The organism is Acetobacter sp. (assembly GCF_022483985.1).
In the GTDB taxonomy this organism is placed as follows: domain Bacteria; phylum Pseudomonadota; class Alphaproteobacteria; order Acetobacterales; family Acetobacteraceae; genus Acetobacter.
In genome coordinates this window covers 576,717-692,059 of the sequence record NZ_JAKVME010000001.1, presented here as the reverse complement: position 1 = coordinate 692,059, position 115,343 = coordinate 576,717, and the positions used below count along the sequence as shown (strand labels likewise).

The following is a 115,343-nucleotide window of genomic DNA, read 5'->3' as shown; positions in this document are numbered from 1 at the left end:
ATGCGAGGACACGAGGGTACGGATCTTCCGGCGCAAGCGGGTTTTCCGTATTGGAGAGACCGTTATGGCCTCCCGCACGCCAGGGATCCTCATACACCACGCCGCCAAGAAGTTCGGATGCCTTGCTGTAGGCCCGTTTCCATAAAGCGTTGAAAGCGCGCGCCGACGAAACAATCGGGTAGTAATGCACGCCAAATTTCATGGCGATTTCGGACAGGCGATAAGGCATGCCCGCACCACAGGTCAGGCCGTGAATCAGCCCTTTGGCTCCTTCCAGAACGCCTTCGATAACCCGCTCGGAACCGCCCATTTCCCAGAGAATATTGGCGTGGATACGTCCTTTGCCGTCTGAGCGCTCGTGGGCGATTTGCGCCTGAGCAATGCCACCCCTGATGGCATAGTCGATCAGTTCTTCCTGACGCTCCCGACGGGTCCGTCCCTTGTAGGTCTGGGGAACGACCTTACCGTTCTCGTCATAACTGTCTGCATTGGCGACAGAGATCGTGCCAGCACCGCCCGCAGCGGCCCAAGCCCCGGCGGATTCACCCGTCGAAACGGAAACGCCTTTTCCACCCTCAACCAGAGGCAGGACTTCAGCGCCCCCCAACCTAACTGCGTTAATCGACTTCATGCTGTCCCGTTATCATGCCTGTTCGTGCCGCAAACATGGGCGTCTTAACCCGATGCAGCTTCACGCGCCATAGAGAAACGGGCGTTACGACCCCAGAGTCGTAACGCCCGCCCCACTTCAACCCATCAGAAGACTTCAGTCCTCGCGGCGCGGTGCGCGTGCCGGCTTCTCCCCGACATCTGCTGTGATATCGGCGCCTGTGGCCTGATCCACAACCCTCATGGAGAGCTTCACCTTGCCGCGGTCGTCAAAACCGATGACCTTCACCTTTACGGCGTCACCCTGTTTGACGACATCCGTGGTACGGTTCACCCGTCCCTGAGCCAGTTCGGAGATGTGCACCAGACCGTCCTTGGCGCCGAGGAAGTTCACGAACGCGCCAAAATCAGCGGTCTTCACAACCTTGCCGTCATAGATGCGACCCACTTCCGGCTCGGCAACGATGCCGTTGATCCGGGAAATCGCCTTCTGGGCCTGCTCATCGGACGACGCCGCAATGGTGATCGTGCCGTCATCGCCGATATCGACCTTCGCGCCGGAATATTCGACGATCTCACGAATGACCTTGCCGCCCGTTCCGATCACGTCGCGGATTTTCTCCTTGGGCACGCTCATCGTGGTGATTTTCGGTGCCGTGGAGGAGACACCTTCGCGACCTTCCGTCAGAGCCTTCGACATCTCGCCAAGAATGTGGAGACGACCGCCACGGGCCTGCTCCAGAGCGATTTCCATGATCTCCGGCGTGATGGACGTGATCTTGATGTCCATCTGAAGCGCGGTGATACCCGCTTCGGTTCCGGCCACCTTGAAATCCATGTCGCCGAGGTGATCCTCGTCGCCAAGAATGTCGGACAGCACGGCGAAACCGCTATCTTCCTTGATGAGACCCATCGCGATACCGGCAACAGGACGCTTCAGGGGAACACCGGCATCCATCAGGGAGAGCGAGGTGCCGCAAACGGTCGCCATCGAGGACGAACCGTTGCTTTCCGTGATCTCTGACACGACGCGCATGGTGTAAGGGAACTCGGCCTTCGTCGGCAGCAGCGGGTGGATGGCTCGCCATGCCAGCTTTCCATGGCCGATTTCACGGCGACCCGGCGAACCCGTGCGACCACATTCACCAACCGAGAACGGAGGGAAGTTGTAGTGCAGCAGGAAGTTGGTACGGTATTCGCCTTCAAGCGCGTCGATAACCTGTTCGTCCTGACCCGTGCCGAGCGTCGCGATCACCAGTGCCTGCGTCTCACCACGGGTGAAGAGCGCTGAACCGTGAGCACGCGGCAGGATACCGACTTCGGAGACGATCGGACGAACCGTGACAAGGTCACGACCATCAATACGCAGGCCCGTGTCGAGGATCGAGTTCCGCACGATATCGGCCTCAAGATCCTTCAGCATCGGCTTGGCCGCTTCAGCATCCAGATCGGCTGCAACCAGCTTCTCGATGACCGTCTTCTTGGCGGCCGCGACCTTCTCGTAGCGGGCCTGCTTGGCCTTTTCCTTATAGGCTGCGGCAAGCAGCTTGCGGCCCAGCGTGTCGACCTTCTTGCGAAGAGCGATGGCTTCCTTGCTCGGACCTTCCATTTCCCACGGCGCTTTGGCAGCGTGTTCAGCCAGAGCGATGATCGCGTCGATGACCGGCTGGAACGCCTTGTGACCGAAGTTCACAGCGCCAAGCATGACGGACTCGGAAAGCTCGCTGGCCTCCGATTCCACCATCAGCACGCCCTCGGACGTACCAGCAACGACAAGATCGAGATCGCTCTCTTTCATGTCGTCGATGCTCGGGTTCAGCACGTATTCGCCATTGGCGTAGCCGACACGGCAACCGGCAACCGGACCGAAGAACGGAATGCCGGACAGGGTCAGCGCGGCTGACGCGCCGATCAGAGCCGGAATGGCCGGATCGTTTTCCATGTCGTGGCTGAGGACCGTCGTAATGACCTGAACCTCGTTGCGGAACCCTTCCGGGAACAGCGGACGGATCGGACGATCGATCAGACGGGAATTCAGCGTCTCGATTTCGGACGGACGTCCTTCACGCTTGAAGAAACCACCCGGAATCTTGCCTGCGGCGTAAGCTTTTTCCTGATAGTTGACGGTCAGCGGGAAGAAATCCTGTCCCGGCTTCACGGTCTTGGCGCCAACGGCCGTACAAAGGACAACCGTCTCGCCATAGGTGACGACAACAGCGCCATCTGCCTGACGGGCGATCTTGCCGGTCTCAAGGATCAGCGGGCGACCTGCCCATTCAATTTCTTTACGGAAATAATTGAACATTCTTACTTCAAACCTTTCGGCCATCCCCAGCGACAGCCCCGGTTCGGACCTGATGGCGGCCCTTGCTTCCCGGGATTTGAGAAACCGGATGCAGACAGCGTCTCGGACGGCATGGTGGCTGACGAAAACGTCAGAACGCCATGTGGCCTGAAACGCCGTGGTCAGCCCGGCTCCCGCGCATGCGAAACGGCGCAGTTCCACGTCCGGACCATCCGGACGCAAAAAACCCGAGGCTCCAAAAGCGGAACCCCGGGCGAACCTTTACAGGATTATCGGCGAAGGGAAAACAGCAGATTGACTGCCATTCCGCCTTTTGCCTGACCCTGTGATCAGCGACGCAGACCCAGACGACCGATCAGCGTCTCGTAACGCTGCTGGCTCTTGCGCTTCAGATAGTCGAGCAGGCCGCGACGGTTACCCACCATCACCAGCAGACCACGGCGGGAATGGAAATCCTTCGCGTGGGTCTTCAGGTGCTCGGTCAGGTTGTTGATGCGCTCCGTAAGGATCGCAACCTGCACTTCCGGTGAACCCGTGTCGGTCGGGGTTGTGCGGTATTCTTCAATCAGCGCCGTGCGGCGTTCTGCGGTAATCGACATCGTCGTCTCCCAATATCAAAGCAAACGAACAGGTTTGAGCCACCCTTCCTCAAGGCGTCCCAGACCCAAGACCACTTCCCCGTCCATCATGCGGACCACGTCATCCGGTCCCGTCTCGGGGATACGGTCGATGAAGTCCATCAGGCCAAGAGCCTGACCATGTCGGATAAGCGCTGCTTCATCAGGCATCAGGGCCACCGCCGGGATGTCGGCCAGCGCGGTCGATACCGGACGTAGCAGTTCCGGCGAAGCGGGGCCTTCTTCGGCGCTCCCGGTGATTTTGTCCAGTGAAATCGCATCGGCTTCCGTAAAAGGGCCTACACGCAGGCGACGCAGGACCGCGATATGGCCGACCGTTCCACAGGCCAGCGCCACATCGCGCGCCAGAGAGCGCATATAGACGCCCTTGCCCGATTCAACTTCGAACACCGCGTGGTCAGCATCCGGACGATCGATCAGCACGAAACGGTCAATCCGTGCCGGACGGGGCGGAAGTTCCGGCGGACGACCATCACGCGCCATGTCGTAGGCGCGCTCGCCTGCCACTTTCAGCGCGGAAAACACCGGAGGCACCTGCATGATGTCGCCAGTCAGGTCCGCCGCCGCCTGCCGTAATTGATCGTCAGTTGGCCGCACATCGGATGTCGCAGTTACATTGCCATCGGCGTCGTCACTGTCACGCGCCTCACCCAGTTTCAGAGTGAAGTGATACCGCTTGGTGCCGTCCATGATGTAGGGAACCGTCTTGGTCGCAGCGCCCATGGCGATTGGCAGGAGGCCGGTTGCCAGAGGGTCGAGCGTGCCTCCGTGACCGACTTTCTGGGCATTGAAGGCGCGCTTGAGAATAGTCACCACGGCGGTCGATGTCATGCCGGTCGGCTTGTCTATGACCAGCCAGCCATCCAGAGGTCGCCCCTTGCGAACACGGTTACGCGCCATTCCTGCAACTCCCGATTGCCCGTGACCGGACAAATCAGTCCCGGAAAGGCGCGGGTCTAGCCGAGCATAGACCAGATCGCAACGCCTGCCAGACCGGTATCAGCACCGGTATCAGCCGATGAGCGCTCAGGTCGACTGGGGAACCGCAAAGCAGGCCACGGCATGACTGTGCAGGATGCGGCAGGCTGTTGTTGCGTCCTGCGCGGCAAATCCGACCAGACGCGCCCGATAGAGGGATTTTGCCGCCGGAGAAACCTTGGTGACGACAGGGCTGGCGTCACCTTTTCTGCCTATGATGGCCTGCGCCTGCTCCAGCGCGACTCTCGCATCAGAGCCGGATGAGAAAGCGCCCACCTGCACGGCCCAGCCGCCGCCGGACGCCGGATGCGTGTAGGTAACAGGCGTCAGATGGTAGGCCGGAGCGGAACGCGCCGAGCCGGGCTCGACATAGCTGGCCAGTTCGACGGGCAGCGCCTGCTGGCGCGCTGCAACGGGCGGCGCCGAGGCCACTTCAATGACGGGCTGGGGCGCTGTGAGCGGTTCGACAGGGTCGGGATGCGGTACATCACGATCAACCAGACAGTTTGACGGATCGTAAGCGGCGTCGACATTACGTAGACAGCCGTCGGACGTTCGTGCGACCGGACCAGCAACAGCGACGTTCTGGGCGACAGTGTTCCGGGTAGCGGCGTAGGCTGGCGCAGCAGTTCTGGCGCTGGCCACCATGACGGGGGATGCAGCCGTCGTCACGGCAGGGACGGCGTCTCCAAGATTCGGGCTGATCGAGGCGACGTAATTCACCGTTTCGTCGGGTAGAGAGCCGCCGTTTTCAAGATACTGTTCCAGACGCCCGGGGCCGGCGTTATAGGCCGCAAGGAAGCCCGGTGAACCGAACCTGTTATAAAGCTGTCTGATATAGCCGGTGCCAGCCATGATGTTGTCATGCGGCTCGTAAGGATCGTCACCGAGCCCGAACTCCGCAGCCAGTTCCGACCATGTGGCGGGCATGAGCTGCATCAGACCCATCGCGCCTGAACCGGAGCGGGTCAGGTGACCGTTCTGATATTCATGGCCACCCGATTCCTGATGCATGACCGCCCGGACCCACTGCTCCGGAACAGTGAAGCGATTGGCCGCCTCACGGATATATGGCCCCCAGGGGTCGCTGGCGGGACCGGGCGGCGTATAATCCCCCCGCCCCCATTGCGATGGACTTCCACCCGGCCGGGAACTGCCGCTGCATGCCGCGAGGCCAAGCATGACCCCCAGCGTCATGGACCGAAAGATTACAGCCTGCCCCCGACTCATCACGAGCCCCCTTGAAAGAATGGACACACCCCGACATTACACGTGTGTATGCCAATGGAAAATTAAGGCTAAAATGAGACGGACTTGTCTTATGCCGCTATACGAAGGACGTTTCCTCGGTTGACGCACACTGCCTGAACTGGCATGTGCCCTGCCCTTAGATTGCGTGCGGGTCTTCTGGTCGCACCATATACCGTTGGGGATTCGCGTCCCCTGCCACGAATACAATTCGACAGGTTTCATATGGCCCAGCCCGAACTCGGTTTCAAACGCGTCTGCGTCTCGTGTGGTGCGCGTTTCTATGACCTCAATAAAGATCCGGCTGTTTGCCCGAAATGTGGGGCTGACCAGCCGGCTGAAGTGCCCCGTCTCAAGCGTACGGGCGAGATCGTTCCTTCCACTCCCGTAAAGGCTCCCAAGCCAACCGCCGGAGAAGATGACGTTGATGATGATCTCGACATCGTGACGGACGACGATGACGATGATGATGACGTCATTGAGGATACGTCCGATCTGGATGACGACGCCGATGACATCAGCTCGGACATCGATGTACCGTCCGAAAAGGACGAACACGACTCCTGAGTCGTGACTGAGCGGGGCCTGTCCAACGCGACAGGTCCCGTTTCTCCTGACTGAAATCCGTTCAGATTTTTGAAGGATGTAGTGCCTCTGCGGTCAGAGCGACACGTCAGGCACCGGGACGGGTCCGGTTAAACCCATCATTTCGATACAATTGAAGACATAGGGTGATGGCTGTTTCAGTCGCGCTCTATGGTGCACTGAAGCGGATGCTGGTTCTGTCTCGCCAGATCCATGACGAGGGAAACCTTGCTTTCCGCAACCTCGTAAGTGAAGACGCCGCAGACCCCCACGCCCTTCTTGTGCACATGCAGCATGATGTTGGTGGCTTCATCACGGCTTTTGTTAAAAAAACGTTCCAGCACATGCACGACGAATTCCATGGGCGTGTAGTCGTCATTCAGCATGAGAACCTTGTACATCGACGGCTTTCTGGTCTTGGGAACCGCCCTGACCAGAACACCGATATCCGATGTGTTGTCTTCTGAATTCTCCGTCATGAAACTCACTCGGCTGCTGCACGGTTCCGACGCTCTCCCGCTGGATAGGTTGGGCCACCGCGCCTGTCGTGCTTCTCTAAACCGCTCGACTTCGCAAGGAAACAAAAAATCAGGGACAGGGCCAGCGGAACCCTTTCGGATAGTCAGTCTGCGTTGTTCACAGAGTGACCCTGCCACCCTGCCGTCAATCTTCTTAAAAAATTGTTGCTCATAAAAACCCGGATCGCCTTGTATTTTCCGAAATATTAGTAATTTTTCCTCTAGACGATGGAGTCGGCACTGCTAAGCTCTTCTCCAAACACCCATCAGGATTGTTGTGCGCTCCGCCATGAAAAAGAACTTTGGATTCCCGGCCCGCTCCTCCGAAGTGAATGACGGTTCCGCACGTCCCAAATCCGATAAATTTTTCCATAAAATCAATATATTGTCGGTTCTCAAAGACGTGCACCGCAAGGGGCTGGCAGCCTCGCTCATTCTCTCGTCTGTCTTTGCCGTCGATTCTGCACAGGCGCAGTATGTCGGGCATATCAGCGCTTTCATCGAGGACGCACGCACCGGCACAGTACTGGCGCAGATCAATCCAGACCTTCAGCGTTACCCGGCCAGTCTCACAAAGCTGATGACACTGTACATGGCGTTTCAGGCGCTGCGTAACGGACAGATTTCTCTGGATCAGGCCGTGCCTGTTTCCGTAAGAGCCGCCACACGCGAGCCGTCCAAGCTGGGGTTGATGCCGGGCTCCTATATTACAGTAGAGCAGGCCATTCTCGGCCTCGTAACCAAATCAGCCAACGATGCCGCCTGTGCTCTTGGTGAACTGGTCGGCGGAGATGAAGTGCGGTTCGCCGCCATGATGACCGCGCAGGCGCACGCGCTTGGCATGGCATCCACAACCTTTCGCAATGCGTCCGGCCTGCCCGATCCGGATCAGGTCACGACCGCACGTGACCTCGCGACGCTCGGGCGTCGTCTGATTTCCGACTTTCCCGAGGACTACCATTACTTCTCCACGCCCGTTTTCTATTATCATGGTCGTGAAATTCCGAACCACAACCCGATGCTGCGTTTCTATCCGGGCGCTGACGGCATGAAGACGGGTTACACGGCACAGGCTGGCCTCAACCTCGTTGCCTCGGCCATCCGTGAAAATGTCCGGCTGGTCGGTGTCGTCATGGGCGCTTCCTCCAACGCTGAGCGCACCCGCACGATGGCTGACCTGATGGATCAGGGCTTTCAGGATGAAGGTGTCGCACCGGTCGAGAGGAGAGCAATCGCCCCGAGACCGCTTGTCATAGCCCGCAACAGCAGCGCCGCATCCCGACGGCATGAACTGCGTCTCTATGCAGCAAGTGGACTGGGAAAGAAGCAGCCGCTTCAGGTTGCTGAAGCACCGCGTGGTGGTCGCCTCAGAAAACTCGGCATCATCCACTATGTCGTCGCCCGCTCACCCATCACAAAGCACGCCAAAGGCAGCGACGCTGCCCATTCACTGCACAATGCAGCCCGGCCCCACCACCGTTCCAAGACCTGAACACTTGGTGTTGCTAGATGCGGCGGCACTCATCCTCTGAACGTCAGCCGACTCTGCGTCTATGAATGGACCTGAGGCGACAGGACGATGGCCCGAATAATCCCCGCCAGATCAGAACAGTGCTCCACAACAGACAGGCCCGCTTTTCGAGCGATACCTGCCACATCCTCTTCCTGACCGATCCCGAACTCCAGAATGGCCAATCCGTGCGGCTCCAGCAGATCCGACAGACGGGGAATGATCTGGCGGTAAGCATCCAGACCGTCCTCACCGCCATCAAGCGCCGCGCCGGGCTCATAAGCCACCACGTCTTTCATCAGGCCGGGAATGTCGGCCTTGGGAATATAGGGCGGGTTGGAAAGAACCACGTCAAAACGGGAGTTCAACGGATCGCTCCAGTCAGCCACCACAAAATCCGCCCGTGAGGCCAGATTATTCAGAGCCGAATTCTTCCGCGCCTGTCGGGCAGTTCTTTCCTTACGGTCCACCCCGATACCGAGCGCCTGCGGGTACTCGCTGAGCGCAGCCAAAAGCAGGCAGCCGCTCCCTGTTCCGAGATCCAGAACGGACGTTACAGACCGACGGTCTGGACGGTGTCGAAGGAGCGCTTCTATGAGCGTCTCCGTGTCACCACGCGGGATCAGGGTATCGGGCGTGACTTCCAGGTCGAGCGTCCAGAATCCCTTTTTACCACTGAGATACGCCATCGGCTCACCTGCCCCGCGACGTCGCACGAAATCGACGAACACATCTGGTTCGGGCATGCTTTCATCGGCATGAGTCAGTTGCCAACTGACTTCCCTGCCATAAGCCAGTTCAAACAACAGACGCGCTTCCCTGCGAGCCTGCTCGATACCGCGTTCAGCAAGATACGCCGTCGCCCAACCAATCAGCCCCCCTGCCCGGCTATCGTCTGGGTGTGTCATAATGTATTATAAAGCTGTTTCATGACATCGGTTTTCGCACACATCGCCGGTTGATGGCGAGCATCTCACTACCGGAGAGACACAGTTTCATGACTGCACGCACTCTTTCGGGCTTTTCTCGCCCTCACATCTCCAGCCATCTCAAAGCGGCCTGCCTGCTGGCGCTGCTGACCGCCCTGACGAGCGGCTCAGCCCGGGCCGCCCAGTTTGTCGTGGAGGATGGCAAGGCGACACAGGAGATTTCGGAAACTTCCCGCCTCTATATCGACGGTGATCTGGTCGCCACCATGGTACTGGACGAGAAAACGCCGCAACGCCGCGCCGTCATCACTGTGCCTGATAAACCGTCCTACACCTACGCGCTCTGCGGCGAGATCGTAATACGAAATGCCGAAGGAAAGACCGAGACCCACCTCGTCACCAGTCAGGGCACGTTGCACGACCCGAACGGTCATGTGTTTCAGGCGATGGGGGCCGAGAATTTTACGGACTTTTATCTGATCGATCCCTCGTCACCTGCAACGGCCGAGCACGAACCGGGACGTAAAGGCGCCTGCACGGTCGCGACAAGCTGACCTGTATCACGCCGTAACCATTGCAGGATGAGGGGCGCAGTCTGGAATTTCCTTCCGTATGATCGGCCAGAAGATGTGTTTTTCACCCTGCTGAGCCGAACCGGAATCAGGCTGGTCTAACTCTGCGAGCAAACGAACCTCTCGCTTTTCCAGACGCAAACCCCACCTTTTCCTCCATCTGCCATATCGAAAGAATATACAGAGCCTCTCTCACAGCACTGCCTTTCTTGCACACGGCGCTCTATGATGACGACCGACAAGAACATAACGATCTCAAGGTCTTTCTTAATGTCTTCTCCCCAGAACAGCCCCGAGCTTGTTTCCTCTCTGAAAACCATAACCGGCCATGAACATGTCATGACTGGCGACGCCGCTACCTATCAGTTTACGCATGGTTTTCGCTTTGGGGCTGGCAGGGTGCTTGCAGTCGTGCAGCCCGGCTCGCTTGTGGAACTCTGGCGCGTGGCGAAAGCCTGCACCGATGACGGCAAGATCATCATCATGCAGGCGGCCAATACCGGCCTGACCGGCGGCTCCACGCCAGATGGCAACAATTATGACCGTGATATCGTGCTGATCAGCACATTGCGTCTGGATCGCTCGCATCTGATCGGTGGCGGCAGGCAGGTCGTCTGTCTGCCCGGTGCGACACTGTACGAACTGGAAAGCAAGCTGGCCACGATCGGGCGTGAACCTCATTCGGTGATCGGTTCTTCCTGTATCGGCGCATCGGTTCTGGGTGGTGTCAGCAACAATTCCGGCGGTGCGCTTGTTCAGCGCGGACCGGCCTATACTGAAATGGCGATTTTCGGACAGGTGGGAGAGGATGGACAGCTTCACCTCGTCAACCATCTGGGCATCCAGCTTGGCAATGATCCGGAAGCCATGCTCCGCAAGCTGGAAGAAGGCAGCTTCTCGGAAACCGATATCGACTGGAACGCCGGCCGCGGCCATGACGGCAATTACATCAATCATGTCCGCGAAATCGACGCCGACACCCCTGCCCGCTTCAATGCCGACCCGGCGCGCTGGCACGAAGCTGCTGGCTGCGCGGGCAAGCTTGTTACGTTCGCTGTGCGTCTCGATACGTTTCCCGCCGAGAAAAACACCAGTGTTTTCTATATCGGCACCAACAGCACCGATGAACTGGAAGATCTGCGCCGTCATCTGCTGACCGGCTTTGATACGTTGCCGATCGCCGGTGAATACATCCACCGCGACGCCTTCAACATTGCTGAGAAATACGGCAAGGATACGTTTGCGGTCATTCGCTATTTCGGCACGAAAGTCCTGCCGAAAATGTTCGCCATGAAATCACGGTTCGATATCTACGCCAAAAAACTCGGCTTCCTGCCAGAGCATTTCAGCGATCGGGCGATGCAGGCCCTGAGCGCTCTTCTGCCTCAGCAGCTTCCGCAACGGATGCTGAACTATCGTGACCGGTTCGAACATCATCTGATGCTGAAAGTATCAGCCGATCTCACAGGTCCAGTGCAGGCTTATCTGACGGACTTCTTCGGCAAGGCTTCCGGAGCGTTTTTCGAATGCACCGCCGATGAGGGTAAACGCGCCTTCCTGCATCGCTTTGCCGCAGCGGGCGCCGCGATCCGTTACCGCGCCGTGCATCATCAGGAAGCAGAAGATATCGTAGCACTCGATGTCGCCCTGCGTCGCAATGACCGTGAATGGTTCGAGACACTGCCGCAGGAGATTGAAGACAAGCTGATCGTCAAACTCTATTACGGCCATTTCCTGTGTCATGTGATGCATCAGGATTATGTTGTGAAAAAGGGTTACGATGCCGTCGCAGTCGAGCACTCGATGCTGCCCGGTCTGGATACCCGAGGCGCGAAATATCCTGCCGAGCACAATGTCGGTCACCTCTACGAAGCTCCGCGGGAAATGCTGGATCATTACCGCTCGCTTGATCCGTGCAACTGCATGAATCCGGGGATCGGCAAGGCGACGAAACGGAAGAACTGGGTGGCGGAGAGCGTTTGAGTAGAATATTACCGAAGCAAAGTGGCTGCTATCGTATTTTTTGCAGCCGCTTTTCCTCCTGTCGGGACAGAAAGCTCAGGGCACTTGCTACTCCAAAACACCAATGTTCTGTGAAAAACTACTGCCGCCGTTTTCTGCCATCCAAACAAGGAGGGCAATACTGATCGTCGCTCAGCCCTGCGGCAGGATTTCGGTAGGCAAAGGCGTGCTTCGTTCACCTCTGCGTCCGCGGTGTCTATAATGGCTTTGATAGTCGCGTCGTTGCTTAGTGACCTCATAAAGAACGATGCCTGAACTCGTTCCCAGATTAAGGCTTTCGATCATACCAAACATTGGGATGCTGACACATAACTCGCTTTTTTCCACGGCCACGTCACTGATTCCCGTTGCTTCGCTCCCGAACCAGACGGCCAGCTTGTGATGAATCGTATAATCGCCTTCATGAAGAAACACGCTTGCTTTGCCCTTCACATGCGGTGACGTGACGATCGATTTAAAACCGTTTTTTTCCAGATGTGCCAAACATTCTTCTGTACTATCGAAGCGCTTTACGAATGTCCATTTTACGGCAGAAACAGATGTCTTTGAAATCGTTCTATTCTCGCGCAATTCCTGCCAGTCGTCAGGGAACGATTTTCTGGGATCGACGACATAAATTTTCTCCACACCCATCGCATTTACGTTTCTGATGACTGTGCCAATATTTTTTACATCAGTAGGATTCTCAAGGACTGCAATAAGGTTTTTGCATTGGAATGATTTGATTTCGTTGGCGCGGTTGCGAACACCCTGCCTCGTTCCAGTTTTTTCTTTCACGATACGCCTCGAATCAATATTGAAAAATATTATACCTCCGGACTATCATAACCGATATCAACTATTCGTCCAGACAAAGATAGATAATCCACAACAACATTAACCCGCACCAATTCATCATCAATACAAAATATCAAACATCAAAGCATTCAGATCAGAAAAAACTTTATTTATATTCTATAGATATATCATTATAAAAAGCTCACACCCATCATATGGCCTAATTTTTATTGATTAATTCTGCATATTACTACATTTTTAATAATTTTTTCTATAACACCAATATAATACAACCTAAAATAAATCATTCTCTCAATACCGATACTGCCACAACAGCCCCACACTACTTCCCGGATCGTTTTCCGGCGTGGTGAAGCCTGTCACGTTTCCGCCCGTGCCAACTGTCGTATTGAGCTTCAGGTGATTGGTCAGATCGACCTGCACCTGCGCCTGCGTGCCGCTGCCGGAAGTCGCCTGCTTGGCGCCGACATAGACGCCCTTCATCACATACTTGCCGGCCTCGACGCTCGCGCCACCATTGCCGACGCCTGAGCCGCCGCCTATGGCCAGACGATCCAGGCCTAGGGTTTTGCGGACGGTTCCGAGTGGGTCAAAGCCCGAGCCTCCCGCGATGGTCGCCAGAGCCGCGCCGAGTTCCGCCATCTGCGTGGTGGACAGTGAATGAGCATCCGTGCCGAACAGCAGCATCGCCAGAACCTGATCCTGCGGCAGGGAAGGAATGGACTCAAAGGTGATCTTCGGGTCGCTGGCGTAACCGCCGACCTTCAGCATGGCCGTCTGGCCGCTGACATTGCGTTCGGCGACAAATTCCAGTGTCGGATCGAGCTTGTGGGAGACACCGGTGCCATCAAACCCGACACGGCCTTTTGTAAAGTTCAGTGTGATACCACCAAGACTGAACAGGCCACGCTTCATGTTGAAGCCGCCTTCCACGACCGGTTGAGACGCCGTTCCCTTCACGCTCAGCAGGCCCGCCATCTCGGCGTCCAGACCGTGGCCTCTTACAAAGAACTCCCCCGGAGAGGTCAGTTTCAAATCCAGCCCGATCACACGCTCCGTGACTTTCTTCTCGGCCTCCGGTGGCTTGTCACCGGGGCGGATCACATTCAGCGTCGCGACCGAACTCGGCATCGAATTGGGAATATTGATTTCCACATGAGGCAGTTTGATGCCGCCCACCACGTCGATGCGCGTATCGGCCTGTCCTTTGACGGTGATGTCCGCATCCATGATCGCGGTCAGCAGATCGCTCGCCACGGGCTGCGCCTTGCTTGCCGTCAGATGTAGATCGACCGGCATACCGGGGGCGAAGACCCCGACCGTCCCCGTGAGGGCCATGCCGCCCTTTCCGGCCTGTGCAGTGAAGGAGTGGATGACCAGACGATCATTCTCAGCCAGCACGCTCGCCTCGATATCCGAAAGATGCAGGCCCTGCGAGAAGTCCTGAATATCGCCCTTGTGCAGTGTCAGTGAGCCGCGAGCAGCCGGACGCGAAGCTGTTCCGCCCACCGTCATGTCGAAATTGACCATGCCCAGCGCCTGTCGACCGCTTGCACCCAGCATGGCGTTGGCAAGCGACAGGTCCAGATTGCCGCGCGTGTGCAGATTGATCGGACCGGTTATGGAGGTCGGAACAGTGCCGTCCGCCAAAAGAGTGACCTTTGGACCGGCGCTGGCATGAGCGTTCAGGCGGGCTGTTGCGCCAGCCAAATCGGCCATTGCCGCGATTTCAGCGGGAGGCAGCGAAGCCGCGTCGCCCGACATCATCCGCAAACCATGCCCGTCGAGACGCACAGTGCCACGGGGAGCCGCGAGCGTTCCCGTCACTTTGGCGTCGGCGGACAGTGTGCCGGTTGCGTGCAGGGTGGGTGCGAAAGGTTTGGCCAGCGCGGGTGTGACGTTCCTGATCGTCGCTGTCAGGTTCAGGACGGGTTTGGCCGTGCCGGCAATATCGATGCTGGCCGGAGCCACGCCGGGCGGTGCGACCGTGGCGCGAAGCCGGTCAACACCCAGTGTCTTGCCGTAGGAAACCTTGACTGGCGCTTCAAGTTTCAGAGATTCGCCCTTGGCGTTGGCCGTCAGACGACTGACCCGCACGCTCTGGTCCGGAATGTCAGCCACAGCGGCGAGATCGAGGGCCGCCGGAGCGCCATACAGTTCGGAAAACCGCCCGTTAGCATCAACAGCAATCGCGTTCTGTGGTCCCTTGACCGTTGCCCGCAGGCCGCCCGCAATGGAAGGTGCGGCAACCTTGTCGAGTTGCAGGGACAGGTCGGCGCTGGGCGATCCTTCGGGATCATTGACGAAGCCGGTCAGTTTCAGCGCCCCGATGCGATAGGGGGTCATCGCCACATCGCCGGTGACGTTGATTGCGGCTTTCAGCGGGCTGTTGTCGGTGACCGCCGTGCTTTTCAGCGAAGCTGCGAGTGTGCCGCTGACAGGCTGGCCGATCAGGTTTTTCAGATCCGCCAGTCTGGCGATCTTCAGATCAAATGTTCCAAGCGGAATCTTGCGTTTGGACGGCAGTTCCAGCGCACCGTCTCCGTGCACACTGTTCCAGTCCAACTTGGTGATTTTCAGGGTCCGGTTTCCATCCTTATCCTGCGTCGCGGCGAGATCGACGTTCAGAGGCGCTTTATCGAGCGTGCCCCCTGCCGTCAGATGCGCTGTCAGCGCGGAAGGCAGATGTTCGGCGTCAAGGTCGAGTGTAATCGGGCCACGCGGCATTGTGGCCGTGCCGAAATCGCTGGCGAGATGCGCTTTGGCCGAAAGGTCATCCGTTGGACCGGAGGCGTCGAGATCAAGCTTCGCTGTGCCACGCAGCATCTTTGCCGCCGCAGACAGGTCCGTCAGCGACAGACTGGCCTGTGCAGCATCCAGCGTGGTCTTGCTGTCTTTCGTATTCGCGGTGGCGTTGGCCGTGAGATGCAGAGCGCGTCCGTCGAGTGTGAACGTGTCGAGATGAACAGTCTGCCCATCGTCCCGCTTGGTGAGAGTCGCGTGAGCCGCCAGCTTGCCACTCGGTCCGATCAGACCAACGGCCTGTTCCAGCCCTTTCAACGCGGCGATATTGCCGGTCAGAGCCACTGTCGTTGTGTCGCCGGAGGCTTCCGGCAAAGCGAAGCTGGCTGCAAGGTCGGCATGACCTTCCAGCTTCTGCCTGCCTGCCGCCGCGAGTGGAGCGAGATCAGGCAGGTTAAGGGTCGCGTTGCCTTTGAGGACGGGCTTCGTATCGGACTGTGCGTTGAGCTGAAGCAGCGGATGCGTCAGCGCCAGCACAACCGGCGCGACCGGATTGTTGGGCGCGTATGTGGCGTCCAATTGCAAGGGCGCACTGGCCAGCAGGGTCGGCGAACTGCCGGGGATACGCACTCCAGACGCGGCTGCATGAAGATGAAGCTGATCGAGAACCTCGCCCTGCCCGATCCCGTCAAAGCTGGCGTCAAGAGAGCCTACCTGCGCGCCACCTGCGACGAGCTGCTTTACGGTCAGCGTTCCGGTTCCGGCGGGCGCGGTATAGGGACCGCTCAGTTTTGCCGCCAAGGCTATGGACTGCCAGCCGACACTGTCGCTGAGCGACATGGCGGGCGCGTTGAGAGCGGCGGCAACATCAGCCGTATTGGCGACGAGATTGAGCTTGCCCTTCACCGTGCTCGTGATGCTTCCCGCCTGCGCGCCGAAATCGAGAGCGGCAGCCTCCGTGGGACCGGCCAGATGCAGGGTCAGGGAGACCGGCGTGATCTCAGGCATCCTGCTCAGCCCCGCGACGATGCCGTCCTTGCCGTCCTGAGCGGTCAGATCGAGCGTCAGTGCGCGTGATTCCGTCTTTGCAGCGACCTTCAACGCCCCGTCCGCATCAAGGCGTTTCAGGTCAACGAGAATATCGGCTTTCGGGAGGTTCCTGAGGGACAGTCCATTGATCAGCGCATCAAGTTCCGGTGCGGCTGCGTGGCCTTGCAGGGAGAATATGGCAGCCAGTCCCGCGACCGGTGCGCCAACTTCGATCCGTTTGGCGTCTACCGCCTTGATGTCGATACCAAGACCGGTCCGGGTCGGACCACTGGCGGATGTCGCGGGCTTGGAGCTATCACTTTCCGGCAGTCTCGGTATGGCCAGTCGGTCGAAACTGAGCAGATCGACATGAACGGTGCGGCCGACCATGCGAAGCGGCGACCAGTCGAGGCGCAGATTGTCGATGGTGAGCCAGACGCCTTTTGTGTCCCGCAGTTCGATATGCGCGATCTTCAGGGCATCTGGAAAACGTCCATGCAGGCCGGTGACAACAACCGTATTGCCGGTCAGCGAGGAGGCTTGCCGTTCGATGAAATGACGTCCCGGATCGAGATTAGCGCCGACGAGAACCACGCCCGCGACCAGCACGACGAGACCGGCGACCGAAGCTGCGGCGATCCCGCTTCCCCGGGCGATGCGGCGACCAAGTGACCGACGTGGTTTGGCGGAGATATCAGGTGCCGTTTCGGACATCAGAATGTTTCTCCCAGACCGATATAGAGTTCCCACTTGTCGCCGCGCGGCTGCCGGTTGAGCGGCACGGCGATATCGATACGCACAGGTCCGATCGGTGTGAAATATCTTGCGCCCGCACCCGCTCCGACGCGCACGGTGCCGGTAAAGGGCGCGCTCCCTGAGCCCACCTGTCCGGCGTCCATGAAGGCCGCCGCTCCCCAGCTCTTGAAAAACCGCTGACGGAACTCGACTGTTCCGGCGTCGAGCGATGTGCCGCCGATAGCGTATTTGGAATTGGGAAACTGTGGTCCGACACCCTGATACCGGAAGCCCCGGATGGTCGCCGTGCCGCCACCATAGAGTCGCTGGTCCGGTGGGATATCGTAGGTGGAAGCTCCCTGCACGCTGCCGACGATTCCTCGAAATGCAAAGACGCTCCGGCCCGGCTGCGTAAGCCCCAGTCGCGCCAGATCGAAATAGGTCGAGGCGTTGGCCTGAAGCAGGGCGAAGAAACGGGTGCCGTGATTGAAAGAAGCGGACGGCGTTACGCTCAACGAGAAGCGGGCGCCGTGGGTCGCCGGATCGAGAGGTGAAGGCAGGTCGGTGCTGTCATAGTTGGCGCTAATCGGCGCAAAGATCAGCGAATAGTCGCGTGTGACGCCGAACTGCTCGATTGTTTCCTGCTCTGCCGCCACACCGTAGGACACGTTCCAACGCTTGCTGATCTGCCGGACGATACCCGCTCTCAGGATGATGGCTGTCTGGCGATAGGAATAGAAAAGCTGCCGGATTCCCTCGACCCTGAAGCTGGCGTTCTGGCGACGTCCGGGGAAATCGGGTTTGAAGAGATCAGCATAGACGTCATAACCCAATCCCTGCTGGGCCGTGCCGCCGACACCTGTAACCAGCGCCGTGAGTTTCAGGCGCTCGGCATTGCCAAAGAGATTGTGATGCGTCCACGAGGCTCCGACGCGACCGCCAAGATCCGTCGAATATCCAACCTCGGCTCCGACCGTGTGCCGTTTGGCTTCCCCGAAGCTGAATGCCAACGGCATGCTGCCATCAGGGGCCAGTCTGGGTGCATCCTTCACACCCACTGTCGAGAAGATTCCAAGCGACGCCAGATCCTGCCGGGCATCCTCAATTCTGGAGGGCTGGTAGAGCTGTCCCGGTGCAATCATCAGGCGTTTGCGGACAAATTTTGGATTGGTGTATTCCAGCCCGTTCAGCGTGATCTCACCGATATCGGCTTTTGGTCCGATCGTAACGGGATACATCAGGTCGAGCGTTCTTGATGTCGGCTGCAGCCATGCGGTCGGAACATCGACCTTGGCCAGAGGATGACCTTCCTCCCTGAGAGTATCGTTCAACTGGTTGGCCGCCTGAAGCACAGTGGTTGCGACTGCGGGCACGCCTGTCTTCATCCCGAACGCCTTCTGCTGGCTTTCGGAGAGAATGACCGGCTTTTTGGTGGTCGGCTCGACCAGCTTCACGGAGCCGACATGATAGAGTGGCCCGGTCTTCGCCGTGATCCTGATGGCAAGCGTCTGTCCCGACGGCATGGAGGCCAGCCACAGCGGCAGGCCGATATCCTGTCCCTCCATCTTACTCTGCGGCGGCACCTGAGCGTTCTTCGGACGGTCCATCGTGATGGTGATTGTGCCGTCGTAAAAACCGAAACTCTCCAGCGCCGTGTTCAGGCGGCTATATTCATTCCTGATTCGTCCCGCGAGGGCGAAAGGGCCAACCGCGTGCAGTTTCTGGAGATTCAGCAGATCGGATGAGGATGTCAGGGCCGCATCGACATCCGCATTGCCGGTCGGTTCGATCCGGGTCGTGTAGGACACCGTCGGCCCGACAGGCTCCGGCACCTTTTCCTTCTGCTTTCCGCTGTCCCCGCTGGCTGCAAGGGAGGGTTGCACTGCGCTCAGAAGCACCACGAAAGCAGACGCCACTTTCCACCATGATCCGCCATCACGCGGCTGACGGCGGCAGGCGGTTCTGGGCTTCCCCTCTCCACACTTCTTTTCGTGCGTATGGGAAACTGGCGGGAAGGCGACGAAGACGGACATCAAACCCTTAATGACAAGAATTTTCTCTACCGACGAGGTGAGACGGCCTTTTTTATGGCGATCTGTGTCGTTTTTTTGGTCCGTTCTGTCATCCGTTGTAGAAAATCGTGATTTGAGAGTAAGGGAAGGGATGCACTCAGTACTCCTTCTTACCCTCCCGGACGGAGAGGCATATGCGCGCATCCGCTAAATCCTCCCCTTCCCCGTCCCATCTGAAGAGACGCGGCCCCCCATTCCGGATCGACGCCGAGGAACTTGACCGGATAGACGCGAAAGAGCGGAAGCAGGCCAGGCGCAGTCTTTTCCAGCGTGTCCGGGGAGTGAGCAAGCTCCTCGCCATCTTCATCTGGGTGCCGTTGTCCGTCGGGTTCGAGGCGTTCCTGCTCATCGTTCCCGGCAACGCCAAAATCCGCTGGACGCGGGTGATCTGGGGGGGGCTGTGCCGTCTTCTGGCCCTGAAGATCAATGTCATCGGACGCAAGGCGGGCGGTGTCACGGGACCGGAATCCCGCGCGCGCGGAGAGCGGCCGATCATCTATATCTCGAATCATTCGAGCTGGATCGACGTGCCGGTCCTCGGCACCATTCTGCCTTCCGTGTTCGTCGCCAAGGGTGACATTGAGCACTGGCCTGTCATGGGCCTGATCTCGAAGATCGGACGCACCATTTTCGTCAGCCGCCAGCGCAATACGACAGGCCGCGAGCGCGATCAGATGACATCCCGGCTCGCGGGCGGTGACAATCTGGTGCTGTTTCCGGAGGGCACGTCCTCCGATGGATCACGCGTTCTGCCGTTCATGTCGGCCTTTTTCGCCATAGCGAAGCCTCCACGATTGCGGGAGTCTGATTCTGCGGAAATGATGCCCGACTTCCCTCCCGGCATGTCGCCGCTGATTCAGCCCATCTCTCTGGTCTATGACAGACTCGATGGCTTCCGTGTGGGCAAGGCGCGTCGGACTGTCTTTTCCTGGTATGGCGACATGGATCTCGGCCCGCACGTCTGGCAACTGGTGAAGCGGAAATCCATGCGCGCCACCGTGCTGCTGCACACGCCTCTCGACCCCGATGATTTCCCGAGTCGCAAGGCGCTGGCGCAGGCGACGTGGCACGCCGTGATGGAAGGAGCCGCCCGTCTCCGCCAGAATGACGAGCCCGATGCCCCGGAATGGCAGGTCCGGCTCAAGGGCCCAGCCAACGCATCACGGAAGCGTGAAAATAAAAGGTTTTCTTGACAAGTTCCCTGTATCTTTCCCCAGATGGTGACTGAAGGCGTGATCAGACACGTCCGATTGTAGTTCCCGGCGCGAAGAGAGGTTCATGGCTTGATTGCCTTTCTCATTTCTTCTGCTTTCTCATTGGCGGAATCGGCGTCATGAGCTTCTGCCCTTGACCCGGACGCCCTCATTCAGGATTCCTCCCTCCGTCGTGCGGAATGGTCCGGCGGCGTGCCGGAACGAGCCTGAACTGTGACGACTGATCTCCCCACCAAACCCCATAGCGCCAGTGCGTCCAACGCCCGCCCCAACACCCGTGGTCTGCACATGATCACATGGGGCTGCCAGATGAACGTGTATGACAGCGCCCGCATGACCGATGTCCTGCGCCCGCTGGGCTATGCGCCGGTGGATGATCCCGCGCAGGCGGACATGATCATTCTCAATACCTGCCATATCCGTGACCGCGCCGCGGAGAAGGTGTTTTCCGAACTGGGTCGGCTGCGGCACATCAAGGAAGAACGCAGCACGGAAGGCCGCCAGACCGTCCTCGCCGTGGCGGGCTGTGTCGCTCAGGCTGAAGGCGAGCAGATTCTCAAGCGCGCGCCTTATGTGGACATCGTGCTCGGGCCGCAGACCTATCATCGCCTGCCGGAGATGGTGGCCCGCGCCGCCCGCGCCGGTGGCTCCGTGATCGATACGGATTTCCCCGCCGAGCAGAAGTTCGACTTTCTTCCCGAAAGTGAAGCGCCGCAGACCGCAGGCAATGTCACCGCGTTCCTCACGGTGCAGGAAGGCTGCGACAAGTTCTGCTCGTTCTGCGTGGTGCCTTACACCCGTGGCGCGGAAGCCAGCCGCTCCGTCGTCTCCGTTCTGGCGGAAGCCCGGCGCATGGTCGCCAGCGGCGTGCGCGAACTGACCCTGCTCGGGCAGAACGTCAACGCCTATCATGGCGAGGGTCCGGACGGCGGCGCATGGAGCCTCGCCCGACTGGCCTATGCTCTGGCTGAGATTCCGGGGCTGGAGCGTATCCGCTACATGACCTCGCATCCGCGCGACATGGGCGATGACCTGATCATGGCTCATCGTGATCTGCCCGCTCTGATGCCCTTCCTGCATCTGCCCGTACAGTCCGGCTCGGACAAGATTCTCAAGGCGATGAACCGGGGCCATACGGCGTACGAATATCGCCGCCTCGTGGATCGTCTGCGGGCCGTGCGTCCGGATCTGGCCCTGTCCTCCGATTTCATCGTGGGGCATCCGGGTGAAACCGACGAGGATTTCGAAGCGACCATGCAGCTTATCCGCGATGTCGGGTTCGCTCTGGCCTACTCGTTCAAATATTCGATCCGGCCGGGAACTCCGGCGGCTGGCGCGCCGTTGCAGGTAGCGGAGGCCATCAAGGACGAGCGTCTTCAGGCATTGCAGGCACTGCTGCGCGAACAACAGGATTCCTTCAACGAAGCTGTTGTCGATATCATCGCGCCCGTGCTGTTCACAGGTCGGGGCCGCAAGCCGGGCCAGATGGTCGGCCGGTCCCCATGGCTTCAACCGGTTCATGTCGATGGACCGGATGATCTGGTCGGCAGGGTTCTGCCCGTGCTGATCACGCAACGACTCAGCAATTCGCTGGTCGGAACGCTTGTCGAGGAGTGTATGCCCGCTTGACCCAGCCCATCGCACCCGGAACCTCCCAGCCTCGTCACAAGGGCTCCCCCTCCTCTCCGACACGGGACATGTCGCGCACGACAACCCTGCAATTCGGAGATAACGCCCTGCTGGCGCAACTTGTCGGAGACCATGACCGGCACCTGCGTCACATGGCGGAAGCTCTGGGAGTACGCATCGCCTGCAAGGGCAACCGGATTGCGATTGTTGGAGAACCGGGCCGCACGGCGCTGGCTCATTCCGCGCTGACAACGCTTTACCGCAAGCTGGAGCGTGGCACGCCGATCAACACGGATGAGATCGACGCCGCCATTCGCCTTTCCGACATTCACGCCGCCCTGCGTGATCAGGTTCCCGGTCAGGCGCCGGAAGCCGCCACCGAAGTCGAGACAAAGCCGCACAACGGCCCACGGTTGATGATCAATGATCTCCCGGCCATCCGGACCCGCCGGGGTGCGATCGAGCCGCGCTCCCCGGGACAGGCAGCCTATATGGAAATGCTGGCCCGCAACGAGATGGTGTTCGGCGTCGGTCCCGCAGGAACCGGCAAGACCTATCTCGCGGTCGCGCAGGCGGTCGCCATGTTGCAGTCGGGTCAGGTGGACCGGATCATCCTGTCGCGCCCCGCTGTGGAGGCTGGCGAGCGGCTGGGCTTTCTTCCCGGTGACCTGAAAGAAAAGATCGACCCCTATCTGCGCCCGCTCTACGACGCGCTGCATGACATGATGCCGGGCGATCAGGTGACACGGCGCATGGCGACCGGCGACATCGAGGTTGCGCCCCTCGCCTTCATGCGTGGCCGCACACTGGCCCATGCCTATGTGATTCTCGACGAAGCGCAGAACACCACACCCGCACAGATGAAGATGTTTCTGACCCGTATGGGCAACGGCACGCGGATGGTCGTCACGGGTGATCTCAGTCAGGTCGATCTGCCGTCGGGCACGACTTCCGGCCTGCAGGATGCGCTCGATACGCTGGAAGGCGTGCAGGGTATTGCCGTCAATCGCTTTGACGCGAGAGACGTTGTGCGGCACAGACTGGTCGCGCGCATTGTTGATGCGTATGATGACAAGAAGACGGTGGAACGGGAGCCCTCCCGCAACAACAGATTCCGCCGGGAGCACAATGGAACCGCCAAGTACTGACAGCCGCGCTCTCCGGAGCGTGGCAGACGATGAGCCCTCCCCTTTCGGGGCCGGGCTCTTCCCCTTCCCTCCCACCCAGTGGGAGGACGACACCGGAACAGACGGCACTGGTCCCGAGATCATTGTCGAGGACACGGGCTGGCGGGCGGTCGTCCCCCATGTCGAGCGTCTGGTGAGACGCGCCAGCGACGCCAGTCTCGTCTGGATGGAGCGGCGTTTTTCCGGAGTGGCGCTTGTGCTGCCGGAGACGATCGTCCTGTCCTCGGACAGGGTCGTGAAGGCGCTGAACGCACGTCATCGCGGACGGAACAAGCCGACCAATGTCCTCACATTCGAGCCGCCACCCGGCTATCCCGGCGGTGAGATCATTCTGGCGCTCGGCGTTGTCTGCCGGGAAGCTCATGCTGCCAGAAAGCCTGTGGCGCACCATCTGGCGCACCTGATTGCGCATGGCGTGCTTCATCTCAGCGGCCATGATCACCATGAAGCTGGCGATGCACGACGCATGGAGATGGAAGAGGCCCGTGTTCTGGCGATGATGGGTCTCCCCAATCCGTGGAAATCCCGGACATGAGTGACACGGACCATTCAAACGGCCTGAACGGATCACAGAAAACCCGTAAGGGGCTGTTTTCCCTGTTCAACCGGAAGAAAGAGCACGGTGTCCGTCACTCCATCGCGGCACTCGTGCAGGAAGCCGCTGATGCGGGTGAAGGTGGCGACGAAGCACCTGAACTGGACCGTCAGGAACGGGCGCTGATCGCCAATGTGCTGCGCCTGCGTGAAACCAGCGCGGATGACGTCATGGTGCCGCGTGCGGATATCGTGGCGATGCCAGCCGATATCAGCCTCGACGACGCACTGGCGATGATGCGGCGTGAGAATCACTCACGCATGCCGGTCTATCGCGGGCAGCTCGACGATATTGTCGGCATGATCCATGTGAAGGATCTCATCGCCTATGTTGGAACCAGCGAGGCGTTCAATCTGGAAACTCTGCTGCGTCAGCCGCTGATGATCGCTCCGCAGATGCCGGTGCTTGATCTGCTGCTGATGATGCGGCAGCGGCAGGTGCATCTGGCGCTTGTGATCGACGAATATGGCGGAATCGATGGCCTCGTCACCATTGAGGATCTCATTGAAACCATCGTTGGCGACATCTCGGATGAACATGACGAACCCACCGTCGCACTGATCACCGAGCGTCCGGACGGATCTTTCGACGTGGATGCCCGCTGTCCGATGGAGCAGTTTGAGGAACAGATCGGGCCGATCCTGACAGAGTCCGAGCGTGAATCTGAAATTGAAACCATTGGCGGGCTGGTATTCCGTCTTGCCGGGCATGTTCCCACGCGCGGCGAAGTCCTCAATCACGAAAATGGTTTTGTATTTCGTGTTCTGGACGCAGATGCCCGCCATATCCGCAAGGTGCGCGTGCGCCGACCGGTTGAAGAAAAAACGATCGCCGAAAAAACCACAGCGTCCTGACTTCCGGCAGGAGTTCTTCTCCTGCCGGAACTTTATTCAGTTTACATGGACGAGGTCAGACTGGTGAAGAGACCCGAAAACAACAATCAGGGCATATGATCAGGCAGTCAGAGTGTTGAAACGCGCCCTCTCGGACTGACTACCCAACAGGAACAGCATGTAATAATCGAGATAGTGCCGTCTGTTACGCGCTATTCTGGTATAAAACGGATAGACCGGAAACGGTCCGGACATATCCTTGGGGCAAGGTTCGCTTTCCAGCAGACAGTTTGCCCGAAACAATGGGACATACAGCGCGGAATCATCATTGTCCCGCCGCCTCACATGATAAAGATTTTTACGAAAATTTTTTAATTTATCAGGAAGAATGAAGATAATTCCTTTTTCTATAAAAGGACGAGGAAATTCCTCAGCCCGCATGTAGTACAGGCAGTCCGGCATGTCGCTGAACCACGGATAATCCTGAACGATCACTCATCACCTCCGGTTCAAGACCTTTTTCGATCGGTGTGATAACTGCATCAAGGAATACATTCCATAGGGAAGCGAAATTTCACGTTGAAATAGGCATTATCTCCTCTCACAGGCCTGAGTGCATAAAATAGACATCACGGTCAGAATGTGAATAGATGTTTTACAATAAAATAAAGTATTGAAGTCATATTTGGTTCACTCATTACAAATTTTGATTATAATATCAAAATAAATAAATATTAAATGAACAGAGTGAACACATCATACAGACACCTATAAAATACCTTGTGTAATGGAAAATTGCGTTATACCCGACCCTCTCTGAAAAATGTCAACTTCTATTGTGTCTACGGCTGGGTGTTGCGCTTCATCCACCATCTGGTTTTCCGACTTATCGGAAACGTCACTCTCTCAAGCCTACAGTAATTTGCACAATTTCTTCCTGTTTTTTTATGAAAAATATCCAAAACCGCACACTCATCACTCAAATCATAGGGAAATGGTCCGTGACATGACATTCATCTATTATCGGTCTGTATCACAGAGCGAGGCCAATCTGGGGTTGATGCGCTGATCGTCGAACAGTTTCTGGAAACGCCGTATTATGGCTCCAAGGAGATGAGATGGCACATTTACGCCGTCTCGGTCGTAACGTTGCCCGCAAGCAGGTTCGTCGGTGACCCTGCCCCCTGAAATGCCCTCGATTTGAAGTAAGCTCTGTCCACTGGAGACAGACGATGAATACGCAGGACCAGATCATTGGGATTCTGAAGAAGCATCAGGCGGGAGTGACGGCTACGGATCTGTGCCGCAGGCGCTGGATCAGCGACACGACCTTCTACATCTGCCGAGGCACGCTGTCGGCTGCGCAATCTTGCGGGCGAACGACGCCGGTTCGGCTACTAGAGGATGTTATGTACTTTCTGGCGTGAGTGTTGCAGAACAGCTGGATGAATACTGCACGCAAACCATACTGTGGCGCCACATCGCATCAGGCAAGCCGCAACAGAACGGGTTCGTCGAAGGCTTCAACGGCCGGTTCCCTGACGAATGCCTCAACGACCACCTGTTCCGCAATATCTCCCACACTCGGACGGTCATCGACGTCTGGCGGGCCGACTACAAGGCTGTCAGGCCCCATACTAGCCTCAATAGCATGACGCCAGAGGCTTTCGTTCAACACACCAAAACGGCATACAATAACCCACAGCCCCAAACTTAAATCTGAGAGCATTTCAGGGGCAAGGTCATCGGCTCATGAGGAAGATGGACCCACGAGCAATCTATCACATAGCCGTGCACGAATACTGTCCGAGCCGATAAACGGGAGTACGAGGCCTCCGGCCTTGCTACGTGCGAGACAGATTGCCTCGAACAACCAGTCGTTGGCATAGCGCTGGGCGGCCGACTGGTGTGACCGGCTTCTCCACATGGCCTATTTATACCGGACGACACTGTTCTTTTTTTCTATCCGTACTTAGCCTTGGAACCAGATTTCAATCCGTTTGTTGTGCGGTAGATGGTCGGTGTGGAATTCAGGATTGTCGGGAAGTTTTTTTGAATACTCCATGACGGACCGGTCCTGTTCCGCAGAATCTGCCAGTCCATGCCACCGCTCCACTCCGGCTAACACCACACCGCAGCCAGAGACAGCAGCCATTGGTATTATCTGCTGGCATCACCTGTGAGATTGGCATCAGGCGGATGTATGGAACAGTTTGTATCGTGAGTTGCAAATTCGCCGTTATCAAGCCAGGCAGCCTGGACTGAAGCGGTGGCTGCATAGACAGCGCGTCTATTGCGACAAAAAGGGGCAAACGACAGGCCAATATTCCACAGATCGTGAGATATTGGGACGAAACGGCACATTATCGCTGACCGACAGGGTATTCGCTGACTGTTTTGCTATCCGATGCCAATGTCCAGGATAATTGGATGGTCGCAGGACCAAGCATAGGATCGCCAGAAAAGGCATCGAAAGCAGTAACCATATCGGAAAACATCGCTTGTCATCAAACGCACCTTCACATGGATATCGCGTTTTCGCCGCCTCACCGTCCGCTATGAAATTTAAAATACAACATTATTCCTTAAGAACACCAATAATTCCAAGGACCGCTGGACCCGCTATTATTATAAATATACAAGGCAATAAAAAAATTATCATTGGAAATGTGAGTATAACAGAAAGCTTAGCTGCTCTTTCTTCAAATCTTATCAATGAATCCTCTCTTATTTCAGAAACCAAAACTCTCAATACAGAAACTAAGGAAGATCCCGTTTCAAACGTTTGAATTAATGCACCACTCAGTCTTTTCATAACAATCAATCCAGTTCTTTTTCCCAAATCCTCAATAACTTTAACTCTATCACTATTAATTCTCATTTCATCAATAGTTATTTTAAATTCTTCTGCGACATCTTTATTTAACAGAATCATCTCGACCGCAACACATTCCATTGCAGATTCCATTGCCAGACCAGCTTCTGCACACACTAAAAACAAATCCAGCGCATCAGCCATTCCCATTTCAACTCGAGAAAGATGCAATTTTCTTTTTTGGTTAAAAACAAAATTAGGGAATTTGAATCCAACAAAACAGAAAAAAATACAAATAAATATATAGTAAAAAAAACTAAAACCAAACAATAATGAAAATAAAATAGACACAAAAATAAAAAATAATGAACTACATATTTTTATAGATAAAAAATAACTGTAATCCATCCCAAATATGTCTATATATTTTTTCTCTTCGCTATTTCCATAAACATTAAATATTTTTAATTTTGATAATAAAAAAGATAACTTATACAATGAAGAAGATACAATTGATTTATTTTTGATATTTTCTTTTTCTATATAATTTACATTCTTATATACCCCTTCCAACCTCAACAATTTTCTTTTTTTAAAAAAAATAATATTTCTAATATCAAAAAAACAAATAAAAACAACAATTATGTAAGAAATGGAAAAAAGCAACATGACTTCACCTAAGCGTCATTTTTGTTATAAAAAACATAGACCCTATACCGGAAAAAAACAAACATAACGCTACATATAATAATTTTAATCCAGAATGAGTTTTATATAACACAGAAACATATTGTGGATTCATTATTGCAAGCACAATAGCCATAAATATAGGAAGAGCTGACAATACATAACAACTCATACGCGCTTCAGATGCCAATGCTATAGCCTTTCTTTTAGCTGAAACTCTTTTTCTAATATTTTTTCCAAACCCATCAAGAATATCAGCCAACCCCCCACCTGTTCTGCTCTGCAATTTGGCAATAATTGAAAAAAATCTATACTCGCTTATTCCAGCTCTAATCGCTAACTCATCCAGAACTTCACCGAACTCTTTGCCCACAGATATTTTTTTCACAACATCATCAAACAAAGATTTTGTAGGTTCAGGCGATTGCCTAGCAATCAGCTCGAGGGTCCGAGATAATGAGACGCCTATTTTTAAACTCCTAGCCATCATAAAAACAGTGTCAGGTAATTGCTCAACTAAATTTATCCTAAATTTATTAATTTTTCCGCCAAAATGGAATCTAACAAATGCAATCCACAAAAAGAAAAAACCAAAAAGAACCATTATGTTAAAAGAAAAATAAGAAACAAACAAAACAAAACAAAACACAAAAACAGAAAGAGAGAAAAAACAAAATTTTTTCAACTCCTGCATAGAACACACCTCAGAATTTTTATCAAAGGCAAAAAGTATTTTTAATACATAGTCGACATAAGTTTTCTTAACAGCTTTAGTTGTTATCGTTTCAGGAATAATATCAATAAAAAAATCAGAATTTTTTTTGTTTTCAATAACACTATCAAACCTCTTATTTATATAATAATTTAATTTTTTTTGCTTAAAAAATGAAAATACACACAATATATTGCACAAAATCACTACCAAGAAATAAAAAAATATTTCATATATACCATTCATTAACTTATTCCTCAAAAATACTTGCCCAAACATGATCAAGTTGATAGTAGATCAGAGTTTTATAAAAACTTGGGCGAGACCTAGAAACAGAGTAATGTCCATTTATTTTTCCGTTAAAATCTTCACCATCTATATGAAAAGATATGATATCATTCAATGTAACAATATCACCTTCTATTCCAGACACATCCGTCACTTGCACGATTCTTCTTATACCATCACGCTGCCTCTCTATTTGCACTATAATGTCAACTGCTCCAACTATTTGTGTTTTTATTGAAGACGTAGGCAATCCAAAATTACCCATTTGAACCATATTTTCTATTCTAGTTATTGCATCTCTTGTTGTATTAGCATGAATTGTAGACATACTTCCATCATGTCCCGTATTCATAGCCTGCAACATATCAAATGCTTCAGGCCCACGGACTTCACCGATGATAATCCTATCAGGCCTCATACGTAATGCGTTTCGAACCAAATCCCGCTGAGTAATTTCACCAGTTCCCTCAATAGATGGCGGACGTGTTTCCAGACGAACAACATGAGGTTGTTGGAACTGCAATTCCGCAGCATCTTCGACTGTAATTACTCTCTCACTAGGATCTATTAAACGTGACATGGCATTCATCAATGTTGTTTTCCCCGACCCTGTTCCTCCGGAAACAATAACATTCAAACGTATACGAGAAGCAATTTCTAATATTTTTGCGAGTTGAATAGAACAACTTCCATTTTCAACCAATTTTTTAAAATCTATTTTTTTTCTGGAAAATTTGCGTATTGATAAATAAGGACCATCAAGCGCAAGTGGAGGAAATACTATGTTTACACGTGACCCATCCTCTAAACGAGCATCTACAGTTGGACTTGACTCATCGATCCGCCTTCCAACAGCAGAAGCAATTCTTTGACTTACAGCCATTAAATGGCGTCTGTCACGAAATTTCGTTCCACTTTCAACCAGCTTTCCTGATTTCTCAACAAATATCTTAAATGGTCCATTCACCATAATATCTGTAATACTATCATCATCCAAAAGCGGCTGAATAGGTCCAAGACCATTTATATCATTTACAAGTTCATTAGCTAAAATTTTTTGTTCACGAGCATTAAGCTGAATTCTTTTTTCTGTAGCTGTCTCATCGACTACACGCTCAATTTCAGGAATAAGTCTCTCAGGAGGGAGTTTAGAAACAGCTACCGGGTCCAATCTCTCCAGACATAATCCATGTAATTCTGCCCACTGAACAATGGTCTCTCTATGTTGAACACTGAAAATATCCTCATTCTCTTCAGAGAAAACCGAAGTTTGAGGCAATATTTTTCCAAATCTAGGAGTTAAGCTCATGAGTTAAACCTTAAAAACATACTCTCTATACCACTCCTTATTTTTCCAACTTTACTTTTTTTCTTTTCCATTGCTACTGAGGCAGCTTCCTGAACAAGAATAGAGATAGCAGAACTAAATGAATTTTTCGAACGAGCCGCTGGATATCCTGATATTTCACATTCATTAATAACTCTAGGAAGGAATGGTATAACCACATCTGGTGCACGACCAAGTCCATCAGTCACTTCCTTAAGAGAAAGGGTTCCTGGCTCACCTAATTTGTTTAATACAACTAAAGGCCTTGCACCATATCGGCCATTTTTTTGATACGCTATATATCGCAGCACATCTCTCAACGAAGTAAGCGATGGATCAATCACTATTATTTTTTGCTCACATAAATCCATCATACTTCTAGAAATTTCACCAAACCCTCTAGGTATATCTATTGATATATAATTATACTTTTTCTTAACCACATCGATAAGATGACTTGGTCCGGCTTTTGATATGGAAATAATTTCTGATATATCAGCTTGACTACTTAGAATATCGCACCTTTCTCCTATTTTTTGCGCGCTTCTTTCAATAAATAATTCATCGACACGTTGAGGTGTTTCAAATGCTGTTCGAAGACCACTATCTGTCTTTGTTCCCATAAGTATAGATAATGATCCTGTATACAAATCACCATCTATAACAAGACTATGACGTCGCGCGACCTCACCTAGATACCATGAAAAGTTTGCTGCAATAGTTGTCGTCCCCACCCCCCCTCTCGCTCCAACAAAACCTAATACTCTACCTCCGCGAGTGGCCTCAGGCGTATATTCATCTTCATTGAGAAATGGCCCAAAAAATCTTGAAACCATTGATCTATTAAGAGGTTTATATAAATATTCTGCAACACCCAAACCTCTTGTTAGCTGTCGATAAAAATTTGCATCCTGCCTATCGCCAATAACTAGAACTTTGACATTCGGTTCAAGTATGTTGGAAAGCTCAACCAACGCAGTAATGGGCTGCTCCTCTCCTGAAACATCAATAATTAATATATCTGGAGACAGTCCTCGACTAAGCTTTACCGCGGCAAGAGAACAAGACAGACATGATAGCGAAAATTTTCCTGGATGAAATTCATCCAAAACTTCTCTTATTACATTTTCACTAGCGACATCAGAAACAAAACCTTGAATCGTAAACTCTGACGAATTTTTCTTTGCAGCCGCTTCAAATGAGTGTCCATGATCAATCGACTTAAACTGGCTCATTATCCACCTGACTGACTATTAGCAACGTCATTAAGCTTGATTTTTTCAAGACTTTTTATTTTCCCATCCCGAAGTCTCTTGACTGCTTCCACAGCCAGAGATCCATCATAATCTGCAACACCTCTTCCAACAGAAAGATCGTTTGTGTTTTCAACCTGCAATAAAAGATTTTTTCTATTTGAATTTTGTGCGTTCCATGCTGACGCCTGATAGAGCGGATCTATCTGAGCACAACCATTTAGGATAAAAACTACAGTTGCAGAAAAAAAATAAATTCTGATAAATTTTTTCATTTATTCCACCATAAATCCTATATCAGAAGGAGCTTTTTCCTCTTTTTTGTATTTTCTATTATTTTTTCTATCTCCGTCCCCCTGACTCATCTGAAAAACCCTTTGATAATCGTCGGGAGCTGTCCAACGGTCATCTGGCTTTGATAATAGCTCCGGGTTAGATACAGGCTTTACGATATAAGGAGTAACAATAATAACCAATTCACTTTGATTATGCTGAAAACTGTTCGACTTAAATAACGCTCCCAGTATAGGAATATCCCCGAGACCAGGCAATCCAAGTCCCTGAGTTGTTGTATTATCCTGAAAAAGACCAGCGATAGCAAAACTTTGACCGCTACCCAACTCTACGGTTGTATCGGCTCTACTTACAGTTATTGCTGGAATACTTATACTTGAGTTTCCCTCACCAAAAGAAACCGCACCGTTGCTAGAAAGCTGACTAACTTCTGGTCTTACATGAAGATTTATTCGTCCACCGGATAGAACTGTCGGCACAAACGACAAGGAAATACCATACTGCTTGAATTGAACTGATATGGTATTATTGTATGATGAAATAGGAATTGGATATTCACCACCAACAAGAAAACTCGCTGGCTCACCACTGGTCGTCGTCAGATTAGGTTCCGCCAGCATGTGAATCAATTGATCCTGCGCAAGTGCGTCAATAACTGTTTCTAAAGTCGTTTGCCGTCCACCGATCTTGAATCGCGATAGAAAAGAAAAACTACTTTGGCTTGACGCCAGAGCGGCCAGTGGATTCTTTGTTGCAACGCCAATGACAGCACTCGTACCTAAGGCATTCACATTCTGCCACTCAACGCCAATTTCTCTTACAAGCTGCCTAGACATTTCAACTATCTGGACTTGCAGATTGACCTGAGTAGATTCCTTTAAGCGTACACGATCATAAACTTCAGACTTACCGGCCTGATCTTTAGCTATTTCCCAAGCACGTTGAGCATTTTCCGGATTTGGAGCATTCCCGGTAAAATCAATCCCATTCTGACCCGCATGGGCGTCGTAGTTTATTCCTGCTGATCGAGACGCATCTTCTCTCGCTTGATGTGCAGCATATTGAGATGGATTCACAATCACATCATACTGCGCCACTGGTTGACCTTCATTGCTAACAGCAGAGATTGTGGTTCGTCCTACGCCAGTCCCGAATACGAAGAGTGTCTTTGAACTGGCCGGCCTTACTTCAGCAACCTTGGGGTCTGCGGCAAATGCACCTGTAACACTTGCATCCAGCTCAATAAGCCTTCCTTTACCTACTTCAAGCGTAACAATCGAAGATATTTTCGCCTGAGCAACAGAACTCATGCCATCTATGAGATTGCAAGAAAAAAAATACAAAAATATAAAAACAAACTTAAAGAAATTAATGCGCATTATCTTTAACTTCCGTCAATCCATTAAAAACGTGTAGAGAATTTTGAGTTTCTTCAACCTTATTTTCTTTGGATTTTTTTTCTTTAACTCTGGATTCAAAAATATCATCGTCCCAGGTAGCCCCAGCAGAAGAGACATCTTCCGCTGATTTTGTCATAGATCTTAACGTCAATGTCAGGTGCCCAAGCTTCTGGGCTAGTGCTAATTTCTGAGCATCTTCAGCACTCACTTCCAACACGACCGTACGAGCGCTCTGAGTTTCTGCAGCTATAGGCCCCTTCCCTCGCACAAGATGCTGGTCCACAGCGACAACATGAACATTCTGCAAAAGCGTTTTAACAGACGACGTTTCTAAGCCTTCACTATCCTCACCATGCGTCTCCGTTGGCATGAGAAGCACATCCACATAATCACCCGGCCATATCAAACTGCCAACGGCGCTCGCGGGATCAACCGGCATGGCAACGCCTCTTTTACCTGGACTCAGAAGCGCCGCCAGGAAACCCCCATCTCCTGCATGCACAACATCTTCACCTCTGACAGGTGCATTTTTCGGGATTGACACACGCAGCAGGCTGCCGACCACATTCTGACGGGCAGCAGATGAATCCATCACAGTTCCCGGCAGCACAAAGGCCTTTGGAATACTGGCACCAGTGATATCGGTAGGATGAAGAACTTCGCCAGCATAAAGTTGCTTGCTGGCAACAAGCACAGCAACCATCGGTTCAGGCTTCGTAACCTGAACGATTTTTGGAGCCGGTTGCTGCTTTGTTGCCAACCTGAACATCAGGACGAAGCAGACAATCGTTAGAACAGCAACGGAAAAATACAATATATAACGGTAAAGTTTCATTGCATGCCTTGATCTCTGAATGTTTCAACAAGAACACCCATTGCTATAGCCACACCATAAGGAACTGAAACGGGTGACTTTACACGTAAGGCAGAAACTCCGGACAAGGATACTGAGTATTTCTGGTCCCATTTACCAAGACGTGACACAGCAAGACAGCACAAAGCCACAAATATGCCAGCAACTGAAATAGATAAAAACATGGAAACCAAACGGCAAAGAGGCACCAACGGAATAACAGCCAGAATAAATTTGACGTCCCCCCCTCCAAATATCCGCAAAATCCACAGCGTATAAAGGAAAGGAAAAATCAGTATAACTGCAACCATTTCTTCGGTAAGGTCACCCCGTCCATGAGCCACCAAAATCGCCAGAAAAAAAATACAGAAAGACGCTGAATTATATATTCTGCGCGAATAAATATCCGTGCCAGCCGAAAAAATAAGCAGAAAAGATGCTGCACCCAGCGCAATGTATTGCAGCATCTTTCAAACCTGCCGTCAGGTAATATTAGGTACCCGATGATGTCGGCGCGCTACCCAGCGTCGTGGAGATCGTGCTGAACAGAGTCTGCAGGGAAGTACCAACAAGCTTCATCGCACCAAATGATGCAACCGCAATCAGCCCGGCAATGAGAGCGTACTCGATAGCCGTCACACCCTCGCGGTCGCTAAAGAGCGCGCGAATACGTTCAACCGCTTTGCTCTCAGCAATTTTCTGAACAATAAAGTAGTCCATGCGTCCTGATCCTGTCGTCACAGTAAGTTATCTGTTGCGCCCTATGGAGCGGTCATGATCTTTCGCACTCGCGGGCTTGCTTGAGGTTTGACGCAAAACATTTAATCAATAGTTAACGACATCAGGTGGAAGCCCTTTTTTCCACCTAATCAGAATAAAATTTACCAAGGAATCGCTGCTGACGACAAACCATCAAAACCAGCTCCGAATACCAAATATAAAATTCGTTCCCGAGCCGACTGCGTCAGAATTGTCTCGAAAACCTACGTTGTCATGAAACATTTTCGAGTAGGTAATTCCAACGTAAGGCGCGATTTTTCGATGCCATTCATATCGCAATCTCAGCCCGGCATCGATATCCGACAGTCCCCGACCTACACCACGGGCGCCATCAGAATTTGAATAAAAATTAAGTTCTGTCTGTGGCTGAAGAATCAACCGGTTGGTAATAAAGATATCGTAGGAACCGGTAAGACGCCCAGCGACTCCTCTGTCACTGAAATAGAACGTCGCCTCGGCGTCAAAGAAGTAAAGAGCCAGCCCCTGAAGGCCTATTGCGCCCCATGCACGTGTGGGGCCATGGTCGATGTCCAACCTTACACCCGACTGAAGGTCGAAATAGCGTGAGATGGAGCGATCATAAAGGACTTCATGATCCCCATCCCCGAAGCTTCCGTTGGTCCCAACAGTTCCTTCTGATTTCAACCATAGCTTGTTGTAGTCCGAACCGAACCACGCTTGCCCGTCATAGCGGAACTGTCCGCCACTCCCACTGTACCGTGCCTCGAACTGATCCAGGAGCGCATGGACATAAATACGCTGGTCCATGACGGGCATGATCCCGTTAACATAAGGAACGGCCGTTGCTTTATTCATGGGCTCGGCTTTCGAGGATGGGCCGTGTACCGCCGCCATCAACAGAGCGGCCAAGATCAGACGGCGCCTCATGATACGACCACTGTCCGGAACATGCCGGTATCCATGTGATAGAGCAGATGGCAATGGTAGGCCCACAATCCGGGCGTATCCGCCGACACAAGATAGCTTAACCGTTCTCCCGGCTTGACGTTCACCGTATGCTTGTAGGGCTGAAACGCCCCCTGCCCGTTCTCCAGTTCACTCCACAAACCGTGTAGATGGATAGGATGCTCCATCATGGTGTCATTGATCAGAACAAACCTGACACGCTCACCAAGCATCAGCCGGATGGGTTCTGCTTCCGAAAATTTCTTGCCGTTAAAGCCCCATATGAAACGCTCCATGTTGCCCGTCAGATGCAGCACGATCTCCCGCGAAGGCTCACGTGGGTCTGTCCACGGCTTCAGGGCGCGTAAGTCCGTGTAACGCAGGCATCGGCGTCCATTGCCATCCAGCCCGTCTCCCGCTTCTCCAAGACGGTTTTGTGGCTGTGGGGCAAGACTTTGTACCTCCACACCTGTTTTCAACTTTGCTGGCTGGGTCTCCGGCATGGCCGCAGGACTGCCGGAGACAGCGCGCTGTTCTTTGATACTGGACGAACTTCCTTCATGCGGCATTGAATGATGCATGGACATCCCGGGCATATCCATGTTCCCCATGTCCATTCCAGCCATGTTGCTCATATCCATATCGTGCATTGCTGCGTGATGATGGACTGTCTTGTCTTGCTCGACTGACTGGCTGTCGGGCGTAGTCTTCTCATGAGACGGCATATCCATACCGGCCATCGGGTCGCTTTTAGGCTCCCCAGTCATGGACATGTTTTTCATGCTGCCCATACCCATATCCGCCATCGTCCTGAGTGGACGCGGGTCCATGGGCGGGATCGGTCCGAGAAGACCGTCATGTGTCGCAAGTGTTCCACGTGCATAGCCTGTACGATCTTCCGACTGCACGAAGATCGTGTAAGGCTCGTCGGTCGTCGGCTGCACGATCACATCGTATGTTTCTGCCGGCGCGATACGGAATTCATCGACGGGCACCGGTTCCACGTCGTTACCGTCCGACGCGACCACCTGCATCGTCAGTCCCGGAATACGCACATCGAACAGCGTCATGGAAGCCGCATTGATGAAGCGGAGACGGATGCGTTCGCCCGGACGGAACAGTCCTACCCACCCTTTCGCTGGCGACCGGCCATTCATGAGATAGGTGTAGATGATCCCGGACACGTCAGAAATATCCGTGGGAGCCATGTTCATGCCGCCCCACGCGAGCCGGTCCCGGACACTCGCCATCAGACCGTCTTTGCGGATATCATGCAGAAAGGTGCCGACCGTGCGCTGGCGGAAATTGTAATAGTCGCCATCGAATTTCAGGTTGGAGACAATGTCCATCGGGTCGGCGTTAGTCCAGTCGGACAGCAGTACGACATAATCCCGATCCGCCGTGTAAGCAGGCTTGTCGGCTGGATCAATCACCAGTGCGCCGTAAAGCCCCGCCTGTTCCTGTCCGCCGGAATGGCTGTGATACCAGTAGGTACCGTTCTGCCGGACCGGGAAACGGTAGGTAAACGTCTCTCCAGCAGGAATACCCGCGAAGCTCAGTCCCGGCACCCCATCCATATCGGCCGGAAGACGGATACCGTGCCAATGGATCGACGTGTCTTCATGAAGATGGTTTCTGACCTGAAGCTCGACAGTATCGCCTTCCCGCCAGCGTAAGGTAGGAGCCGGTAATGAGCCGTTGATGCCCACACCTTTGGCATGCTGTTTCCCCACGCGAACAGGAATTTTTTCGACATTGAGGAGAAAGGATGATGCCGCCTCAGGCAATTCAGCCGAAACCATGCTTTCAATCGTGGCCTTGCGAGCCAGAGCTGGGAATACCGCCGCGCCGCAGCTCAAAGCCGCAGCACCGGTAACGAAACGACGACGCACGATGGACGTCCGTTTCGGGAAAACAGACTCAACCATGTCTGAAAGACCCTGAAAAAGACCACAAAGGGAGGACGGCCGGAGGCGCAATCCTTCAGGCAGATCACCGCCTCAGGCGGTTTTCAGGACAGGATTCTGGGAGGTGGCAGTGCTGGTATGGCAGCTTCACCCGGTGGCAGGCCTAAGGCGAAGAGGTGATAATCAGTTTTAATGAAAAGCCGTTTTTCATGAATGGCAGACACCCAGAAGTCTGCCGACAGCGAGAATTGAATACATCCTCCGACCATGCAGCAGTCAGGTCCATGCGCGTGATGGGAGTTACTGCAATGCTGTGAATGTATCATCCCGGATGGAGCGTGGTAGTGGTCCGCACATTCAGACGAAACGGAAGTGTCGCTTTGCGCCGCTCTTCCCTTCGCCATACCGTTGGCATTCATATGCACAGACGATGCGCGATCATGTGCGTGCAACATGGTCGCCTGAGCAGGGGTCAGCGCAGCCAGAAACAGCGTAATCTGCAACAGCAGAATCACGCCCCATCTTCCGGCTTTCATCTTACTCACCCAACGCACCAGTGTCTGCCTTATGCGAAGACCTAGAATTGTCTGCCAGAGAAACCTATCGGGTGCGGTGAGGCAGATCAAGCCGAAGCGAAACAATCTCTCCCATGGACAGAAGAGATGAGATGGTCTGGACTTTGTCCATCTGCGCCAGATGGCATTTGGCCTACGCTGGGGATCCGACATCCATCGTTGCCGACAGCTTGTCATCCGCGTTGTGACGGCTCTGAATGTGGCACGCCTGATTCAACTGTTTCTGCTATGATAATGGAACAAGTCGTTGCAGGGTCAATTCCCGGAAACGCCGCATCGGCTTCATGTCGCCTTCAGCCCTGACTCGGACAACCGCTCCTTCGTAAGCATCAATGATGGCACCGGCCAGATCTGTGGTATTGACCTCAGCCTCCAGTTCTCCGACTGTCTTTGCTTCTTCAAGCAGTATAGTCAGTTGCTCCTGCCAGTTGGCGAACGCCACTTTCACACGGTTTCTCAAAACTTCATTATGAGGGGTACTGGTCTGAGACAAAACGCCGTAGAGGCACCCTGCCACCTCCTGTGCCTGTTTAATTTCGGTTTCAAGCTCTTCGAAGTAGCGCCAAAGCTGATTTAATGGCGAAATATCACAGGCAAAGATGCGCAGCCTCAGTTCCTCATATCGAAATGAATAGGCATCGATCACTTCTAGAGCGTAGGCCTCCTTACTGGGGAAAAAGTTGTAAAACGATCCTTTGGTAACCCCGGCGTTTCTGAGGATCGGCTGAATGCCTATGCCATCAAAGCCGTTCATCAGAAAAGCTTTCAGCCCTTCCTCGATAAGAATTTCCCGAGTGTTCTTTTTTTTCATTGGACAAAATTAGACTGATCGTTCTAATGCGTCAATTCTAAACAGACCGGTCGGTATGTTTAGGAATCCAAGACTATTGGAGGTGTGATGCAACGACAGAGGCAATACGGCCTGCTCCTTGTAACGGTCGCGATGTTGTTCTGGAGTCTAGCCGGTCTGTTTGTGCGTCTTATCAATGTGTCAGTCGGTGATTTGATTCTGTGGCGTTCCCTTTTTGCCGGGTGCGCCCTTCTGGTCATCGCTGTTCTATGGCCTGCGAAAAACACCGTTTTTGGGTGGGCAGGGCTTGGCGCTTCCCTTCTCGCAGCTGTGTCGATGGCCGCCTATGCCGTCTCCCTGACACTGACCAGTGTGGCGAACGTGATGATACTCTACGCGACGTTGCCTTTCTTTACGACCGCGATCGGCTGGGCCTTCATCGGCGAACGCAGCCCGCGCAGGGCGCTTATCGCCAGCGCGGTCTCGCTCATCGGCGTAGGAATTGTTGCTGCACAGGGTATGAAGATTTCAGATATGTCCGGAAATATTCTGGCCCTTTTCATGACCGTCACCTTTGCGGGATTGATGATATTAGCGCGCGCCATTCCGCAGCTTAATCTCGCCCTTATCAATGCTGTGGCCGCATTCCTCTGTTCACTGGCTGCCCTTCCCTTCTCCTCGGGGTCCATCCCTGGACTTCACGATCTCGCTTTCCTTTTCGCTCTCGGAATTTTGACGACCGCCCTTTCCTTCCTGCTGTTTCTGATGGGAAGCCGTTTCATCAGTTCAACTGAAGCAGCGCTGGTGGAATTGCTGGACGTCGTGCTCGGGCCGTTGTGGGTCTGGCTGGTGCTCTCCGAAGATCCGGGCATAGGAGCGCTCATCGGCGGCGGGATCGTGCTTGCCGCCGTATTATGGAATCTGGCTCCCTCTCTGCGTTACAAACCTGCGAGAATATCAGAGGCAACCGCTCAATCTTCATCTGACGAACTGACTGATTCTCTATGCCGCCAACCGCCGGTGCATGTGGCACCCCAAGGACTCAACTGAGGGGAGGCTCCACGAACGCATGAGAGCGTATTCTGCCAGACGTCCTGTCTCTGACGCCTGACAGACAGTTTTTTCTGAACCGGGCAATACGCCCGAACAGAGTCTTCACACATAGATAGTCTGGACGGACTATCTATGTGCACCAGCGCCCACAGCGAAGACGACGTCATGCAGCCGCTCGAACGCATCCTGAAGCGTATCATGCGCCCGGTGCCCCTTGCTGCCGACAACCGTCACGGTTGCCGTCATACCGGCGGAAACGGTCACATCGTCAGGAACACGATCAATCTGCACACGAACCGGGATACGCTGGGCGAGACGCACCCATGTATAGACCGGGTCAACCGTCGGCAGTCCCTGCACGCCAGTATCCGCGTTCGCAGTCGCGATACCACGGGTGACGCTCACCACATGTCCTTCCAGCGGATTATGGAATCCCATCAGATCGACACGAACAGGATCACCAATGTTGATCGAGCCGATCCTCGTCTCCTCGAAATAGCCATCGACCCAATAGGAACTCTGATCGATCACCGTGATGTTCGACTTGCCCGCAGTGGCGAAGTCACCAACCCTCATGATCAGGTTGTTGACGGGGCCAGTCACCGTGCTGCGGATATGGGTTCGTTCCAGATTGATCTTGGCTTGAGAAAGCTGAGCTAAAGCCTGAGCATAGACAGCCCGCGCCACTTCGGCGGTCGCTTCGTAAACCTGCTTCTCTTCTGGTGACGCCGCCGCATCTGTCAGCCTGTCACGCCGGTTATGCTGAGCTGTTTTCAGGATCAGGTCCGCTTTCCGTTGATCCGCCACGGCGGTTGCATTGGCGACCTCCACCTGAAAATCGAACGGATCGATATCGTACAACACGTCTCCCACATGCACGATCTGGTTGTCATGGACATGAAGGGCGATGATCGGTCCGGAGACACGCGGCGCGATATTGACGGTCTGTACACGGACTTGTCCGTTTCGTGTCCACGGGGCGGATGTATAATAATCCCACAGCACGAAGGCTGTGATCGCTGCGATAACAAGAATGACAGCAGTGGTAGTGTACTGGAGAACTCTTCTCGCTTTTTCAAACACGCCCCAACCCTCTGCTCAGTGTGTTCCAGATGGACAGCATCGTGCCTTGCAGTCGTTTCATTGCCCCTCAAGGCTCCTTTTTCCGCCCGACAATGTGCCGGATCAGCGTTCCGTTCAGAGCAGGATCGTGTAGATCCCGGTGAAGATGATCAGCATGCCGAATTCGGCCAGCGGCACATTCCACATGAACCGGTCGAGACGTGTTCTGGTCAGGATCGGCTTGAGAATCACCATGGTCAGAAGGCCGAGGCCGACATGCACGAGAAATGATGAAACCAGCAGTCCGCCGATATTGATGACGGACTGAAGCGGTGCGTTCATAGGGCTCTCCAGCGCATCGACGGGACAGGGCTGATGTCATAAAGCCTGAGGGCGGAACGGTTCTGTTCCAGAATACGGATCGCACCCGCCATGCCGGAAACGGCTCCCAGAACCGTCGCCATCTCGCCGTGCGGTAGGTTCTCAGACAGCAGCAGCAGCCGCTCCGCGTGAAGCGTCATACGGATGATGGCGGACTCCACATTGTAGACAATCGAGGACCGTAGCGCCGCCTCGGCCTCCGCCCGCACGACCGGAATGGTCGCCGCACGCTGGAGATGACGACGCGCACGGGCCAACGCCGCTCCAAGATCGTCAAGACTGGCGAAACGGGCGAAAACCCGGTCTCGCGCCTTGGAAGGCCGAAGATAGCTGTTCCACATCCTGAGCTTGGTCAGACGGTCGTAGTGGCGACTGATCAGGGCCGAGCCAGCCTGCTCGCCATGACCTTCAAACTGTCGGTGAAGATCATGCCCGATGGCCATCGCCACGCGAAAACGACGGGTTTTCGCCTTGGGCGGGAGCAGAAGCGTCAGGGTGATGAAGATCAGCACGCCCGCGAACAGATACTGCTCGTCACGGTTGATAAACTGGGCGAGATCATAGCTCTGCTCGTTGGCGACGCCGAGAATGACGAAAAAGAACACCCCCGCATTGAAGCCGATCGCGGACGTTTTCGGATTGAGCAGAAGGAGACAGCCACCAAAGATGACAGGCATCACCATCAGCGCAAAAAACGTCATGTCCGAACCATGCGGCAGGATGCCGAAATTCAGGATGGCCGCGGTGACGATGGCGAGAGGCATACCGATCAGGGCCCCCATGCCGAAGGCACGGACATCGTAGGTCGTGGCCGCCAGTGTCAGGACAATCGCCGTCTGGGAGAGCGCGGCATAACTCTGAGGCAGCCCGGTAAGGATACAAAGCCAGGCCGCGAGAGAAAAACCGATCAGCACGCGAAGACCGTTCAGAAGCGCCAGAATGACATCCTGATGCGTCACAATTTTCAGTTCAGGCGCCTGTGTGCGGGCATGTCCGCCTTTGTGAACGCACTCGACACCGTCTTCCGCCCATCGCCAGTAGGACAGAAGGGACATGACCCGCTCAACGAACCAGGCCTCGTCCAGAGTCAGCCGGGTTTCATTACCCGCCGCGTCAAGATGGGTTTCGCGTGCGAGCTGCTCCAGATCCTCCACGGCGATCCGGGGCGAGGAGACCGCATCGCCCGTGCCGAACGCGGATCGGACGCGCTTGAGAACATCGTCGGAGACCAGACCCCGCTCAAGCACCATGGCAATGGCGCGGCTACAGTTGAGCATTTCCAGCAGGGCCACCATCGCCGAGCGTGCGCCGATCATACGGACACGTCCATCGGCGATCTCCGTGCGGGCAAAGGAGACCTGAGAGGTCAGCGCCATGATCTGGCCCGCGATACCAGCCGTCGCTGCGGCATCCGGCACAGAACGTCCCGCGACGGAATCCCGCGCAATCCGCGCCACCATGGACGCCAGCGTATCAAGCGCGTGAGTCAGCTTGCCCCAGGCCGTCGGCGAACCGAAGACATCGTTGACGGCGGCTGTCGCGGCGATCCCGATGACGATGGCCGACACCCGGTTGACGGTGACATCGTAAGCGGTTTCCGGTGCGTCGATACAGCCGATGGCGATCAGGGCCACGGTGTAGCCTGCCAGCATGGCCGCATACGCACGGAAATCCCGCTCAAGCGTTCCCATGATGCAGCAGAGCGTGAGCCACAGCGCCACACCACCAAGAAGAAGGGAGCGATCCTGACTGAAGCAGGATGTGAGCGCCAGCGCGACAAATGCGCCGACAAAGGTGCCTGCGAGCCTGTACAGGGCCTTCGAGAGCATCTGACCGCGAAGGGGCTGGGCCAGAATCATGACGGTCACGGCTGACGATCCCGGCGAGGAGATCTGCAACCAGAAGGACACGGCCAGAGCGAGCCAGACCGCCAGCCACGTTCTTACGCAGAACATGAACCAGCCCGCGGGAAAGTAATCTTTGCCGGGTGTAGGCATCCACACCAGTCGTCGCAGCGACCACCAGTGCGTGGCAGATGTCTGACCGCGCACGTCCACCCTACTCTCCACCCTCACTACTCAGTTGACGGAAAACGACTATTTCTCATCAACTGCGCTGAACAGGATTACAAATAACAAAACGTGGCTGACCATGCGTCACGGTCCGACGTGATATTCACGGACAGCACACCATGATTATTTGAGCGTCTATGGGGCGGAATCCATTACGCTACGGGACTGTTACGGCATACGTTGCTCAGTCTGCCGCCATGACCTGCTCACCTGACGCTGCCGGACAGACCCGCACAGGCAGTCCTTCAAAGGGAGCGGCAGAAAACCCTGTGCTTTTTGGTGGGTTCCGGCACGATCCGCTCGATCAGACGGCGCATCGGCATGTTGGTTTCCAGCACCCATCCCAGCTCAATCGTGCGGTAGGGCAGGCTATGTCCCCGCTTCATGAGTTCGCTGATCAGCAGCGCCGGAAGAAGGGCTCCAAGAGCTGTTCCCGAAAGCGTTTTACTGACACCGAGCAGGATGACCCGCGCGGAGTGAAAGTCATGACGCAGCAGCCGCAGACCCAGCTTCATCCATCCGAGAGGAGACGGCGCTCCTCCCAGATCACCCGCCACATCGAAAACATTGGGCACCACCAGCGCGACGCCCGCTGGCTCACCGTTCTGCTCGACGAGCACGAAATGCTCGGATTTGAGGATGGGCTTGATCTCATGGATCATACCCGACATGTCATCTTCCGTATAAGGAACGAAGCCCCATGTTTCCCGCCATGTGTCGTTGTACATGGTCCGAAGGATTTCGCCGTCCCGCGCAATATTCCTTGCGTCCATCTGCCGAACGGACAGCGCGCCGAGCCGCCCTTCTCCAAGGGAGAGTCCTTTCGGGACGATATGGGCGTTCTCGGCCTGAGGCCCCATCTCCATCTGATAGGAGAGAACATCCATCTTTTTTGTCAGACCGGCGGCCTCGATGGCCTCGCTGAGAAACGGCGGATGCCAGGGCATCATGACCATGGGGGAGGCCTGCTGCCCCTCGATCATCGTGCCATATTCACCGTTGCTATTGAGCGTCCACGGCCCAAGCATCGACGTCATGCCCTCCGAGCGCAGCCATTCCGCTGCGGCTTCTAGAAGGGGCGCCACCACATCAGGCGTTTCCACGTCAAGCGCGCCAAAAAAACCTGTCTGCGGTGTCAGACCCGTTTCATGGGCCGCATCACGCACAAGGTCGTCTATCTGCGCGGAAATCCGGCCTACGGCGCGACCATCCCGCCACGCCAGAAAATACTGCGCCCTGCCATGACGGAAGAAAGGCGATTTCGACGGATTCAGAAGGGCGCGCTGCTCCATATCCAGAGGCGGCACATATCCCGGCTTGCCTGCATAGAGTCGACGGGGAAGCCGGATAAAGGTCGACAACTGACGGAAACCCCGAACCGGGGTAATGACAAGGCGCGCCGTCTGGGTCATGAACTCTCCCTGCAAACACGCGGTCTCGCGCGATACCATAACCAGCACCTTAGCTTCCCGGTGCATGAAGGGCATTGGACATACCGTTGAAAGAAACCGCTGCCAACGTGAAACGACGCAACAGATTGTTTCCGTTTTCCTGCCTCTCATCCATCAGAAAGCCCGGCGCGACAAGTCACAGCCCGACGAAACCGATTCGCATTCTCATCACAGGCGCTTCCGGCGGGATCGGGAGAGCGCTTGCCCGCGATTATGCCCGACCGGGCAATACGCTCGTGCTGTGGGGACGCAATGCCGACCGTCTTCAGGAGATCGCACGGTTCTGCCGGGAGCGCGGCGCTTCCGTCCTGACCCGGGAAATCGACCTGTCCGACGGTCACGCAGCGATCGCCGCCTTTCGCGCCGACGACGACACGTCACAGTTTGACAGCGTCATTCTCTGCGCCGGTCTCTCCGATATGAAAACCGCGTCGGAAAAAACGGAGCGCGCCGAAACCGTTCTGGAACTGGGGCTCGTCAACTACGCCGTGCCTTCCGCCCTCACCATGGCGGCAGCCGACAGGATGCAGGCGCGTGGAGGCGGAAAAATCGCCCTGATCGGCTCTGTAGCAGCCTATCACGACCTACCCTTTGCGGCCGGTTATGGTGGATCGAAAGCCGGTCTGGCGCGATTCGCAAGTTCCGCGCGCATCGCTCTCGCTCCTCTCGGCGTGGAGGTGGTCCTCATTGCGCCGGGTTTTGTCGATACGGACATGAGCCGCCGCATCATCGGCCCCCGCCCCTTTCTCGTCACACCTGAAGCAGCGTCCCGTCACATCATCGCCGCTCTTGCCCGCAACAGGGGAGAGACACTTTTCCCATGGCCATTCCGCCTGCTGCGGCTGATTGACCGCCTGACACCCGGAATGATCCGGCGTGCGATCATGTCGCGCATCGCGGCGGACCAGAAGCCCCGCCAGACTCACTCCGGTTAATCCGATTCAGGAAAATGGCCTGATCCGATTTTTTCCTGAACATCTCACCCAATCCGAGCACAGAGCGTTTCGTCTCTGATGGACAAAAAAGAAGGTCAGCCGATCATGGAAGAGATTGTCGCCGCCGATATCGGAGGAACCCACGCGCGTTTCAGCATCGCAAGGGTGAATAAAGGACGTGTCGGCTCACTTGACGCGCCGATGATCCTGAATGTGGCGGACCACGACACACTGGAAAGCGCCTGGAACCATTTTCGTGAGAATCTGGGCCGCCCACTCCCCAATCGGGCTGCTCTGGCGGTTGCCGCTCCCGTCCAGAGCGAGGTTCTGACGATGGCGAACAATCCGTGGGTCATCGTCAAGGCAGGTCTGGCCGAACGGCTGAATGTGGCCAATACCCTCCTGCTGAATGATTTTGAAGCCGTGGCTCATGCGGTGGCCCATCTTGATCACGAGCATCAGCCCCATCTGTGTGGGCCAGACCATCCTCTCCCCGACAATGGCACCATTCTGGCGATTGGTCCGGGCACAGGACTCGGCACCGCCAGTATCATCCGCAATGGGAGCGAAACTCTCGTGCGGGGCGCCGAAGGCGGTCACATCGGCTTCAGCCCCTGTGACGATTTTGAAGACCGCCTGCTCGACCGTATGCGCGCCATCTACGGACGTGTTTCGGCAGAGCGTGTGATTTCAGGACCGGCGATCATTCATATCTGCGGTCTTGTCGCCGACGATATGGGCGAAATGAATCGCAATCTGGATGACAAACAGCTCTGGACGCTGGCGCTCGAAGGCCATGATCAGGTCGCCATGCAGGGAATGGTCCGGTTCTGCCGGATGCTGGGATCCTTTGCCGGTGATATGGCCCTCGCGCATGGAGCTACAGGCGTCGTCATCGCCGGAGGGCTGGGAAAGCGCCTGATGAGCGTTCTGCCCCGCTCGGACTTTTTTCACCGTTTCATCGAAAAAGGTCGCTTTGAAACGCTAATGCGAAAAATCCCTGTCAGAATGATCCACTACCCTGAACCGGGCCTGTTCGGAGCGGCTTCGGCGCTCGCCACTCAGATAGCGAGGGAGTGACAGCAGGCGAAGAGTCCCTGAGAAAGCTGGGCCGCGCGGACAGCAGCCCGGCCCCGTCAGAGGTTGTCAGCCGCACCCGCGCAGCCGATCAAAAACACCTCATTCGACAGCCGCTGTATCTGCCCGAAACGGTAAAACCAACCCGATGAAAGTGTAAAACTCTCTGGTTTTTTGTTTGTTTTCCGCGATTTTCTGGATTTTTGGAGGTCCGGGCGGGAATCGAACCCACATTCGCGGATTTGCAGTCCGCTACATCACCATTCTGCCACCGGACCTCATCGGTGCCAGCGCTATATCTCTCACGTCTCGTGGCGGGTCAAGTCCTCTCTGTCATTCACCAGCCACTCCATCTGCTCAACCCATTATCAGCACAGTTCACGCTACAATCAGTTGACGAAGGCCCTCCTCTGGGTTTTGTCATTGATCATGTATGCTTCCGGAACCGCTGCGGTTCCGGGGGAGCCACACAGACTGAAACGGAAGACAGCCATCATGACCTATGCCGCAGACCGGGCCCTGACCTCCGTACTTCCTCCGAGTTCTCCGGAAGCCGGTCGTGTGTCTCTTGATACCGCCCGGCAGCGGATGGTTGATGATCAGGTGCGTCCGCTTGAAGTGAACGATCCCCGCATCATTGCGGTCATGCGAACCCTGCCCCGTGAATACGCTTTGCCGGACACCGAGCAGGAATTCGCCTATTCCGACCTCACGCTCCCACTCGGGAATGGCCGTTATCTGCTGCAACCGATGGTGACCGCCCGCCTTGTGCAGATGGCAGATATCGAGGCGGGACAGCGCGTACTCGTGGTCGGCGCTGCCACAGGATATACAGCGGCTCTTGTCAGCATGCTTGGCGCAGAGGTGACCGCGCTGGAAACGGATGCGGCTCTGCTGGCCATCGGCACGGCTTTTACGGCGCGCCTGTCTCTGAACGTGTCATGGCAGCAGGCGCCTCTTGCTGAAGGAGCCCCTGACAGCGCGCCTTTCGATCTGATCTTTTTTGATGGCGCCGTTGAGGAAATTCCGCATTTCTGCCTCACACAACTGACCGCAGACGGGCGTGTAGCCGGGATACTCCGTCCGGACGACGGAACGTCTTCGGCTTTTCTGGCTGAAGCGGAAAAAAGTGATGGCTGGTCCATCCGTCGCTTCTTCGATTCCGAGGCGCCGGTGCTGCCAGATTTTGAACGACCCGCAGCGTTTGCTTTCTGAACGGGATAAGGTGCTGCTGCTGAGATAAATTCCGATGTGGCAATCTGCTGTTAAGTAGAATAGTGGAAAATCCGACATCAGCGTGGCATAAGCTCTCAACTCCGGTCGAGTGTGCGGAGCAGGTATCAAAGAGAGAAGTTACATGAAGCATTCCTGCCGCTTAGGTCTGGGACTGGCAGCTCTGCTGTGCAGTTCGACAGCTATGGCCCAGAAATATGATGGCAGCGGCGAGCCCAGCTTCATCCCCCACACGCTGGAGGAAGCTCTTTCTGTCGCCTATCTGACCAACCCGACACTTCAGCAGGAGCGCGCGACGCTTCGGGCGACGGATGAAAACGTCCCCACCGCGCTCGCCGGATGGCGCCCGACCATCAAGGGGCAGTTCAACCCCAGCTATTACAAGGGCAGCAACAACTATACCGGCGACCCGGCGCAGGGCATTGCCAGCTATCAGCGCAAATACAGCACGTTCGGTTATGCGGCGACAGTCACCGCCTCCGAACCGATCTATACCGGCGGCAAAACGACAGCCCAGACCCATCAGGCCGTCAACAGGGTCATGGCTGAAAGAGCCAAGCTGATCTCCACGGAACAGCAGGTCTTCATGAGTGTCGTGAACGCTTATGTCGGCGTGATCGAGGATGAGCAGCTTCTCCAGTTGAACATCAACAACGAGCGCGTTCTCGAACAGCAGCTCAAGGCGACGAACGAGCGTTTCCGTGTCGGTGAAATCACACGCACCGACGTAGCGCAGGCCGAATCAGCCTATGCCAGCGCAAAAGCGACCCGGCAGCAGTCAGAGGGAACCCTCCAGACTGCTCAGGCCACCTACATGCAGGTGGTGGGAATGGCCCCTCCGCCGAACCTTGTCCCTCCCCAGCCGCTCGTGCTTCCGGTCAAGTCGGAAAACGAAGCTGTCGCCATGGCGGTCAAGAACAATCCGGACGTCATTGAAGCGCTTTTCACCGAATCGTCGCAGAAAGATGCCGTCGCCGTCGCCATGGCCACGTTAATGCCGACCATATCTGCCTCGGTCGCCTATATGCGTCAGGTCAACCAGCAGCTTGGCGGCCAGACCAATGACGACAAATACGCCACACTGGATGTGACTGTACCGATCTATCAGGGTGGGTCGGAATATGCAGGGGTCCGGCAGGCCAAACAGCAGGCGGAGGCTTCCAGCCGGGCTGTCGATGTACAGCGCCGCACCGCCGCACAGTCCGCTGCCTCGAACTGGCAGCGTCTGGTGTCCTACAAGGCCGCCATCGAGAGCAATCACGCGGCCATCAAGGCTGGCATGATCGCGCTTGATGGTGTGGAAAGACAGGCCATTGTGGGAACAAGCACCACTCTTGAGGTACTCCAGCAGCAGAGCACCCTTCTTCAGGCGCAGGTTGCGCTTGTCCAGAGCCTGAGTAACATGGTCACGTCCTCTTATAACGTCGCTTCTGCGATCGGACGCCTGACGGCGCTTGATCTGCATCTGAACGTGCCGCTCTATAATGAAAAAGCCTACTATGACGCGGTTAAGGATCGTCTGTGGGGGCTGAATGACTATGCATTGGATCAGCCCGGACGGTAAGCGCGGCGTGGAAAGGTTTTTTTAATGACAGAGAATAACGACACGCAGCCGGAAAACGGTTCCATCAATACCGTTCTGAGTTCGATCCGTCGCATCCTGCAGGAAGGAAAGGAGGCGCATGCCGCCTCCCAGCAGGCGGCTTCGGCGCTCCAACCAGAAACGCAGCCGGAAACAAAGCCTGAGGAAGCGGTCGCCCCATCCGCACCGCCTCCGCAGGACGATGATGACAGCGTGCTTGTGCTTGATTCCTCCATGTTCGCTCATGATGAAGAGCAGCCGGAATCACACGAGCCTGTGGAGCAGCAGCCCCATCTGCCGGTAGAAGCCGAACAGGAAGCAGAGCCAACACCCGAGCCCGCAGCTCCTGTCGCTGAAACACCGGCAGAACCGGAGCATGTTGCTCCGCCGATATCTCCTGCGCCTGAGCCGGAACCTGTTTCCGCTGAGCCCGCAGAGACACATGAATCGGTGACGGCAGAAACCGAAATTCATGTCCCCGCACCCACCCTGCCAACATCATTACCTGTCGTTTCCCCCTTGTCTCGACCCGTGCAACTGGTGGAGACTACCGAGTCACAACAGGCTAGGACCAGAATGAGCGAGAACAGAACTCCGGCGGAAGCTGCTGCCGGTTATTCCGACTCTGACGCCCCGCTGCCAGTACAGATCGCTCTGGACAAGCAGACTGTCGGTGCTACGGAACATTCTTTTGGCGCGCTGCAACAGATGCTGCGCCGTAAACAATCTTTTGAACATAAGGAGAGACGAGTGTCTATCACGCGCGGTGGAAACCTGACCATTGAAGATATCGTTCGCGATGAAGTCCGTGCATTCCTGAAGGAATGGCTGGATCAGCACCTGTCCGGCATCGTGCAGCAGGCTGTCCAGAAAGAGATCGAGCGTCTCAGCGACCGCTGATCCCTTTGAACCAGTCTGACTGACCGGTAACGGCACAGCACGACTGGTCAGAGACCCGCTCGAAGCGGTATGAGGAAACGCAGCGCGGCATAAGCGCTGCGTTTCTTTTTGTTCAAACACCTTCCATCTGGTTAGAGGCGATGCTCAGCAAAACGTTTCAGGCAACCGACACCGAAGCCCAGCTCTACGAAACCTGGGAAACTGAGGGACGGTTCGCTGCCGATCCGAACAGCAAGGCCACGCCTTTCACCATCATGATTCCGCCGCCTAACGTCACGGGCACGCTCCATATGGGACATGCGCTGACCATGACGTTGCAGGACACGCTGATCCGCTGGCAGCGTATGCAGGGTCGCGATACGCTCTGGCAGCCCGGCACGGACCATGCGGGCATTGCGACCCAACTTGTCGTCGAACGTCAGTTGGCAGGTGAAAACACCACGCGACAGGAACTTGGCCGCGAAGAATTCCTCAACCGTGTGTGGAAATGGAAAGGTGAATCCGGCAGCGGTATCACCCGCCAGCTTCGTCGCCTCGGCTCGTCCCTCGACTGGTCGCGCGAACGCTTCACCATGGATGACGGGCTATCCAAGGCCGTCAAGGAAGTCTTCGTCTCGTTGTATCGTGACAAGCTGATCTATCGTGACCGTCGCCTCGTCAACTGGGACCCACATTTCCGGACCGCCATTTCCGACCTTGAGGTCGAGAACAAGGAAGTGCGCGGCAATCTCTGGCACATCCGCTATCCTGTGGCGGACTCTGACGGTGAATCCATTGTGGTCGCCACGACCCGTCCGGAAACCATGCTGGGCGACACCGCTGTCGCCGTGCATCCCGAGGATGAGCGTTACAAGACACTGGTCGGACGGTTTGTTGTCCTGCCCCTGACCGGCCGCCGTATTCCCATCGTAGCCGACACCTATTCCGATCCGGAAAAAGGCACGGGCGCGGTCAAGATCACCCCGGCGCATGACTTCAACGACTTTGAAGTCGGCAAGCGGCATGACCTGCCGATGCTGACAGTGCTGGATGAAGGCGCTGCCGTTACGCTTGCGGAAATCAAGGACGATCTTCACACCGTGGACGGTCTGGCCGATCCTGCTTTCGTGCGCGGTCTGGAAGGCAAGTCCCGCGAGGACGCCCGCAAAGCCATTGTCGCCGAACTTGAGACGCTGGGTTACCTCGTCGAGATCGAGCCGCACACCAATCAGGTGCCGCACGCCGAGCGTGGTGGCGCCGTGGTCGAGCCGCGCCTGACGACACAGTGGTATTGCGATGCCGCTACCCTCGCCGGTCCAGCTATTGAAGCCGTTGAAAAAGGCGATGTCACCTTCGTCCCGCGTCAGTGGGAGAACACGTTCTTCGCCTGGATGCGCGACATTCAGCCATGGTGCATTTCCCGTCAGCTCTGGTGGGGGCATCGTATCCCGGCCTGGTATGGCCCGGATGGCGCTGTTTTCGTCGGATATGACGACGCCGACACGAAACAGCAGGCGAAAGCCCATTACGGGGAAGACGTCGAACTGACGCAGGATGAAGACGTGCTGGACACGTGGTTCTCCTCCGCTCTGTGGCCGTTCTCCACCCTCGGTTGGCCTGAAAAGACACCTGATCTGGCCCGCTATTATCCGACCGATGTGCTGGTCACCGGCTTTGACATCATCTTCTTCTGGGTCGCTCGGATGATGATGATGGGCCTGCACTTCATGAAGGATGTGCCGTTCCGCACCGTCTTCATTCATGGTCTGGTGCGTGATGAGCGCGGCCAGAAGATGTCTAAGAGCAAGGGCAACGGCATCGACCCGCTGGAACTGCTCGACCAGTATGGCGCGGATGCGGTCCGTTTCACCATCTGCGCGCTGACCGGTGTTGGGCGTGATCTGAAGTTTGGTCCGAAGCGCGTGGAAGATCACCGGGCGTTTGTGACCAAGCTGTGGAATGCCTCGCGCTTCTGCGAAATGAACGGCGTGAAGCCGGTTGAGGGCTTCGATCCTTCGACCGTGCAGAGCCCGCTCGGTCGCTGGATCATCTTCGAAGCGTCCAAGGCCATCAGCGAGGCGACCAGCGCGCTCGAAGCTTATCGTTTCGATGAATATGCTGGTGCGTGCTACCGCTTTGTCTGGAACCGTTTCTGCGACTGGTATCTGGAACTGACCAAGCCGCTGTTCTCGGGCGATACAACGCCGGAAGCCGACGAACTGCGCGCCGTCACGGCGTGGGTGCTGGAGACGATCCTACGTCTGCTCCAGCCGATCATGCCATTTGTCACCGACACGCTTTGGCACGAATTCGGCTACGGTCCGCGTGGCGAGCTTATGGGCGCGGCTTGGCCGGTGCCTGTGACCGTACCGGGTGCTGAGGCGGCTATTGAGGAAATCGACTGGCTGACACGCTTTATTTCCGAAATCCGCACTGTGCGTTCGGAAATGAATGTACCCCCTTCCCGTCTGTCGCCTGTGCTGCTGAAGGATGCGTCAGCCACCACGCAGGATCGGGCCACACGCTGGAAGGAAACGATTGGCCGTATGGCCCGTGTTTCAGAAATCGGCGTTCTGGACGGCGACGTGCCGAAAGGCTCGGCTCAGGCGGTGCTTGATGAAGCGACGCTGGTTCTGCCGCTTGCTGACATCATCGATCTGGACGCTGAACGCGCCCGTCTGACCAAGGAACTGACCAAGGCGGAAGATGAAATCGAAAAGACCGAGCGCAAGCTAGGGAATGCCGACTTCATCGCCCGAGGCAAACCGGAGATTGTTGAGGAAACCCGCGAGCGTCTGGTGACGCAGCAGGGTGACCGGGATCGCCTGAAGGCAGCGCTCGCCCGTCTGGGGTGAGTGCTGAGGTTTTTAAGCATATAAAAGTTTTTGGGTGCCGCCTTTTTTCAAAAAGGCTGTGTTCTTTGAAGCTTTTTGAAAAAAAGCTTCACCAAAAACTTCTTATGTTTAAGATCATGCTGTTGGGGGGGGGTGAGGGTTTCCCTTATGCGTGGGTGGCGGGGAAACCCTGTCACCCATATGTGGTTAAAGGTAAGAGAAACCTTCACAGAATGAACTGGCAGGACGCGCCATGATTGAAACTGCGATACTCGGCGGAGGATGTTTCTGGTGCGTGGAGGCTGTTCTGGTCTCCATCAACGGTGTCCTGAGCGTGCAGTCCGGCTATGCGGGCGGCAAGACCGAAAATCCGACCTACAAAGAGGTCTGTTCCGGCCTCACCGGTCATGCGGAAGTCGTGGAAGTCATCTTTGATCAGGCCGTGATCTCCTATACCCAGCTTTTGCGGATCTTCTTCACGCTGCATGATCCGACTACGTTAAACCGGCAGGGCAACGACAGGGGAACCCAGTATCGGTCGGTCGTTTTCTGGACCAATGAAGAGCAGCGCGAAACGGCGGAAGCCGTCAGGCAGGAAATCGAGAAGTCGGGTTTGTGGAATGCGCCGCTGGTCACGCAGATTGAGCCGCTGACCAAATTCTGGCCAGCGGAAGCGGAGCATGATGACTATTTCAGGCGCAATCCTGATAATGGGTATTGTCAGGTTGTTGTTGCGCCGAAGGTTGTGAAGATGCGGAAGGTTTTTGCGGATTTGCAGAAAGAATCTGACATCTAAAAATATACTTTATATTATATAAAATATATTATCTTCTTTCCATATTAATATATAAAAAATATACTACACCACCTCAAACAGATTTCTAGATAAATTTATATTTATAATAAACAATTAACCTAATTCCTCCCAAATTTTGCACCAAAAGTATATGCACCAATAAGAATAGTTATTAATACACCTAAAATAGTCCATATGTGTGTTATTTTTAAAATTTTAAAAAATTCAGCTATAGTCATCTTTTCTGGATCTATTATTGATTGAGTCTGTGAGATTCGCTCAGATATCAATTGAGGGTCTGATAGCCGGTCTCGCCAGTCGTTTAAAATACCATCAAATGCATTATTATTCAGTGAGGCCGTATCAATAGGTAATTGCTGCACATACCATTCACTTCCTTTTTCGAGAAGCCCATCACAGTAAAGACCTTCTTCAACAATTACTAATAATGGCATTTTCCGATCGTATGCCATTGCAGCCTCAATCTGATTCCAAGACGTGGGCAGTTTTATAGAGACTAATTTTTTTTCATTCTCAGAACCTTGGCGCTCAACCCCTTCAGAGAAGGAATATCGCTCAAGTGCAATCACGACCATGCCAGAACAACGGTTCATTAACTCTGATATTGCATATAATGGGGAAAAAGAACTGAATGTATTTCTACCAATTGTACGAGGCGTTAGATTAAGAGCCTTGAGTTTATTTTCCACCGCATCAACGAATGCTCTTTGCTGTGGGTTCAATCCAGTTCCAACGCTTACAAAAATTTCCATCATTAATACCAGAATTTGAGGATTGAATTTATTACGACCAACTAATTTATAACTGAAAAAATTATAATTATACAATACTACACGATACACGAAATCAGGCAATCACAACAAAAACTCTAAAAAACTCGCACTACTCATTTCAAAGCCAATAGATACATAAAGAAATTTCCTACACGGTAAATTATTTAGAGATAAAATTAATAATAAATATACTTTAATCTTTTTTAGTTCACAAAATTTCAAAAATCTATTATATACAGATGGAATATAATAGGTCTACTCTCATCCAGACACCACATCCTGACTAACATCCACCCACCCCGCATCAACCAACTCCGCCAACTGCTCGGGTGTCAGCCGCACGGAACTCGTGAGTGAGCCTGCCGCCGGGTAGACCTCATCAAATGCCTTCAGCGAAACATCACAATAGACTTTCAGCGGCTGAGGCAGACCGAACGGGCACACGCCGCCGACGGGGTGGCTGGTGAGTTCCAGCACCTCCTCGGCGGGGAGCATTCTGGGGCGAGCGCCGAAGGCGGCCTTGGTCTTGCGGTTATCGAGGCGTGCATCTCCGGCCATGACGACGAGAACCCGCTCGTCGCCCACCTTGATGGCCAGCGTCTTGGCTATCTGGCCTTCCTTCACGCCCAGCGCCTGCGCCGCCAGAGGGACGGTCGCCGTGCTTGCGCCCTGATCGATGATCTCCACGTCGGGCGCGTTGGCGGTGAAAAAGGCTTTAACGGATTCAAGACTCATACTTCATGCCTCTGGCAACGGGGCCCGAAACAGCGGGAACCCTTCTTCAATCATGATGATGCAGACATGGCTTCCAGCAGCCGTGCGATCGCCTCCGCGCCGGGGTCCGGCACGTCGTTCATCTGGCTTTCCGGCACGTAGGATGCACGTCCGGCGTGAGCCTTGCCCATCTTTCTGGTGGCGTCGGCTCCTTTACGGGCCGCTGCTGCCGCGTCCTTCAGTGAGCCGCCATCAGCCAGCGCTTTCAGAGCCGGATCAATTGCGTCGATCATGGTGCGGTCACCCGGTTTTGCGCCTCCCAGTGTCTGCATGGCCTCCAGTCCTTCCTGAAGTGCTGCGGCCCATGATGACGTGCTGCGGCCTGCTGTCGAGAACAGAACCGACAGAAGAGCCCCGCTGGAACCGCCAGTGTGACGGGTCAGCACGCGCCCAATGGTGCCACACAGCGCGTGCGGGTCAGCAAGTGGAAGACGGTCGATCACCTTGAGGATTTCCTTTGCGGCTTCGGCAAAGGTCGAACCTGCGTCGCCATCGCCGATTTTGGCGTCAAGCGCATTGAGGCTGTCCGTGTTTTCGATCAGGGCTTCGGCCCCCGTGCGCATCAGGGCTTCCAGTTGCGCGTTGGAGGATGCCTCACCTTCAAAGGTTTCGGGAAGTTTCGGCATCTTGCGGAGGGCCGGTTTACCGAATGGCGCGACCCCGGGCCATGCGGCGGGTTCAACCGGCGCTCCCAATGCCGCCGTGATGTCGTCCGTCAGTTCGATGACGGTCAGAGAGAAGCCGTTCATATCCAGCGCCGTCATGACTGGCGCTGGTCCAATGACACATTCAATCCGCTCTGCGAGGGATGTTCTGGCAAACGATTCAAGAAGCAGGTTCATTTCCACAGGCGGCACGCTGCCGAGCATGTTGAGCAGCAGTCCGTATTTTCCTTTTCCCTTGGGAAGCGTTTTCTCAAGGGCGGAAGCGGCCTGTTTCATGAGTTCGTCGGCTGATGCAACAGCAATCTGCTGGGCGCCCGGTTCACCGTGAATGCCCAACCCCAGTTCAGCCTGATCGTCCTTCAGACGGGTTTCATGTTCAGGATCGTAGGCGTTGCAATCCGTCAGAGAGAGACCGATCGATGCAATTTTCTTTGCGGCTTCCCGCGCCTTACGGGCCACGACGTCCAGAGGTTCGCCCTGTGAAGCTGCGTGACCGGCGATCTTGTGGACCAGCACGGTTCCGGCCAGCCCGCGTGGAAAGCGGCTGTCGGGAAGCGCGATATCGTCGCCCACAATGACTGTTTCGACAGGGATGCCCATATCGCGGGCCTGCTCGGCGGCCAGCGTGAAATTCAGGCGGTCGCCGGTGTAGCTTTTGATGACCAACAGGCATCCGGCTTTTCCGGAGACGGCCAGAATCGCGGCCAGCACGGCATCGACGCCCGGAGACGCGAACACGGAACCGCAGACTGCCGCATCCAGCATGCCTTCCCCGACAAAGCCAGCGTGGGCTGGTTCGTGGCCGGAGCCACCGCCGGAGATGATCGCCACATGCTCGGGATTCCGCTCCTTGCGCAGAACCACCTTGATCTCGGGGTAGCCGTCGAGACGACAGAGATGCTGCCCTCTGGAAGAACGCAACAGGCCATCGAGCGATTCCGTCACCAGAGTTTCACGGGAGTTAAAGAAGCGCTTCATCGGCTTGGTCTCTTTCTTTTTGATCTTAACTGTCATGCCCTCCTGCTCATCAGGAGACAAGAAACAGCCCCGCGAGGTGCCATTCCTACAACGCACGACGCCTCCTTTGGCTGCTTTCTTTCCGTTCGGTCTTCATCACTGTATGGTGCCCGCCCCTGCATATAAGCGGAGCTTGTTAAGTCCCATGGACCCGGCGTCCCCTCGCCCTACCGGCAAACCCCTGTCGTTTCAGGATCTGATCCTGACCCTCCATCGCTTCTGGTCGGCCCAAGGGTGCGCCATCCTTCAGCCCTACGACATCGAGGTCGGCGCGGGCACGCTCTCCCCGCACACCACGCTGCGGGCTCTGGGCGACACGCCGTGGAAGGCCGCCTATGTGCAGCCGTCCCGCCGCCCTTCCGACGGGCGCTATGGCGAGAACCCGAACCGGCTCCAGCACTATTACCAGTATCAGGTGCTGCTGAAGCCGACGCCGGAAGAGAGCCAGCAGCTTCTGCTGGAGAGCTATCGCGCCATCGGCATCGACCCTGATCTGCATGACATCCGCTTTGTCGAGGATGACTGGGAAAACCCGACCATCGGCGCATGGGGTCTCGGCTGGGAAGTCTGGTGTGACGGCATGGAGGTGACGCAGTTCACCTACTTCCAGCAGGTCGGCGGTATTCCCGTGTCGGTGCCGTCCACGGAACTGACCTACGGGCTTGAGCGCCTCGCCATGTATGTGCAGGGCGTCGAGAACGTCTATGACCTCGCCTTCAACGATGCCGGTCTGAAATATGGCGATGTGTTCCTGCGGGCCGAGCGCGATTACTCGCGGCATAACTTTGAACTGGCGAACACGGAGATGCTGCATCGCCACTTCATCGACGCTGAAAAAGAGTCCGTCGCGCTGGCGGAAGCCGGTGTAGCGCAGCCTGCTTACGATCAGTGCCTGAAGGCCAGCCATCTGTTCAATCTGCTTGATGCGCGTGGCGTTATCAGCGTGAGCGAGCGCGCTTCCTATATCGGTCGCGTCCGCACGCTGGCTAAGCTCTGCTGTGAAACCTGGCTGGCCGAAGAAGCTGCCACAAAGAAGGTGGAGGGCTGAGTCATGGCTGAACTTCTGCTCGAACTTCTCTCGGAAGAAATCCCTGCCCGCATGCAGGAAACGGCAGGCGAGGATCTCGTCCGTCTGTTCCAGAAAACCTTCGCTGCTCTCAATCCGCGCGAGGTGAAAACCTTTACCGGTCCGCGTCGGATTGCCCTGACCTGCCAGTTGAATACCGAAGTCCCCGCCGAGACCGTGGTCGAGCGTGGTCCGCGTGAAGGTGCACCGGAACAGGCGCTGGCCGGGTTCACCCGCAAGCATGGTGTGAGCAAGGACGATCTGGTTCTGGAAAACGGCTTCTGGGTGCTGAACCGCGCAACGCCTGCCGTGTCCGCCGAAGTCTCTCTGGCCGAACGCCTGCCTGAAATCCTGCGCCAGTTTCCGTGGCCGAAGTCGATGCGCTGGGGCACGGGCAGCAGCTTTACTTGGGTTCGTCCGCTGCGTCGTATCCTGTGCATTCTGGATGGAACAGTCGTGCCGTTCTCACTGGCGACGGACACGGACACCGGTCACGGCCTGACAAGCGGCAATCTCACGGAAGGTCACCGTTTCTTCCCGGTTGGCTCCACATCCGCCGAGCCTTTTGCCGTCAGAAATGTTGCGGACTGGCGTGAAGGGCTGAACAGCCGTCGCGTGATGGTGGAGGCGTCCGATCGGCGTCAGGCCATCGTCAAAGGCATCAACGAACTGGCCGCACAGGAAGGGCTGAACATCGTTCCTGACGCCGGACTGGTGGATGAGGTCGCCGGACTGGTCGAATGGCCGGTGCCGCTGCTGGGTCGTATCGACGAGACGTTCATGGAACTGCCTGCCGAGGTGATGCAGGTCTCCATGCGTGTGAACCAGCGTTACTTCGCGCTGCGTCACAGCGACGGCACGGCCGCTCCGCGCTTCGCTTTCGTGGCGAACATTGAGCCGACTGACGGCGGCGCACAGGTCATTGCCGGCAACGAGCGCGTGCTGCGGGCCCGCTTCTCCGATGCGCGTCACTTCTGGGATCTGGATCGGAAGCAGACGCTTGAGTCACGCGTTGCGGGCCTCGATCGCGTCACGTTCCATGCCGATCTCGGCAGTCAGGGCGAACGCGTGAAACGGCTTGTGCGGTTGGCGGAAATCATCGCGCCGATGGTGGGAGCCAACCCGGCCCATGCCGCGCGCGCTGCTCTGCTGAGCAAGAGTGATCTTTCCACCGGCATGGTCGGCGAGTTCCCCGAGTTGCAGGGCGTGATGGGCGGTTATTATGCCCGTCATGACCGTGAGCCTGAGGATGTCAGCACCGCAATTGCCGAGCAGTATATGCCGCGTGGTCCTGCTGACAGTGTGCCGACTGCTCCGGTTTCCATCGCTCTGGCGCTGGCTGACCGGTTTGACATGCTGGTCGGGTTTTTTGCAGTCGGCGCAAAGCCGAGTGGCTCTGGCGATCCGTATGGCGTGCGTCGCGCGGCTCTGGGAATCATCAATCTGATCCGCACCAACAGTCTGCGTCTTGATCTGGTCGCGCTGTTCGTGAAGGCGTCCGAAGCTCTGCCTCCTGCCATTCAGAACGCGCCTGATCTGGATCTGCTGCCGGGATTCATCGCTGAACGTCTGCGCGTGCAGCTTCGCAGCGAGGGTGCGCGTCATGATATCCTCGCCGCCATCTCGGTGGGAAATACGGATAGCGATATCGTTCGTCTGCTGGCCCGCACGGATGCGCTGGCTTCCATGCTGGCGACGGAAGACGGCAAGAACCTGCTTGCTGCGACCAAGCGGGCTGCGAACATCCTGCGGATTGAGGACAAGAAGGACGGTCCGCACGAGGGCACGCCGGATGCCTCGCTCTATACGCAGGCGGAGGAAATCGCTCTGGCCAATGCACTGGGCGCTGTCATCCCCAAGGTTGAAGCGGCCTTTGGCGAGGAACGCTATTCGGATGCGATGCGTGAGGCCGCCAGCCTGCGCTCCGTGCTGGACACGTTCTTCGACAAGGTGACGGTCAATGCGGACGATGCGCAGGTCCGTGGCAATCGTCTGAAACTGTTGTCGGAACTGGTGCGGATGACGCGCCTGATTGCGGATTTCAGCCAGATTGATGGGTGATCATTGCGTAATCTGAGAAGGCAGGACGGTTGACGCTGTCCTGCTTTTTTTTCGAATTTATCGGGAAAAGCGGCTTGATCCGCTCCATCCGACGTTCAGGCAGTTCTTCGCAAGCTTTCACTCAGGAGGCCTGTGAATCCGCTGAATGCGATCAATCAACAGCCCTTGAGAACCTGAATACGAAAAACCCCAGCACAGGCTCTCTGTGCTGGGGTTTTCTGTTCAAGCGCCGTCAAAGGAGCGTGGTGGTGTGGTCTCCCGCACAGCAGCCTCTCTGAACGACCGGCTGCGGCGAGAATGGCAACCCGTCAAAGAAGTCTCCTTGCAGGTTGCCACCCTTCACGTTTCAGACGCCACTTTTTCAGTAATGGACAGACGCGGAGTCAATCAGAGGAGCTTTGGGAGGAGCAAATGTTGTCAGGTCAATGCCCTCAACGGCCTCCATGTATTCCTCGTTGCTCGGCGTGTGGCCAAGGATTGCCGACAGCACCACGACCGGCGTCGAAGCCAGAAGTGATTCTCCTTTCTTGGTGCCGGAATCTTCCACGACGCGCCCCTGAAACAGACGGGTCGAAGTCGCCAGAACGGTGTCACCCTTTTCCGCTTTTTCCTGATTACCCATGCACAGGTTGCAGCCCGGACGCTCCAGATAAAGGATGTTTTCGTATTCGGTCCGCGGTGCGCTTTTCGGATGCGCGTCGTCAAACTCGAAGCCGGAATAACGCTCCAGAATCTCCCAGTCGCCTTCAGCCTTCAGTTCGTCAATGATGTTATAGGTCGGCGCGGCGACAACGAGCGGAGCGTTGAACTCCACCTTTCCTTTTGCCTTCTCGATATTCTTGAGCATCTGGGCCACGATTTTCATGTCGCCCTTATGCACCATGCACGAGCCCACAAACCCGAGATCCACCTTCTTGGTGCCGCCATAGTAGGAAATCGGGCGGATAGTGTCGTGTGTGTAGCGCTTGGATACGTCAGCGTTGTTGACATCAGGATCAGCGATCATCGGCTCGTTGATCACGTCGAGATCAACAACAACCTCGGCGAAATATTTCGCGTTGTCATCCGGAGCAAGCGGAGGATGTTCGCCCGAACGTATCTCGGCAATACGCTTGTCAGCCTTGGCGATGAGGCCTTTCAGCGTGCCGGCGGCATTCTCCATGCCTTTGTCGATCATGATCTGGATGCGCGACTTGGCGATTTCCAGCGACTCAATCAGCGTTTCATCCTGAGAGATGCAGATGGAGGCCTTGGCCTTCATCTCGGCTGTCCAGTCGGTAAAGGTGAAGGCCTGATCGGCAAGAAGCGTGCCGATATGCACTTCGATGATACGCCCCTGAAACACGTTGTCGCCGCACTGCTTGAGCATCTGCGCCTGTGTCGCATGCACCACGTCACGGAAATCCATGTGCGGCTGCATCGTGCCCTTGAACGTCACCTTGACCGACTGTGGGATCGGCATGGTCGCCTCACCGGTAGCCAGAGCCAGCGCCACGGTGCCTGAGTCGGCGCCAAACGCCACACCCTTGGACATACGGGTGTGGCTGTCACCACCGATAATGATGTCCCAGTCACTGACGGTCAGATCGTTCAGAACCTTGTGAATCACATCCGTCATCGGAGGGTAGACACCCTTCGGATCACGGGCGGTGATCAGACCGAAGTCGTTCATGAACTTCATGAGCTTCGGAATGTTCACCTGCGCCTTCTTGTCCCAGACGGATGCCGTGTGACAGCCGGACTGATACGCGCCATCCACCAGAGGCGAAATGACGGTCGCCGCCATCGCCTCAAGTTCCTGCGCAGTCATCAGACCGGTTGTATCTTGTGAACCGACGATATTCACCTTGACGCGAACATCCGACCCTGCGTGCAGGACCTTGCCCGGCGTCACGCCAACAGCGTTGCGGTTGAAGATTTTCTCGACTGCGGTCAGGCCCTGATTCTCGACCGTAATTTCCTTGTTCGGCGCGAAAACGGCCGGAGCCTCGATCCCCAGCGTCTGGGCGGCAAATGTCTGGAGCTTCTTGCCGAAAACGATAGCGTAAGAGCTGCCCGCCTTCATAAACTCCAGCTTCTGGGGTGTGAAGGCGGCGGCGATATCAACCAGTTCCTTGCCGTTCTCGTCGCGAAGCTGTTTGTTCTTCACGTCGATCTTCAGGATGGTACCGGTCGCGACCGAGTATTTCTCCTCAAGGATGGGATTGCCATCGTTATTCAGGATCGCCTTACCATCTTCACCGGTCTTCCTGAACCAGTTTTTCAGGTTGATGCCGATGCCACCGGTCACATCGACAGTCGTTGCGAAAATCGGCGAGATACCGTTGGTCCCTGCGACGATCGGCGCAAAATTGACGAAAGGAACGTAGGGACTGGCCTGTTTACCGGTCCACAGCGCGACGTTGTTCACGCCTGACATACGCGACGAGCCGACACCCATCGTGCCTTTTTCGGCGATCATCATCACCCGCGCGTCGGGGTGCTGCTTCTGCAGCGCAACGATCTCCTGCTGGGCCTCAGGCGAAATCATGCATTTGCCGTGCAATTCACGGTCCGAGCGTGAATGTGCCTGATTGCCCGGTGACAGAAGATCGGTCGAGATATCACCTTCAGCCGCGATGAAAGTGACGACCTTGATGTCGTCCTCAACAGGTGGGAGTTTTGTGAAAAATTCGGCCTTGGCGTAGCTTTCCAGCACGTCTTTGGCGACCACATTGCCTGCCTTGTAGGCGTCACGCAGCCGGAACATGTCGGCGTCGTAGAGGAAAACCTGCGTCTTCAGCACCTCTCCCGCCTGTTTGGCGATCGCGGCGTCATCACCAAGAGCGATATCGAGCAGAACCTTGACCGAGGGGCCGCCCTTCATGTGTGAGAGCAGCTCAAGAGCGTAGGTAGGCGTGATCTCCGGGACGATCGTTTCGCCCTCAACGATCTTCTTCAGAAAAGCCGCCTTGACACCCGCCGCGCTCGTAGTGCCCGGCAATGTGTTGTAAATGAAGAATTTGAGAGCATCTGCCCGCTGCTCGTTACCTGCATCTTCAATCAATGCAATGATGTCACGAACGAGAGCGCCGTCGTCAATCGGCTTGGGGGAAAGCCCCTGACTTTCTCGTTCCTTGATTTCGGTCAGGTAATCTGAGTAGGCGTTCATCGCAATCCCAACGTCTTTGAGGTGTATGGGCCTGAAACGCGGCCCTTCAAACCGGATGTGGCTCGGTCAGCTCAAGGTTCTGATGGACCTCGGTACGCCAACGTTTACCGACTGACAAGACACGGCATTTCGACAAAACGACCTTTTGAATTCAACGGTTGCCGTCTGAGTCCGGCGCTTTGCCTTTTCCTTCAATCGGAGCCCGTTAACCGTCGATTTTACCCCTGCCGTGCTCCCTTGATCTGACTGATGACGCTCTATTTGTCATTTCAATTTTCCGGCACTGGGAAATGTATCGTCGTTAGCCGCCGCCGTGCAGGACAGAGCTGCCGGTAAAGTACGCGCTATTAATGGCATCCATTGTTATTAAGCTCATTGAAGCACCCAAAACCGACCAATGGCGGAGTCGAGTGAACCACATATCTGCGTCAGAAAACGCAAGAAAATCTGATATTAAAAGTTACCCGTACCGTGTCGACGGTGCGAGAGACGTCCAATTAAAAGTGTATAATGGAACCTCTTTCCCCGTTACAGGATCCATTGCCGTTTCTGGGAAAGCTTTGATAATGCCAGACATATCAGTCACCCAAGGGTCAGAAGCTCCATACGGAGCTTCTGTTCTGGTATGATGCACTGCAGTCGTCTGATGATGTATTTCATGCCACACTGTATTGACGAGATACCCGTATAAAAAAACATCACCCATCAGCACTCTCACACCGGTTGGATTTACCCATATTTTTCTATTAAATCTACTTAATGGCGAGGAAGAAAGACGACAAACATTCAATTTTTCGATTTCTATATTTCTTTCATTTTTATCGATTATTTTTTTGGCTAAAAAGGCGTCTTCGTTACAGTCTGTTGACTGCCAAAGGCTTGCTCCGGAAGTAGCAATTCCATAGACAGACCTGTCTGTGATACGTGATGGCGCACAAAATTCATCTGCGTCATCAAAAAATTTCAGAGATGGATCAATATTTAATTCTAAAAATGCACATGTTTTTCCCATCATTGGTGTTTTGTTTCTGACAGAAAAACCAAGATCCAACGCTTGAATTATACGAATTTTAAGATTTTTGTCATGAACAGAACCAAGATCAAATCTACATTTATCGCTTTTATATATAGAATTATTTACTTTATTAATGGTATTTATATTCAAATAACTATTTTCCGCCATAACCAATCCCATCCAGAAGTTTTAAACACTCACTGTCAGTTTTTATACCAAAACACATATTTTTTATTATGGATTTCTTTTTGTTTTCTTCTTCTATCCAACAAGACCTATACTGCTTTGGAATAATAACACTTACAGAAGAATACAATTCATATCGACCCTTAAAACCTTTTATGTGCTCATAATTATCAAACCCATCTCTTGTCCATATATGATTTTCAGGCACTCCATTTTTCACCAGATCTTTTATTACAGAAGTCATTCTTTCCAATGAAAGGTTCCGGTTTGCATTTTTTTCATTAGTATCAAAATGCCCTTCCAAAAGCACATAACTATTTTCCGATATTGCAGTTTTCACTATATAATCAAGAATCTTTTGCGATGAACCAACCAGCGTTGAGGAACCTTCCCTGAAGCCCACATAGAGTGTTGATGGGACGCATTTGTCTGGATTCATCAGGCTATCTGTCTGAGCCATACTGACAGACGAAAGAAGTGGTGAAATTATAAAAAGCAGATAAATTTTCTTAATTGTCATACCTACCCCTATCATATTCTAATTTACCTCAAACATTTGTCACCATACAATACTTTTCTCTTTGAATTCATCAAATCGCAGGAACACTACGATATTCCAGAGCAATTTGAATTTTTTCAAACATAATTCTTGGACAAGAAACCAAGCTTTTTTATCCAAAAACAATACACTAAAATTAGCCTCTTCTTTTATTTCCCAACCCATGCCCACTCACACTCGCCCCCGCATCCGGTCGCAACAGCCCAGCCAGCGGCACGGCAAGACATGTCAGCGCCCCAACCACCAGAAATCCCACCCTGAAATCCGCCGCCACCGCCTGCGGATGGTCCTGAACAGCACGCGATACGGTCACAGCGAGAGCCGCCACGCAGATGCCTGCTGACAGCATCATCTGCTGGAAGGTGGAATAGAAGCTGGTTGCACTGCTCATCCGCTCTTCCGGCAGATCAGCATAAGCTATGGAGTTGTAAGCCGAAAACTGGATCGCCTGCACGGCGCCGGACGCCAGCAGTACCAGTGTCAGTGTCCAGAGCGGCCAGTCCTTCTGGAAGCAGGCGATGGCGCCAAAGGCAAGCGCCCCACCCCAGCCCGTGGTCATCATGACCGTGCGGAAGCCAAACCGCTGGAACAGGCGCGGCACATACACGCGTGAGCACAGTGCTCCGATGGGCGCGGCAAAAACCACCATACCGCTTTGCGCCGGATTTAATCCGAAGCCGATCTGTAGAAAGGCAGGCAGAAGGAACGGAAACGATCCGGCTGCGAGACGTGAGGCCGCACCGCTCAGAACGGACAGACGAAAGGTCGGAACTTCCATCAGCCGGAAATCAAGAACCGGATTGGGGTACCGCTTCATGTGCCGGAAATAGCCGAGAAACAGACAGGCTCCGGCGACCAGCAGAATGACGGAGAGCCAGTAGGGTTTTGTGTTGTGGCTGATCATCTCCGCACTGAAGGACAGAAGAGCCAGACCGCCGCCAGCCAGTCCCATGCCGGGCCAGTCGAACGGATGTGTCCGCTTTTCCTGCAACTGGGGGATATGTTTCCACGTCAGATAAAGCCCGAGCAGCCCGACAGGAACGTTGATGTAGAAGTTCCAGCGCCAAGACAGCAGTGTGGTGATGAAACCGCCCAGCACAGGCCCGAACATCGGTCCGAGCGTGGCGGGCATCATCATCCAGGTCATGGTTTTCAGCAGTTCGGATTTGGCGACGCTCCGCAGCAGCACCAGCCTGCCGACCGGCATCATCAACGCGCCGCCCACTCCCTGCACCATGCGTCCCAAGGCCAGCACCGGGAGGCTTGTCGCCTGACCGCAGAGAATGGAACAGACAATAAACAGGGTGATCGCCACCATAAGGGTCGTTCGACTACCGAAACGGTCAGCCACAGCACCGGATACGGGAATGAAGATAGCCAGCCCGACGATGTAGGATGTCAGCGCGACGGAAGCCGCCACCGGATCCACATGCAGGGAAGAAGCGATCGCCGGGAGAGCTGTTGCCAGAATGGTGCCGTCGAGTTGCTCCATGAACAACAGACTGGAAATGGTCAGAGCTATGATCTGCGATCGGCGTAGAGCTGGCATGTCAGTAACAAGACAGATTTTTCGGCGGGCGCACAACTGGCGAAAAGACAGATCACCGATGTCTGATGCGCCTCGTCCCTGAAAACCATCGACCATAAAAAGCGTTGCATCATCAGTGAGATCGGTTCCAACTATGCCGACAGAAGACGCATTGCGACTTCGCGTTTCACTGACGCCTCAGGGTGTTCGAAAGGAAGACAGACATGTCAGACGACAAGATCAACACCACGGAAGAGAAAATTCACGGCGTCGTCGATCAGGCCAAGGGCCGCATCAAGGACGCGGCAGGTGGCCTGACGGGCGATCTCGGTCTTCAGGCCGAAGGCAAGGTCGATCAGCTTGCCGGGATCGCCCGTGAGGAATTCGCCGACCTGTATGAAGAGAGTGAAAGCCTTGTCGAGAAGGGCGTGTCCTTTGTGCGTGACAAGCCGCTTCTCGCTCTGGGCATTGCCTCGGTGGTCGGCACGTTCATCGGGTGGCTGCTGATGCCGCGCCGCAAGGGCTGAATCACACACTCGAAAGAGGGGCAGTTCTTCGATCTGCCCCTCTTTTTTACGACTCGTGAAGAGTCATCCTGTTTTCTCCCCTTGTGGGAGATTTTTTTTGCTCGCGACTCTTGCGCGGTCACGGGAGAAAATGGTTTTCCTTTACTGCGAATCGTGATTCAAACGACTCGATGATTCATAGCGAGTCGTTTTAAGGCTGCAGAAAGGGGACCATGCCGGATTTTTTGCTGGAAACGGAATATGGAGGCCGCGTGGCTGGCGTGGATGAGGCCGGTTGCGGCCCTCTCGCCGGACCTGTCGTCGCGGCTGCCGTTGTTTTCGGCGCAGGCGTTCCTGATGATCTGGCGGCGAGCATCGATGACTCCAAGGCGCTGACAGCGGCCCGTCGCGAGGCCATCGCATCACGACTGCCAAGCGTTCCGGGCATCGAAATCGGCATTTCAGCCGCTTCTGTCGAAGAAATTCTTCAGCTCAATATCCTGAAGGCCGCACAACTCGCCATGGCCCGGGCTGTGAGCAAACTGCCGTCCCCTCCCCGCATTGCTCTGGTTGACGGCAACCGCAAGCCGCCACTCGATGTGCCTGTCCGCACGATTGTCGGTGGAGACGGCATCAGCCTGTCCATCGCCGCTGCCTCGATCCTCGCCAAAGTCACACGCGACAGAATCATGAGCCGTCTGGACACACGCTGGCCCGGCTATGGCTGGGCGAAGAACGCAGGCTACGGCACCGCTGCGCATCGAAACGCCATTACGATCCAAGGGTGCACTCCGCACCACCGCCGCGGCTTCGGCACCGTCCGCAAGCAGCTTGAACTCACTCTCGCCACCGGAGGCCCTGCATGAGCGGCGCTATCAAGAACACTTCCGACCTCCCGCTCGACAAGATTCTCTGCGGTGAATGCGTCGATGTCATGCGCAGCCTGCCGACCGCCAGCGTGGACTGTATCTTTGCTGATCCACCATACAATCTTCAGCTTCGCGGTGAACTACGCCGTCCGGATGACAGCGTTGTCGATGGCGTGGATGATGACTGGGACAAGTTCTCGGATCTGGAAGCCTATGACCGCTTCACACGGGAATGGCTGACCGAAGCCCGCCGCCTTCTGCACAAGGACGGCACGATCTGGGTCATTGGCTCGTATCACAATATTTTCCGTCTGGGCGCGATCCTTCAGGATCTCGGCTTCTGGATTCTGAACGACATCGTGTGGCGCAAGTCCAATCCGATGCCGAACTTCCGGGGCCGCCGCTTCACCAACGCACATGAAACGATGATCTGGGCCGCCCGCAGTCAGGACAGCAAGTATCGCTTCAACTATCAGGCCATGAAAGCTCTGAACGATGACGTCCAGATGCGCTCGGACTGGTATCTGCCGCTCTGCACCGGCAATGAACGTCTGCGGAACGAACACGGTCTGAAGCTGCACCCGACACAGAAGCCTGAAAGCCTGCTGCACCGCGTGCTGCTCTCCTCCACGGCTGAGAACGATGTGATCCTCGATCCCTTTACGGGCACAGGCACAACAGCCGCCATGGCCAAGCGCCTGCGCCGGCATTTTGTCGGCATCGAGCGCCATCCTGATTACGCAAAAGCGGCTGCCGAGCGCGTTGAGCGTGAAGAGCCCCTGCCGCAGGATGCCGTCGCGACCACACCGATGAAGCGGGAAGCGCCGCGTGTTCCGTTCGGCAGTCTGGTCGAACGAAACTTCATTACTGCCGGAACGGTGGTCTTTGACCGTCAGCGGCGTATATCCGCCACGGTGACGCCGGACGGCACGCTGGTCAGCGGGGCACAGCGCGGTTCCATCCACAAGCTGGGCGCGCTGCTGACGAACGCTCCCTCCTGCAATGGCTGGACGTTCTGGCATTTCGAACGCGACGACACGCTGGTTCCGCTAGATGCCCTGCGGGCGGAAAGTCTTGTGGCTGACGCGGAAACTGTCGCTCTTTCCAGCACAGAGATACCCATCGCAGCCCAGTGACCGGATCGAAACCGACGCAGTTATACCCGCTCGGCCTGATCCATCCGCAATGAATGCGTATCCAGGATACATTTCCCGGCAAGCTGATCTGAAGTTCCGTCGGAAAGCCATTCAGCAGAATATCTGAACGGCTTTCATATCTGAAATCGAAGCGAGAGCCGGAACGCTTTGCCGCGTCAGTCAGTGATGCTTCGTCAAAGATACTGCGATTGAAAAAGGCGCCCCGAAGGACGCCTCATCCAGTCATTCAATCTGCCGCAGACGGCTTCAGCTACCGCCAAAGCCAAGAAATCCGACCGATGGCTGGGCCTGCCCGCCTGAGGCATCGTAGCGGCGGTCGATGACCGGTCGCACTTTGTCGCGGGCCGCACGACCACCAATACTCAGATGGCCCGATCCGTTTCTCATGCTGATACCGGAGTTCGCGACAGTGCTGGTCGTCACGCCTGCTGAATCATCAATGGTCCGCATGGAGAGCAGAAAGAACATGATGTCGTTGCGGTTCAGGTCGATGGCCATATCCAGCGGCGTCTGACCCAGCACATTGTGCCCATTCAGATCGGCGCCACGGCTGACCGCCTCCTTGGAAGCTCCAAGGCTGCCACGGTTGATCGCTTCAAACAGGGCCGCTGTCGGCTCCATGTCGCCGTTGGCGTGACCGGCTTCGTCTTCATTGGACTGCGCGCCCGGCAGCGCAGCAGGAGGCGCAGCCTTGCGGGCATCCCGTCTGGCCTCAGCCTCTTTGGCGGCGTCTTCCGCTTCCTCCTGATCGGCATCCTGCGCGTGGGCGCAGTGAAGGGGCGTCACACAGGCCGCTCCCGCAAGCAGCAGAAGAGGGATGAGCGCCTGCCGGACGGACCGACGTTTCATATCAGAACAGAAACTGTACATTGTGCGATTGGTACTCCCAGCACCTCATCACTTAGTAAAAAAAACGCTTTTTTGCCAGAGATGCCGAATCGGTATTCTTCTGAAATGCAAAATAATTATCCCATCCGCTTTTCAGATGCCCACTGTAGCAAAACCTGTCATTGCGTTGCAGTATTTCACAGTGAAGCCCTTGATGAAAACGGTTTGCAATTGGCCCGCAAAAAATTAATAAAATTTCATACCCGTGACTGTTTACGATTTATGAAAAAAATATTTGTATTTTCAATGTGTTAAAATTGAACACCAATGCAATCCGGGATTTCTTTTAAGGACCGAAAGCAACGCTCCTGAATGTTGAAGAAGGGGTTTTTGCTGCTATGCAGACCTCAGGGTCAGATCGCTGCTGCATCGTCATCGGCCCTTCAGGAACACCCCGACAGAACCTGCGGACGGACATCGACAGAAGTTATGAGTGAACACAATTCTTCTCCTGCTGCCTCTCCGTCCTCTTCAGCCCGCCGCCCCCCCCGCTCCCGCCGCTGGATATGGGTCGTTGCTGTCCTTCTGCTGCTCGGCATACTGGCGTATGTGTTTCTCGGTCACCGCGAGAAAGCCAGCCATAGGGTAGGCTCGGTCACCGGCGCAGCCCAGCCCGTCACCGTGGAAACAGTCGCAACGGGCGACATGCCTGTCATCCTGACCGAGCTTGGAACCGTGGTTCCGATCACCAACGTCACGGTCCAGACCCGCGTCGAGGGCTACCTGATGGACGTGAAGTTCACGGAAGGCCAGCACGTCAGGAAAGACGATCTGCTCGCCGTCATAGACCCCCGCCCTTATGAGGTCGCCCTTCGCCAGTATGAGGGGCAACTCGCGCAGGATCAGGCCCAGCTTGAGCGCGCCCGCATTGATAACGCCCGCTACCAGAAGCTGATCAAGCAGGACAGTGTCGCCGCCATGACGGCGCGTGATCAGGAGTTCACCGTCAAACAGCTTGAAGGCACTGTGAAGGTCGATCAGGCGCTGGTCGATAACCAGAAACTCCAGCTCGTCTACTGCCATATCACCGCTCCGGTTGACGGACGTGTTGGCATTCGCGCCGTGGACAAGGGCAACTACGTGACGGCCGGTCAGTCGGGCGGCCTTGCCATCCTGACCCAGATGCAGCCGATCTCGGTCATCTTCACCCTGCCGCAGGACCAGCTTCCGGAAGTCGCCGACCAGCTTCGGGCCGGTCATCCCTTGCAGGTGGAAGCGTGGAACAGCTCCAATACTCAGAAAATCGCCACAGGCAGCGTCAGCGCGCTGGACAGCCAGATCGATACCTCCACGGGAACCGTGCGCTTGCGTGCTATTTTCCCGAATGAGGACGAACATCTGTTCCCCAATCAGTTCGTGAACGCCCGCCTGCTGGTGAAAACGCTCCACGATGCGATCATTGTCCCATCGAACGCGCTTCAGACCGGACCGAACGGGCAGTTCGTCTATGTCGTGAAAACCGACAGCACCGTCGAGGTCCGCAACGTCAAGCCCGGCATCGCAGATGGCACACGCACGGTGGTTACCGACGGGCTGAAGCCGGGCGACCGGGTGGTGACTGACGGCACCGACCATCTCCACGCCGGAGCCGAAGTGACCATTCCTGCCGACCATCCGGACACGACCAAGCAACAGCAGGACGCCCACCCTGCCTCGTCGCATCACCGCCACAGCAACGCCAACTGACGCCAGACCGTGAACCCCTCACGCATCTTCATCGAGCGGCCCGTCGCCACCACCCTGCTGATGGTGGCGATCCTGATAGCCGGTCTGCTGGGCTATCACTTCCTGCCCGTGTCGGCCCTGCCGGAAGTCGAATATCCGACGATCACGGTGCAGACCTTCTACCCCGGCGCGGGTCCGGATGTGATGGCCACCTCCGTCACCGCGCCGCTGGAGACCCAGTTCGGACAGATGCCGGGGCTGGACCAGATGACCTCCCGTTCCTCGGGTGGCGCCTCGGTCGTCACACTCCGCTTCGGGCTGAGCATGTCGATGGATGTGGCCGAGCAGGAAGTGCAGGCCGCGATCAATCAGGCCAACTCGCTGCTGCCGACAGATCTGCCCGCCCCGCCGACCTACGCCAAGGTCAATCCTGCGGACACCCCTGTACTGACCCTCGGAATCACGTCGAAAACGATCCCGCTGCCTGAAGTCGAGGATTATGTCGATACGCGGCTTGAGCAGAAGATCAGCCAGATTTCCGGTGTCGGTCTCGTTACCCTGTCGGGCGGCAACCGCAAGGCGCTGCGGGTTCGGGTCAACATTCCCAAGCTGACTTCGTACGGTCTCGATCTCGATACGCTGCGGACCACGATCGGCAATGTGAACGTCAACTCCCCGACCGGCACGTTCGATGGCGCACAGCGCGCCTCAACCCTGCGCGTGGATGGGCAGATCGCCAGCGCGACGCAGCTTCTGAATCAGGTGATCGCCTATCAGAACAACGGCCCGATCCGGCTGAAGGATGTCGCCACGGTCGTCGTGGGCGCGGAAAACACCCAGCTTGCCGCCTGGGCCAACACGACCCCCGGCCTTGTGCTGAACGTACAGCGCCAGCCGGGTGCGAACGTGATCGCGGTGGTGGACAACATCAAAGCGATCCTGCCCCGGCTTCAGGAATCCATGCCGCCGGGGATCGACATCGTTCCCCTCACCGACCGCACCACCACCATCCGCGCTTCCGTCGCGGACGTGGAGTTCGAGCTGTTTCTGGCGCTGGCGCTGGTCGTTGCAGTGATCTTCGTGTTCCTGCGCAACATCCCGGCCACGATCATTCCCAGCCTCTCGGTGCCGCTCTCCATTGTCGGCACATTTGCCGTCATGGATCTGCTGGGCTTCTCGCTCGACAATCTCTCGCTCATGTCACTGACCATCGCCACCGGCTTTGTCGTGGACGACGCCATCGTCATGATCGAGAACATCTCCCGCTATATCGAACAGGGCGATGACCGGATGACCGCCTCCCTGAAAGGCGCGGGCGAAATCGGGTTCACCATTATCTCGCTGACCATCTCGCTGATCGCCGTGCTGATCCCGCTCCTGTTCATGGGTGATGTGATCGGGCGTCTGTTCCACGAATTCGCGCTGACGCTGGCCATCACCATCATCCTTTCGGCGATCGTCTCCCTGACGCTTGTGCCGATGATGTGCGCCCGCCTGCTGACCGAACGTCCGCACACGGTGGAAGACGCCACGACATGGTTCCAGCGCTGGTCAGCCCGTATGGAGGTCGCCACCAATCGGCTCATCGCGACCTATGACCGGGCGCTGGACGTCGTGCTGGCGCACTCGGGCACCACGCTTCTGGTTTTCGGAGCGACCCTGCTGCTGACCGGCTTTCTGGCCTGGGAAATCCCCAAGGGGTTCTTCCCCGTTCAGGATACCGGCGTCATTCAGGGCATCTCCGTCGCCGCTCAGGCCACGTCTTTCGACGCGATGAAGACTCATCAGCAGGAACTCGCTCAGACGATCCTGAAAGACCCGGATGTCATGTCGCTGTCCTCCTTCGTGGGTGTGGACGGACAGAACTCGACGCTCAATCAGGGTCGTTTCCTCATCAACCTGAAACCGCATGACGAACGCAGCGGCTCCGCTCAGGAAGTGGCGGCGCGTCTGAGTGAGGAAACCGCGAACATCGCGGGCATCAGCCTCTATCTCCAGCCCGTGCAGGATCTGTCACTCGACACGACAGTCGCCGCCACACAGTACCAGTTCCTGCTGGAAAACCCGGACTACAACGAATTCAAGATATGGGTGCCGAAGCTTGTTGAGGCATTGCAGCAGGAACCGGCCCTGTCGGACGTTACCTCCGATCTTCAGGCGGAAGGACTGGTCGCCCGCGTCACGCTCGATCGCTCAACCGGCGCGCGTTATTCGATCACACCGCAGACCATCGACAACGTGCTGTATGACTCCTTCGGCCAGCGGCAGATTTCGACCATCTACACGCAGTCAAACCAGTATCGCGTAATTCTGGAGGCCGACCCGGCTTTCCAGAAGAACCTTTCCTCACTGGATCAGCTTTACCTGCCGGGCATCTCCGGCAACTCCGGCGAAAGCACTTCCGGTCCAACCCGCTCGCCAACCTCCGGTCTTGTGCCGATGGCCGCCGTCACGACCATCACCCGGGAAACGGCCCCTCTGCTGATCACGCATTTCGGCCAGTTCCCCGCCACGACAATCTCTTTCAATGTCTCCAGCGGATATTCTCTCGGACAGGCGACAGAAGCCATCCGACGTGTCGAAAAGAAGGTTGAGCTGCCTGCCGCCTTCCAGACGTCCTTTCAGGGAACGGCGGCGGCGTTTCAGGGCTCACTGAGCAACGAACTGTTCCTCGTCGCGGCGGCGCTGATCGCGGTCTATATCGTGCTCGGCATTCTCTATGAAAGCTTCGTGCATCCGGTCACGATCCTGTCCACCCTGCCCTCCGCCGGTATCGGCGCTCTGCTGATGCTGCGGATTTCCGGCGCGGGGCTGGATGTGATGGGAATCATTGGCCTCGTGCTGCTGATCGGCATCGTCAAGAAGAACGCCATCATGATGATCGACTTCGCGCTGGAAGCGGAGCGTGAGCATGGCATGTCTTCGCTCCAATCGATCCGGCAGGCCGCGACGCTACGTTTCCGCCCCATCCTGATGACAACGCTGGCCGCCATGCTCGGCGCGCTGCCGATGGTGATTTCTACCGGCACGGGCTCTGAACTACGCCGTCCTCTGGGTCTCGCCATTGTCGGCGGTCTGGCTGTGTCCCAGCTTCTGACGCTTTTCACCACGCCGGTCATTTATCTGGCGCTCGATACGATGGCCCAGAAATGGAACCGTCGTTTCAGCAACGCCCATACGGCACAGGGAACGCAGCCTGCCGGTGAACAGGGCTGATCCGGCATGAGCCCCTGCCGTCTGTTCATTGAAAGACCGGTCGCCACCACTCTTCTGACAGTGGCGCTCCTGATCTCCGGTATTTTCGGCTATCTGAAACTACCCGTTGCGGATCTGCCGAACGTCGATTTTCCCGTCATCATGGTGCAGGCGCAGCAGGCAGGCGGCTCTCCGGAGGAAATCGCCAGTTCGGTGGCGGCCCCTCTGGAGCGCCATCTTGGACAGATTGCCGACCTGACGGAGATGACGTCGCAATCGACGCAGAATCAGGTCCGGATCATGCTCCAGTTCGAGCTGACCCGCGATATCAACGGAGCGGCGCGTGACGTGGAGGCGGCCCTTCAGGCGGCCCGTGCGGACATGCCCTCCTCACTCCGACAGAACCCGAGCTACAGCAAAGCCAACCCGAACGGCGCTCCGGTGCTCATCCTGGCCCTGACGTCTCCCACCCGCACTGCCGCCGTGCTGTACGATCTGGCCAGCAATGTGTTGCAGCAGCATCTTTCGCAGGTGCGGGGCGTCGGCATGGTGCAGGTTGCGGGCAGCGCCCTGCCCGCCGTACGTGTCGAGATGAATCCTCTCAAGCTGTTCCAGTATGGCATCGGCTTCGAGGACGTTCGCGCCGCGCTCGCCTCGGCCAACGCGCATACACCCAAGGGCATCATTGACCAGAACGGCCTCCGCTTCACGCTTGACACCAACGATCAGGCCCGTTCGGCACAGGCCTACCGTGACCTGATCATCGCCTATCGCAGCAACAGACCGGTCCGTCTCTCGGATGTCGCCGTCGTCAATGACGGTGTCGAAGATCTCCGCAACGCCGGTTTTTTCAACCAGCAGCGCGCCGTCATCGGGGTCGTCTTCCCGCAGGCCGGCGCCAACGTCATCCACACGATCGACCAGATCAAGGCCATGCTGCCGGCCCTGCGCACGGCGCTTCCGCAGGATGTATCGCTGCATCTGGCGCTGGACCGGTCGCTGACCATCCGTGCCTCTCTGGAAGACACCCAGACCACGCTGGTCATCGGCGTCGTCCTCGTCGTGCTGGTGACGCTGGCGTTCCTGCGCTCGCTGCGAATGACCCTGATCCCGGCCATCGTGGTGCCAACCTCGATCATCGCGACCTTCGGCGTCATGCGGCTTCTGGGCTATTCGCTCGACAACATGTCGCTGATGGCCCTGACGGTCTCGACCGGTTTCGTGGTCGATGACGCGATTGTCGTGCTTGAGAATATCGCCCGCCATATCGAAGAGGGTGTGCCGCCAAGAGAAGCGGCGCTCAGGGGCGCTGAAGAAGTGGCCTTCACGGTCATTTCGATCACTGTCTCACTGGTCGCGGTATTTCTGCCGATCCTGCTGCTCGGCGGGCTGGCAGGGCGTCTGTTCCATGAACTGGCGATGACCGTGTCCATCACCATCGTCATTTCCATGCTGCTGTCCCTGTCCCTTACCCCGATGCTGGCGTCGCGTATCCTGCGTCCGCACAACCACACAGACCGCAATGCCGCTTCCCCGAACTGGTGGCGCAGAATTACGAACTGGTTGGGAGAGTTGTTCGGCTCCGCCATTACCGCCGTGGAAAACGGCTATGCCCGAACGCTCGATGTCGCTTTGCGGCATAACCGGCTTGTCCTGCTCAGTCTGCCAGCAACCGTCATTCTGATGGTGGCCGTGTTTCTGGCGATGCCAAAAGGCTTCTTCCCCAACGAAGACACCGGCATGCTGATGGGACATCTGGTGGGCGACCAGTCGATTTCCTTCACCGCCATGACGCAGAAAATCGACATGGTCGAAAAGGCGGTTCTTCAGGAAAAGGAAGTGACCAGCATCGCAGGATTTATCGGCGGGCGCGGTTCGTCCAATCAGGCCAGCCTGTTCCTGCAACTCAAGGACAAGAGCCAGCGTGGACCGGGTGCGAGCCTCATGCTGCGTATTGCGAACCGACTTCATGATCTGGTCGGCGCGCAGTTCTTCCTGATGGAGCCGGGAGGCGTACGGGCCGGGGCGCGTCAGGGCAATGCGTCCTACCAGTATACATTGCAGGGTGATTCAGCAACGGAGCTTTATAGCTGGTCGCCCAAGCTGATGGCGGAGCTTCGCAAGCATCCTGAGATTCTCGATCTCTCCAGTGATGTGCAGCAGGGCGGCTCGGCAATCGTCGCCAGAATAGACCGCGACACCTCGGCGCGTTTCCAGATTACGCCGCAGTTGATCGCCAACACGGTGTATGACGCTTTTGGCCAGCGAGCGGCTTCCGTCATCTACAACACGCTGAACCAGTATCGTGTCGTCATGGAAGCTTCGAGCGAGTTCTGGAGCGACCCAAACACCATCCGGCAGATATGGGTGGCAACCACGGGTGGCACGGCATCGGGTGGCACCGCCTCCAATACCATCCGGGTCAAAACCGGCACCGCTGAAGGCAGCACGAGCAGCAGCACGCAGGCCAGTATCAGCAGTCAGAATTTCAAAAACCAGATCGCCAACAAACTGGCGGGCGGTGCTTCGGCCTCCAATGGTTCCGCCGTCTCCACCGGACGCGCCTCGATGGTGCCGCTGACCTTCATCACGGACATCACCCCGTCCCGGACGCCGGTTTCCGTCAATCATGAAGGCCAGTCCGTAGCGTCCACCATCTCTTTCAATCTGGCGAAGGGTGTGGCTCTCAGCCGCGCCGTGCAGATCATTCAGGACGAGACGGTCGCTCTGCACATGCCGACCACCATTCACGGCAGTTTCGCGGGTAACGCGGCGCAGTTCCAGAAATCGGTCAATGACGAGCCGCTTCTGATACTCGCCGCTCTGGTCGCCGTGTACGTCGTTCTGGGCGTTCTTTATGAGAGCTACGTACATCCACTGACCATTCTCTCCACCCTGCCCTCCGCCGGCGTCGGCGCGCTGCTGGCGCTCGAACTGTTCGGCGAGGATTTTTCCCTGATCGCCATGATCGGTGTGATCCTGCTGATCGGCATTGTGAAGAAGAACGCCATCATGCTGGTCGATTTTGCGATTACCGCCGAACGGGAAAACAATATCCCGCCGTTCGAGGCCATCCGCACCGCCTGCCTGCTCCGTTTCCGTCCCATCATCATGACGTCGCTGGCCGCGGCCCTCGGTGCCCTGCCGCTTGTGTACGGTAATGGATATGGCGCCGAGATGCGCCGTCCTCTGGGCATCGCCATCGTGGGCGGCCTGCTGGTCAGTCAGGCCCTGACCCTCTACACAACTCCGGTTGTCTATCTGACGCTGGATCGCCTCGCGCTACGGTTTAAACGTCGCCGCAATCGCCTGCCCCCCAACGCCAACCCTCAGGACGCCTGACGCGGAATGAAGACTCATACTCACCCCTCCCGCCGTCGCATCGCCCTTCTGCTGGCGCCATTCCTGCTGTCCGGCTGCATGGTCGGTCCGGACTACAAGCGCCCCACGGCCATCATCTCTCCCCGGTTCAAGGAACTGAAACCGGCGGCAGGCTGGCAATACGCCAATCCAGCGCTGGCGGCGGCTTCCAAGGGCAAGTGGTGGGAAATCTATAATGATCCCATCCTGAACGGACTGGAAGACAAGGTCGAGATCAACAACCAGAACGTCATCCAGTATGAGGCGCGGTATCGCAATGCCCGCGCCACGATCAACGCCATTCGCGCGCAGCTTTATCCGACCCTGAGCGGCTCCCTCAGCTTCAATCGCAACAGCACGGGACGCGGGTCCCGTAATGCGTCTTCAGGTGTTCTGGTCAATTACGGAACAGGCACAACCTCGACCACCTATACGCCATCCAATTCGACGGAAAACACATACGCCATGGGCCCCACGGCCAGTTGGGATCTGGATCTGTGGGGATCGATCCGTCGCCAGATTCAGGCGCAGGTCACAGAGGCTCAGGCCACCGCCGCCGATCTGGCGAACGCCAAGCTCTCCTATCAGGCCCAGCTTGCGACCGCCTATTTCAACCTTCGGTATCAGGACAGCCTGAAAGACCTGCTGCACAGAACGGTTCTGTTTTACGAACATTCATACCAGATCACACAGAATCAATATAACGCTGGTGTCGCTGAACCGACGGCCCTGCTTCAGGCGAAGACACAGCTTGAACAGACCCGTGCGCAGGAAGTGCAGGCCGGGATCGCACGAGCGCAATATGAACACGCCATCGCCGTGCTGATGGGCGAGGCTCCGGCCGATCTGACCATAGCACCTGGTCGTCTGTCCGCTACGGTCCCCGTCATCCCGGTTTCGGTGCCCGCCGACCTGCTTCAACGTCGCCCGGACATCGCGGCGGCGGAACGACGGATGGAGGAATACAACGCCCGGATTGGCGCGGCGATCGCGGCCTTCTACCCGGACGTAAAACTGACGGCTTCCTATTCCTATAGCGGCGATCCTGTCGGCGCGCTCGTGCAGGTGGCAAACCGCATCTGGTCACTGGGTGCCGCTGCGACGGAAACCATCTTTGAAGGGGGAGCCCGGACCGCCGCCGTTCATGAAGCCAACGCAAATTATGACAGCTACACCGCCACCTATCGCCAGACAGTCCTGACAGCGTTACAGGGAACGGAAGATCAACTCTCCAATCTGCGTATTCTGTCAGAACAGGCGACCCAGCAGGCCATCGCTCTGGACGCCGCCAACAAGGCTGCTACGGTCGCGATGAACCAGTATCTGGCCGGGACGGAGATTTACACCACCGTCATCACCGCACAGGTCACAGCTCTGTCCAATGCGGAAACGGCTCTGTCGATCCAGCAAAGCCGCATGGTGGATTCCGTCAGCCTGATCGAAGCACTGGGCGGTGGCTGGGATGCGTCCTCCCTGCCAAGCAAGGGCTCCATGCAGACCGACAACCCGCTCCTTCCAAGTTTTATCCAGAAGGATAAAAACTGACACAAGCGGAACAGCGAGCGTCAGTGGGACAGTCGCGGTTTTGGTGGATGTTCACCAGATCAGTGAGAAGACGGGAGCAGTATCCGGTTATCGACTGTATCCCCTGTCGATGAGAAAGACAGGCGGACCAGTACACTCCCAAGACTGTTGGACCTATAAGATATCCGCGTCCCGCCCCGACATAGCGTCATGTTCCGCAGGACTACCCAAGGCTTCACAGGTCGCATGGTTGCGAGGCAATACCACCCGGCCGTCCTACAACCTGATACCGCACCTTATCTGAAAAGCGTCAGCACCGCGATGACGCTCAGGACAGTGGTGCGCGGCTCATGTCGTGCCGGAGAACGTAACTTCCCCAGAGAGCCGTCAGTCGAAACCTGACGGCACGCCGTGGCGCATTACTGTCCGGAAGGCAGGGGCAGCACCCGTATATCGCCCGCGATCTGATCCGCCGCCTGTCCCAGCAGAGTGCTCAGCGCGCTGACCATACCTTCGGTACCCGCTGCCGCGGGCATCACCAGATGGATGGACCTGTTGGTCTTCAGCGCATCGCTCTCCGCACGATGCACGGAAACCTGAGCATCCATAACGGCATTTCCGGAAGTGTCCCGCGAGAAACGTGTCACGACCAGCTCGACGAAAGCCTGCGGCTCCGCTGACGTCGCATCATCCTGCACAAAAAAGCTTGTGCCGGGCAGACGGTGACGCAGGTCATTCGCCAGAACATGCGGAATCTGATCCGCAAGCGGCGCACTCCAGGCGTCTGACTTTGAAACATCCAGCCTGTAGCCACTATCGCTCAGCACGACACGGTCGCGGTCCAGTGTTTCCGGAATTGTCGGTTTACGGATTTCAACCAGAGCAGGAACCGCCACCCCGGAGAACGACGGAACTGTCGGCGCTGCCGATGTCACGGGCTGAAGCGTGTAAAGCGATGGATCTGAGGAGCTGCATGCCGTCAGCGTCACGCTGGCAACGGCGAGAAGCATTCCGCCCAATACTGCACGAGAGAAAGACCCTGCGGAGACAGGATGGTTTTTCTTTTCCATGGATCAGCGTCCCGTGACAATCGAGGAAGGATGGTTGGCCAGGAAACCGGTCATGAAACGCAGCGAACGCGCCGTCTCACCAAGCTGTACGACCATGGCTTGAAGACTGCGATGGAAATCCGTGTCACCGCCATAACTGGCCAGAAGCTTATTGGCGTTCTTCAGTGTGCGATCGAGCTGATCGCTCATCTCTGGCAGACGCTTCATCAGAGGCTGCAAGCCCTTGTTCGCGCTATCAGAAAGGTCATGAAGGCTTTTCAGGGAGTCACGCAGATTGACGAGCGCCTGCCTGACCTCCGGGCTGTTGATGCGCTGATCGACATGAGCGAGCAGGTTGTTCGCATTGTCACCGATCTTGTCCAGCGGCATGGCGGCCAGCTTGTCAGACACGGTGGAAAGCGACTGCATGATTCCGCTGATACCGCCAGCCTGACTTGGAAGGATCAGCGTATTGCCCTCCATGTAGGTTTTGACATCATTGGTCGCCTTGACGAAATCCAGAGAGATGTTCGTCTCACCCGTCAGCATGCTGACGCTGGCGGCGGACGCACGCATCCCGTTCGCGACCAGAGCCTGCAACGTGCTCACCATGGTATCACTGTGAATCTGCTCCGGTGACAGAACGCGCTCAGGCTGGATATCCATGGCGACACGCACCCGTGCACGGCCTGTGGTCTGATCAATCTGCAACTTGACGTCTGTAACGGAGCCGATCTGAATCCCGAACATCGAAACAGAGCTACCGACGGCAAGACCGGCCACTGAAGACGACAGATAGGTCGCCACCGGCACACGCTCATGATAGCCGGCGTTGTCCGCGCTTTCCTGATCATCATAGAGCTGGAAAATCGTATTGGCGGGCGCTTCTGTCTCATCGTCATCCGTGCTGCTGGACTTCAGCGAGAAGGCGATACCCCCTGAGAAAAGAGCCTGAATGGACTGCATCTGCACCTTCAGACCACCTGCCCCAAAACCGACCTTCACACCCGAGGCGTTCCAGAAGCGCGTGTTGGTATGCAGATAATGATCATAAGGTTCACGGACGAAAAACTGGATCATCACCGGCCCCACGCCGCCGGGAGGAAGTGTATATCCCAGCACTTCGCCCACATCGACGTCACGGAAGAAAACCGGAGCGCCGGGGCCAATCGAACCGATGGCCGGAGCAACCAGCGTGTAGGTCCGGCCGGGCTGATCGGACTGGATGCCCGGAGGTGACTCAAGGCCCCTGAATACCGTTGTGCGCTGTTCTCCCCCCACACCGGGATCGAACGCGATATAAGCGCCCGACAGCAGGGTCTCAAGTCCGGTCACGCTGGCCCCATTGATACGCGGGCGAACCACCCAGAAACGGGATTTGTCAGTCAGAAGCCCGGACGCGCTGGAATTCATCTGCACGCGGACATCAACGTGATGCATGTCTTTCGACAGTGTGATGGATGAGACCGTGCCAAGTGTCACGGCCTTGTTCTTGACCTGCGTCTGCCCGCTGGTCAGGCCGTCAGCCGTGTCAAACGTGATGAGGATTTCCGGACCACGATTGTACAGGCTGCGCCAAAGCAGGAAACCCGCAATCAGAACCGATATGATCGGGATAATCCAGATGATGGAAAAGCGGGTTTTGCTGATATTGGCTTCAGGCAGCCTGCCGTCGTCCTGCCCTCTGCGTCCCGCAGACTGCTGCGAAGAAGAATTATTCTGCTCGGAAGTCACGCTTTTACCGGCTCCATCTTGTCCTGTCCCTCAGGGTCTCGTGCCTCGTGGAACTGTGATGCTTCGTTTCCGGCACAGGCGTCGTCTTCCGGAAACCGACCATTACGCCCCGCGACATCCCACATCAGACGTGGGTCAAAGCAATGCGCTGCAAAAATGGTGATCACCACGACAGCCGCGAACGACACCACGCCTGCGTTGGCCACGACATTGGCCAATGAGCTAAAGCGGACGACCGCGACCAGAATGGAGATCATGAAAACGTCGATCATGGACCAGCGACCGATAATATCGATGATCCTGAACAGCTTCGAACGGAACATCAGCTTTTTCGTCGATCGCAGCTTCGTCGTGACGATCATGTAGCTCAGACCGACAATCTTCGCGACGGGAACTGTAACACTGGCGAACAGAACCAGCAGGGAAAGCGGGACCATGTCGTCTTTCCACAGTTCTATGGCGCCCTCGATAATGGTGTGTCCCCCGCCGCTTCCCACCTTGATGACCGTCATGACAGGGAAAAGATTGGCGGGCAGATAGAACACAAAGGCGGAGAGCAGCAGAGCCGCAGTACGCGACAGGCTGTTGTTTTTCCGCTTACAGAGGCTGTGGCCACAGCGCGGACACAGCCCGACGCTTCTCGTCTGCGGCACCGGCTCGGGGAACACTCCGACAAGTCCGCAGGAATGACAGGACAGCATATGCTCGGGTGGCGGCATGCGACCGCCAAGATCCGACATGCAGACACGTTCCACCTGCATCTGATGACCATCGGGAAGCTGAATGCTCCCCTCGACCCGGCGACGTTGCCAGATTCGTTCCTGATCCAGCGTCTGGTCCGTCGCCGCCATGCTGATCATCAGGGCTGCGATAAGGTAGGCCGCAGGCCCAACCTCCACATGCGCCATCTCCACCAGTTTGGTATAAGCCACGAAGATGCCGAGGATATAGACTTCCATCATCGACCATGGACGAAGTTTTTCGTACCAGGCCAGAAGATGCGGTGCCCAGTCAGGAAGTTCCTCGAAAAAGGCCGCCGTCAGGATCATGCCCATCATCGCGATCACGATGCCCGGAGCGAAAATAGTCACCAGCCCCACCAGAACACCGACCTCGCCCCAGCCCTCATGGAGCAGCTCCATTGGCCCCGTGAGGAGGTCCACGGACCGCTCCCGCCCGTACAGATTGAGCGTCATCAGGGAAGAGGCCAGAGTCGCTAGATACAGGGCCGCAGAAGTAATGCAGAAGGCCAGAGGAGTTGCCAGCGCCCCTCCCTTGTTACGCCTCTCCAGAAGCTGACCACAGCGCCCGCATCGTGCCACGGTGCCGGGCTCAATCTTTCCCAGTTGCTGGAATTCACCGCAACAGGGGCATTCGACCAGATCGTCAACAACCTGAACATGACTGCTGTGAAGCTGTTTGCCGCGCGTAAAGTTCAATGCGCTGCGATACAGCCGGGAAGGTAAGGACGACGCCATGACAGTCCACCTTAACGCGAACTGGCCGAAGCCGATAGACCGGCAGCAAATTCCAGCCATGTGCTGGCGTGGCGCTACGGACTACCCGCGCTCATGACGATCCGGCCAAGATCGTCATGACAGAATGCACCCCCTGTTCCGCACGGGCCTTTCGAGCCCGCTCAGCCCCGCGTGATGACCGCACGCGGCGCGACAAGCCGGAACATCGGTCCCGTCAGCATGGTGGAAATGACCGCCAGCATCATGAGCGAGGCAAACGCAAACTCGGAGATCATGCCCTGCCCCAGCAGAATGGTGGCCGCAACAATTTCCATCAGCCCCTTGCACTGCAACAGGGAGCCGATTGCCAGCGCCTGCCGTCTGCTCAGATTGGGAGCAGGCGGGAATACGTAGACCGAAGCAATCTTGGCGATGATGGAAATAGCCACGAGGCTGAAGGAAGCCACTACCGAAGGCCATGTCAGAGCGTCGCCATTGATGTGCAGACCGCTATGCCCGAAGAAAAGCGGCGCCAGCCAGATCAGCGCGAAAGTCCCGACCTTTTCCACAGGAAGACGGCGGACCCAGCTCGGCGGCATGATCGCACCGGCGAAATAGGCGCCGATAAGCTCATGCAAGCCGAGTTGCTTGCTCGCCCATGAGCCCGCCGCCAGATAAACCGGCACAGTCGCCCAGATGACCCATGAAGGGGGGTGCCTGAAATGCCGGGAAGCCCACGATCCTGCGGCCGCCAGACCCGCGAGCAGGGCGACAGCCAGAAACTCCAGCCCGGTCCAGCCATGCAGGGCGGCGCTCCCCTTTTCCGCGAACTGAAGAATGGCGAGGCCAATCCAGAGCGCCGCGTCATCGACGACAGCCAGCTTGAGAGCCAACTGGCCAAGCGGTCGTTGGGATGTATCCAGTTCACGCACCACTCCGATCAGAACAGGCAACGCGCTGACGGCGATGCAGAGACCGATTGAAATCGCCGCCACCCAAGGCGCGGCATGAGGAGGATGCCAGCCCTTCAGGGGAAGAAAGAACTCGTAGGCCAGAATGGAGCCGATCAGTAACGGGCCACCCAGCGCCACCGCGGCTCCACCAAGCAGCCGTCCGACGGATGTCTGGGGAACGGCGTGAGGAGATGTGTCTTCTCCCGGGTGCTGCCACATTTCCAGACCCGCCGTAAAAGCCAGCACCAGAACGGCCACCCAGCCGATTTCATCGCCGATGGCGGAGGGTATGCCCATGTCCACGACCGGAACATGCAGAACAGCCATTCCCATACCCAAAAGTATAGGAAGAACAACTATTGGCAGTATTTTACCAAAAAGTCTCCACAGTACCCACGGAACCAAAACAAATATTCCGACATCCGCAACAAGAGCGATAAAACCCGCCATTTAATCTCCTCACATATCACATCCAATTCCACGGCAATCGTATGCATATACATTATACACATTTTATATTGATTTTTTCAATTAAAGATACCTGAGCCTGCATATATTTGATCGAGAACAATCCAACGATCCAGCTACAGTCATGGTTTTTCCCGGATGAGACCCGTTTCGGCCTCCTTCCACCACACTGAAATCTGATGAGTCCGAAGAAGCGAAAGAGGATCGCCCCTACGTTCAGGAAAACGGTTTACGCTGCGGCTGAAGCTATTTTCAGATTTCCAGCATTGATGTTGGGCGCCATCACGATTGCTGGACAGATACGAGACCACAAACAGGCTTGCTTTCGGTAGCCTCAAGCTACGGACATGCATTTGTGATCTGTAACCGCAAGGAATTAAGTGGTGCCGGTTAGAGGATTCGAACCCCTGGCCCCATCATTACGAATGACGTGCTCTACCAACTGAGCTAAACCGGCCCGCGTTGCGGTGGGTGGCTTCTAGCGCAGGTCCATAAGCAGTGCAAGCCTGTATCGCCGTAATGAAAAAATAGTTCATCTATAAATTTTTTATTTTATTTCAATTACTTATTATAAATTCAGGTCGTAACCGCTCAAAAAAATCTCCTTTGCACACACTGACAGAAACTCTCAGCCGGAAGACCGGGCAAAACGCTTCGGGATATTCACAAGGCCGTGATGGAAATCAGCAAACTTCTCCTGAACAGGGTGAACAAGAGCAAATTATGTCGATAAAAAATACATCTTATCTTTCGTAATCAATACGTTATCAGGACAGCACACAAACACCCGTCATGATCTGGTTCAACGCCATGAGCCAAAGGCAGCCATGCGACAGGATGGTAGCGAAGAGCCTCAAGGCAGGGTATCGTTCCCTCTACAGCCTCACAGAATAAGGATGACCTGTCATGGCATGGAACACACCGAAAATCACCGAAGTCCCTCTGGGCGCAGAAATCAACAGCTACGTCTGTGGCCAGAAGAAATAAGACCCCGCAAAGGGTCTTGCTTTCCACAGCCAGAAACGCCGCCCGCCTCGCGCTGGCGGCGTTTTGCATTTACAGACCAGCATCATGATCGACCTTATTGTTCTCGGCGCCGCCGCAGGCGGTGGCTTCCCCCAATGGAACTCGAACGCGGAAGGCTGCCGACGCGCCCGTTCTGGCGACCCTCTGGCTCCGGCCCGCACACAGGCTTCCATCGCCATCAGCGGTGACGGTGAGGAATGGTTCGTGGTCAACGCCTCGCCCGACCTTCGCCAGCAGATCAACCAGACCCCTGCCCTTCATCCAAAGACAGGACTGCGTTCCACACCGATCGCCGGAGTCATTCTGACCGGCGCGGAAGTGGACACCATCACCGGCCTTCTCACCATGCGTGAGCGGCAACCTTTCCAGATTCTGGCGACGCGGCAGGTCCTCGACCAGTTGGACGCCAATCCGATTTTCGAGGCGGTGAACCGTTCCGTCGTAACACGCAGAGAGTTTCCTCTCGACAAAAGCGTTGCTCTTTCCAAATCGGACAGAACCTCGGCCGGACTGTCCGTGACGGCTTTCGCAGTCCCGGGCAAGGTTCCGCTCTATGCCGAAAAAGGCGCCAATCCTGCGGAGATTCTTGAAAACGGCGAAACTGTCGGACTGGAAATCACCGACGGCACATACCGTGCCCTGTTCATTCCCGGCTGCGCCTGCATGACGGATCGTCTCCGTGCGCGTCTGCGGGGAGCAGACCTCGTGCTGTTCGACGGCACGCTATGGATCGACGATGAAATGGTCAGAGCGGGTCTGGGCGAAAAAACCGGCAAGCGCATGGGGCATATGTCGGTCAACGACACCGACGGCACGATTGCCGCCTTCCGCGATCTCGGTGTGCACCGCAAGGTCTTCATCCATATCAACAACTCGAATCCCATTCTGCTGGCCGACTCTCCCGAGCGGGCCGAGACGGAAGCCGCCGGATGGGAAGTCTCTTACGACGGCATGAGGATCACCCTATGAGCGTAGCCCCTCTCTCCCCCGGTGAACTGGAAGCGGCGCTGCGCGCCATCGGTGCCGAGCGCTATCATAATCGGCACCCGTTCCATCGGGCGTTGCACGACGGCAAGCTCACCAAAGGACAGGTTCAGGCATGGGCTCTGAACCGCTATTACTATCAGGCCCGCATTCCAGCCAAGGACGCCACCCTGCTGGCCCGTCTGCCGACGGCGGAGCTTCGTCGTGAATGGCGACGCCGCATCGAGGACCATGACGGCGACACTCCCGACACAGGCGGCATCGCCCGCTGGCTGCGCCTGACGGACGGGCTGGGCCTGAACCGTGAGTATGTGGAATCCCTTCAGGGCCTGCTGCCTGGAACGCTCTTCGCCGTCGACGCGTATGTGCATTTCGTCGGCGAGAAGACCATTCTGGAAGCCATCGCCTCCTCTCTCACCGAGCTGTTCTCGCCGACCATCATCTCGGAACGCGTCTCGGGCATGCTGCGAAACTACGACTTCATCACGGAAGAAACGCTGGCCTATTTCACGCCCCGCCTGACACAGGCTCCCCGTGATTCCGACTTCGCGCTTGCTTACGTGAAAGAGCATGCAAGGACCGTGGAACAGCAGACCGCCGTGCTCAACGCCCTGAAATTCAAATGTGGCGTCCTGTGGTCGATGCTGGACGCGCTGGACTATGCGTATGTGACGCCGGGCAACATTCCGCCGGGCGCGTTCCGGCCTGCATGATGACGCCTCCCTCTCCTGCCCTGCCAGAAACTCTCGTCCCGGCTTTCGCTCGCGGCACGCGGCTCCAGCATGACAAGGTGCGTGACCAGTGGATCGTTCAGGCGCCGGAGCGGGCCTTTCTGGCTGACCCCATCGCCGCGGAAATCCTGAAGCGGGTTGATGGCCAGACGTCTCTCCAGACGATCATAGACACTCTAGCCGCAGATTTTGCGGCTCCGCGCGAGGTGATCTCGGGCGATGTGCTGGCCATGGTCGCCTCGCTGGCCGAGCGTCAGGTGCTGATATGGAAGGCATGATCACCCCACCACCGATGAGCCTGCTGGCGGAGTTGACCCATCGCTGCCCGCTGCAATGCCCCTACTGCTCCAATCCGCTGGCGCTGGAGCCGAAGAACAACGAACTCTCCACCGAGGAATGGCTTCGTGTTCTCGACGAAGCCGCAGCACTCGGCATCCTTCAGGTGCATTTTTCCGGTGGTGAGCCTATGGCCCGCAAGGACCTGCCGGAGCTTGTGTGCCACGCCGCCAAGGCTGGTCTTTACAGCAATCTGATCACCTCCGGCGTGCTGATGGACCGCGACAGTCTGGCGAGGCTGGCTGACGCCGGTCTGGATCATGTCCAGTTATCCTTTCAGGATGTGGACCCGAAGCAGGCCGAGATCATCGGCGGCATGAAAGGCGCGCAACCCCGCAAGATTGAAGCGGCCCGACTGGTCGTGGAAGACGGGATGCCGCTGACCCTGAATTTCGTCATCCATCGCCTGAATGCCGAGCGGGTCCCGGCCATGCTGGATCTGGCCGAAGAGCTTGGCGCACGTCGTGTCGAGATCGCCCACACGCAGTATTACGGCTGGGGTCTGAAAAACCGCGCCGCTCTGCTGCCAACACGCCCTCAGCTTGAAACGACGGAAAAAGCCGTTGCCGAAGCACGGGAACGGTTTGGTTCACGGCTCGCCATCGATTTTGTGACACCGGATTATTACGCCGATGAGCCCAAGCCCTGCATGGGCGGATGGGGGCAGCGTTTTCTCAACATCACCCCGTCCGGGCGCGTGCTACCGTGTCACGCGGCGGAGACCATACCGGGTGTCATGTTCCCGACAGTGCGGGAAGCTTCTCTCAAGGATATCTGGGAACATTCGAAGCTGTTTCAGATGTTCCGTGGCGTGGACTGGATGCCGGAGCCCTGCCGCGCCTGCGATCGCAGGGAGATCGACTGGGGCGGCTGCCGCTGTCAGGCGCTGGCCCTCACAGGACGCGCCGACGCCGCCGATCCTGTCTGCCGTCGGTCTTCTGATCGCGGCGTGGTGGACGCCGCCCTATCCGAAATCAACAGCTCTTCCGACAGTTTTGTCTATCGACGCTATGGTTCGGGAGAATAGCCGCTCCTGATTGAGGCAGAGAAAGCAACGCTCTCTGCCCCGGCACCACCGGTCACCCGGCGTCCTTCACCCATTCCGGGTGATGCTTGACCGTGATGTCGCGGCCTGTCAGCATCAGATCCCAATACACGTGCGGGAAGACCTTTGCCTTGAGCATCCAGGCAAAGGTGCTGGGTTTGCGCTGGTCATACGGAAAGCTCGGCGCAGGTTTTCCACCGTAGAGGAACTCCGCCAGCACCACCTTGCCGTAACCCACGGTCAGCGGGCAGGCGCCGTAGCCGTCGTAGCTGCCGGTGACCGGCTTGCCTTCCAGTGACGCCAGAACATTCGCGACCACCACAGGCGTCTGGGCGCGCGCCGCCGCCATGGTTTTCGCATTGCTTGTGCCGATCACGTCGCCCGCGCCGAAAACCGTGTCATATTTCGTATGGCAAAGTGTCGAGGGATCAACATCCACCCAGCCACCCGCTCCGGCAAACGGGCTGTTCTTGATGAAATCGGGGGCGCTCTGCGGCGGCGTTACATGCAGCATATCGAAGCTGCGCGTTTCACGCGACTTGCTGCCATCTTCTGCGGTGACTTCAAAAACCGCGATCTTGGCCTCACCGTCCACGGCGACAAGGTTATGTTTGTAGCGCAGGTTGATGCCGTAATAATCGACGGCATACTGGAGCGACGGGCGGTAATAGGCCACACCGAACAGCGCGTCCCCCGCCAGCAGGAAATCGACTTCCGTACGGTTGAGAACACCTTCCTTGCGCCAGAAATCCGAGGCCAGATAGGCGATCTTCTGCGGAGCGCCCGCGCATTTGATCGGCATCGGCGGCTGTGTGAAAAGCGCCTTGCCGCCATTCAGGGTCTGGATGCAAGTCCAGGTATATTCGACATGCTCCATCGAATAATTGCTGCACACGCCGTTCCTGCCAAGCGTCTCGCTGAGACCCTCGACCTTGTTCCAGTCGAGTTGCAGGCCGGGGCACAGGATCAGACGGCGATAGCCGATGCGCTGACCGTCATCCAGCGTGACAATGTGATCATCCGGCTGAAACGACTCAGCCGAGGCCCGCAGCCAGGTCACATCATCAGGGATGAGTCCGCCTTCCTGCCGCAGGGTCTGCTTCAGGGTCATGACCCCTGCCCCGACCAGCGTCCAGCCGGGCTGGTAGGCATGGGTCGTGGCCGGATCAATGATTCCAATGGAGAGGGACGGCCGTTCACGGCGAAGACGGGCAGCGATTGCGATGCCTGCCGTACCGCCTCCCACAATGAGAATGGTGAACTGTTTGTCAGGCTGAACCGGTGTGACGATTTCAGTCATGATCTTCGTCTCCTTCAGGGGAATGCAGTGTCACATCACAAAGATGTGCGAGCCTGCGCTCAGAGGAGAGATGCATCAAGGCCCCTCTCCCATGAGAGCGCGCATATCCGCATTGGGTTTTCAACACGGCCTTTCCGGCCTGCTGAACTGTAGCGACGAACCTGCCGCGCTCACGGTACGACAGGTTTTCAGGTCTCAGGCTTCTTCGTTGCCCTTGATCCAGACTTCGACCGGCCCCTGAAGCTTCATCGTCATCGGCTTGCCGCGACGGTCCAGCGACTTGCCTACGGCGACACGCACCCAGTTCTCACTGAGGCAGTATTCCTCAACATTGGTCTTTTCGACGCCCTTGAAGCGGATACCGATTCCACGGGCAAGAAGCTCTTCGTTGTAGAATGGGCTTTCCGGATCAACGGACAGACGGTCTGGAAGAGTATCGCTCATGAAACAAACACCTGTATCGGGTCAGATATGAAACAGGCCATCCGAAGATGGCCTGCTGAATGATAACCGTTCGGAACGCGTCCGGGGTCAGACGCCGCGAACGATCACGCTGGCGTTGGTGCCACCAAAGCCAAAACTGTTTGAGAGCGCAATGTTGATCTTGCGCTGCTGCGCCTCATGCGCCACGCGGTCGATAATGCTCTCCCGCGACGGGTTATCGAGGTTAAGCGTCGGCGGAGCGACACCATCACGAATGGCCAGCATGGAGAACATCGCCTCCACAGCACCGGCGGCCCCCAGCAGGTGACCGATCGCGGACTTGGTGGAGGACATCGCAACCTTTCGCCCGGCATCGCCGAAGAGACGCTCGACGGCTTCCAGTTCGAGATCATCCGCCATGGTGGACGTGCCGTGCGCGTTCACATAGCCGATTTCACCGGGCGTGATACCTGCGCTGCGGACAGCTGCGAACATGGCGCGATACGCGCCTTCATGGCCCTCTGCGGGCGCAGTGATGTGATGGGCGTCACCGGACATGCCGTAACCCACGATCTCGCCGTAAATCTTCGCGCCGCGCTTTTTCGCGTGTTCGTATTCTTCGAGCACGACGATACCGGCACCCTCGCCCATGACGAAGCCGTCACGGTCACGGTCCCACGGGCGGGAAGCCTGCTGCGGACGATCATTGAAGCCGGTGGATAGGGCGCGAGCCGAGCAGAACCCGGCGATCCCGAGTTTGCAGACCGTCGCCTCGGCGCCGCCCGCGATCATCACATCGGCATCGCCGAACATGATGAGACGTGCGGCGTCACCAATCGCATGAACGCCTGTGGCACAGGCAGTAACCGCCGAGTGATTCGGCCCTTTGAAACCGTACCGGATCGATACGTTTCCGGACACCAGATTACCCAGCGCCGACGGGATGAAGAACGGGGACAGACGCTTCGCCCGCCCTTCATGGACCGTGATGGAAGCTTCGTAGATCGTCTGGAGGCCACCGATGCCGGAGCCGATCTGCACGCCGGTAGCGCAGCGATCTTCTTCCGACTCGGGCTTCCATCCGGAATCCTCGACAGCCTCGGCGGCTGCGATCATTCCGAGATGGATGAAACGATCCATCTTCTTCTGGTCCTTGACAGGAATCCAGTCGGAGACAGTGAGCTTGCCCTCGGCGGTGGGGCCTTCCGGCACCTCGCCACCGATATGCGCCGCAAGTTCGCTCGGATCAAACGCGTGAATGCGGTCAATTCCGCTTTCACCCGCGATGAGACGCTTCCAGACGTTCTCGGTGCCAAGCCCGAGAGGCGTTACCATCCCCATACCGGTGACGACCACGCGTCTCCGTCCCAAATCTGATCCGCCCGACTGCAGCAAGCTCGCTCGCCCCCTGATTTTCAGAACAAAATGGGTCCGCGCACCAACTGCATGGACCCGTCAGATACAGAGAACCTCAAGCGGCTTTCTGTGCCTCGATGTAATCAATCGCATCCTTGACGGTCGCGATCTTCTCAGCCGCGTCTTCGGGGATCTCTACGTTGAAAGCCTCTTCAAACGCCATCACCAGTTCGACCGTGTCGAGGCTGTCTGCACCCAGATCATCGATGAACGACGCATCCGGTGTCACCTTGCTCTCTTCGACGCCGAGATGCTCGACAACGATCTTCTTAACCTTATCAGCGATTTCGCTCATCTGTTTCTGCTTCCTGTATGCCCAAGCATTTCGGGCTGATGGTTGGCGCTCACCCCGTTCCGGCAACAGACCGGAGCAGGGCATTCGAACGGGGCAACCGAGGTATGCCCAACGAGGCTGCGGGGCGATTAGCACGGAAATATTCCCGCCGCCAAGCGGATGCATGAAAAGCGTGACGTTTCATGATCGCACCGTGTTCAAAACCGGTCACCCTCCTTAGCTCACGTTTTTGAGAAAAGGTAGTCTCAGCAACGAATTCCAAACAATTCGTCTTATGTCATCGCCATTCCGCCATTGACATGCAATGTCGCGCCCGTAACCCATGCCGCCTCTTCCGACGCCAGATACACCACGGCGGACGCCACATCGTCCGGCGACCCCATACGGCCCAGCGGGATCGCTCCGACCAGCTTTTCCTTCTGGGCGTCCGGCAGCACATCCGTCATGGCCGTGGCGATAAAGCCCGGCGCAACCACATTCAGCGTCACCCCACGGGAGCCCGCCTCCTGCGCCAGAGACTTGGTCATGCCCACCAGACCGGCCTTGGCGGCGGCATAGTTGGCCTGTCCGGCATTGCCGGTCGTTCCCACCACGGAAGCGATGCTGATGATGCGTCCCGCGCGCCGACGCAGCATGCCCTTGAGCACCGCGCGGCAGAGTCGGAATGGCGAGGCAAGATCAACCTCGATCACTTTGGACCAGTCCTCGTCCTTCATGCGGATGGCCAGCGTGTCCCGCGTAAGCCCTGCATTATTCACGAGAATATCGAGCGGCGCTCCGGCGGCGGCTTCTGCGCGCGCCACAAGCTGCTCCGCCGCAGCCGGGTCGGACAGGTCCGCGGCGACCACATGCACACGCTCACCACCCAGAGCCGCCGCCCGCTCCGCCAGAACGGATTCGCGTGTGCCGGACAGCACGACCGTCGCACCCTGCTGATGAAGCTGACGGGCGATCGCTTCGCCAATGCCACCTGTTGCGCCCGTTACGAGCGCGACCTTGCCGGTAAGACTGAACATAAACTCTATCCTGTTTGCATGATGTCAGACTGAAAGGAAAAGAGCCTCAGAGACTCTTGAGGAAGCTGTCGATGGTGTCCAGCGTGCCGACAGACTCGGCTTTCGCATCCGGTGCAATCCGACGAATCAGGCCCGAAAGCACTTTACCGGCCCCGAGTTCCACAAAATGATCAACCCCCATGCCGACCATCGCCTCGACACTCTCACGCCAGCGGACCGTGCCGGTGACCTGTTTGACCAGAAGCTCACGAATCATGTCGGGAGATGTCACTTTCGCCGCCGTCACATTGGCGACAACCGGCACGATGGGGGCCTTTACGTCGGCTGCATCCAGAGCTTCGGCCATCTCATCCGCCGCCGGACGCATCAGGGAACTGTGGAATGGCGCGGAAACCGGCAGTTTGACAGCCCGTTTGATGCCTTTTTCCTTGGCGATCACAATCGCCCGGTCGATCGCCGCCATCTGGCCGGAAATCACGATCTGACCACCACCATTGTCATTGGCGACCTCAAGGACCTCACGTCGATCCGGCTGTCCCTCAACCCTGAGAATCGCCGCTTCCTCGCACACGTCCTGAGCCTGCTCCGGCGTCACACCGATCAGGGCCGCCATGCCGCCTTCGCCAGCAGGCACAGCGCGCTGCATCGCACGGCCACGCAGACGCAGCAGACGGGCCGTTTCCGCAACTCCGAACGAACGCGCCGCAGCAAGTGCGGAATATTCGCCAAGGGAGTGACCTGCCATCAGCGTCGCCTTTGAGCTGAAATCCACGCCACCTTCCCGCTCCAGAACCCGGACCACAGCCATCGACACCGCCATCAGGGCAGGTTGGGTATTCTCCGTGCTGGTCAGTTCTTCCGCCGGGCCTTCAAAAATAATCTTCGAAAGCTTCTCGTTCAGCGCATCGTCAACTTCCTGAAAGACCTCCCGCGCTGCCGGAAACGCATCCGCCAGATCCTGCCCCATGCCGGGAGACTGACTTCCCTGACCCGGAAAAACAAAGGCGTAGACAGACATTCAGTAGCTCCTGGACTGATGAGGAAATGCAATCGGCCCGTCGTCCGGCAGGCCTGTTCGTGCGGAAAATCCGGCAATACGCGGAGTGATGAAAGGAAATCGTCATCGAATGTCAATGCAGGAGCCGTCGCCAGCTTTATTAACACATCGTCATTCCGCCTGGGACAGACTGCACAAAAGCCGGTTTTTCTTCCTGTTTCTGAAATCGTGAGGGCGGATATGGTTCTGGCAACGGATATTGATGTCAAAGGCACTGACGGACTCTGGCGACCGATGACTGTCCTGACCGCACTTTCCATGAAGCCTGAAGACCGCAAGACACGCAGTTTCCGCTGCCGTGACTGCAAGGGCCATGTCCGCCTGCACAGCCCGTCGAAAGCTGGCAGGATGCAGGCTCATGCGGAACATGCGAGCCGATGGGCGGGCTGTCCCCGCAGCGACTGCTACGACGACCACGGATTGCGCCCGCATCCCACCCCCGCCCTGTAGAACCAACACGTGCCGTTTACTGGTGAAAGCGCCAGATCAGCACAAGCAGGACATCCCACACTGTCGCCGGATATTCCCGCAGATGCACCCAGAGCCGACGCCCCCGGGACAGCCTTCGGGACAGCCTTCGGGACAGCCTTCGGGACAGCCTTCGGGACAGATCGACACATGAAGGCGCGGGCACAGGCACGGTGATCCAGCCCAGCGCCCGCAGCATGGCGACACAGCGCATCATATGAAAATCGCTGGTGACGACAGCAACAGGCCCGTCATACCCACGCTTCCGCAGAAGCTCTGTGCAGGCAATGGCAGAATCGCATGTATCGGTCGAGCGACCTTCCCGCAGGATGGCGGCCTCCGGCACCCCCGCTGACAGCAGCAGGGCGGCCATCACATCCGCCTCGGTCCGTCCCTCCTGCGGGACGCCACCTGTCACAACATACAGACTGTCGGTTTGCCCCGCACCATAGTCGAGAGCGGCCCGCACACGCGCCAGAAGAGCCGGACGCGGCGAGCCGTCAGGATACAATGCGGCTCCAAAAACGATGACAGGCAGCATTCCGGTTTCTTCAGGGAGCCGGTGGGGCAACCGAAAGCAGCCCGAAGGGAGCCAGCGCCGCCACGGTAGCCCGCCACACGCTCTCGAACTGGGACGCATTCACTCCGCGCGTCTCAAGCCGGGTGGCGAGATCAGCCACCGTGTTGCGTCCGTCGATCAGCGGGAAAATTCCCCTCGCCTGCGGCGGAAGCTGGACGGTCACCGCCTCATCTCCCTCACCCACACTCAACTGATGTGTATCAGTCATGGCCATGGCGAGACGGATGCCATCCACGCCATGAAGGTGCGGAACAGCCTTCGGGTCCATGTAATCCGGGCTGTCCGGCGTCACAGACGACACCTCTCAGCGTGGCAGAAGCTTGCCGCGCTGCCACTCCTCGGCAGCCTCGTCAGCGCTCATGCCCAGATGCCGGACCGCATTGTCGAGCGCACTGACAACCTTGTTGCCGAGCGTCAGTTCATCCAGCTCGTCAATCAGATCGCTGTCCGCCTTTGCGCGGGCAGCCCTGCTGACAAGCAGACGCGCTTCCAGTTCCGCGCCTGCCGCGCCTTTCGGATCGGCAAGCGGACGAAGCGGAATGGCGTGAATGAGGTAGCAGGGTGTGAAAAGTGGCAGGACAACAGGCTCTCCAGCCTCCACCGCCGCCGCCGCCGCCTCATAGGCCTGCTCGTCCGGCTGGGATTCGATGGTGAACCCGGCTTCCGTCAGGCGATATCCCGCCACCACCTGCCTCACGCGGGGAACAAGGCTCTCCGGCGTGATAAGATTGCGTGCAACGGACGACGCCGCCAGTTCCTCGATCGAGGACAGGTTGGACAGGGAGTGCTCCGTACCTTCCGAAACGAAGAACCCGAAGGCCGGACGATACAGGTTGCCCAGCGTTTCCACGGCGGGAGAAAGAAGCCCCTCATCCATCGTCGGCAGCCATGCCGTCGCGAAAAGATCAATCTCCCCGTCGGCCATCATTTTCGCAAGAGACGCATCATCTCCAGCGATGTAATCCGGCTCGATCTCATAAGCCTCCAGAACACGCGCAACAGCGGCCGCCACCACAGCGTGCAGGGGAGTGTTCCGATAGGCGAGTGTAAATACGGTCATCAGGAAATGTTCTTTTCTGTATCCAAAGAGAGAGAGAAGCCCGGACTGACGGTCCACCGACGGATAGCGGACCTTTTGAAACCAGTTACGTCTACCAGATTTTCACCCGCTGGTCCGGCGCGAGATAGAGCTTCTGATCAGGCTGCACGTTCCACGCCCTGTACCAGGCGTCGATATTGTGCGCCGGCAGATTGACGCGCGCGGCGGGCGCCGAATGCGGGTCGATCACGGCCAACTGTCTGGCGCGATCTTCACGGACCTTCATCCGCCAGACCTGCGCCCAGCCCAGAAAGACTCTCTGATCTCCGCTCATGCCTTCCAGAACCGGCATGTCCTTGCCGGTCAGGGAGGCGTGATAGGCATCCAGAGCCAGTGTCAGACCACCGAGATCGGCGATGTTCTCACCCATCGTCAGCTTGCCGTTGAGATGCACGCCCGGCAGCACTTCAAACGCGTCATACTGTGCGCCAAGCCGGTCGCCGAGCTTCTCGAAACGCGCGGCATCTTCCTTGGTCCACCAGTCGCTCAGACGACCGTTCTCATCGAACTTGCGGCCTTCGTCATCAAAGCTGTGCGTCATTTCATGACCGATAACGCCACCGATCGCACCGTAATTGACGGCGTCATCCGCATGCGGATCAAAGAAAGGCGGCTGAAGGATGGAGGCCGGAAACACCACCTCATTGAAGACCGGATTGTTGTAGGCGTTCACCGTCTGTGGCGTCATGTCCCACTCATCGCGGTCAACCGGCCTGCCGAGATGAGCCAGCCAGTAGCGCCACTCAAAAGCGACCGCGCGGGCCGCATTGCCGTACACATCGCCGGGTGTGACCGTCAGATCACTGTAATCACGGGATTTCTTGGGATATCCGACCTGAATGTCGAAATGGTCGAGCTTGACCAGCGCATGCTGCTTTGTCACCTCGGACATCCAGCTATTGTTCTGGAGCCTCACACGGAACGCCGCTTTCAGGCGTGCCGTCAGAGCTTCCATCTTGATCTTGCTCTCGGGCGGGAAATACCGATCGACATAGATTCTGCCAATCGCCCAGCCCATTGCGTCGTCCGTGGCGTCGGTCGCCCGTTTCCAGCGGGTCGCCAGTTTCGGCTGCCCCGCCAGAGTCTTGCGATTGAACTCATAGGACGCGTTTACGAAGGCGGAAGACAACGTCGAGGCCGCATTGTTGGCGAGATGAAACGCCAGCCACGCCTGCAACACAGGCAGCGGCGTCGCGCCAAGCAGTTTCGCCTGCCCCGTAATCGCGGAAGGCTCACCGACAATGATCCGCGCCGCGTCAGCCTGCGATACGGTGATACCAGCGCCATCCAGCCAGGCTGTCCAGTCAAAACCGGGTGCTTTCTCCTTCAGACCGGCGACAGTGGAAGGGTTATAGGTCTTGTCCGGGTCACGCAGTTCGACGCGCGGCCAATGGACATCAGCCAGACTGCTTTCCAGCGCCATCACGTCTTTTGCTCGGGCATCGGCATCCTGCCAGCCGACGAGGTGAAGCATTTTCGCGATATAGGCTTCATAAGCCTGCTTTTTCGCGGCGAATTCCGGCTTCAGGTAATAGTCCCTGTCCGGCATGCCGAGGCCGCTCTGATCCAGTTCCAGAGCAAACCGCTTAGGGTCCTTGGCGTCAGGCTGAATGGACAGGGAGAAGGCGGAAAACTGGAATGATGTCTGCCCGGTACCGATCAGGCGAGCAAATTCTTCCGGCGTTTTCAGCCCGCGAATGGCCGCAAGATCACCCTGAAGCGGCTTCGCGCCCAGCGCCTCGACGGCTTTCTCGTTCATGAAGCTGGTATAGTACGCCGCCAGCTTCTGCTCTGTCGTCTGCGGAGCGACAATGCGCTGTCTGGCCAGACCGGAGAGGATGTCGCGCACACGTTTCTGCGACAGATCACGCAGCGCATCGAACTCTCCGAAAGACGTACGGTCCGCAGGAATAACAATCGCTTTTACGGCGTGTCCGTTCGCATAATCGAAGAAATCATTGCCGGGCAGAAGCGTCGTATCGCGGCCGGACAGATCAAATCCCCACGGCCGGATTGCCGCCCCCTGCCCGGCTCCGGCAGCCACTGCGGGCGCGGTAAGACAGGAAGCCAGCATCAGGCCGGACAGTGAGGACAGAATGACGGACTGACGGAGTTTGTTCTTCAAACGCGACATGCAGAGACAACACCTTGTGACACAGAAGCCATTACGGCTCCCTGTTTCAACGATCTGTTCCGGGCATGGTAGGACGGCGACCGACACGGGTCAAAGTCGTGCGGCCACACGCAGGCGCTGGAGCGCCATCCATTCAGGCTGGATCACGGATGCCACTCTAACCCCTTGTTTATCGAGCAGCTTTATCCAACCAGACGATTCCGTCTCATCGGATGTTACTCTAGACGCCGATTGCCGCTGCTTCCCGTTCGAAACTCCGCTGACGGTGGCGGATCAGTGCGAACACCAGCCGCGCCGCAAGCGTATGTAACCGACTGTGTGGCTTGAAGCCGATAGTCTTGAAAACCATACCGGTCACCCGGTCGATATGCTTCTGACGATAGGGTTTCATCGCCCGCGACATGTAGCCTGCGATGCAGCGTCTGCGTTCGTAACGCACCGATGGCGGCTCGTTTGTCGTGTAATAGGCTGACGCGAGTTCGTCGTCTTCGCTTTCGGTGATACGGCCCAGAGCGATCCGTGTACGGGCCCAGGCGCCAAGCCTTTCCCGTTTCAGATACCGTCGCATGTGATCGTAGAACAGCTTGAAATGCCTGTATTCATCAGCGGCGATCTGCTTGCATATGGCTTTCAGAAGAGGCTCATCCGTCGCATCCGCCAGAGATGAATAGAAAGAGGATGTGCCGGTTTCCACCATACATCGGGCGATCAGTTCGCCAGTCCGCGAGCCACGGACGGACGAGGTCGTGTTCAGATCAATATGGAACGTGTTGCGATAGCGTTCGAACGCCGCGGGATAGTCCCATGACGGATCAGCCAGCATGGCCCAGCGGCCAAGTGCGTCTCCGTGCTGGACTTCCTCAAGAGCCCAGTTATCGGCTGCCTCCTGAAAATCCGCATCGTCTGAAAAGACGTGATTCAGGTAAACAGCGTAATCCACGCTGTTACGCTCAACGACAGAAGCAGCCTTCACAACGGCTACGATATCCGGATCAACTCTGGATGGCTCGAAACTGTCCCAGTCCATCTGGTCGATATGCCAGTGCTTCATTGCCTCCCCCGTCCTGAACCTGCGGCGTCAAACGCCCTCGCCTGCGCCTAAACGCCAGACAGGTCAAGAGAAGAGTCAGAAAGGATTGCCCGCGTCGGCCTGCGCGAAAATACGGAACAGCGTCAGAGATTATCTCTCGCCGTCATTTTTTTTTGAGGTGGCCGCGCCTTCAGAACCGGCGACGACCCATTATCGCCATCCCCGCGCTGAGGTGACAGGGAGACGGTGCGAGACAACGGAAAGCCCGTCGAACCGGCGCGTCCCTGTGGTCTGGTCACACGCTCCACCGACGCAAGCAGTTGCTCGGCCGTGACGGGCTGTCCAAACAGCCACCCCTGCCCGCACTCCACGCCCAGTTCTTTGGCCAGGGCCGCATCCACTTCGGTCTCGATCATTTCCGCAACCGTCCTGCACCCGAGTTCGAAGGAGCAGCGGGCTATCGCCCTGATCAGAATTCTGTCCCGTCCACTGGTCATGGCGTTCCGAAAGAAGTGACCATCGATTTTCACGAAATCGACCGGAAAACGGCGAAGATATTCGAAACTCATCGCGCCCGCGCCAAAGTCATCCAGACAGATCCTGTGACCACGTTTCACCAGCCACTGAAGGAGCGAGGTCGCCTGTTGAAAATTGGTGATGCCGCGCGTTTCGGTAATTTCGATGAGCAGACGGGAAGGACTGATCTTCATCTCCGCCGAATCCAGCAGATTCATCATCTGACTGGCGAACTCGGGCGATTGCACGGAGCGCCCGGAAACATTCAGGGCCAGCTTGATCTCGTTGGGGAGAAGCTGAAGCAGCTTGATGGTTTTGACACAGTTCAGAAGATCAAAGGTGTTGATCATGCCAATCTGTTCGGCGATCTGAATGAAGTCGCCAGTATTGGCGATTCCCCGCGCAACACCTTCGGCAAACCGCGTCAGAACTTCATAATGCTGAATGATCCCGTTCTTCAGCGTCAGAATGGGTTGCAGGACCTGAAAGAACGTCTCGTCCCGGATGATGTCGCGGCAGGATGTCACCATCCCCCTGTCGCGATTGTTCGCCGCTGCCAGACAGTCTGGCAGATTCTCGAAGGCTATGATCTGCCTTGTCTTTTCATCCGCAAACGTTTCAAGCGCGTGATTCAGCGCCTTCTCGATTTCCTTGTGCTCCATGAGCATCGCATCGAGCAGCAGCTTCTGGACACAGGGACGGGTCAGCGGGACTTCCGCCACCTCAGCGATCTTCTCCGCCACGAGACCGGGATCATCCTCAACCTTCTGGAAGTAGGCAAAGGCACCGTCGCCCAGACGGGTGACAACACCGTTTTCGCTGCTGAAGCGCAGAACAGCTTCTATTTCCGCATAGAACGCCCTGCCGAGCGCCGTATCCTGCATGGCGGTGCCGCTGACCGCCTGCGGTAAAGCCAGCATCACAAGATTGAACTGCGCCTTTTCGCCCCCCGTCGAGACCAGTTGTTTTGCAACGCCCAGAAAGGCGGAACGATCGAGGAAACCATCTTCGGACGGGGCCGGGGCAAAGCCGCGGTCGAGAATGGTCGCGGTTACAAGGCGCTCTCCGACACTGCCCGGCATGACCGTCATGCCCAGCATCGCGACCGTGTTTTCACTTTCGCCGCGCAGAAACCGGACAGCCGTACGACTGACGGGCTTGCCCTGATCGAACGCCTCCACAACCCGCTTCAGAAAGATGCGATCCGAGGGAATAAGCATGTCAAACAGCGACATGTTTCTGACTGATCGGGCGCTATGCCCCGTCAGCTTCTGAATGGCTCCTCCGACATGACGGATTCTGAAGGCTCGATCCACCTCAAACAGCACGTCTGCCGCAGCGAATGCCAGAGCCGCCAGCTGTTCCAGCCTGCGCTCGACGGAAGCGCTGGCTCTATCATTCTCGTGGAGCCCCATCTGATCCGACACACTCATCGCAGTTCAATGCGTAACGATGCCCGACAGAAGATAAAAAGTGTTTAAACATTGCCCTCTCAGCAGCCTCGGTCCGCAACGAATATTCCTCATTATTCCGCTCCACACGGACCGGACCTTTCTGCGCGTTGAAAACCGAGGGCATTCCGTGCCAGAACGGACACCCCGCAGATAACAGGAACATCTTCCAGCCATGGCAGACGGCAGCTCCCTCAGCGCCCTTTCCCCGTCACAGACGAACGCAGGAACGCCGTTAAGGCACGACTGGACACGTGAGGAAGTCGTAACGCTTCTGAATCTTCCCTTCCCCGAACTGCTTTACCGGGCGCAGACCCTGCACCGGCAGTTTTTCGATCCGACGGAAATCCAGATTTCGACTCTTCTGTCGATCAAGACAGGCGGCTGCCCGGAAGACTGCGCCTACTGCCCGCAGAGTTCACGCCATGACGAACGGATCAAGGCGGAAAAACTCATGGCGGTTGACGGCGTGATCGCGGAAGCAAAACGCGCCAAGGAAGCCGGAGCCGCCCGGTTCTGCATGGGAGCAGCATGGCGCTCCCCCAAGGATCACGATCTGGAAACGGTCTGTTCCATGATCGAAGGCGTGAAGGCGCTGGGTCTCGAAACCTGCGTCACCCTCGGGATGCTGGACGACCGGCAGGCGCATCGCCTCAAGGATGCAGGTCTGGATTACTACAACCACAACATCGACACCTCGCCGGAATTTTATGGCGAGATCATCTCCACGCGCACCTATCAGGATCGTCTCGACACACTGTCCAACGTGCGCGATGCAGGCATCAATGTATGCTGCGGCGGGATTGTCGGCATGGGCGAAGGGGAGTCAGACCGCGCCGGGATGATCGCGTCGCTCGCCTCGATGCCGAAGCATCCCGAGAGCGTGCCGATCAACCTGCTGGTCAAGGTGGCCGGAACACCGCTGCAAACGGCCGAGGACGTCGATCCGATTGATTTCGTCCGCGTGATCGCCGTCGCACGCATCACGATGCCTTCCAGCCATGTGCGCCTCGCCGCCGGACGCGAGAACATGACGGATGAGGCGCAGACGCTGTGCTTTCTGGCCGGAGCAAACTCGATCTTCTACGGCGAACGCCTGCTGACGACCCCGAACCCGGCGGCGACACGGGACCGCCAGTTGCTCGACAGGCTGGGCATGAGCACCACGGTTTCCGCCAAATAACGGGGAAAGCTCTACTTCCCTGTTTCAGCTTCCTGCCAGTCAGGCATCATGTCACCCGGTCCGTCTTTTCTTTCCTGATTTTTATCACGGAAAGAAAAGACGTATCCAAAAATGCCAGCTTGCTGATCTTACCCTCAATACATAGAAACGACTGAGATTCTCTCGGCGACACTGGGGTAGAAAATGCATGTGGCGGTCATAGGAGGCTCCGGCTTCATCGGTTCGGAAATAGTCGCCAACCTCCTTGCCCATGGACACAACGTCACCCTCTTCTGTCGGGACGCGGCACGTACGGCGCGCCGTTTTCCAGCCGCCAGAACCGTATCATTCGATATCGTAAAAGGACGCGCCACCGATCTTGCCGCCGACCTCACTGGCTGTGAGGCCGTTGTAAACTGTGTCGGCGTTCTCAAAGGCGGAGCAGGTTTTTCGGAACGCGATGTCCATGTGACCGGCACCGAAAAGCTGCTTGCCGCCTGCGAGAAAGCCGGCGTTGCCCGTATCATCCATATTTCAGCGATAGGGATCGATCACGCGACAACGCCCTACGCCGCGTCCAAGCTCGAAAGCGAGCAACTGCTCCAGAAAGCCTCTCTCACGCATCCTGCCCTGACAGTTGTGATCCTGCGTCCTTCATTCCTTTATGGCAAAGGCAGTTATGGCGGGAGCAGTGCGATACGCGGTCTGTGCGCTCTACCAGGCTTTCTGCCGCTCATGGACGGGGGCCGTCAGAAATTCCAGCCGGTCTGCCTTCCCGACATGGCGGAAGTCGTCCGCTCCGCGCTGACCGCGTCCGTCACGGAACAGACGGCGGTCGTGAATGTCTGTGGTCCGGAGGTGCTGACCACGCGCGATATCGCCCTGAAAATCCGGGCATGGCTGGGCTTTTCCACCCCACGGGACATTGCTGTGCCTGACGGCTTGACCCGTGCGCTGGCCAGACTGGGCGATGTCTTTCCCATCGGCGGGCTTTGCAGCGCCATCCACGAGCAGCTTGCCACGGATTATATCTCGCCCACGCCACCCCTACCCGGCCAGACGACGTTCGGCGTCACGCCGCGCTCCATGAGTGATTTTCTTCAGGAAAACCCTTCGTCCGTTCAGGATCGCTGGCACGCCAAGCTTCATGCCCTGCGACCGGCGCTTTCAGCCTCCATCGGTCTGCTCTGGCTGGGATCGGGACTGGCCGGACTGGCGGCGGGAAAGGAAGCCGAAACCGTTCTGTCCGCAAAAGGTGTGCCACCCCGCGCAGCCCGTGCGGCGGGATATGGTTTTTCCCTCGTCGATCTGTTTTTCGTCTGGGAGATCTTTACTGGGCGCGTGCATAAACGCGGGTGGCGTCGTCAGGCCGGACTTGTCGCGGGATATAGCGTCGGACTGACTATCCTGAAGCCGGGTTTGTGGAAAAATCCGTACGGTGCACTGCTGAAAAATCTGCCGATCCTGGGGTTGCTCGCCGTGCTCGCGCTGACCGATGACGACCGGTAAGATTTCATGAGCACGTTCTGGCTTCCGTTGCATGTTTTCTCGGCGATCATGGTCGCCGGGCTGAGCTTTGGCGGCTTTTTCCAGCTTGCTCTCGCTCTGGCCGATCAATCAGAAAACCGTCAGGAAGGCGGTGTTTTTCAGGCGATTCTGTTCGCCGGACTGGTGCTGACCGTGCCGTTCTTCGGCATACTCATCTTCTCCGGTATCCATCTGGTCGGCCTGTTTCACATTCCCCCCGATGTCCCCTGGATTTCCTCCGCGCTCCGTTCGGGACTACTGGCTCTCATCAGCCTCTGTCTGGGCATGACGTGTCTCCTGTTCCGTCCCTCCGGGTCTCCACCCTTCCGTAGTCTCATGATCGCCGCAGGTTTTTACGCGATGGCGACACTGGGATTTGGAGCAGCCATCTGGCGTATGCTTGGGAAAGGAGGCTGAACATGCTGCACCAGCTTCTGCTCGTCACACATGTCTTCAGCAGTTGCGTCCTGTTTGCCTCAGGCATCATGACGGCGCTGGTTCTGGTCATATCCCGCCTGACAGGCAGTGTGCGGGAAATCGCTCTGGCCGCTCGCCGGGTTGTCCGTTCCGACTGGTGCCTGACATGCCCTTCCGGCGTCATCCAGCCCGTTACGGGAGTCTGGCTCGCCATCATGGACGGATACAGCCTTCTGTCTCCGTGGCTGGTTCTGACATACGCGGCTTATGTCGTCGCGGCCCTATGCTGGTTTCCAGTCGTGGGACTTCAGATACGCATGGCGCGAGAGGCCGAACACGCCGCAGTTCGGGATGAACCTCTTCCGTCTTCTTTTCAGCGGGCGTTCCTGTGGTGGTTCGTGCTCGGCTGGCCAGCCTTCGTGGGGCTGGTCGTCGTTTTCTGGCTTATGGTCAGCAAGCCTGTTTTTGCGGGATAAACTGACCGGAACGGCGACTGCCAGCCCGGGCAGGAAAAGACTTGCCTTTCCTACCCGGATGCCACTCGCGTCGAGACCGTGACGCCGCGTTCAGCGCCGATTCAGGCTGAAAGAGTAGCGTCGAGAGTAATCTCCGTCTTGAACAGCTTGGAAACCGGGCAGTTCTCTTTCGCCTTCTGCGCCAGAGTCTGAAACTCCTCCTGACTGACACCCGGCACTGTGCCGGAAAGCGTCAGATTGATCGCGGTGATGGCGAAACCGCCCTCCTGCTTGTCCAGAGACACGACAGCCTTTGTATCAAGAGACGTCGCCGTGTATCCGGCGTCTCCAAGGATAAGGGAAAGCGCCATCGTGAAGCAGGAGGCATGGGCGGCGCCGATCAATTCTTCCGGATTGGAGCCGGGCTTGCCTTCAAAACGGGTGTTGAAGCCGTAAGGCTGATCCTTCAGGGCGCCGCTCTCGGTGGAAATCAGGCCCTTGCCTTCTTTGATGTTCCCTTCCCAGTGGGCTGTGCCGAATTTTCTGATCGTCATTGCTGTCGCTCCTTCAAACTGTCTGCGTCCCGGCCTGAGCCGCCGAACACGACATCATGTGGGAGCAGAACGCCTGATAACCAGTGCCGTTTCCCGATGCTCGCAAAGAGATGATGCCGTAAACCGGACAAATCATGTGCATACCGGTGACGATGTTCTGGGATTACACAGGCCTTGGAAGTGTTGAGCAGCCAGCAATGACGGAATGCCGGGAAGATTTATGGTCCGCGGCAGACTTTTCTTATTGCCCCGACCGGGTCATTCTCCCGGCCCACGGCCCGACTCAGGCCTCTATTCAGGCTCCTGCTCAGGCCCCTACTCAGGCAATGTATCCCTGTGACGTGTCACATCTTATCGACCGGAGAGAGTTATGAGTGCTGCAACGACTGAAGTCCGTGCTTCGACGGACGTTCTCCTGATTGGCGGAGGTGTCATGAGCGCCACGCTCGGCACCTTTCTCAACACGTTGCAGCCTGACTGGACGATCGACATTTTCGAACGCCTTGACGACGTCGCGCAGGAAAGCTCGAACGCCTGGAACAATGCCGGGACCGGCCACTCCGCCCTCTGCGAACTGAACTACACCTCCGAAAACGCTGACGGCAGCATCGACATCAGCAAGGCGCTGAACGTCAACGAGCAGTTTCAGGTGTCACGCCAGTTCTGGTCCTATCTTGTCAAAACCGGCCAGATCGCCAATCCGCGCGACTTCATCACCCCCGTCGCGCATATGAGTTTCGTGTGGGGCGACAAGAACGTCGATTTTCTCCGTCGTCGCTATGAGGCGCTGAAAGATCATCCTCTCTTTTCCGGCATGCGGTATTCGGAAGACTTCGAGCAGCTACGCCAGTGGATGCCGCTGGTCATGAAAAACCGCTCGGCAGACGAAAAACTGGCGGCAACGTGGATTGCCTCCGGCACGGACGTCAATTTCGGCGCACTGTCTCATCTGCTGATCAAGGCTCTCCTGCAGAAACCGGGGGTCGCTCTTCATACCGGCCACGAGGTCGAAGACATCAAACGGGGCGCTGACGGACGCTGGAACGTGCGCGTCAAGGCGCGGCATACAGGCCAGTCACGCACGATCAGCGCCCGCTTCATCTTCATCGGCGCTGGTGGCGCGGCGCTCCCGCTGCTCCAGAAGACAGGCATCCCGGAAGCGCGTGGTTATGGCGGTTTTCCGGTCAGCGGACAGTTCCTGCGTTGCAAGAATCCGGATGTCATCGCGGCTCACCGCGCCAAGGTCTATGGCAAAGCCTCTGTCGGCGCGCCTCCGATGTCCGTTCCTCACCTCGACACCCGCATGATCGACGGCGAACCGGCCCTGCTGTTCGGCCCCTACGCAGGCTTCTCGACACGCTTCCTGAAAACAGGCTCCCTGCTCGATCTGCCGCGCTCGATCAAGGCTGGCAATATCGGCGCTATTCTGGCTGTGGCCCGGGATAACTGGGCTCTGACCAAGTATCTGATCCAGCAGGTACTCCAGAGCAATACGGACCGGATGAAAGCACTCCGGGACTTCGTGCCCGATGCGCGTGACGAGGACTGGGAACTGGTTGTGGCGGGCCAGCGCGTGCAGGTCATCAAGGCGGATGCGAAAAAAGGCGGCGTGCTTCAGTTTGGCACGGAAGTCATCAGTTCAGCCGACGGATCGGTCGCCGCACTGCTTGGCGCCTCCCCGGGCGCCTCCACGGCGGCCCCGATCATGCTCAACGTCATCCGCAAGTGCTTCCCCGCCCAGCTTTCGGCGTGGGATGCAAAGCTCAAGGAGATCGTCCCTTCTTTCGGTCAGAAACTGGCCGATAACCAGCCTCTTTGCGAGACACTACGCGCTGAGACAACGCAGGCGCTTCAGCTCGAAGAATAGGTGGTCTGAATGGTCCGGCGAGCGAGGCAATCTCTCTCGCCGGACCATCGCTTCGTCGTGAAGCGACCCTTGTGAGTATGTTTTCAGGATGGTCCTGACTGTCACCAGCTACAGTCTTGCACCCCGGAAAACGAAGTTCGAAAACTCCCCAATACTTTCTTAAACAATACAGATTTTATAATTAATAATCAGAATCTATTTTTATATACTTAAATGTCTGTTCCGTATCAAAACATTAACAGCACGTTAATTATACTGTCACCTACGCTCTCCCCATCAAGGCTATCAGCGCAATCGTGAGTCCACACAAGTCACGAGAGCAAAGTGATGACCGAGACCGATCGCCGTAATTTTCTCAAGCTTTTGACATCCAGCGCCATGGCGGCAACGCTGCAACAGAGCATCGGCAAGGCCGTTGCAATGCCAGCCAACACGCGCACCCGTTCCATTGACGATATCGAACATGTCATTTTCCTCATGCAGGAAAACCGTTCGTTCGATCATTATTTCGGTATGCTTCAGGGCGTCCGGGGCTACAACGACCCGCGCGCCGTACGCCTTCCATCCGGCAACACGGTCTGGAGCCAGCCGAACGGCACGGACAAGGTGATGCCGTTCCATCCTGACGCACCCGATATGGGCATGCAGTTCCTCGCCGATCTGCCCCATGACTGGGCCACCACCCACGAAGCCTGGAACAACGGCAACTGGGACGACTGGATCGCCGCCAAGACCACAACCTGCATGTCGCATCTCGTGCGGGCAGACGTGCCGTTCCATTACGCTCTGGCGGACGCCTTTACGATCTGTGATTCCTATCACTGCTCGATCATGGGCGCGACAGACCCCAACCGCTATTATATGTGGACAGGTTATGTCGGAAACGACGGCACAGGCGGCGGTCCCGTGGTCAGCAATGCCGAGGCCGGTTACGGCTGGTCAACCTACCCCGAGCGTCTCGAAGCCGCTGGCGTTTCATGGAAAGTCTATCAGGACATCGGCACGGGCCTGACCGCTGCCGGGTCATGGGGCTGGACGAGCAACCCCTATATCGGAAATTACGGCGACACATCGCTCCTGTATTTCCACCAGTATCAGAACGCCGCCGATTCCTCGCCACTGGCGCAGAAAGCCCGCACCGGCACCAATACCGCCGTGTCCGGCACGCTGTTCGATATTTTCAAGGCCGACGTCAAAGCCGGAACGCTGCCGCAGGTTTCATGGATCGTCGCACCTGAAGCCTATTCGGAACATCCGAACTGGCCTTCAAATTACGGCGCATGGTACATCTCGCAGGTTCTCGACATTCTCACGGACAACCCGGATGTCTGGAGCAAGACCGCCCTGTTCATCATGTTCGATGAAAATGACGGCTTTTTCGACCATATCGTTCCTCCCTCACCGCCGCCGTCCACGACACAGGGCAGTTCGACGGTTTCCATTGAAAACGAGATCTACCCGGGCTCTTCCAGCTATGTCGCCGGTCCCTATGGTTTCGGACCGCGCGTGCCGATGCTGGTCGTCTCCCCATGGAGCCGCGGCGGCTGGGTCAACTCGGAAATGTTTGACCACACCTCGCTCATCCGCTTCCTCGAAGCCCGTTTCGCGCCGCACTATCCGGGCCTGATCGAAACCAATATCTCGCCCTGGCGTCGTGTGGTCTCCGGTGACCTGACATCGGCTTTCGACTTCGAAAATCCGAACACACATGTTGCTCCCCTCCCTTCGACGACCAGCTTCGCGCCGGCCGACGCCAAGAGACATGACAGCTACGTACCGACCGTGCCCACAAACCAGAGCGTTCCCGTTCAGGAAAAGGGAATACGTCGGGCAAGAGCGCTGCCCTATGATCTGCACATCCACTCCACCCCGCACGCAAGCGCCGGGAAAATGGTGCTCGGTTTCCACAATACTGGTGACGCTGGCGTTGCTTTCCATATTCGCGACGCCAAAGCGACCAACATGGCCCGCTTCTACACAGTCGAAGACCACAAGCGCCTGAGCGACACATGGTCCGCGTCTGACACCGACAGAACCTATGATCTGTCAGTGCATGGCCCCAATGGTTTCTATCGTCTCTTTCAGGGCACCTTGCGTGGAGGATCGTTCGCGCAGGTCGGCGTCAACAGCCGCTCTGAGCGCTTTGAAAACGTCCTGCTGGTTGATCTGGTCAATCATGCTCACACAAGCGCCCGTCTCCGCATCACGGATGGCTACTCAGGCGAAGTCCTGCGTGGGCGTCATGTGCTTGAGCCCATGGACTCCCATGTGCTGACGGTCATGACCAGAGAGACCGGCGGCTGGTACGACCTGACGATTGAAGTTGAAGGTGACTCCAGCTTCAAGGTTCAGCTTGCAGGGCATCTGGAAAACGGTTGTGACAGCATCACCGACCCGCTGATGGGTGGCGTGCCGGATTTCCGCATGAACGAGAATGACTATCGCCCCCACCGTCCGCGGCGTCCATTCCGTCCCTTCGGCGGCTGAATGAAGCAGGCGGCAGGCTAGAGCAACATCCGATCAGGCGGAATCGTCTGGTCGGATGTTGCGCGACAAACACTGAATTAGAGCGGCATCCGCGATCCAACTGAACGGATACCGCTCTGATTTCGGCCTGCCGCCAGTCCGCTCCCCCGATAAAACCCCGTCTGCCAGTGAGCGAGCAAGAACTCCACCTTTCCGGTCAGACCGAACGCCATGTCAGACAGGCATTCCTTGTCACTTCAATTCAAAACGAAAAATGGCGCTCCGGGTGAACTGGAGCGCCATTTTCAAATTCAGTCGGAAAAGACCGGATTCATACAGGATGTGCGTCGTCTTTCTTTTCCTTACCGTTCTGCTCGATGCCTGGAACCTCGATGTCGATTTCCAGCATGGAACAGCCTGAACCACGATCCAGCTTGACCTGAACCTTGTCCTGATCAACGGCGACATGCCGACTGATCACTTCCATGATTTCTTTCTGCAACTGAACCAGAAGATCGGATTTGCCTTCACCAAGACTGGCGCGTTCATGCGCCAGCAGAATCTGCAAACGATCCCGCGCAACAGGCGCAGACGATTTGCGATTGAACAGGTTTGTGAGAAAGCTCATGCAGCACCCCGCTTGAAGAGCCAGTCAAACAGGCCCTTCTTCTCGGTTGGGACGGTGACGTCGACTTTCTCACCGGCCAGACGGCGAACAGCCTCAAAATAAGCCCGTGCCGGCGCGCTCTCGGGAGCCGCCAGAGTGACAGGCGCGCCGAGGTTGGACGAGCGCAGGACATCCTGACTTTCCGGAATGATGCCGATCAGCGGGATTGAGAGAATGTCGAGGACATCATCGACGCTCAGCATCTCGCCACGGGCGGCGCGGGCCGGATCGTAACGGGTCAGCAGGAGATGCTTGGGCATCTTCTCGCCCGCCTTCGCCTTCTCCGTCGTGCTGTCCAGCATGCCGATGATACGGTCACTATCACGCACGGAAGATACTTCAGGGTTCGTGACGATCACAGCCTGATCGGCGTGCGCCATGGCCAACTGGGCGCCGCGCTCGATACCGGCCGGACTGTCACAGACGATCCAGTCAAATTTCTCTTTCAGTTCGGCCATGACCTTCGCCACGCCTTCTTCCGTCAGGGCATCCTTGTCACGGGTCTGGGACGCCGGAAGCAGCGAGAGCGTATCAAGACGCTTGTCCTTGATCAGAGCCTGATTCAGCTTCGCATCGCCCTGAATGACATTGACCAGATCGAAAACGACCCGACGCTCGGCGCCCATCACCAGATCGAGGTTCCGCAGGCCAACGTCGAAATCGACCACGACAACGGACTTGCCTGTCTTGGCAAGCGCCGCGCCCAGAGCTGCGGTGGTGGTGGTCTTACCGACGCCGCCCTTGCCGGATGTGACGACGAGAACCTGCGCCATAAATTGTTCGTCCTTGTTTCTATATCGACCCGTTAATCATTGCATCAAATGGGTCGAATGTGTGTCCAAATCAGGGCCAGGCCCGGAAATTAATATTATGACGAAATACGCCTTACGTTAGAGGCTTAAGAGTAAGCACTTCGTCAACGAGTACGGCCTGCGATGGTTTTCCGATCAGATCCTGCGACATTTCTTCGGCAATCGCATAGAAGCCGTCAATGGCCAGCAGTTCAGGCTCCATCACCCGGGCGAATATCCGGGCTTCCGGACGACCCACCATCCCTGCAATGGCGCGTCCCCTGAGCGCTCCATAGACATGGATCGAGCCGCCGGCGGAGACTTCAGCGCCCGATGCGACCGAGCCGAGAATGATCACATCACCTTCCGCCCAGACAATATGCTGCCCGGAACGCACGGGATCTTCCACAATCAGTGCGCCGGGCGCGGGCTCAGGTTCATCGACGGAATCGGCAGGAATGTCTTCTTCGGCTGTCGAACGCCCGCCACTCAGCCCCTCAGGCCAGTTCCAGCCCGAGAAAACCTCTTCATCCCGATCCGCGCCCTCAATCCCGATAACGCGGATGCTGCGCTCCTCAAGCGAGGGCAACAGGTCGGCAAGACCCGGCGTGTCCAGCGGAACAAGCGTGAGATCGAGGATAATCGGCTTACCAGCGAAAAAACCGGCGGAGCGACCGATCTGATGGTCCAGAGCGACAAGCCAGATATCGAGCGGAGCTTCGGGCGTCAGCACCAGCGCAAGGAAGGAACGTCCACCGGCCCTGATGCGCGGCAGGCTTGCTGGATCGGCGGAAGCTGTAGATGACGTCACGATCTGGGGCTCGTTCCTGCTCTGAAAAATTGTCCGGCACGCCATCGTGCGGCCAGTTGATAACCGTAAGTCCGGTGGTAACACCTCGCCAATCAGCCGTCGAGACCGGACCTCCTCTGTCCACAGTCCTTCCCATCGGTTACGGATACGCGCACGCAAGCCACCCGCACGCGCCTACTGGCGCGTTGCGTGAGGATCGCCTAAAGCGGGCACATGCGAATCCTTCATCATTTTCCCCTGTCACCCTATTGCCGCAAAGTCCGGCTGACACTGGGTGAAAAACGTCTTCCGTTCGAGCCGCTGACAGAGCGCGTCTGGGAGAACCGTCCTGAATTCGCCCGCCTGAATCCAGCGCAGGAAGTGCCGGTTCTGGTGGAGGACAACGGGCTCGTGGTTCCGGATTCATCGGTGATCTGCGAATATCTGGAAGAAGCCTACCCAGACCCGTGCCTTCTTGGACGGACCCTCGCCGAACGCGTTGAGGTGCGTCGTCTGGTCGCGTGGTTCGACACGGTTTTCGCCCGTGACGTGACCCGCAAGCTGCTTGGCGAGAAAGTATTCAAACGCCTGAGCGGACGGGGCAACCCGGACGGCACCGCCCTGCGGGAAGGATATGCCAATATTCGTCCGCATCTGGACTATATCGGCCAACTCGCCGAGGCGCGGACCTGGCTCGCGGGTGGAACGCTGTCTCTGGCTGACTTCGCTGCCGCCGCGCATGTCTCCTGCCTCGACTTCATCGGTGATATCGACTGGAGCAAGCAGCCTGCAGCCCGTGAGTGGTATGCGCGCGTCAAGTCCCGCCCGTGCTTCCGTCCACTGCTGAACGACCGGGTGCCCGGCATGAACCCGCCGGACTACTACGCCAATCTGGATTTCTGAGAAAACGTCAGCTTTTTTCGGATTGTCCGGAAGATGGTCCGTATCGAAGGATGGAGCGGTGTTCACTCCATCCTCCGTGTCAGATGCGCGCCAGATCGACCGTCCGGTCCTCGGATAGCTTCAACTGGCTGAGACGCGGTGCTGTCCGTGAAATGATCCGGCCGTTTCTCAGCACATAGAGACGACAGGGGCGCAGCCGCAGCGCATCGAACACCGAGCAGGCCTGTAGAACAACGAGATCAGCCGGATTGCCGACCTTCAACCCGTAAGAGTCCAGTCCGAGAATACCCGCCGCCATATCGGTGACGCTGCTGAAACAGGCCGCCATCTCGCTCTCGCTGGTCATCTGCGCGGCGTGCAGTCCCATGGACGCCACGTCCAGCATGTCGTGACTGCCGAGGCGGTACCACGGGTCCATCACACAGTCATGACCGAACCCGACCGGCACGCCTGCACGCAGCAGTTCGGGAACGCGTGTCAGTCCCCTGCGTTTGGGGTAGGTATCG

At 56.7% G+C, this 115,343-nt stretch carries 98 protein-coding genes, 2 tRNA genes and 2 pseudogenes (2 of these 102 cut by a window edge); 42 read left to right on the top strand and 60 right to left on the bottom strand.

Going from position 1 to position 115,343, the window contains the following annotated elements; translation table 11 throughout:
* The 5 genes from LKE90_RS03010 to LKE90_RS02990 all read right to left on the bottom strand — a co-directional run.
* Positions 1 to 631, bottom strand: the 5' portion of a protein-coding gene (locus LKE90_RS03010; RefSeq protein WP_291490795.1) for an NAD(P)H-dependent flavin oxidoreductase. It extends 788 nt beyond the left edge of the window; only the first 631 of its 1,419 coding nucleotides appear in the window; its start codon is at positions 629 to 631; its stop codon lies beyond the left edge, outside the window.
* Between the two features lie 135 nt (positions 632 to 766).
* Positions 767 to 2,914 carry a polyribonucleotide nucleotidyltransferase gene (gene pnp, locus LKE90_RS03005; RefSeq protein ID WP_291490983.1) on the bottom strand — a complete coding sequence of 716 codons (2,148 nt, stop codon included), beginning with the start codon at positions 2,912 to 2,914 and terminating at the stop codon, positions 767 to 769.
* A 329-nt stretch (positions 2,915 to 3,243) separates the two neighbouring features.
* Positions 3,244 to 3,513: a 30S ribosomal protein S15 gene (gene rpsO / locus LKE90_RS03000; protein WP_010667834.1), complete on the bottom strand. Its 270-nt coding sequence runs from the start codon at positions 3,511 to 3,513 to the stop codon at positions 3,244 to 3,246.
* 15 nt (positions 3,514 to 3,528) lie between these two features.
* Positions 3,529 to 4,452: a tRNA pseudouridine(55) synthase TruB gene (gene truB, locus LKE90_RS02995; protein WP_291490794.1), complete on the bottom strand. Its 924-nt coding sequence runs from the start codon at positions 4,450 to 4,452 to the stop codon at positions 3,529 to 3,531.
* Between the two features lie 126 nt (positions 4,453 to 4,578).
* A complete protein-coding gene (locus LKE90_RS02990) occupies positions 4,579 to 5,760 on the bottom strand; it encodes a transglycosylase SLT domain-containing protein (RefSeq protein ID WP_291490793.1) in 1,182 nt (393 codons plus the stop codon).
* 243 nt (positions 5,761 to 6,003) lie between these two features.
* Here LKE90_RS02990 and LKE90_RS02985 point away from each other — a divergent pair, with 243 nt between their 5' ends.
* Entirely contained in the window at positions 6,004 to 6,345 is a 342-nt protein-coding gene (locus tag LKE90_RS02985) for a TIGR02300 family protein (RefSeq protein WP_291490791.1), read from the top strand.
* Between the two features lie 176 nt (positions 6,346 to 6,521).
* Here LKE90_RS02985 and clpS read toward each other — a convergent pair whose 3' ends face one another.
* Positions 6,522 to 6,842: an ATP-dependent Clp protease adapter ClpS gene (clpS, locus tag LKE90_RS02980; protein ID WP_291490790.1), complete on the bottom strand. Its 321-nt coding sequence runs from the start codon at positions 6,840 to 6,842 to the stop codon at positions 6,522 to 6,524.
* A 328-nt stretch (positions 6,843 to 7,170) separates the two neighbouring features.
* Here clpS and LKE90_RS02975 point away from each other — a divergent pair, with 328 nt between their 5' ends.
* On the top strand, positions 7,171 to 8,373 hold the full coding sequence (locus LKE90_RS02975; RefSeq protein WP_291490789.1) for a D-alanyl-D-alanine carboxypeptidase family protein: 1,203 nt from the start codon (positions 7,171 to 7,173) through the stop codon (positions 8,371 to 8,373).
* A 59-nt stretch (positions 8,374 to 8,432) separates the two neighbouring features.
* Here LKE90_RS02975 and prmC read toward each other — a convergent pair whose 3' ends face one another.
* Positions 8,433 to 9,299 carry a peptide chain release factor N(5)-glutamine methyltransferase gene (gene prmC / locus LKE90_RS02970; RefSeq protein ID WP_291490788.1) on the bottom strand — a complete coding sequence of 289 codons (867 nt, stop codon included), beginning with the start codon at positions 9,297 to 9,299 and terminating at the stop codon, positions 8,433 to 8,435.
* Positions 9,300 to 9,388: 89 nt separating this feature from the next.
* On the opposite strand from prmC, the gene LKE90_RS02965 reads away from it, so the two are divergent.
* Positions 9,389 to 9,874: a hypothetical protein gene (locus LKE90_RS02965; protein WP_291490787.1), complete on the top strand. Its 486-nt coding sequence runs from the start codon at positions 9,389 to 9,391 to the stop codon at positions 9,872 to 9,874.
* A gap of 288 nt (positions 9,875 to 10,162) precedes the next feature.
* Positions 10,163 to 11,875 (top strand): D-lactate dehydrogenase, encoded by a 1,713-nt coding sequence (gene dld / locus LKE90_RS02960; RefSeq protein ID WP_291490786.1) that lies wholly within the window; start codon positions 10,163 to 10,165, stop codon positions 11,873 to 11,875.
* A 171-nt stretch (positions 11,876 to 12,046) separates the two neighbouring features.
* Here the strand turns inward: dld and LKE90_RS02955 are convergent, their stop codons facing one another.
* From LKE90_RS02955 to LKE90_RS02945, 3 genes are all read right to left on the bottom strand, one after another.
* Positions 12,047 to 12,691 (bottom strand): TrmH family RNA methyltransferase, encoded by a 645-nt coding sequence (locus tag LKE90_RS02955; RefSeq protein ID WP_291490785.1) that lies wholly within the window; start codon positions 12,689 to 12,691, stop codon positions 12,047 to 12,049.
* Positions 12,692 to 13,003: 312 nt separating this feature from the next.
* Positions 13,004 to 17,197 carry a translocation/assembly module TamB domain-containing protein gene (locus LKE90_RS02950; RefSeq protein WP_291490783.1) on the bottom strand — a complete coding sequence of 1,398 codons (4,194 nt, stop codon included), beginning with the start codon at positions 17,195 to 17,197 and terminating at the stop codon, positions 13,004 to 13,006.
* Positions 17,197 to 19,251 carry an autotransporter assembly complex protein TamA gene (locus LKE90_RS02945; RefSeq protein WP_291490782.1) on the bottom strand — a complete coding sequence of 685 codons (2,055 nt, stop codon included), beginning with the start codon at positions 19,249 to 19,251 and terminating at the stop codon, positions 17,197 to 17,199. The genes LKE90_RS02950 and LKE90_RS02945 overlap by 1 nt, the downstream gene beginning before the upstream one ends.
* A 173-nt stretch (positions 19,252 to 19,424) precedes the next feature.
* Between LKE90_RS02945 and LKE90_RS02940 the strand changes: the two genes are divergently transcribed.
* From LKE90_RS02940 to LKE90_RS02920, 5 genes are all read left to right on the top strand, one after another.
* The gene (locus LKE90_RS02940) at positions 19,425 to 20,483 is read left to right on the top strand and encodes a lysophospholipid acyltransferase family protein (protein ID WP_291490781.1); all 1,059 of its coding nucleotides are present in this window, start codon (positions 19,425 to 19,427) and stop codon (positions 20,481 to 20,483) included.
* A 309-nt stretch (positions 20,484 to 20,792) separates the two neighbouring features.
* Positions 20,793 to 22,133, top strand: coding sequence for a tRNA (N6-isopentenyl adenosine(37)-C2)-methylthiotransferase MiaB (gene miaB / locus LKE90_RS02935; protein WP_291490982.1), 1,341 nt, complete (start codon positions 20,793 to 20,795; stop codon positions 22,131 to 22,133).
* Between the two features lie 68 nt (positions 22,134 to 22,201).
* Positions 22,202 to 23,281, top strand: coding sequence for a PhoH family protein (locus LKE90_RS02930; protein ID WP_291490981.1), 1,080 nt, complete (start codon positions 22,202 to 22,204; stop codon positions 23,279 to 23,281).
* Positions 23,262 to 23,855 (top strand): rRNA maturation RNase YbeY, encoded by a 594-nt coding sequence (ybeY, locus tag LKE90_RS02925; RefSeq protein WP_291490780.1) that lies wholly within the window; start codon positions 23,262 to 23,264, stop codon positions 23,853 to 23,855. Before LKE90_RS02930 ends, ybeY begins: the two co-directional genes overlap by 20 nt.
* Positions 23,852 to 24,769: a hemolysin family protein gene (locus tag LKE90_RS02920; RefSeq protein WP_291490779.1), complete on the top strand. Its 918-nt coding sequence runs from the start codon at positions 23,852 to 23,854 to the stop codon at positions 24,767 to 24,769. Before ybeY ends, LKE90_RS02920 begins: the two co-directional genes overlap by 4 nt.
* A gap of 99 nt (positions 24,770 to 24,868) precedes the next feature.
* On the opposite strand, the gene LKE90_RS02915 is transcribed toward LKE90_RS02920, so the two are convergent.
* Entirely contained in the window at positions 24,869 to 25,243 is a 375-nt protein-coding gene (locus LKE90_RS02915) for a hypothetical protein (protein WP_291490778.1), read from the bottom strand.
* 737 nt (positions 25,244 to 25,980) lie between these two features.
* Between LKE90_RS02915 and LKE90_RS02910 the strand changes: the two genes are divergently transcribed.
* Positions 25,981 to 26,175, top strand: a complete 195-nt coding sequence (locus LKE90_RS02910; protein WP_291490997.1) for a hypothetical protein — start codon at positions 25,981 to 25,983, stop codon at positions 26,173 to 26,175.
* Between the two features lie 41 nt (positions 26,176 to 26,216).
* Positions 26,217 to 26,465 (top strand): annotated as a pseudogene (locus LKE90_RS02905) (integrase core domain-containing protein); the annotation flags it as partial.
* A gap of 255 nt (positions 26,466 to 26,720) precedes the next feature.
* On the opposite strand, the gene LKE90_RS02900 reads toward LKE90_RS02905, so the two are convergent.
* Positions 26,721 to 26,903 (bottom strand): hypothetical protein, encoded by a 183-nt coding sequence (locus LKE90_RS02900; protein ID WP_291501389.1) that lies wholly within the window; start codon positions 26,901 to 26,903, stop codon positions 26,721 to 26,723.
* Between the two features lie 295 nt (positions 26,904 to 27,198).
* Between LKE90_RS02900 and LKE90_RS02895 the strand changes: the two are divergent.
* Positions 27,199 to 27,311 (top strand): annotated as a pseudogene (locus tag LKE90_RS02895) (IS5/IS1182 family transposase); the annotation flags it as partial.
* Positions 27,312 to 27,326: 15 nt separating this feature from the next.
* Here the strand turns inward: LKE90_RS02895 and LKE90_RS02890 are convergent.
* The 13 genes from LKE90_RS02890 to LKE90_RS02830 form a co-directional block, all read right to left on the bottom strand.
* Positions 27,327 to 28,232 (bottom strand): type II secretion system F family protein, encoded by a 906-nt coding sequence (locus LKE90_RS02890; RefSeq protein ID WP_291490777.1) that lies wholly within the window; start codon positions 28,230 to 28,232, stop codon positions 27,327 to 27,329.
* 4 nt (positions 28,233 to 28,236) lie between these two features.
* Positions 28,237 to 29,208, bottom strand: a complete 972-nt coding sequence (locus tag LKE90_RS02885; RefSeq protein WP_291490776.1) for a type II secretion system F family protein — start codon at positions 29,206 to 29,208, stop codon at positions 28,237 to 28,239.
* 4 nt (positions 29,209 to 29,212) lie between these two features.
* Positions 29,213 to 30,559, bottom strand: coding sequence for a CpaF family protein (locus tag LKE90_RS02880; RefSeq protein ID WP_291490775.1), 1,347 nt, complete (start codon positions 30,557 to 30,559; stop codon positions 29,213 to 29,215).
* Positions 30,556 to 31,812: an AAA family ATPase gene (locus tag LKE90_RS02875; RefSeq protein WP_291490774.1), complete on the bottom strand. Its 1,257-nt coding sequence runs from the start codon at positions 31,810 to 31,812 to the stop codon at positions 30,556 to 30,558. The genes LKE90_RS02880 and LKE90_RS02875 overlap by 4 nt, the downstream gene beginning before the upstream one ends.
* Positions 31,812 to 32,105, bottom strand: coding sequence for a hypothetical protein (locus LKE90_RS02870; protein WP_291490773.1), 294 nt, complete (start codon positions 32,103 to 32,105; stop codon positions 31,812 to 31,814). The genes LKE90_RS02875 and LKE90_RS02870 overlap by 1 nt, the downstream gene beginning before the upstream one ends.
* Complete coding sequence (locus LKE90_RS02865; protein WP_291490772.1) at positions 32,106 to 33,503, bottom strand: type II and III secretion system protein family protein; 1,398 nt, start codon at positions 33,501 to 33,503, stop codon at positions 32,106 to 32,108.
* Positions 33,493 to 34,359 carry a Flp pilus assembly protein CpaB gene (gene cpaB / locus LKE90_RS02860; RefSeq protein ID WP_291490771.1) on the bottom strand — a complete coding sequence of 289 codons (867 nt, stop codon included), beginning with the start codon at positions 34,357 to 34,359 and terminating at the stop codon, positions 33,493 to 33,495. Before cpaB ends, LKE90_RS02865 begins: the two co-directional genes overlap by 11 nt.
* Entirely contained in the window at positions 34,356 to 34,844 is a 489-nt protein-coding gene (locus tag LKE90_RS02855; RefSeq protein ID WP_291490769.1) for an A24 family peptidase, read from the bottom strand. Before LKE90_RS02855 ends, cpaB begins: the two co-directional genes overlap by 4 nt.
* A gap of 25 nt (positions 34,845 to 34,869) precedes the next feature.
* Positions 34,870 to 35,097, bottom strand: a complete 228-nt coding sequence (locus LKE90_RS02850) for a Flp family type IVb pilin (RefSeq protein WP_291490768.1) — start codon at positions 35,095 to 35,097, stop codon at positions 34,870 to 34,872.
* Between the two features lie 192 nt (positions 35,098 to 35,289).
* Complete coding sequence (locus LKE90_RS02845) at positions 35,290 to 36,012, bottom strand: copper resistance protein B (RefSeq protein ID WP_366509518.1); 723 nt, start codon at positions 36,010 to 36,012, stop codon at positions 35,290 to 35,292.
* A gap of 29 nt (positions 36,013 to 36,041) precedes the next feature.
* Positions 36,042 to 37,991 carry a copper resistance system multicopper oxidase gene (locus LKE90_RS02840; RefSeq protein ID WP_291490766.1) on the bottom strand — a complete coding sequence of 650 codons (1,950 nt, stop codon included), beginning with the start codon at positions 37,989 to 37,991 and terminating at the stop codon, positions 36,042 to 36,044.
* Positions 37,992 to 38,074: 83 nt separating this feature from the next.
* A complete protein-coding gene (locus LKE90_RS02835; protein ID WP_291490765.1) occupies positions 38,075 to 38,485 on the bottom strand; it encodes a hypothetical protein in 411 nt (136 codons plus the stop codon).
* 286 nt (positions 38,486 to 38,771) lie between these two features.
* A complete protein-coding gene (locus LKE90_RS02830; RefSeq protein ID WP_291490764.1) occupies positions 38,772 to 39,356 on the bottom strand; it encodes a TetR/AcrR family transcriptional regulator in 585 nt (194 codons plus the stop codon).
* Positions 39,357 to 39,443: 87 nt separating this feature from the next.
* Here LKE90_RS02830 and LKE90_RS02825 point away from each other — a divergent pair, with 87 nt between their 5' ends.
* A complete protein-coding gene (locus tag LKE90_RS02825; protein ID WP_291490763.1) occupies positions 39,444 to 40,385 on the top strand; it encodes a DMT family transporter in 942 nt (313 codons plus the stop codon).
* A 129-nt stretch (positions 40,386 to 40,514) separates the two neighbouring features.
* Here the strand turns inward: LKE90_RS02825 and LKE90_RS02820 are convergent, their stop codons facing one another.
* The 4 genes from LKE90_RS02820 to LKE90_RS02805 all read right to left on the bottom strand — a co-directional run bounded on the left by LKE90_RS02820 (position 40,515) and on the right by LKE90_RS02805 (position 45,315).
* The gene (locus tag LKE90_RS02820; RefSeq protein ID WP_291490762.1) at positions 40,515 to 41,471 is read right to left on the bottom strand and encodes an efflux RND transporter periplasmic adaptor subunit; all 957 of its coding nucleotides are present in this window, start codon (positions 41,469 to 41,471) and stop codon (positions 40,515 to 40,517) included.
* Between the two features lie 114 nt (positions 41,472 to 41,585).
* Complete coding sequence (locus LKE90_RS02815; protein ID WP_077812529.1) at positions 41,586 to 41,792, bottom strand: DUF1656 domain-containing protein; 207 nt, start codon at positions 41,790 to 41,792, stop codon at positions 41,586 to 41,588.
* A complete protein-coding gene (locus LKE90_RS02810; protein ID WP_407066028.1) occupies positions 41,789 to 43,786 on the bottom strand; it encodes an FUSC family protein in 1,998 nt (665 codons plus the stop codon). The genes LKE90_RS02815 and LKE90_RS02810 overlap by 4 nt, the downstream gene beginning before the upstream one ends.
* A 362-nt stretch (positions 43,787 to 44,148) precedes the next feature.
* Positions 44,149 to 45,315, bottom strand: a complete 1,167-nt coding sequence (locus LKE90_RS02805) for a hypothetical protein (protein WP_291490760.1) — start codon at positions 45,313 to 45,315, stop codon at positions 44,149 to 44,151.
* Positions 45,316 to 45,467: 152 nt separating this feature from the next.
* Here LKE90_RS02805 and LKE90_RS02800 point away from each other — a divergent pair, with 152 nt between their 5' ends.
* Together LKE90_RS02800 and LKE90_RS02795 are read left to right on the top strand one after the other, a co-directional pair.
* Positions 45,468 to 46,289: an SDR family NAD(P)-dependent oxidoreductase gene (locus LKE90_RS02800; RefSeq protein WP_291490980.1), complete on the top strand. Its 822-nt coding sequence runs from the start codon at positions 45,468 to 45,470 to the stop codon at positions 46,287 to 46,289.
* Between the two features lie 105 nt (positions 46,290 to 46,394).
* Complete coding sequence (locus LKE90_RS02795; protein WP_291490979.1) at positions 46,395 to 47,369, top strand: glucokinase; 975 nt, start codon at positions 46,395 to 46,397, stop codon at positions 47,367 to 47,369.
* A gap of 201 nt (positions 47,370 to 47,570) precedes the next feature.
* Here LKE90_RS02795 and LKE90_RS02790 read toward each other — a convergent pair.
* Positions 47,571 to 47,644 (bottom strand) — tRNA-Cys (locus tag LKE90_RS02790).
* A 217-nt stretch (positions 47,645 to 47,861) separates the two neighbouring features.
* Here LKE90_RS02790 and LKE90_RS02785 point away from each other — a divergent pair.
* The 5 genes from LKE90_RS02785 (at position 47,862) to msrA (ending at position 54,690) form a co-directional block, all read left to right on the top strand.
* Positions 47,862 to 48,581, top strand: a complete 720-nt coding sequence (locus tag LKE90_RS02785) for a protein-L-isoaspartate O-methyltransferase family protein (protein ID WP_291490759.1) — start codon at positions 47,862 to 47,864, stop codon at positions 48,579 to 48,581.
* Positions 48,582 to 48,723: 142 nt separating this feature from the next.
* Positions 48,724 to 50,163, top strand: coding sequence for a TolC family outer membrane protein (locus LKE90_RS02780; protein WP_291490758.1), 1,440 nt, complete (start codon positions 48,724 to 48,726; stop codon positions 50,161 to 50,163).
* 24 nt (positions 50,164 to 50,187) lie between these two features.
* Positions 50,188 to 51,081, top strand: coding sequence for a DUF2497 domain-containing protein (locus tag LKE90_RS02775; protein ID WP_291490757.1), 894 nt, complete (start codon positions 50,188 to 50,190; stop codon positions 51,079 to 51,081).
* 140 nt (positions 51,082 to 51,221) lie between these two features.
* Positions 51,222 to 53,915 (top strand): valine--tRNA ligase, encoded by a 2,694-nt coding sequence (locus tag LKE90_RS02770; protein WP_291490756.1) that lies wholly within the window; start codon positions 51,222 to 51,224, stop codon positions 53,913 to 53,915.
* Positions 53,916 to 54,147: 232 nt separating this feature from the next.
* Positions 54,148 to 54,690, top strand: coding sequence for a peptide-methionine (S)-S-oxide reductase MsrA (gene msrA, locus LKE90_RS02765; protein ID WP_291490755.1), 543 nt, complete (start codon positions 54,148 to 54,150; stop codon positions 54,688 to 54,690).
* A 119-nt stretch (positions 54,691 to 54,809) separates the two neighbouring features.
* Here the strand turns inward: msrA and LKE90_RS02760 are convergent, their stop codons facing one another.
* From LKE90_RS02760 to LKE90_RS02750, 3 genes are all read right to left on the bottom strand, one after another.
* Positions 54,810 to 55,553, bottom strand: coding sequence for a hypothetical protein (locus LKE90_RS02760; RefSeq protein WP_291490754.1), 744 nt, complete (start codon positions 55,551 to 55,553; stop codon positions 54,810 to 54,812).
* A 192-nt stretch (positions 55,554 to 55,745) separates the two neighbouring features.
* Positions 55,746 to 56,219, bottom strand: coding sequence for a YbaK/EbsC family protein (locus tag LKE90_RS02755; RefSeq protein WP_291490753.1), 474 nt, complete (start codon positions 56,217 to 56,219; stop codon positions 55,746 to 55,748).
* Between the two features lie 50 nt (positions 56,220 to 56,269).
* Positions 56,270 to 57,937 carry a dihydroxyacetone kinase subunit DhaK gene (locus LKE90_RS02750; RefSeq protein WP_291490751.1) on the bottom strand — a complete coding sequence of 556 codons (1,668 nt, stop codon included), beginning with the start codon at positions 57,935 to 57,937 and terminating at the stop codon, positions 56,270 to 56,272.
* Positions 57,938 to 58,085: 148 nt separating this feature from the next.
* Here LKE90_RS02750 and LKE90_RS02745 point away from each other — a divergent pair, with 148 nt between their 5' ends.
* Together LKE90_RS02745 and glyS are read left to right on the top strand one after the other, a co-directional pair.
* A complete protein-coding gene (locus tag LKE90_RS02745) occupies positions 58,086 to 58,988 on the top strand; it encodes a glycine--tRNA ligase subunit alpha (protein ID WP_173572856.1) in 903 nt (300 codons plus the stop codon).
* Between the two features lie 3 nt (positions 58,989 to 58,991).
* Positions 58,992 to 61,067, top strand: a complete 2,076-nt coding sequence (glyS, locus tag LKE90_RS02740; RefSeq protein WP_291490749.1) for a glycine--tRNA ligase subunit beta — start codon at positions 58,992 to 58,994, stop codon at positions 61,065 to 61,067.
* A gap of 361 nt (positions 61,068 to 61,428) precedes the next feature.
* On the opposite strand, the gene LKE90_RS02735 is transcribed toward glyS, so the two are convergent.
* The 4 genes from LKE90_RS02735 to LKE90_RS02720 all read right to left on the bottom strand — a co-directional run bounded on the left by LKE90_RS02735 (position 61,429) and on the right by LKE90_RS02720 (position 67,527).
* On the bottom strand, positions 61,429 to 64,218 hold the full coding sequence (locus LKE90_RS02735) for a bifunctional aconitate hydratase 2/2-methylisocitrate dehydratase (protein ID WP_291490747.1): 2,790 nt from the start codon (positions 64,216 to 64,218) through the stop codon (positions 61,429 to 61,431).
* 460 nt (positions 64,219 to 64,678) lie between these two features.
* Positions 64,679 to 65,401 carry a hypothetical protein gene (locus LKE90_RS02730; protein WP_291490745.1) on the bottom strand — a complete coding sequence of 241 codons (723 nt, stop codon included), beginning with the start codon at positions 65,399 to 65,401 and terminating at the stop codon, positions 64,679 to 64,681.
* Complete coding sequence (locus LKE90_RS02725; RefSeq protein ID WP_291490743.1) at positions 65,388 to 65,954, bottom strand: OmpA family protein; 567 nt, start codon at positions 65,952 to 65,954, stop codon at positions 65,388 to 65,390. Before LKE90_RS02725 ends, LKE90_RS02730 begins: the two co-directional genes overlap by 14 nt.
* Before the next feature lie 160 nt (positions 65,955 to 66,114).
* The gene (locus LKE90_RS02720; RefSeq protein ID WP_291490741.1) at positions 66,115 to 67,527 is read right to left on the bottom strand and encodes an MFS transporter; all 1,413 of its coding nucleotides are present in this window, start codon (positions 67,525 to 67,527) and stop codon (positions 66,115 to 66,117) included.
* Positions 67,528 to 67,730: 203 nt separating this feature from the next.
* Between LKE90_RS02720 and LKE90_RS02715 the strand changes: the two genes are divergently transcribed.
* The 3 genes from LKE90_RS02715 (at position 67,731) to LKE90_RS02705 (ending at position 70,017) form a co-directional block, all read left to right on the top strand.
* Positions 67,731 to 68,033: a CsbD family protein gene (locus LKE90_RS02715; protein WP_291490739.1), complete on the top strand. Its 303-nt coding sequence runs from the start codon at positions 67,731 to 67,733 to the stop codon at positions 68,031 to 68,033.
* 212 nt (positions 68,034 to 68,245) lie between these two features.
* Positions 68,246 to 68,878: a ribonuclease HII gene (locus tag LKE90_RS02710; RefSeq protein ID WP_291490737.1), complete on the top strand. Its 633-nt coding sequence runs from the start codon at positions 68,246 to 68,248 to the stop codon at positions 68,876 to 68,878.
* Complete coding sequence (locus tag LKE90_RS02705) at positions 68,875 to 70,017, top strand: site-specific DNA-methyltransferase (protein WP_291490735.1); 1,143 nt, start codon at positions 68,875 to 68,877, stop codon at positions 70,015 to 70,017. Before LKE90_RS02710 ends, LKE90_RS02705 begins: the two co-directional genes overlap by 4 nt.
* A gap of 267 nt (positions 70,018 to 70,284) precedes the next feature.
* Here LKE90_RS02705 and LKE90_RS02700 read toward each other — a convergent pair whose 3' ends face one another.
* A complete protein-coding gene (locus LKE90_RS02700) occupies positions 70,285 to 70,908 on the bottom strand; it encodes an ankyrin repeat domain-containing protein (protein WP_291490733.1) in 624 nt (207 codons plus the stop codon).
* Between the two features lie 447 nt (positions 70,909 to 71,355).
* Between LKE90_RS02700 and LKE90_RS02695 the strand changes: the two genes are divergently transcribed.
* Genes LKE90_RS02695 through LKE90_RS02680 form a run of 4 tightly spaced genes read left to right on the top strand, consistent with a single transcriptional unit; the run spans position 71,356 to position 80,691 of the window.
* Positions 71,356 to 72,612 (top strand): MdtA/MuxA family multidrug efflux RND transporter periplasmic adaptor subunit, encoded by a 1,257-nt coding sequence (locus LKE90_RS02695; protein WP_291490731.1) that lies wholly within the window; start codon positions 71,356 to 71,358, stop codon positions 72,610 to 72,612.
* Between the two features lie 9 nt (positions 72,613 to 72,621).
* Positions 72,622 to 75,807, top strand: coding sequence for an efflux RND transporter permease subunit (locus LKE90_RS02690; RefSeq protein ID WP_291490729.1), 3,186 nt, complete (start codon positions 72,622 to 72,624; stop codon positions 75,805 to 75,807).
* 6 nt (positions 75,808 to 75,813) lie between these two features.
* The gene (locus LKE90_RS02685; protein WP_291490727.1) at positions 75,814 to 79,128 is read left to right on the top strand and encodes an efflux RND transporter permease subunit; all 3,315 of its coding nucleotides are present in this window, start codon (positions 75,814 to 75,816) and stop codon (positions 79,126 to 79,128) included.
* Positions 79,129 to 79,134: 6 nt separating this feature from the next.
* Positions 79,135 to 80,691, top strand: coding sequence for an efflux transporter outer membrane subunit (locus tag LKE90_RS02680; protein WP_291490725.1), 1,557 nt, complete (start codon positions 79,135 to 79,137; stop codon positions 80,689 to 80,691).
* A 398-nt stretch (positions 80,692 to 81,089) separates the two neighbouring features.
* Here the strand turns inward: LKE90_RS02680 and LKE90_RS02675 are convergent, their stop codons facing one another.
* From LKE90_RS02675 to LKE90_RS02655, 5 genes are all read right to left on the bottom strand, one after another.
* Complete coding sequence (locus LKE90_RS02675; RefSeq protein WP_291490723.1) at positions 81,090 to 81,740, bottom strand: PqiC family protein; 651 nt, start codon at positions 81,738 to 81,740, stop codon at positions 81,090 to 81,092.
* 3 nt (positions 81,741 to 81,743) lie between these two features.
* A complete protein-coding gene (locus LKE90_RS02670; RefSeq protein WP_407066024.1) occupies positions 81,744 to 83,453 on the bottom strand; it encodes a PqiB family protein in 1,710 nt (569 codons plus the stop codon).
* Positions 83,450 to 84,931 (bottom strand): paraquat-inducible protein A, encoded by a 1,482-nt coding sequence (locus tag LKE90_RS02665; RefSeq protein ID WP_291490721.1) that lies wholly within the window; start codon positions 84,929 to 84,931, stop codon positions 83,450 to 83,452. Before LKE90_RS02665 ends, LKE90_RS02670 begins: the two co-directional genes overlap by 4 nt.
* Before the next feature lie 161 nt (positions 84,932 to 85,092).
* Complete coding sequence (locus LKE90_RS02660) at positions 85,093 to 86,313, bottom strand: cation:proton antiporter (protein WP_291490719.1); 1,221 nt, start codon at positions 86,311 to 86,313, stop codon at positions 85,093 to 85,095.
* Between the two features lie 399 nt (positions 86,314 to 86,712).
* A tRNA-Thr gene (locus LKE90_RS02655) sits at positions 86,713 to 86,788 on the bottom strand.
* A gap of 449 nt (positions 86,789 to 87,237) precedes the next feature.
* Here LKE90_RS02655 and pqqA point away from each other — a divergent pair.
* From pqqA to pqqE, 5 genes are all read left to right on the top strand, one after another.
* A complete protein-coding gene (pqqA, locus tag LKE90_RS02650; RefSeq protein WP_010666882.1) occupies positions 87,238 to 87,318 on the top strand; it encodes a pyrroloquinoline quinone precursor peptide PqqA in 81 nt (26 codons plus the stop codon).
* Positions 87,319 to 87,402: 84 nt separating this feature from the next.
* Positions 87,403 to 88,326, top strand: a complete 924-nt coding sequence (gene pqqB / locus LKE90_RS02645) for a pyrroloquinoline quinone biosynthesis protein PqqB (protein WP_291490717.1) — start codon at positions 87,403 to 87,405, stop codon at positions 88,324 to 88,326.
* Positions 88,323 to 89,054 (top strand): pyrroloquinoline-quinone synthase PqqC, encoded by a 732-nt coding sequence (pqqC, locus tag LKE90_RS02640; RefSeq protein WP_291490716.1) that lies wholly within the window; start codon positions 88,323 to 88,325, stop codon positions 89,052 to 89,054. The genes pqqB and pqqC overlap by 4 nt, the downstream gene beginning before the upstream one ends.
* Complete coding sequence (pqqD, locus tag LKE90_RS02635; protein ID WP_291490977.1) at positions 89,054 to 89,350, top strand: pyrroloquinoline quinone biosynthesis peptide chaperone PqqD; 297 nt, start codon at positions 89,054 to 89,056, stop codon at positions 89,348 to 89,350. Before pqqC ends, pqqD begins: the two co-directional genes overlap by 1 nt.
* Positions 89,338 to 90,435 carry a pyrroloquinoline quinone biosynthesis protein PqqE gene (gene pqqE, locus LKE90_RS02630; RefSeq protein WP_291490714.1) on the top strand — a complete coding sequence of 366 codons (1,098 nt, stop codon included), beginning with the start codon at positions 89,338 to 89,340 and terminating at the stop codon, positions 90,433 to 90,435. The genes pqqD and pqqE overlap by 13 nt, the downstream gene beginning before the upstream one ends.
* Before the next feature lie 52 nt (positions 90,436 to 90,487).
* Here the strand turns inward: pqqE and LKE90_RS02625 are convergent, their stop codons facing one another.
* The 6 genes from LKE90_RS02625 to fabD all read right to left on the bottom strand — a co-directional run bounded on the left by LKE90_RS02625 (position 90,488) and on the right by fabD (position 95,921).
* Positions 90,488 to 91,753, bottom strand: a complete 1,266-nt coding sequence (locus tag LKE90_RS02625) for an NAD(P)/FAD-dependent oxidoreductase (RefSeq protein ID WP_291490712.1) — start codon at positions 91,751 to 91,753, stop codon at positions 90,488 to 90,490.
* A 195-nt stretch (positions 91,754 to 91,948) separates the two neighbouring features.
* Complete coding sequence (locus LKE90_RS02620; protein WP_010666875.1) at positions 91,949 to 92,197, bottom strand: DUF3297 family protein; 249 nt, start codon at positions 92,195 to 92,197, stop codon at positions 91,949 to 91,951.
* Positions 92,198 to 92,284: 87 nt separating this feature from the next.
* Entirely contained in the window at positions 92,285 to 93,595 is a 1,311-nt protein-coding gene (gene fabF, locus LKE90_RS02615; protein ID WP_291490976.1) for a beta-ketoacyl-ACP synthase II, read from the bottom strand.
* A gap of 52 nt (positions 93,596 to 93,647) precedes the next feature.
* Complete coding sequence (locus LKE90_RS02610) at positions 93,648 to 93,887, bottom strand: acyl carrier protein (protein ID WP_010666873.1); 240 nt, start codon at positions 93,885 to 93,887, stop codon at positions 93,648 to 93,650.
* 272 nt (positions 93,888 to 94,159) lie between these two features.
* Positions 94,160 to 94,903 (bottom strand): 3-oxoacyl-[acyl-carrier-protein] reductase, encoded by a 744-nt coding sequence (gene fabG / locus LKE90_RS02605; RefSeq protein ID WP_291490710.1) that lies wholly within the window; start codon positions 94,901 to 94,903, stop codon positions 94,160 to 94,162.
* Between the two features lie 46 nt (positions 94,904 to 94,949).
* Positions 94,950 to 95,921 carry an ACP S-malonyltransferase gene (gene fabD, locus LKE90_RS02600; protein ID WP_291490709.1) on the bottom strand — a complete coding sequence of 324 codons (972 nt, stop codon included), beginning with the start codon at positions 95,919 to 95,921 and terminating at the stop codon, positions 94,950 to 94,952.
* Positions 95,922 to 96,140: 219 nt separating this feature from the next.
* On the opposite strand from fabD, the gene LKE90_RS02595 reads away from it, so the two are divergent.
* Complete coding sequence (locus LKE90_RS02595) at positions 96,141 to 96,410, top strand: hypothetical protein (RefSeq protein ID WP_291490706.1); 270 nt, start codon at positions 96,141 to 96,143, stop codon at positions 96,408 to 96,410.
* A gap of 16 nt (positions 96,411 to 96,426) precedes the next feature.
* On the opposite strand, the gene LKE90_RS02590 is transcribed toward LKE90_RS02595, so the two are convergent.
* The 6 genes from LKE90_RS02590 to LKE90_RS02565 form a co-directional block, all read right to left on the bottom strand.
* The gene (locus tag LKE90_RS02590) at positions 96,427 to 96,969 is read right to left on the bottom strand and encodes a YdcF family protein (protein ID WP_291490704.1); all 543 of its coding nucleotides are present in this window, start codon (positions 96,967 to 96,969) and stop codon (positions 96,427 to 96,429) included.
* A 10-nt stretch (positions 96,970 to 96,979) separates the two neighbouring features.
* Positions 96,980 to 97,300, bottom strand: a complete 321-nt coding sequence (locus LKE90_RS02585; RefSeq protein ID WP_291490703.1) for a hypothetical protein — start codon at positions 97,298 to 97,300, stop codon at positions 96,980 to 96,982.
* 12 nt (positions 97,301 to 97,312) lie between these two features.
* On the bottom strand, positions 97,313 to 98,068 hold the full coding sequence (locus tag LKE90_RS02580) for a glycine betaine ABC transporter substrate-binding protein (protein WP_291490701.1): 756 nt from the start codon (positions 98,066 to 98,068) through the stop codon (positions 97,313 to 97,315).
* A gap of 91 nt (positions 98,069 to 98,159) precedes the next feature.
* Entirely contained in the window at positions 98,160 to 100,241 is a 2,082-nt protein-coding gene (locus LKE90_RS02575; RefSeq protein ID WP_291490699.1) for a M13 family metallopeptidase, read from the bottom strand.
* Between the two features lie 220 nt (positions 100,242 to 100,461).
* On the bottom strand, positions 100,462 to 101,292 hold the full coding sequence (locus LKE90_RS02570; RefSeq protein WP_291490697.1) for a ferritin-like domain-containing protein: 831 nt from the start codon (positions 101,290 to 101,292) through the stop codon (positions 100,462 to 100,464).
* Positions 101,293 to 101,414: 122 nt separating this feature from the next.
* A complete protein-coding gene (locus tag LKE90_RS02565; RefSeq protein ID WP_291490695.1) occupies positions 101,415 to 103,220 on the bottom strand; it encodes an EAL domain-containing protein in 1,806 nt (601 codons plus the stop codon).
* A 193-nt stretch (positions 103,221 to 103,413) separates the two neighbouring features.
* Between LKE90_RS02565 and bioB the strand changes: the two genes are divergently transcribed.
* The 4 genes from bioB (at position 103,414) to LKE90_RS02545 (ending at position 106,820) form a co-directional block, all read left to right on the top strand.
* Complete coding sequence (gene bioB, locus LKE90_RS02560; protein ID WP_291490693.1) at positions 103,414 to 104,421, top strand: biotin synthase BioB; 1,008 nt, start codon at positions 103,414 to 103,416, stop codon at positions 104,419 to 104,421.
* A 189-nt stretch (positions 104,422 to 104,610) separates the two neighbouring features.
* Positions 104,611 to 105,909 (top strand): SDR family oxidoreductase, encoded by a 1,299-nt coding sequence (locus LKE90_RS02555; RefSeq protein ID WP_291490691.1) that lies wholly within the window; start codon positions 104,611 to 104,613, stop codon positions 105,907 to 105,909.
* A 6-nt stretch (positions 105,910 to 105,915) separates the two neighbouring features.
* Positions 105,916 to 106,344, top strand: a complete 429-nt coding sequence (locus LKE90_RS02550) for a hypothetical protein (protein ID WP_291490689.1) — start codon at positions 105,916 to 105,918, stop codon at positions 106,342 to 106,344.
* A 2-nt stretch (positions 106,345 to 106,346) separates the two neighbouring features.
* Complete coding sequence (locus LKE90_RS02545) at positions 106,347 to 106,820, top strand: DUF2269 family protein (RefSeq protein ID WP_291490687.1); 474 nt, start codon at positions 106,347 to 106,349, stop codon at positions 106,818 to 106,820.
* 101 nt (positions 106,821 to 106,921) lie between these two features.
* On the opposite strand, the gene LKE90_RS02540 is transcribed toward LKE90_RS02545, so the two are convergent.
* The gene (locus LKE90_RS02540) at positions 106,922 to 107,353 is read right to left on the bottom strand and encodes an OsmC family protein (protein ID WP_291490684.1); all 432 of its coding nucleotides are present in this window, start codon (positions 107,351 to 107,353) and stop codon (positions 106,922 to 106,924) included.
* A 370-nt stretch (positions 107,354 to 107,723) separates the two neighbouring features.
* On the opposite strand from LKE90_RS02540, the gene LKE90_RS02535 reads away from it, so the two are divergent.
* Both LKE90_RS02535 and LKE90_RS02530 read left to right on the top strand, forming a co-directional pair.
* Positions 107,724 to 109,220 (top strand): malate:quinone oxidoreductase, encoded by a 1,497-nt coding sequence (locus tag LKE90_RS02535; RefSeq protein ID WP_291490682.1) that lies wholly within the window; start codon positions 107,724 to 107,726, stop codon positions 109,218 to 109,220.
* Between the two features lie 327 nt (positions 109,221 to 109,547).
* Positions 109,548 to 111,707, top strand: coding sequence for a phosphocholine-specific phospholipase C (locus LKE90_RS02530; protein WP_291490680.1), 2,160 nt, complete (start codon positions 109,548 to 109,550; stop codon positions 111,705 to 111,707).
* A gap of 310 nt (positions 111,708 to 112,017) precedes the next feature.
* On the opposite strand, the gene minE is transcribed toward LKE90_RS02530, so the two are convergent.
* The 3 genes from minE to minC all read right to left on the bottom strand — a co-directional run bounded on the left by minE (position 112,018) and on the right by minC (position 114,000).
* Positions 112,018 to 112,314 carry a cell division topological specificity factor MinE gene (gene minE / locus LKE90_RS02525; protein ID WP_291490678.1) on the bottom strand — a complete coding sequence of 99 codons (297 nt, stop codon included), beginning with the start codon at positions 112,312 to 112,314 and terminating at the stop codon, positions 112,018 to 112,020.
* Positions 112,311 to 113,126, bottom strand: coding sequence for a septum site-determining protein MinD (gene minD / locus LKE90_RS02520; RefSeq protein ID WP_291490676.1), 816 nt, complete (start codon positions 113,124 to 113,126; stop codon positions 112,311 to 112,313). Before minD ends, minE begins: the two co-directional genes overlap by 4 nt.
* A gap of 112 nt (positions 113,127 to 113,238) precedes the next feature.
* Positions 113,239 to 114,000 (bottom strand): septum site-determining protein MinC, encoded by a 762-nt coding sequence (gene minC, locus LKE90_RS02515; RefSeq protein ID WP_291490674.1) that lies wholly within the window; start codon positions 113,998 to 114,000, stop codon positions 113,239 to 113,241.
* A gap of 168 nt (positions 114,001 to 114,168) precedes the next feature.
* Between minC and fzlA the strand changes: the two genes are divergently transcribed.
* A complete protein-coding gene (fzlA, locus tag LKE90_RS02510) occupies positions 114,169 to 114,837 on the top strand; it encodes an FtsZ-binding protein FzlA (RefSeq protein WP_291490672.1) in 669 nt (222 codons plus the stop codon).
* A gap of 79 nt (positions 114,838 to 114,916) precedes the next feature.
* On the opposite strand, the gene LKE90_RS02505 is transcribed toward fzlA, so the two are convergent.
* A protein-coding gene (locus LKE90_RS02505; protein WP_291500986.1) for a cytosine deaminase crosses the window boundary here: on the bottom strand, positions 114,917 to 115,343 show its 3' portion. Its footprint extends 842 nt past the window's final position; the window shows 427 of its 1,269 coding nt (coding positions 843–1,269); the start codon falls outside the window, past its right edge — the gene reads right to left on this strand; the stop codon is at positions 114,917 to 114,919.

Coding starts and splice junctions, on each gene's coding strand:
- pnp (WP_291490983.1), bottom strand. CDS start 2,914: ATGTTCAATTATTTCCGTAAAGAAATTGAATGGGCAGGTCGCCCGCTG.
- rpsO (WP_010667834.1), bottom strand. CDS start 3,513: ATGTCGATTACCGCAGAACGCCGCACGGCGCTGATTGAAGAATACCGC.
- truB (WP_291490794.1), bottom strand. CDS start 4,452: ATGGCGCGTAACCGTGTTCGCAAGGGGCGACCTCTGGATGGCTGGCTG.
- LKE90_RS02990 (WP_291490793.1), bottom strand. CDS start 5,760: ATGAGTCGGGGGCAGGCTGTAATCTTTCGGTCCATGACGCTGGGGGTC.
- LKE90_RS02985 (WP_291490791.1), top strand. CDS start 6,004: ATGGCCCAGCCCGAACTCGGTTTCAAACGCGTCTGCGTCTCGTGTGGT.
- clpS (WP_291490790.1), bottom strand. CDS start 6,842: ATGACGGAGAATTCAGAAGACAACACATCGGATATCGGTGTTCTGGTC.
- LKE90_RS02975 (WP_291490789.1), top strand. CDS start 7,171: ATGAAAAAGAACTTTGGATTCCCGGCCCGCTCCTCCGAAGTGAATGAC.
- prmC (WP_291490788.1), bottom strand. CDS start 9,299: ATGACACACCCAGACGATAGCCGGGCAGGGGGGCTGATTGGTTGGGCG.
- LKE90_RS02965 (WP_291490787.1), top strand. CDS start 9,389: ATGACTGCACGCACTCTTTCGGGCTTTTCTCGCCCTCACATCTCCAGC.
- dld (WP_291490786.1), top strand. CDS start 10,163: ATGTCTTCTCCCCAGAACAGCCCCGAGCTTGTTTCCTCTCTGAAAACC.
- LKE90_RS02950 (WP_291490783.1), bottom strand. CDS start 17,197: ATGTCCGAAACGGCACCTGATATCTCCGCCAAACCACGTCGGTCACTT.
- LKE90_RS02945 (WP_291490782.1), bottom strand. CDS start 19,251: ATGTCCGTCTTCGTCGCCTTCCCGCCAGTTTCCCATACGCACGAAAAG.
- LKE90_RS02940 (WP_291490781.1), top strand. CDS start 19,425: ATGCGCGCATCCGCTAAATCCTCCCCTTCCCCGTCCCATCTGAAGAGA.
- miaB (WP_291490982.1), top strand. CDS start 20,793: ATGATCACATGGGGCTGCCAGATGAACGTGTATGACAGCGCCCGCATG.
- LKE90_RS02930 (WP_291490981.1), top strand. CDS start 22,202: ATGTCGCGCACGACAACCCTGCAATTCGGAGATAACGCCCTGCTGGCG.
- ybeY (WP_291490780.1), top strand. CDS start 23,262: ATGGAACCGCCAAGTACTGACAGCCGCGCTCTCCGGAGCGTGGCAGAC.
- LKE90_RS02920 (WP_291490779.1), top strand. CDS start 23,852: ATGAGTGACACGGACCATTCAAACGGCCTGAACGGATCACAGAAAACC.
- LKE90_RS02910 (WP_291490997.1), top strand. CDS start 25,981: ATGAATACGCAGGACCAGATCATTGGGATTCTGAAGAAGCATCAGGCG.
- LKE90_RS02900 (WP_291501389.1), bottom strand. CDS start 26,903: ATGGCTGCTGTCTCTGGCTGCGGTGTGGTGTTAGCCGGAGTGGAGCGG.
- LKE90_RS02890 (WP_291490777.1), bottom strand. CDS start 28,232: ATGTTGCTTTTTTCCATTTCTTACATAATTGTTGTTTTTATTTGTTTT.
- LKE90_RS02885 (WP_291490776.1), bottom strand. CDS start 29,208: ATGAATGGTATATATGAAATATTTTTTTATTTCTTGGTAGTGATTTTG.
- LKE90_RS02880 (WP_291490775.1), bottom strand. CDS start 30,559: ATGAGCTTAACTCCTAGATTTGGAAAAATATTGCCTCAAACTTCGGTT.
- LKE90_RS02875 (WP_291490774.1), bottom strand. CDS start 31,812: ATGAGCCAGTTTAAGTCGATTGATCATGGACACTCATTTGAAGCGGCT.
- LKE90_RS02870 (WP_291490773.1), bottom strand. CDS start 32,105: ATGAAAAAATTTATCAGAATTTATTTTTTTTCTGCAACTGTAGTTTTT.
- LKE90_RS02865 (WP_291490772.1), bottom strand. CDS start 33,503: ATGCGCATTAATTTCTTTAAGTTTGTTTTTATATTTTTGTATTTTTTT.
- cpaB (WP_291490771.1), bottom strand. CDS start 34,359: ATGAAACTTTACCGTTATATATTGTATTTTTCCGTTGCTGTTCTAACG.
- LKE90_RS02855 (WP_291490769.1), bottom strand. CDS start 34,844: ATGCTGCAATACATTGCGCTGGGTGCAGCATCTTTTCTGCTTATTTTT.
- LKE90_RS02850 (WP_291490768.1), bottom strand. CDS start 35,097: ATGGACTACTTTATTGTTCAGAAAATTGCTGAGAGCAAAGCGGTTGAA.
- LKE90_RS02845 (WP_366509518.1), bottom strand. CDS start 36,012: ATGGCGGCGGTACACGGCCCATCCTCGAAAGCCGAGCCCATGAATAAA.
- LKE90_RS02840 (WP_291490766.1), bottom strand. CDS start 37,991: ATGGTTGAGTCTGTTTTCCCGAAACGGACGTCCATCGTGCGTCGTCGT.
- LKE90_RS02830 (WP_291490764.1), bottom strand. CDS start 39,356: ATGAAAAAAAAGAACACTCGGGAAATTCTTATCGAGGAAGGGCTGAAA.
- LKE90_RS02825 (WP_291490763.1), top strand. CDS start 39,444: ATGCAACGACAGAGGCAATACGGCCTGCTCCTTGTAACGGTCGCGATG.
- LKE90_RS02815 (WP_077812529.1), bottom strand. CDS start 41,792: ATGAACGCACCGCTTCAGTCCGTCATCAATATCGGCGGACTGCTGGTT.
- LKE90_RS02810 (WP_407066028.1), bottom strand. CDS start 43,786: ATGTTCTGCGTAAGAACGTGGCTGGCGGTCTGGCTCGCTCTGGCCGTG.
- LKE90_RS02805 (WP_291490760.1), bottom strand. CDS start 45,315: ATGACCCAGACGGCGCGCCTTGTCATTACCCCGGTTCGGGGTTTCCGT.
- LKE90_RS02795 (WP_291490979.1), top strand. CDS start 46,395: ATGGAAGAGATTGTCGCCGCCGATATCGGAGGAACCCACGCGCGTTTC.
- LKE90_RS02785 (WP_291490759.1), top strand. CDS start 47,862: ATGACCTATGCCGCAGACCGGGCCCTGACCTCCGTACTTCCTCCGAGT.
- LKE90_RS02780 (WP_291490758.1), top strand. CDS start 48,724: ATGAAGCATTCCTGCCGCTTAGGTCTGGGACTGGCAGCTCTGCTGTGC.
- LKE90_RS02775 (WP_291490757.1), top strand. CDS start 50,188: ATGACAGAGAATAACGACACGCAGCCGGAAAACGGTTCCATCAATACC.
- LKE90_RS02770 (WP_291490756.1), top strand. CDS start 51,222: ATGCTCAGCAAAACGTTTCAGGCAACCGACACCGAAGCCCAGCTCTAC.
- msrA (WP_291490755.1), top strand. CDS start 54,148: ATGATTGAAACTGCGATACTCGGCGGAGGATGTTTCTGGTGCGTGGAG.
- LKE90_RS02755 (WP_291490753.1), bottom strand. CDS start 56,219: ATGAGTCTTGAATCCGTTAAAGCCTTTTTCACCGCCAACGCGCCCGAC.
- LKE90_RS02750 (WP_291490751.1), bottom strand. CDS start 57,937: ATGACAGTTAAGATCAAAAAGAAAGAGACCAAGCCGATGAAGCGCTTC.
- LKE90_RS02745 (WP_173572856.1), top strand. CDS start 58,086: ATGGACCCGGCGTCCCCTCGCCCTACCGGCAAACCCCTGTCGTTTCAG.
- glyS (WP_291490749.1), top strand. CDS start 58,992: ATGGCTGAACTTCTGCTCGAACTTCTCTCGGAAGAAATCCCTGCCCGC.
- LKE90_RS02735 (WP_291490747.1), bottom strand. CDS start 64,218: ATGAACGCCTACTCAGATTACCTGACCGAAATCAAGGAACGAGAAAGT.
- LKE90_RS02730 (WP_291490745.1), bottom strand. CDS start 65,401: ATGGCGGAAAATAGTTATTTGAATATAAATACCATTAATAAAGTAAAT.
- LKE90_RS02725 (WP_291490743.1), bottom strand. CDS start 65,954: ATGATAGGGGTAGGTATGACAATTAAGAAAATTTATCTGCTTTTTATA.
- LKE90_RS02720 (WP_291490741.1), bottom strand. CDS start 67,527: ATGCCAGCTCTACGCCGATCGCAGATCATAGCTCTGACCATTTCCAGT.
- LKE90_RS02715 (WP_291490739.1), top strand. CDS start 67,731: ATGTCAGACGACAAGATCAACACCACGGAAGAGAAAATTCACGGCGTC.
- LKE90_RS02710 (WP_291490737.1), top strand. CDS start 68,246: ATGCCGGATTTTTTGCTGGAAACGGAATATGGAGGCCGCGTGGCTGGC.
- LKE90_RS02705 (WP_291490735.1), top strand. CDS start 68,875: ATGAGCGGCGCTATCAAGAACACTTCCGACCTCCCGCTCGACAAGATT.
- LKE90_RS02700 (WP_291490733.1), bottom strand. CDS start 70,908: ATGTACAGTTTCTGTTCTGATATGAAACGTCGGTCCGTCCGGCAGGCG.
- LKE90_RS02695 (WP_291490731.1), top strand. CDS start 71,356: ATGAGTGAACACAATTCTTCTCCTGCTGCCTCTCCGTCCTCTTCAGCC.
- LKE90_RS02685 (WP_291490727.1), top strand. CDS start 75,814: ATGAGCCCCTGCCGTCTGTTCATTGAAAGACCGGTCGCCACCACTCTT.
- LKE90_RS02680 (WP_291490725.1), top strand. CDS start 79,135: ATGAAGACTCATACTCACCCCTCCCGCCGTCGCATCGCCCTTCTGCTG.
- LKE90_RS02675 (WP_291490723.1), bottom strand. CDS start 81,740: ATGGAAAAGAAAAACCATCCTGTCTCCGCAGGGTCTTTCTCTCGTGCA.
- LKE90_RS02665 (WP_291490721.1), bottom strand. CDS start 84,931: ATGGCGTCGTCCTTACCTTCCCGGCTGTATCGCAGCGCATTGAACTTT.
- LKE90_RS02660 (WP_291490719.1), bottom strand. CDS start 86,313: ATGGCGGGTTTTATCGCTCTTGTTGCGGATGTCGGAATATTTGTTTTG.
- pqqA (WP_010666882.1), top strand. CDS start 87,238: ATGGCATGGAACACACCGAAAATCACCGAAGTCCCTCTGGGCGCAGAA.
- pqqB (WP_291490717.1), top strand. CDS start 87,403: ATGATCGACCTTATTGTTCTCGGCGCCGCCGCAGGCGGTGGCTTCCCC.
- pqqC (WP_291490716.1), top strand. CDS start 88,323: ATGAGCGTAGCCCCTCTCTCCCCCGGTGAACTGGAAGCGGCGCTGCGC.
- pqqD (WP_291490977.1), top strand. CDS start 89,054: ATGACGCCTCCCTCTCCTGCCCTGCCAGAAACTCTCGTCCCGGCTTTC.
- pqqE (WP_291490714.1), top strand. CDS start 89,338: ATGGAAGGCATGATCACCCCACCACCGATGAGCCTGCTGGCGGAGTTG.
- LKE90_RS02625 (WP_291490712.1), bottom strand. CDS start 91,753: ATGACTGAAATCGTCACACCGGTTCAGCCTGACAAACAGTTCACCATT.
- LKE90_RS02620 (WP_010666875.1), bottom strand. CDS start 92,197: ATGAGCGATACTCTTCCAGACCGTCTGTCCGTTGATCCGGAAAGCCCA.
- LKE90_RS02610 (WP_010666873.1), bottom strand. CDS start 93,887: ATGAGCGAAATCGCTGATAAGGTTAAGAAGATCGTTGTCGAGCATCTC.
- fabG (WP_291490710.1), bottom strand. CDS start 94,903: ATGTTCAGTCTTACCGGCAAGGTCGCGCTCGTAACGGGCGCAACAGGT.
- fabD (WP_291490709.1), bottom strand. CDS start 95,921: ATGTCTGTCTACGCCTTTGTTTTTCCGGGTCAGGGAAGTCAGTCTCCC.
- LKE90_RS02595 (WP_291490706.1), top strand. CDS start 96,141: ATGGTTCTGGCAACGGATATTGATGTCAAAGGCACTGACGGACTCTGG.
- LKE90_RS02590 (WP_291490704.1), bottom strand. CDS start 96,969: ATGCTGCCTGTCATCGTTTTTGGAGCCGCATTGTATCCTGACGGCTCG.
- LKE90_RS02580 (WP_291490701.1), bottom strand. CDS start 98,068: ATGACCGTATTTACACTCGCCTATCGGAACACTCCCCTGCACGCTGTG.
- LKE90_RS02575 (WP_291490699.1), bottom strand. CDS start 100,241: ATGTCGCGTTTGAAGAACAAACTCCGTCAGTCCGTCATTCTGTCCTCA.
- LKE90_RS02570 (WP_291490697.1), bottom strand. CDS start 101,292: ATGAAGCACTGGCATATCGACCAGATGGACTGGGACAGTTTCGAGCCA.
- LKE90_RS02565 (WP_291490695.1), bottom strand. CDS start 103,220: ATGAGTGTGTCGGATCAGATGGGGCTCCACGAGAATGATAGAGCCAGC.
- bioB (WP_291490693.1), top strand. CDS start 103,414: ATGGCAGACGGCAGCTCCCTCAGCGCCCTTTCCCCGTCACAGACGAAC.
- LKE90_RS02550 (WP_291490689.1), top strand. CDS start 105,916: ATGAGCACGTTCTGGCTTCCGTTGCATGTTTTCTCGGCGATCATGGTC.
- LKE90_RS02545 (WP_291490687.1), top strand. CDS start 106,347: ATGCTGCACCAGCTTCTGCTCGTCACACATGTCTTCAGCAGTTGCGTC.
- LKE90_RS02540 (WP_291490684.1), bottom strand. CDS start 107,353: ATGACGATCAGAAAATTCGGCACAGCCCACTGGGAAGGGAACATCAAA.
- LKE90_RS02535 (WP_291490682.1), top strand. CDS start 107,724: ATGAGTGCTGCAACGACTGAAGTCCGTGCTTCGACGGACGTTCTCCTG.
- LKE90_RS02530 (WP_291490680.1), top strand. CDS start 109,548: ATGACCGAGACCGATCGCCGTAATTTTCTCAAGCTTTTGACATCCAGC.
- minE (WP_291490678.1), bottom strand. CDS start 112,314: ATGAGCTTTCTCACAAACCTGTTCAATCGCAAATCGTCTGCGCCTGTT.
- minD (WP_291490676.1), bottom strand. CDS start 113,126: ATGGCGCAGGTTCTCGTCGTCACATCCGGCAAGGGCGGCGTCGGTAAG.
- minC (WP_291490674.1), bottom strand. CDS start 114,000: ATGGCGTGCCGGACAATTTTTCAGAGCAGGAACGAGCCCCAGATCGTG.
- fzlA (WP_291490672.1), top strand. CDS start 114,169: ATGCGAATCCTTCATCATTTTCCCCTGTCACCCTATTGCCGCAAAGTC.